Source organism: Variovorax defluvii (genome assembly GCF_039541515.1).
GTDB lineage: Bacteria > Pseudomonadota > Gammaproteobacteria > Burkholderiales > Burkholderiaceae_C > Variovorax > Variovorax defluvii.
In genome coordinates, this window is sequence record NZ_BAABGJ010000081.1 from 537,770 (window position 1) to 648,798 (window position 111,029).

The 111,029-nt window shown below is 68.2% G+C and carries 104 protein-coding genes; 42 read left to right on the top strand and 62 right to left on the bottom strand.

Annotated features, from left to right (window positions below; all coding sequences use genetic code 11):
• Positions 1–549: 549 nt before the first annotated feature.
• The 4 genes from ABEA07_RS28065 to ABEA07_RS28080 all read right to left on the bottom strand — a co-directional run bounded on the left by ABEA07_RS28065 (position 550) and on the right by ABEA07_RS28080 (position 4,613).
• Complete coding sequence (locus tag ABEA07_RS28065) at positions 550–1,386, bottom strand: cytidylate kinase family protein (protein WP_345542038.1); 837 nt, start codon at positions 1,384–1,386, stop codon at positions 550–552.
• Positions 1,387–1,398: 12 nt separating this feature from the next.
• Entirely contained in the window at positions 1,399–2,928 is a 1,530-nt protein-coding gene (locus ABEA07_RS28070) for a tripartite tricarboxylate transporter permease (RefSeq protein WP_345542040.1), read from the bottom strand.
• Positions 2,929–2,958: 30 nt separating this feature from the next.
• Positions 2,959–3,480 carry a tripartite tricarboxylate transporter TctB family protein gene (locus ABEA07_RS28075; RefSeq protein WP_345542041.1) on the bottom strand — a complete coding sequence of 174 codons (522 nt, stop codon included), beginning with the start codon at positions 3,478–3,480 and terminating at the stop codon, positions 2,959–2,961.
• 101 nt (positions 3,481–3,581) lie between these two features.
• Positions 3,582–4,613: a Bug family tripartite tricarboxylate transporter substrate binding protein gene (locus ABEA07_RS28080; protein WP_345542043.1), complete on the bottom strand. Its 1,032-nt coding sequence runs from the start codon at positions 4,611–4,613 to the stop codon at positions 3,582–3,584.
• Between the two features lie 232 nt (positions 4,614–4,845).
• Here ABEA07_RS28080 and ABEA07_RS28085 point away from each other — a divergent pair, with 232 nt between their 5' ends.
• Positions 4,846–5,073, top strand: coding sequence for a hypothetical protein (locus tag ABEA07_RS28085; protein ID WP_345542044.1), 228 nt, complete (start codon positions 4,846–4,848; stop codon positions 5,071–5,073).
• 165 nt (positions 5,074–5,238) lie between these two features.
• Complete coding sequence (gene katG, locus ABEA07_RS28090; protein WP_345542046.1) at positions 5,239–7,491, top strand: catalase/peroxidase HPI; 2,253 nt, start codon at positions 5,239–5,241, stop codon at positions 7,489–7,491.
• 33 nt (positions 7,492–7,524) lie between these two features.
• Here katG and mdeB read toward each other — a convergent pair whose 3' ends face one another.
• Positions 7,525–10,158, bottom strand: a complete 2,634-nt coding sequence (mdeB, locus tag ABEA07_RS28095) for an alpha-ketoglutarate dehydrogenase (RefSeq protein WP_345542047.1) — start codon at positions 10,156–10,158, stop codon at positions 7,525–7,527.
• Positions 10,159–10,264: 106 nt separating this feature from the next.
• On the opposite strand from mdeB, the gene ABEA07_RS28100 reads away from it, so the two are divergent.
• Entirely contained in the window at positions 10,265–10,735 is a 471-nt protein-coding gene (locus ABEA07_RS28100) for an Lrp/AsnC family transcriptional regulator (protein WP_345542049.1), read from the top strand.
• Here ABEA07_RS28100 and ABEA07_RS28105 read toward each other — a convergent pair.
• Positions 10,729–11,970, bottom strand: a complete 1,242-nt coding sequence (locus ABEA07_RS28105) for a pyridoxal phosphate-dependent decarboxylase family protein (protein ID WP_345542050.1) — start codon at positions 11,968–11,970, stop codon at positions 10,729–10,731. The two genes, ABEA07_RS28100 and ABEA07_RS28105, sit on opposite strands and share 7 nt — an antisense overlap.
• Positions 11,971–12,039: 69 nt before the next feature.
• On the opposite strand from ABEA07_RS28105, the gene ABEA07_RS28110 reads away from it, so the two are divergent.
• The 4 genes from ABEA07_RS28110 to ABEA07_RS28125 all read left to right on the top strand — a co-directional run bounded on the left by ABEA07_RS28110 (position 12,040) and on the right by ABEA07_RS28125 (position 15,684).
• Positions 12,040–12,888: an IclR family transcriptional regulator gene (locus ABEA07_RS28110; protein WP_345542052.1), complete on the top strand. Its 849-nt coding sequence runs from the start codon at positions 12,040–12,042 to the stop codon at positions 12,886–12,888.
• Positions 12,889–12,968: 80 nt separating this feature from the next.
• Positions 12,969–13,994, top strand: a complete 1,026-nt coding sequence (locus tag ABEA07_RS28115; protein ID WP_345542053.1) for a taurine ABC transporter substrate-binding protein — start codon at positions 12,969–12,971, stop codon at positions 13,992–13,994.
• Positions 13,995–13,999: 5 nt separating this feature from the next.
• Positions 14,000–14,833, top strand: coding sequence for an ABC transporter ATP-binding protein (locus ABEA07_RS28120; RefSeq protein WP_345542054.1), 834 nt, complete (start codon positions 14,000–14,002; stop codon positions 14,831–14,833).
• A complete protein-coding gene (locus tag ABEA07_RS28125) occupies positions 14,833–15,684 on the top strand; it encodes an ABC transporter permease (protein ID WP_345542055.1) in 852 nt (283 codons plus the stop codon). Before ABEA07_RS28120 ends, ABEA07_RS28125 begins: the two co-directional genes overlap by 1 nt.
• 43 nt (positions 15,685–15,727) lie before the next feature.
• Here ABEA07_RS28125 and ABEA07_RS28130 read toward each other — a convergent pair whose 3' ends face one another.
• The 5 genes from ABEA07_RS28130 to mltA form a co-directional block, all read right to left on the bottom strand.
• Entirely contained in the window at positions 15,728–18,001 is a 2,274-nt protein-coding gene (locus ABEA07_RS28130; protein WP_345542056.1) for a PhoX family protein, read from the bottom strand.
• Positions 18,002–18,149: 148 nt separating this feature from the next.
• Complete coding sequence (locus ABEA07_RS28135) at positions 18,150–19,364, bottom strand: hypothetical protein (protein WP_345542057.1); 1,215 nt, start codon at positions 19,362–19,364, stop codon at positions 18,150–18,152.
• Positions 19,364–20,779, bottom strand: a complete 1,416-nt coding sequence (locus tag ABEA07_RS28140) for a UbiA family prenyltransferase (protein WP_345542059.1) — start codon at positions 20,777–20,779, stop codon at positions 19,364–19,366. The genes ABEA07_RS28135 and ABEA07_RS28140 overlap by 1 nt, the downstream gene beginning before the upstream one ends.
• A gap of 9 nt (positions 20,780–20,788) precedes the next feature.
• Positions 20,789–21,163, bottom strand: a complete 375-nt coding sequence (locus ABEA07_RS28145) for an SMR family transporter (RefSeq protein ID WP_345542061.1) — start codon at positions 21,161–21,163, stop codon at positions 20,789–20,791.
• A gap of 43 nt (positions 21,164–21,206) precedes the next feature.
• A complete protein-coding gene (gene mltA / locus ABEA07_RS28150) occupies positions 21,207–22,352 on the bottom strand; it encodes a murein transglycosylase A (RefSeq protein ID WP_345542062.1) in 1,146 nt (381 codons plus the stop codon).
• Positions 22,353–22,546: 194 nt separating this feature from the next.
• Between mltA and ABEA07_RS28155 the strand changes: the two genes are divergently transcribed.
• Positions 22,547–23,200, top strand: a complete 654-nt coding sequence (locus ABEA07_RS28155) for a YiaD family glycine zipper/OmpA-like lipoprotein (protein WP_345542063.1) — start codon at positions 22,547–22,549, stop codon at positions 23,198–23,200.
• Between the two features lie 2 nt (positions 23,201–23,202).
• On the opposite strand, the gene ABEA07_RS28160 is transcribed toward ABEA07_RS28155, so the two are convergent.
• The 5 genes from ABEA07_RS28160 to ABEA07_RS28180 all read right to left on the bottom strand — a co-directional run bounded on the left by ABEA07_RS28160 (position 23,203) and on the right by ABEA07_RS28180 (position 31,329).
• Positions 23,203–23,514 (bottom strand): hypothetical protein, encoded by a 312-nt coding sequence (locus tag ABEA07_RS28160; RefSeq protein WP_345542064.1) that lies wholly within the window; start codon positions 23,512–23,514, stop codon positions 23,203–23,205.
• A 120-nt stretch (positions 23,515–23,634) separates the two neighbouring features.
• The gene (locus tag ABEA07_RS28165) at positions 23,635–24,261 is read right to left on the bottom strand and encodes a response regulator transcription factor (RefSeq protein ID WP_345542065.1); all 627 of its coding nucleotides are present in this window, start codon (positions 24,259–24,261) and stop codon (positions 23,635–23,637) included.
• A 13-nt stretch (positions 24,262–24,274) separates the two neighbouring features.
• Positions 24,275–26,311, bottom strand: a complete 2,037-nt coding sequence (locus ABEA07_RS28170) for a two-component system sensor histidine kinase NtrB (RefSeq protein WP_345542222.1) — start codon at positions 26,309–26,311, stop codon at positions 24,275–24,277.
• A gap of 56 nt (positions 26,312–26,367) precedes the next feature.
• Entirely contained in the window at positions 26,368–27,183 is an 816-nt protein-coding gene (locus ABEA07_RS28175; protein ID WP_345542066.1) for a carbon-nitrogen hydrolase family protein, read from the bottom strand.
• Positions 27,184–27,210: 27 nt separating this feature from the next.
• The gene (locus ABEA07_RS28180; protein WP_345542067.1) at positions 27,211–31,329 is read right to left on the bottom strand and encodes a YhdP family protein; all 4,119 of its coding nucleotides are present in this window, start codon (positions 31,327–31,329) and stop codon (positions 27,211–27,213) included.
• 25 nt (positions 31,330–31,354) lie between these two features.
• On the opposite strand from ABEA07_RS28180, the gene glnE reads away from it, so the two are divergent.
• On the top strand, positions 31,355–34,126 hold the full coding sequence (gene glnE / locus ABEA07_RS28185; RefSeq protein WP_345542069.1) for a bifunctional [glutamate--ammonia ligase]-adenylyl-L-tyrosine phosphorylase/[glutamate--ammonia-ligase] adenylyltransferase: 2,772 nt from the start codon (positions 31,355–31,357) through the stop codon (positions 34,124–34,126).
• The gene (locus ABEA07_RS28190) at positions 34,119–35,162 is read left to right on the top strand and encodes a septal ring lytic transglycosylase RlpA family protein (RefSeq protein WP_345542070.1); all 1,044 of its coding nucleotides are present in this window, start codon (positions 34,119–34,121) and stop codon (positions 35,160–35,162) included. Before glnE ends, ABEA07_RS28190 begins: the two co-directional genes overlap by 8 nt.
• A gap of 80 nt (positions 35,163–35,242) precedes the next feature.
• Here the strand turns inward: ABEA07_RS28190 and ABEA07_RS28195 are convergent, their stop codons facing one another.
• Both ABEA07_RS28195 and ABEA07_RS28200 read right to left on the bottom strand, forming a co-directional pair.
• Positions 35,243–36,184: an RNA polymerase sigma-70 factor gene (locus tag ABEA07_RS28195; protein ID WP_345542071.1), complete on the bottom strand. Its 942-nt coding sequence runs from the start codon at positions 36,182–36,184 to the stop codon at positions 35,243–35,245.
• Positions 36,185–36,265: 81 nt separating this feature from the next.
• Positions 36,266–37,123 carry a ferritin family protein gene (locus ABEA07_RS28200; protein ID WP_345542072.1) on the bottom strand — a complete coding sequence of 286 codons (858 nt, stop codon included), beginning with the start codon at positions 37,121–37,123 and terminating at the stop codon, positions 36,266–36,268.
• Positions 37,124–37,251: 128 nt separating this feature from the next.
• On the opposite strand from ABEA07_RS28200, the gene ABEA07_RS28205 reads away from it, so the two are divergent.
• Positions 37,252–37,860 carry a glutathione peroxidase gene (locus ABEA07_RS28205; RefSeq protein WP_345542073.1) on the top strand — a complete coding sequence of 203 codons (609 nt, stop codon included), beginning with the start codon at positions 37,252–37,254 and terminating at the stop codon, positions 37,858–37,860.
• Positions 37,861–38,137: 277 nt separating this feature from the next.
• Here the strand turns inward: ABEA07_RS28205 and ABEA07_RS28210 are convergent, their stop codons facing one another.
• On the bottom strand, positions 38,138–38,749 hold the full coding sequence (locus ABEA07_RS28210) for a glutathione S-transferase N-terminal domain-containing protein (protein WP_345542074.1): 612 nt from the start codon (positions 38,747–38,749) through the stop codon (positions 38,138–38,140).
• A 106-nt stretch (positions 38,750–38,855) separates the two neighbouring features.
• Between ABEA07_RS28210 and ABEA07_RS28215 the strand changes: the two genes are divergently transcribed.
• The 4 genes from ABEA07_RS28215 to ABEA07_RS28230 all read left to right on the top strand — a co-directional run bounded on the left by ABEA07_RS28215 (position 38,856) and on the right by ABEA07_RS28230 (position 43,277).
• Positions 38,856–40,016, top strand: a complete 1,161-nt coding sequence (locus ABEA07_RS28215; RefSeq protein WP_345542075.1) for a YjgN family protein — start codon at positions 38,856–38,858, stop codon at positions 40,014–40,016.
• A gap of 88 nt (positions 40,017–40,104) precedes the next feature.
• Positions 40,105–41,175, top strand: coding sequence for a M48 family metallopeptidase (locus ABEA07_RS28220; protein WP_345542076.1), 1,071 nt, complete (start codon positions 40,105–40,107; stop codon positions 41,173–41,175).
• A gap of 89 nt (positions 41,176–41,264) precedes the next feature.
• Positions 41,265–42,653, top strand: a complete 1,389-nt coding sequence (gene purB / locus ABEA07_RS28225; protein WP_345542077.1) for an adenylosuccinate lyase — start codon at positions 41,265–41,267, stop codon at positions 42,651–42,653.
• Positions 42,654–42,716: 63 nt separating this feature from the next.
• On the top strand, positions 42,717–43,277 hold the full coding sequence (locus tag ABEA07_RS28230; RefSeq protein WP_345542078.1) for a YaeQ family protein: 561 nt from the start codon (positions 42,717–42,719) through the stop codon (positions 43,275–43,277).
• A gap of 46 nt (positions 43,278–43,323) precedes the next feature.
• On the opposite strand, the gene ABEA07_RS28235 is transcribed toward ABEA07_RS28230, so the two are convergent.
• Both ABEA07_RS28235 and ABEA07_RS28240 read right to left on the bottom strand, forming a co-directional pair.
• The gene (locus tag ABEA07_RS28235) at positions 43,324–43,629 is read right to left on the bottom strand and encodes a putative signal transducing protein (RefSeq protein ID WP_345542079.1); all 306 of its coding nucleotides are present in this window, start codon (positions 43,627–43,629) and stop codon (positions 43,324–43,326) included.
• Between the two features lie 12 nt (positions 43,630–43,641).
• A complete protein-coding gene (locus ABEA07_RS28240) occupies positions 43,642–44,106 on the bottom strand; it encodes a DUF3717 domain-containing protein (protein ID WP_345542080.1) in 465 nt (154 codons plus the stop codon).
• A gap of 417 nt (positions 44,107–44,523) precedes the next feature.
• On the opposite strand from ABEA07_RS28240, the gene ABEA07_RS28245 reads away from it, so the two are divergent.
• The 3 genes from ABEA07_RS28245 to ABEA07_RS28255 are packed head-to-tail and all read left to right on the top strand — an operon-like array spanning position 44,524 to position 46,155.
• On the top strand, positions 44,524–45,261 hold the full coding sequence (locus ABEA07_RS28245; RefSeq protein ID WP_345542081.1) for a TerC family protein: 738 nt from the start codon (positions 44,524–44,526) through the stop codon (positions 45,259–45,261).
• Between the two features lie 51 nt (positions 45,262–45,312).
• The gene (locus ABEA07_RS28250) at positions 45,313–45,777 is read left to right on the top strand and encodes a hypothetical protein (RefSeq protein WP_345542083.1); all 465 of its coding nucleotides are present in this window, start codon (positions 45,313–45,315) and stop codon (positions 45,775–45,777) included.
• Between the two features lie 24 nt (positions 45,778–45,801).
• Positions 45,802–46,155: a phage holin family protein gene (locus tag ABEA07_RS28255; RefSeq protein ID WP_345542084.1), complete on the top strand. Its 354-nt coding sequence runs from the start codon at positions 45,802–45,804 to the stop codon at positions 46,153–46,155.
• Between the two features lie 24 nt (positions 46,156–46,179).
• On the opposite strand, the gene ABEA07_RS28260 is transcribed toward ABEA07_RS28255, so the two are convergent.
• Entirely contained in the window at positions 46,180–47,739 is a 1,560-nt protein-coding gene (locus ABEA07_RS28260) for a M48 family metalloprotease (protein ID WP_425584184.1), read from the bottom strand.
• A gap of 55 nt (positions 47,740–47,794) precedes the next feature.
• On the opposite strand from ABEA07_RS28260, the gene moaC reads away from it, so the two are divergent.
• Positions 47,795–48,295, top strand: a complete 501-nt coding sequence (gene moaC / locus ABEA07_RS28265; RefSeq protein ID WP_345542085.1) for a cyclic pyranopterin monophosphate synthase MoaC — start codon at positions 47,795–47,797, stop codon at positions 48,293–48,295.
• Here moaC and ABEA07_RS28270 read toward each other — a convergent pair.
• The 14 genes from ABEA07_RS28270 to sucC all read right to left on the bottom strand — a co-directional run bounded on the left by ABEA07_RS28270 (position 48,265) and on the right by sucC (position 64,820).
• A complete protein-coding gene (locus tag ABEA07_RS28270; protein ID WP_345542087.1) occupies positions 48,265–48,678 on the bottom strand; it encodes a Wzy polymerase domain-containing protein in 414 nt (137 codons plus the stop codon). The genes moaC and ABEA07_RS28270 overlap by 31 nt on opposite strands.
• 114 nt (positions 48,679–48,792) lie before the next feature.
• Complete coding sequence (locus tag ABEA07_RS28275; RefSeq protein ID WP_345542089.1) at positions 48,793–49,287, bottom strand: type IV pilin protein; 495 nt, start codon at positions 49,285–49,287, stop codon at positions 48,793–48,795.
• A complete protein-coding gene (locus ABEA07_RS28280; RefSeq protein WP_345542090.1) occupies positions 49,288–53,880 on the bottom strand; it encodes a pilus assembly protein in 4,593 nt (1,530 codons plus the stop codon).
• An 8-nt stretch (positions 53,881–53,888) separates the two neighbouring features.
• A complete protein-coding gene (locus ABEA07_RS28285; RefSeq protein ID WP_345542091.1) occupies positions 53,889–54,512 on the bottom strand; it encodes a pilus assembly PilX family protein in 624 nt (207 codons plus the stop codon).
• Positions 54,512–55,516 carry a PilW family protein gene (locus ABEA07_RS28290; RefSeq protein ID WP_345542092.1) on the bottom strand — a complete coding sequence of 335 codons (1,005 nt, stop codon included), beginning with the start codon at positions 55,514–55,516 and terminating at the stop codon, positions 54,512–54,514. Before ABEA07_RS28290 ends, ABEA07_RS28285 begins: the two co-directional genes overlap by 1 nt.
• Positions 55,513–56,133 carry a type IV pilus modification protein PilV gene (gene pilV, locus ABEA07_RS28295; protein ID WP_345542094.1) on the bottom strand — a complete coding sequence of 207 codons (621 nt, stop codon included), beginning with the start codon at positions 56,131–56,133 and terminating at the stop codon, positions 55,513–55,515. The genes ABEA07_RS28290 and pilV overlap by 4 nt, the downstream gene beginning before the upstream one ends.
• Before the next feature lie 9 nt (positions 56,134–56,142).
• Complete coding sequence (locus tag ABEA07_RS28300; RefSeq protein ID WP_425584179.1) at positions 56,143–56,730, bottom strand: GspH/FimT family pseudopilin; 588 nt, start codon at positions 56,728–56,730, stop codon at positions 56,143–56,145.
• Between the two features lie 395 nt (positions 56,731–57,125).
• Positions 57,126–57,641 (bottom strand): pilin, encoded by a 516-nt coding sequence (locus ABEA07_RS28305; RefSeq protein ID WP_345542097.1) that lies wholly within the window; start codon positions 57,639–57,641, stop codon positions 57,126–57,128.
• Positions 57,642–57,842: 201 nt separating this feature from the next.
• On the bottom strand, positions 57,843–58,649 hold the full coding sequence (locus tag ABEA07_RS28310) for an MBL fold metallo-hydrolase (protein ID WP_345542099.1): 807 nt from the start codon (positions 58,647–58,649) through the stop codon (positions 57,843–57,845).
• A 29-nt stretch (positions 58,650–58,678) separates the two neighbouring features.
• Positions 58,679–60,949, bottom strand: a complete 2,271-nt coding sequence (locus tag ABEA07_RS28315) for a CHASE2 domain-containing protein (protein ID WP_345542101.1) — start codon at positions 60,947–60,949, stop codon at positions 58,679–58,681.
• A gap of 30 nt (positions 60,950–60,979) precedes the next feature.
• On the bottom strand, positions 60,980–61,627 hold the full coding sequence (locus ABEA07_RS28320; RefSeq protein WP_345542103.1) for an FHA domain-containing protein: 648 nt from the start codon (positions 61,625–61,627) through the stop codon (positions 60,980–60,982).
• Between the two features lie 92 nt (positions 61,628–61,719).
• Positions 61,720–62,502 carry a Stp1/IreP family PP2C-type Ser/Thr phosphatase gene (locus ABEA07_RS28325; protein ID WP_345542104.1) on the bottom strand — a complete coding sequence of 261 codons (783 nt, stop codon included), beginning with the start codon at positions 62,500–62,502 and terminating at the stop codon, positions 61,720–61,722.
• Positions 62,503–62,747: 245 nt separating this feature from the next.
• Positions 62,748–63,641, bottom strand: coding sequence for a succinate--CoA ligase subunit alpha (gene sucD / locus ABEA07_RS28330; protein ID WP_345542105.1), 894 nt, complete (start codon positions 63,639–63,641; stop codon positions 62,748–62,750).
• 12 nt (positions 63,642–63,653) lie between these two features.
• Positions 63,654–64,820: an ADP-forming succinate--CoA ligase subunit beta gene (gene sucC / locus ABEA07_RS28335; RefSeq protein WP_345542107.1), complete on the bottom strand. Its 1,167-nt coding sequence runs from the start codon at positions 64,818–64,820 to the stop codon at positions 63,654–63,656.
• A gap of 197 nt (positions 64,821–65,017) precedes the next feature.
• Between sucC and argC the strand changes: the two genes are divergently transcribed.
• Positions 65,018–65,941, top strand: coding sequence for an N-acetyl-gamma-glutamyl-phosphate reductase (argC, locus tag ABEA07_RS28340; protein WP_345542108.1), 924 nt, complete (start codon positions 65,018–65,020; stop codon positions 65,939–65,941).
• Positions 65,942–65,953: 12 nt separating this feature from the next.
• Here argC and recX read toward each other — a convergent pair whose 3' ends face one another.
• Together recX and recA are read right to left on the bottom strand one after the other, a co-directional pair.
• A complete protein-coding gene (gene recX, locus ABEA07_RS28345) occupies positions 65,954–66,403 on the bottom strand; it encodes a recombination regulator RecX (RefSeq protein ID WP_345542110.1) in 450 nt (149 codons plus the stop codon).
• Positions 66,404–66,413: 10 nt separating this feature from the next.
• A complete protein-coding gene (gene recA / locus ABEA07_RS28350) occupies positions 66,414–67,478 on the bottom strand; it encodes a recombinase RecA (RefSeq protein ID WP_345542112.1) in 1,065 nt (354 codons plus the stop codon).
• A 148-nt stretch (positions 67,479–67,626) separates the two neighbouring features.
• Between recA and ABEA07_RS28355 the strand changes: the two genes are divergently transcribed.
• Genes ABEA07_RS28355 through ABEA07_RS28365 form a run of 3 tightly spaced genes read left to right on the top strand, consistent with a single transcriptional unit; the run spans position 67,627 to position 70,324 of the window.
• The gene (locus ABEA07_RS28355; RefSeq protein ID WP_345542114.1) at positions 67,627–68,112 is read left to right on the top strand and encodes a MarR family winged helix-turn-helix transcriptional regulator; all 486 of its coding nucleotides are present in this window, start codon (positions 67,627–67,629) and stop codon (positions 68,110–68,112) included.
• Between the two features lie 60 nt (positions 68,113–68,172).
• A complete protein-coding gene (locus ABEA07_RS28360) occupies positions 68,173–68,844 on the top strand; it encodes a response regulator (RefSeq protein ID WP_345542115.1) in 672 nt (223 codons plus the stop codon).
• A gap of 28 nt (positions 68,845–68,872) precedes the next feature.
• On the top strand, positions 68,873–70,324 hold the full coding sequence (locus ABEA07_RS28365; protein ID WP_345542116.1) for a sensor histidine kinase: 1,452 nt from the start codon (positions 68,873–68,875) through the stop codon (positions 70,322–70,324).
• A 9-nt stretch (positions 70,325–70,333) separates the two neighbouring features.
• Here ABEA07_RS28365 and ABEA07_RS28370 read toward each other — a convergent pair whose 3' ends face one another.
• Genes ABEA07_RS28370 through ABEA07_RS28380 form a run of 3 tightly spaced genes read right to left on the bottom strand, consistent with a single transcriptional unit; the run spans position 70,334 to position 71,884 of the window.
• The gene (locus ABEA07_RS28370; RefSeq protein WP_345542117.1) at positions 70,334–70,525 is read right to left on the bottom strand and encodes a sporulation protein; all 192 of its coding nucleotides are present in this window, start codon (positions 70,523–70,525) and stop codon (positions 70,334–70,336) included.
• A gap of 4 nt (positions 70,526–70,529) precedes the next feature.
• Complete coding sequence (locus tag ABEA07_RS28375; protein WP_345542118.1) at positions 70,530–71,324, bottom strand: biotin--[acetyl-CoA-carboxylase] ligase; 795 nt, start codon at positions 71,322–71,324, stop codon at positions 70,530–70,532.
• A 2-nt stretch (positions 71,325–71,326) separates the two neighbouring features.
• The gene (locus ABEA07_RS28380) at positions 71,327–71,884 is read right to left on the bottom strand and encodes an SET domain-containing protein (RefSeq protein WP_345542120.1); all 558 of its coding nucleotides are present in this window, start codon (positions 71,882–71,884) and stop codon (positions 71,327–71,329) included.
• A 143-nt stretch (positions 71,885–72,027) separates the two neighbouring features.
• Between ABEA07_RS28380 and ABEA07_RS28385 the strand changes: the two genes are divergently transcribed.
• Both ABEA07_RS28385 and ABEA07_RS28390 read left to right on the top strand, forming a co-directional pair.
• Entirely contained in the window at positions 72,028–74,952 is a 2,925-nt protein-coding gene (locus ABEA07_RS28385; protein WP_345542121.1) for a DNA topoisomerase III, read from the top strand.
• 23 nt (positions 74,953–74,975) lie between these two features.
• Positions 74,976–75,164 (top strand): hypothetical protein, encoded by a 189-nt coding sequence (locus tag ABEA07_RS28390; RefSeq protein WP_425584180.1) that lies wholly within the window; start codon positions 74,976–74,978, stop codon positions 75,162–75,164.
• A 26-nt stretch (positions 75,165–75,190) separates the two neighbouring features.
• Here ABEA07_RS28390 and ABEA07_RS28395 read toward each other — a convergent pair whose 3' ends face one another.
• Positions 75,191–76,072, bottom strand: coding sequence for a gamma-glutamyl-gamma-aminobutyrate hydrolase family protein (locus tag ABEA07_RS28395; protein WP_345542123.1), 882 nt, complete (start codon positions 76,070–76,072; stop codon positions 75,191–75,193).
• Positions 76,073–76,224: 152 nt separating this feature from the next.
• Between ABEA07_RS28395 and ABEA07_RS28400 the strand changes: the two genes are divergently transcribed.
• Positions 76,225–77,283: a sugar phosphate isomerase/epimerase family protein gene (locus ABEA07_RS28400; protein WP_345542124.1), complete on the top strand. Its 1,059-nt coding sequence runs from the start codon at positions 76,225–76,227 to the stop codon at positions 77,281–77,283.
• A gap of 15 nt (positions 77,284–77,298) precedes the next feature.
• Here ABEA07_RS28400 and ABEA07_RS28405 read toward each other — a convergent pair whose 3' ends face one another.
• The gene (locus ABEA07_RS28405; RefSeq protein ID WP_345542125.1) at positions 77,299–78,360 is read right to left on the bottom strand and encodes a S1C family serine protease; all 1,062 of its coding nucleotides are present in this window, start codon (positions 78,358–78,360) and stop codon (positions 77,299–77,301) included.
• Between the two features lie 422 nt (positions 78,361–78,782).
• Here ABEA07_RS28405 and infA point away from each other — a divergent pair, with 422 nt between their 5' ends.
• From infA to ABEA07_RS28425, 4 genes are all read left to right on the top strand, one after another.
• Complete coding sequence (infA, locus tag ABEA07_RS28410) at positions 78,783–79,052, top strand: translation initiation factor IF-1 (protein ID WP_086920445.1); 270 nt, start codon at positions 78,783–78,785, stop codon at positions 79,050–79,052.
• Positions 79,053–79,060: 8 nt separating this feature from the next.
• Positions 79,061–80,464 carry an ATP-dependent RNA helicase DbpA gene (dbpA, locus tag ABEA07_RS28415; RefSeq protein ID WP_345542126.1) on the top strand — a complete coding sequence of 468 codons (1,404 nt, stop codon included), beginning with the start codon at positions 79,061–79,063 and terminating at the stop codon, positions 80,462–80,464.
• Positions 80,465–80,499: 35 nt separating this feature from the next.
• Complete coding sequence (locus ABEA07_RS28420) at positions 80,500–80,670, top strand: hypothetical protein (RefSeq protein WP_345542127.1); 171 nt, start codon at positions 80,500–80,502, stop codon at positions 80,668–80,670.
• A gap of 86 nt (positions 80,671–80,756) precedes the next feature.
• A complete protein-coding gene (locus tag ABEA07_RS28425; RefSeq protein ID WP_345542128.1) occupies positions 80,757–81,065 on the top strand; it encodes a hypothetical protein in 309 nt (102 codons plus the stop codon).
• Here the strand turns inward: ABEA07_RS28425 and ABEA07_RS28430 are convergent.
• Complete coding sequence (locus tag ABEA07_RS28430) at positions 81,062–81,832, bottom strand: TetR/AcrR family transcriptional regulator (protein WP_345542130.1); 771 nt, start codon at positions 81,830–81,832, stop codon at positions 81,062–81,064. The genes ABEA07_RS28425 and ABEA07_RS28430 overlap by 4 nt on opposite strands.
• A gap of 53 nt (positions 81,833–81,885) precedes the next feature.
• Between ABEA07_RS28430 and ABEA07_RS28435 the strand changes: the two genes are divergently transcribed.
• From ABEA07_RS28435 to ABEA07_RS28450, 4 genes are all read left to right on the top strand, one after another.
• Entirely contained in the window at positions 81,886–82,842 is a 957-nt protein-coding gene (locus ABEA07_RS28435) for a VOC family protein (RefSeq protein WP_345542131.1), read from the top strand.
• Complete coding sequence (locus tag ABEA07_RS28440; RefSeq protein WP_345542132.1) at positions 82,839–83,774, top strand: c-type cytochrome; 936 nt, start codon at positions 82,839–82,841, stop codon at positions 83,772–83,774. The genes ABEA07_RS28435 and ABEA07_RS28440 overlap by 4 nt, the downstream gene beginning before the upstream one ends.
• A 128-nt stretch (positions 83,775–83,902) precedes the next feature.
• The gene (locus tag ABEA07_RS28445) at positions 83,903–84,505 is read left to right on the top strand and encodes a GNAT family N-acetyltransferase (protein WP_345542134.1); all 603 of its coding nucleotides are present in this window, start codon (positions 83,903–83,905) and stop codon (positions 84,503–84,505) included.
• 100 nt (positions 84,506–84,605) lie between these two features.
• Positions 84,606–84,797 (top strand): hypothetical protein, encoded by a 192-nt coding sequence (locus ABEA07_RS28450; protein ID WP_345542135.1) that lies wholly within the window; start codon positions 84,606–84,608, stop codon positions 84,795–84,797.
• A gap of 15 nt (positions 84,798–84,812) precedes the next feature.
• Here the strand turns inward: ABEA07_RS28450 and ABEA07_RS28455 are convergent, their stop codons facing one another.
• Positions 84,813–85,121 (bottom strand): plasmid stabilization protein, encoded by a 309-nt coding sequence (locus tag ABEA07_RS28455; protein ID WP_345542137.1) that lies wholly within the window; start codon positions 85,119–85,121, stop codon positions 84,813–84,815.
• A gap of 108 nt (positions 85,122–85,229) precedes the next feature.
• Positions 85,230–85,493, bottom strand: coding sequence for a hypothetical protein (locus ABEA07_RS28460; protein WP_345542138.1), 264 nt, complete (start codon positions 85,491–85,493; stop codon positions 85,230–85,232).
• A gap of 188 nt (positions 85,494–85,681) precedes the next feature.
• Here ABEA07_RS28460 and ABEA07_RS28465 point away from each other — a divergent pair, with 188 nt between their 5' ends.
• Complete coding sequence (locus ABEA07_RS28465; protein ID WP_345542139.1) at positions 85,682–85,882, top strand: hypothetical protein; 201 nt, start codon at positions 85,682–85,684, stop codon at positions 85,880–85,882.
• On the opposite strand, the gene ABEA07_RS28470 is transcribed toward ABEA07_RS28465, so the two are convergent.
• Positions 85,857–88,196 carry a helicase C-terminal domain-containing protein gene (locus ABEA07_RS28470; protein ID WP_345542141.1) on the bottom strand — a complete coding sequence of 780 codons (2,340 nt, stop codon included), beginning with the start codon at positions 88,194–88,196 and terminating at the stop codon, positions 85,857–85,859. The two genes, ABEA07_RS28465 and ABEA07_RS28470, sit on opposite strands and share 26 nt — an antisense overlap.
• 133 nt (positions 88,197–88,329) lie before the next feature.
• Between ABEA07_RS28470 and ABEA07_RS28475 the strand changes: the two genes are divergently transcribed.
• The gene (locus tag ABEA07_RS28475) at positions 88,330–88,824 is read left to right on the top strand and encodes a CinA family protein (RefSeq protein ID WP_345542143.1); all 495 of its coding nucleotides are present in this window, start codon (positions 88,330–88,332) and stop codon (positions 88,822–88,824) included.
• Positions 88,825–88,845: 21 nt separating this feature from the next.
• Here ABEA07_RS28475 and ABEA07_RS28480 read toward each other — a convergent pair whose 3' ends face one another.
• Positions 88,846–90,144 carry an NRAMP family divalent metal transporter gene (locus ABEA07_RS28480; RefSeq protein WP_345542145.1) on the bottom strand — a complete coding sequence of 433 codons (1,299 nt, stop codon included), beginning with the start codon at positions 90,142–90,144 and terminating at the stop codon, positions 88,846–88,848.
• A 202-nt stretch (positions 90,145–90,346) separates the two neighbouring features.
• Here ABEA07_RS28480 and ABEA07_RS28485 point away from each other — a divergent pair, with 202 nt between their 5' ends.
• On the top strand, positions 90,347–91,354 hold the full coding sequence (locus ABEA07_RS28485) for an SDR family oxidoreductase (protein WP_345542146.1): 1,008 nt from the start codon (positions 90,347–90,349) through the stop codon (positions 91,352–91,354).
• On the opposite strand, the gene ABEA07_RS28490 is transcribed toward ABEA07_RS28485, so the two are convergent.
• The gene (locus tag ABEA07_RS28490) at positions 91,355–92,533 is read right to left on the bottom strand and encodes a YihY/virulence factor BrkB family protein (RefSeq protein WP_345542148.1); all 1,179 of its coding nucleotides are present in this window, start codon (positions 92,531–92,533) and stop codon (positions 91,355–91,357) included. It lies immediately after the preceding gene.
• Positions 92,534–92,576: 43 nt separating this feature from the next.
• Complete coding sequence (locus tag ABEA07_RS28495) at positions 92,577–93,587, bottom strand: SDR family oxidoreductase (RefSeq protein ID WP_345542149.1); 1,011 nt, start codon at positions 93,585–93,587, stop codon at positions 92,577–92,579.
• Between the two features lie 161 nt (positions 93,588–93,748).
• Between ABEA07_RS28495 and ABEA07_RS28500 the strand changes: the two genes are divergently transcribed.
• Entirely contained in the window at positions 93,749–94,228 is a 480-nt protein-coding gene (locus tag ABEA07_RS28500; protein ID WP_345542224.1) for an FKBP-type peptidyl-prolyl cis-trans isomerase, read from the top strand.
• Positions 94,229–94,294: 66 nt separating this feature from the next.
• Here ABEA07_RS28500 and ABEA07_RS28505 read toward each other — a convergent pair whose 3' ends face one another.
• The 3 genes from ABEA07_RS28505 to ABEA07_RS28515 form a co-directional block, all read right to left on the bottom strand.
• Entirely contained in the window at positions 94,295–94,534 is a 240-nt protein-coding gene (locus tag ABEA07_RS28505; protein ID WP_345542150.1) for a hypothetical protein, read from the bottom strand.
• Between the two features lie 100 nt (positions 94,535–94,634).
• The gene (locus ABEA07_RS28510; protein WP_345542151.1) at positions 94,635–94,958 is read right to left on the bottom strand and encodes a hypothetical protein; all 324 of its coding nucleotides are present in this window, start codon (positions 94,956–94,958) and stop codon (positions 94,635–94,637) included.
• Between the two features lie 197 nt (positions 94,959–95,155).
• Positions 95,156–96,439: an extracellular catalytic domain type 1 short-chain-length polyhydroxyalkanoate depolymerase gene (locus tag ABEA07_RS28515; protein WP_345542152.1), complete on the bottom strand. Its 1,284-nt coding sequence runs from the start codon at positions 96,437–96,439 to the stop codon at positions 95,156–95,158.
• Between the two features lie 205 nt (positions 96,440–96,644).
• On the opposite strand from ABEA07_RS28515, the gene ABEA07_RS28520 reads away from it, so the two are divergent.
• The gene (locus ABEA07_RS28520) at positions 96,645–97,100 is read left to right on the top strand and encodes a mobile mystery protein A (protein ID WP_345542154.1); all 456 of its coding nucleotides are present in this window, start codon (positions 96,645–96,647) and stop codon (positions 97,098–97,100) included.
• Positions 97,091–97,681: a mobile mystery protein B gene (locus ABEA07_RS28525; protein WP_345542156.1), complete on the top strand. Its 591-nt coding sequence runs from the start codon at positions 97,091–97,093 to the stop codon at positions 97,679–97,681. Before ABEA07_RS28520 ends, ABEA07_RS28525 begins: the two co-directional genes overlap by 10 nt.
• Before the next feature lie 44 nt (positions 97,682–97,725).
• Here ABEA07_RS28525 and ABEA07_RS28530 read toward each other — a convergent pair whose 3' ends face one another.
• The 9 genes from ABEA07_RS28530 to ABEA07_RS28570 all read right to left on the bottom strand — a co-directional run bounded on the left by ABEA07_RS28530 (position 97,726) and on the right by ABEA07_RS28570 (position 109,880).
• The gene (locus ABEA07_RS28530) at positions 97,726–98,097 is read right to left on the bottom strand and encodes a hypothetical protein (RefSeq protein ID WP_345542158.1); all 372 of its coding nucleotides are present in this window, start codon (positions 98,095–98,097) and stop codon (positions 97,726–97,728) included.
• A 155-nt stretch (positions 98,098–98,252) separates the two neighbouring features.
• Positions 98,253–99,848, bottom strand: coding sequence for an FAD-dependent oxidoreductase (locus tag ABEA07_RS28535; protein WP_345542159.1), 1,596 nt, complete (start codon positions 99,846–99,848; stop codon positions 98,253–98,255).
• Positions 99,849–99,869: 21 nt separating this feature from the next.
• Positions 99,870–101,234, bottom strand: coding sequence for a TolC family outer membrane protein (locus ABEA07_RS28540; RefSeq protein WP_345542160.1), 1,365 nt, complete (start codon positions 101,232–101,234; stop codon positions 99,870–99,872).
• Positions 101,231–104,287, bottom strand: coding sequence for an efflux RND transporter permease subunit (locus ABEA07_RS28545; RefSeq protein ID WP_345542162.1), 3,057 nt, complete (start codon positions 104,285–104,287; stop codon positions 101,231–101,233). The genes ABEA07_RS28540 and ABEA07_RS28545 overlap by 4 nt, the downstream gene beginning before the upstream one ends.
• A complete protein-coding gene (locus tag ABEA07_RS28550) occupies positions 104,284–105,372 on the bottom strand; it encodes an efflux RND transporter periplasmic adaptor subunit (RefSeq protein WP_345542164.1) in 1,089 nt (362 codons plus the stop codon). Before ABEA07_RS28550 ends, ABEA07_RS28545 begins: the two co-directional genes overlap by 4 nt.
• A 39-nt stretch (positions 105,373–105,411) precedes the next feature.
• Positions 105,412–105,873: a hypothetical protein gene (locus tag ABEA07_RS28555; RefSeq protein WP_345542165.1), complete on the bottom strand. Its 462-nt coding sequence runs from the start codon at positions 105,871–105,873 to the stop codon at positions 105,412–105,414.
• Positions 105,874–105,921: 48 nt separating this feature from the next.
• The gene (locus tag ABEA07_RS28560) at positions 105,922–106,365 is read right to left on the bottom strand and encodes a hypothetical protein (protein ID WP_345542166.1); all 444 of its coding nucleotides are present in this window, start codon (positions 106,363–106,365) and stop codon (positions 105,922–105,924) included.
• Positions 106,362–106,550 (bottom strand): hypothetical protein, encoded by a 189-nt coding sequence (locus tag ABEA07_RS28565; protein ID WP_345542167.1) that lies wholly within the window; start codon positions 106,548–106,550, stop codon positions 106,362–106,364. Before ABEA07_RS28565 ends, ABEA07_RS28560 begins: the two co-directional genes overlap by 4 nt.
• A 141-nt stretch (positions 106,551–106,691) precedes the next feature.
• Positions 106,692–109,880, bottom strand: a complete 3,189-nt coding sequence (locus ABEA07_RS28570) for an AfsR/SARP family transcriptional regulator (RefSeq protein WP_345542169.1) — start codon at positions 109,878–109,880, stop codon at positions 106,692–106,694.
• 80 nt (positions 109,881–109,960) lie between these two features.
• On the opposite strand from ABEA07_RS28570, the gene ABEA07_RS28575 reads away from it, so the two are divergent.
• A complete protein-coding gene (locus ABEA07_RS28575) occupies positions 109,961–110,440 on the top strand; it encodes a hypothetical protein (RefSeq protein WP_345542171.1) in 480 nt (159 codons plus the stop codon).
• On the top strand, positions 110,437–110,904 hold the full coding sequence (locus ABEA07_RS28580; RefSeq protein WP_345542173.1) for a DM13 domain-containing protein: 468 nt from the start codon (positions 110,437–110,439) through the stop codon (positions 110,902–110,904). Before ABEA07_RS28575 ends, ABEA07_RS28580 begins: the two co-directional genes overlap by 4 nt.
• The last annotated feature ends 125 nt before the right edge of the window (positions 110,905–111,029 follow it).

A 111,029-nucleotide genomic window follows, 5' to 3' on the forward strand; every position in this document is an offset into this window, starting at 1 on the left:
TCACACGCTGCGCATGCGCACGCGCCGGGGGCTTCGCCATGCGAAGCAAGCTATCGGTCTGGACACTCTCCGCGAAGCGCAGCGAGCCGTTGGTGGCCGAGCGCAGCGATGGCCCGACCCACTCCCCTCTGTGCGTGCCGAGGAGCGGAGTGCAACCGGCCCGCACGCCTGCCGAAGGACAGGCGTGCTTCGTGATCTGACTCGCCGCAGCTGTTTGAGCGCAGCGCCCGAAGGGCGCGTAGCGAGTTCTGCGGCGGGGCCGGTTGCGCGAGCACCGCAGGTTGCCCGTAGCGAAGCGGAGGGACGCGCACAGTGGGGTCGCCTTTCTTTGGTTACTTTCTTTGGCGAGACAAAGAAAGTAACTCGCCCGCCGGGGCGAATTCCCGGCTCCTGCGCCAAACAACAAGCAAGGCCAAAACAAAGCCTCAAAGCCTCAAAGCCTCAATTTGGATCGCACCGCCTCAGCCCGGCCAGCGGAGCCGCGGGACCATACGCCCGTCGGTTACGCGGCCTTCTACGACAAGACCCTCGTCACACCTTCGGCTGCGCTCACGTTTGCTTGGCTGAGGCAAAGCGCCGCGAGCTGCTCATCAGCCGCAGCTCATTCGCCATCCCACGCACCCCCGGCACCCCAGCCGCCACGCTTTCCGCCTGCTCCCGTTCCTCCGCATCGAGCACGATGCCGCGCAGCCGCACCTGCGCCTGCTTCGCCTGCACCGTGATGCTGGTGTCGCGCGTCTGCGGATGCTCCTTGAGCGCCGCCCGCACGCGCGCCTCCAGCGCCATGTCGGCCAGCAACGCGCGAGAAGCAGGCGTCTCCGCAAACTCCGGACAGTTCACCATCCGCCGAATCTGCTCGACACAACTCTCGACCGACACGCGGTCGGTATTGAGCACGATGTCGTAAAGCACCGGGTCGCCCCACGTCACCCCGAACTGCTCGTGCATCCGCGACGCGTGTGCATGGTCGCTGCGCCGGATCTCCGCCTCCGCAAACTCGGCGTCGTCGGTGTCGAGATGCGCCATCAGCCACTCCACCCGCTTCTTCAGCGAGCGCGTGATGCGCACGCACACCACATGCGGCACCGGCCGCAGCAGGCAGGTCGCGCCCCAGCCGCGAAGGACCACGTTGCCCGCATCGGCCAGCGAGAACACCTCCTCCGCGGTGTAGAGCGCGACGCTGCGCTTGTCCGTGGTCAGGCGTTCCACCAGGCCGGCCTTGCCGTCGCGCAGCCGGCCGATCAGGCTGGTCGACACCTGGGCGCGGTCGGCCACGCGCTCGATGGCCTCGTGGCGCATCACGGCCAGGCCGAGGGCGTCGGCAAGCTGCAGCGAGACGTCCTTGGCGAGGGACCCCATCTCCTGGGTCATGGCAATCACGGGCATGCTGCGGCCTCCTCAATCCACCGGCCGCTCAGCGGCGAATTCGTCGATTTTCTTCGGCTTGATCATCGCCAGCACCTTCGAGATCAGCGGCCAGAAGAGCATGGTCAGCGCCAGCGTGGTGATGCCGCCCACCAGCGGGTTCGACCACATCACGCCGACGTCGCCCTGCGACACCAGCATGGCCTGTCGGAAGGAGTCCTCGGCCTTGTCGCCCAGCACCAGGGCCAGCACCAGCGGCGCGAGCGGGAAGTCGAGCTTCTTGAACACATAGCCCACCACGCCGAAGCCGAGCATGAACCAGATGTCGAGCATCGCGTTGTGCACGGTGTAGGCGCCGATGGCGCAGATCACGATGATCACCGGCGCGATGATGGAGAAGGGAATGCGCAGGATCGAGGCGAACAGCGGCACGGTGCTGAGCACCACGATCAGGCCGACCACGTTGCCCAGGTACATGCTGGCGATCAGACCCCAGACGAAGTCCTTCTGCTCGACGAAGAGCAGCGGCCCCGGCTGCAGGCCCCAGATCAGCAGGCCGCCCAGCAGCACGGCCGCGGTGGGTGAGCCGGGGATGCCCAGCGCCAGCATCGGCAGCAGGGCGCTGGTGCCGGCGGCATGCGCAGCGGTCTCGGGGGCGACCACGCCCTCCATCTCGCCGGTGCCGAACTTGGGCCCCTTCTTCGACATCTTCTTGGCCAGGCCGTAGCTCATGAAGGAGGCCGGCGTGGCGCCGCCGGGGGTGATGCCCATCCAGATGCCGATCAGCGAACTGCGCAGCGAGGTGACCCAGTACTGCGGCAGCTGCTTCCAGGTCTGCAGCACCACCTTGGGATCGATCTTCGCGCTCTTGCCGGAGAACTTGAGCCCCTCCTCCATCGACAGCAGGATCTCGCCGATGCCGAACAGGCCGATGACCGCGATCAGGAAGTCGAAGCCGCGCATCAGCTCGGGCTGGCCGAAGGTCAGCCGCAACTGGCCGGTGACGGTGTCCATGCCCACGCTGGCAAGGGCGAAGCCCAGCGCCATCGAGGCCAGGATCTTGAAGGGCGAGCCCTTGCCCATGCCGACGAAGCTGCAGAAGGTGAGCAGGTAGACCGCGAAGAACTCGGGCGAGCCGAACTTGAGCGCGAACTTGGCCACCAGCGGCGCGAGGAAGGTGATCATCACCACCGCCAGGAAGGCACCGATGAAGGAGGAGGTGAAGGCGGTGGTGAGCGCCGCACCGGCCCGGCCCTGCTGCGCCATCGGATAGCCGTCGAAGGTGGTGGCGACCGACCAGGGCTCGCCGGGGATGTTGAACAGCACCGAGGTGATGGCGCCGCCGAAGAGCGCGCCCCAGTAGATGCAGGACAGCATGATGATCGCCGAGGTGGGCGACATCGTGAAGGTCAGGGGCAGCAGGATCGCCACGCCGTTGGCGCCGCCCAGGCCGGGCAGCACGCCGATCAGCACACCCAGGATGATCCCGACGAACATCAGCACGATGTTCATGGGCGTCAGGATCACGGCGAAGCCCTGCAGCAGGGCGCTGATTTCATCCATTTCGGGTTCGCTCCGTGGAGTTCGTAGGGCTCAGTAGCCGAGAAAGCGAAGCGGATCGAGCGAGCCCTTGTATAGCGGCACCTTGAACCAGACTTCGAACATGCAGAAGAAAAGCGCGTTGACGGCCACGCCGATCAGGACACTCTTCATACAGGAGTACTTGCCCAGCACCACCATGAAGAGCGCGATGTAGATCGCCGAGGCGACGTACAGGCCGAGGAAGGTGATGGCCAGCACGTAGCCGGTGGCCGGCAGCAGCACCGACAGCACGCGCCGGAACTGCACCGCGTCGACGAAGGCTTCGGTCTTGCGGTTCTTGCCGAGCAGGGCCTGGTAGAGGATGCCGGCGCCCGAGATGACGATGATCACGCCGATGTAGAAGGGGAAGTAGCCGGCGCCGGGCCCGTCGGTGGTCCAGCCCGCGCCGAGCTTGCGGCTCTCGAAGACCACGGTCAGGCCGATGACCAGCAGGATGGCCGCGGCGACCGCTTCGACCAGGTAGGTGGGTACGCCGGCGCGCACCGCGCCCTCGGAATTCTCTTCGTGCTCCATGGAGCCCCCATCGTGTGAGTCGACAAAAAGGATCGGGTGCGGGCGGCGCGCCACCGGGCGCTATGGCCTGGCGCCCGCCCCGCGGACGGCGCGTGGCCGCCCTACTTCGCGTTGGCGGCGATGAAGCCGGCCTCGGTCATCAGCGTGCGGTGCGTGACTTCCGCCGTCGCGAGCCACTTGTTGAAGTCGTCGCCGCTCATGAAGGTCGGATTGAAGGCGCCCTTCTCCATGTATTCCTTCCACTCCGGCGTCGCGGCCACCTTGGTCAGCAGGTCGACGTAGAAGGCGAGCTGGTCCTTGCTCACGCCGGAGGGCATGAAGATGCCGCGCAGCATGGTGTACCTGGTCGGAACGCCAGCTTCCTTGCAGGTCGGGACATCGTTCCACGACTGGGTGTCGGTCACCTTCTCCTTGTAGGGCATGCGCTCGTCGTCGAACACGCACAGCGCGCGCAGCTTGCCGGCGCGCCACTGGGCCACCGCCTCGATGGGGTTGTTGACGGTGGAATGCACGTGGCCGCCCACCAGTTGCACCGCCACCTCGCCGCCGCCCTTGAAGGGGACGTAGATGAACTTGGTTCCGGTGGCCTTCTCCAGCGCCACGGTGATGATCTGGTCTTCCTGCTTGGAGCCGGTGCCGGCCATCTTGAACTTGTTCGGGCCGGCCGCCTTCACCGCGGCGACATACTCGCCGGCGGTCTTGTAGGGCTGCTCGGCGTTGGTCCACAGCACGAACTGGTCGAGCGCCATCATCGCGACCGGGGTCATGTCTTTCCAGTTGAAGGGCACGCCGGTGGCCATGGGCGTGGTGAAGAGGTTCGACAGCGAGATCACGATCTTGTGCGGATCGCCCTTGGCCTCCTTGACCGCGAGGAATCCTTCGGCGCCGGCGCCGCCCGACTTGTTGACGACGATCAGCGGCTCCTTCATCAGCTTGTGCTTGATGACGATGCCCTGGATGAGCCGCGCCATCTGGTCGGCGCCACCGCCGGTGCCGGCAGGGATCACGAACTCCACCGGCTTGGTGGGCTCCCACGCGGCGAGCGCGGGCGTGGTGCCGGCCAGCGCCAGCACGGCGGCGGTGAGCACTTTGGCGGGGAAGGCGCGGGCGCGCGAAGCGATGCGTTCAATCATGTTGTCTCCTGTTGAAGCTGCGTTCTTCTTTGCCTGGATTCGCAGGGAAGTCCCAGTGCGCGAATGCTGCGCGCGGGGCCGCGAAACGCTGCTTGACCGGGGTCAACTTTTTTCGAGATTCCGCATCCGGGTTAGCCCGGCCCGAGGGCATCGGGCCGGGTCACCCAGTCGGCTCGGGTAAACCCTATAAGATCGGCTTCTTCCACCATCCCCCATTGCAGGAGTTCATTGCATGTCAGGCCGTGACCGTTCTTCTCGTTCGCGCACGTGGCAAGGCGCGTTCAAGGCCTTCGCGCATGAAGCCGGCATGTTGCTCGATGCCCTGCTCAGCCCGGGCCGGATCATCGAAGAAGTGGAAGAGATGCGCGCGCTGTACCAGCGTGCGAACCGGATCGAGGCGACCGATCCGCATCGCGCCGCGGTGCTGCGCTGGCATGCCTCGCGCGTCGGACTGCGCTGAAGCCCACCGTCCCCAAGCCTGGTTCATAGTCTCCAGCACCGGCCCAGTGGGCGGTGCCTGGGCATCGCCGTCTCAATGAAGGCGATTGACGGTATTCATCCGCAAGTCCCGCGTCGTGGTCAAGAATGCACGTCCCCCCACTACCACGCGACGATGGAGGAACCCATGAGCAACGACAAGCCCGGCGCCGAGTGCCCTTTCAACCACGGCGCCGCCGGCAACGGTACCGACAACCGCGACTGGTGGCCCAATCAGTTGAGACTGGACCTGCTGTCGCAGCACTCCAGCAAGTCCAACCCGATGGGCGAGGATTTCGACTACGCCAAGGCGTTCGACAGCCTGGACCTCGCCTCGGTGAAGAAGGACCTCACGGCGCTCATGACCGATTCGCAGGACTGGTGGCCGGCCGACTTCGGCCACTACGGCGGCCTGTTCGTGCGCATGGCCTGGCACAGCGCCGGCACCTACCGCATCGGTGACGGCCGCGGTGGCGCCGGGCGCGGCCAGCAGCGCTTCGCGCCGCTGAACAGCTGGCCGGACAACGTGAGCCTGGACAAGGCGCGCCGGCTCCTGTGGCCAATCAAGCAGAAGTACGGCCGCAACATCTCCTGGGCCGACCTGATGATCCTCGCCGGCAACGTGGCGCTGGAGAGCATGGGCTTCAAGACCTTCGGCTTCGCCGGGGGCCGCGAGGACACCTGGGAACCCGATCAGGACATCTACTGGGGGCGCGAGACCCGTTGGCTGGGCGGCGACGAACGCTATGCCAAGGGATCGCCGGGCGTCGACGACGAGCACGGCGTGCTCGTCAAGGACGACGACAGCCAGGTGCGACACACCCGCGACCTGGAGAACCCGCTGGCCGCCGTGCAGATGGGCCTGATCTACGTGAACCCCGAGGGCCCGGACGGCAAACCCGACCCGATCGCCTCGGCCAAGGACATCCGCGACACCTTCGGCCGCATGGCCATGGACGATGAAGAGACCGTGGCGCTGATCGCCGGCGGACACACCTTCGGCAAGACGCACGGCGCCGGCCCGGCGGACAACGTCGGCGCCGAGCCCGAGGCTGCCGATCTCGAGGCGCAAGGCCTGGGCTGGCGCAACAAATTCGGCACCGGCCGCGGCGCCGACACGATCACCAGCGGCCTGGAAGTCACCTGGACCCGCACGCCCGCCAAGTGGAGCAACGATTTCTTCTGGCACCTTTTCGGCTACGAGTGGGAGCTGACCAAGAGCCCGGCCGGCGCGCACCAGTGGGTGGCCAAGAACGCGGAGCCGACGATCCCGCACGCGCACGATCCGTCGAAGAAGCTGCTGCCCACCATGCTGACCTCCGACCTGGCGCTGCGCTTCGATCCGGAGTACGAGAAGATCTCGCGCCGCTTCATGGCCCACCCGGACCAGTTCGCCGACGCCTTCGCGCGGGCCTGGTTCAAGCTCACGCACCGCGACATGGGCCCGCGCGCGCGCTACCTGGGCCCCGAGGTGCCTGCCGAGGAGCTGATCTGGCAAGACCCGGTGCCCGCCGTCGACCACCCGCTGGTGGACGCGGCCGACATCGGCGCACTCAAGGCGAAGGTGCTGGCCTCCGGCCCGACCGTCGGTGAGCTTGTCGCCACGGCCTGGGCCTCGGCCTCCACCTTCCGCGGCGGCGACAAGCGCGGCGGCGCGAACGGAGCGCGCATCCGCCTGGCGCCGCAGAAGGACTGGGAAGCCAACCAGCCCGCGCAACTGGCCAAGGTGCTGGAGGTGCTGGAAAGCATCCAGGCCGAGTTCAACGGCTCGGCCGCCGGCGGCAAGAAGGTCTCGCTGGCCGACCTGATCGTGCTGGCCGGCGGCGCGGCCATCGAAAAGGCGGCGAAGGATGCCGGGCAGGATGTGACGGTGCCCTTCGCGCCCGGCCGAACCGATGCCTCGCAGGCGCAGACCGACGTCACGTCCTTTGCGCCGCTGGAACCGGTGGCCGACGGCTTTCGCAATTACCAGAAGGCGCGCTTCGCAGTCCCCGCCGAGGCGCTGCTGGTGGACAAGGCCCAGTTGCTGACGCTGACCGCGCCCGAGATGACGGTGCTGGTGGGCGGCCTGCGGGTGCTGGGCGCGAACGCGAGCGGCTCGAAGCACGGCGTCTTCACCGACAAGCCGGGCCAGCTGACCAACGACTTCTTCGTGAACCTGCTGGACATGGCCACCGAGTGGAAGCCCAGCGGCGAGGGCCTCTACGAGGGCCGTGACCGCAAGACCGGCCAGGCCCGCTGGACCGGCACGCGCGTGGACCTGGTGTTCGGCTCCAACTCGGTGCTGCGCGCCCTGGCCGAGGTCTACGGCAGCTCGGACGCGCAGAAGAAGTTCGTCGACGACTTCGTCGCGGCCTGGACGAAGGTGATGAACCTCGATCGCTTCGACCTCGCGGCCTGATCGTCGAAGCGCCGGCCGGGCGGCTCGCGCCGCTCAGCCCCCTCGGCCCAGCGCGTGCCGCGCCGCACGCGCGATGCTCGCCGCGTCCACCCCGAAGAAACCGCGCAGCGCCGCACGCGTGTCGCTGCGGCCGAAGCCGTCGGTGCCCAGCGTGAGGTAGCGCCGGCCTTCGGGCACGAAGGCACGGATGCTCTCCGGCACCGCACGCACATAGTCGGTGGCGGCGATCACCGGGCCGCGGCCGGCGCTCAGCTGCTGCGTCACGAAGGGCATGCCGGGTTCGGCCTCGCCCGAGAGCGCGCGCGACTCGCAGGCCTGGCCGTCGCGCGCCAGCTCGCTCCAGCTGGTGACGCTGAAGACCTCCGCATCGATGCCTTCGGCGGCGAGCTGTTCCGCGGCCTTCAGCACCTCGGTGAGGATCGCGCCGGAGCCCATCAGCGTGACCGGCCGGCCCTGCCCCGACGCGGCCCTGAAGCGCCAGCAGCCGCGCAGCACCTCGGCCCCCGCCTCGGCCGGCAGGTCCGGCTGGGCGTAGTTCTCGTTCATCAGCGTGACGTAGTAGAAGACGTCCTTCTGCTCGACCATCATTTCGCGGATGCCGGCATCGACGATCACGGCCATCTCGCCCGCGAAGGCCGGGTCGTAGGCCTTGCAGTTGGGAATGGTGGCGGCGACCAGGTGGCTCGATCCGTCCTGGTGCTGCAGGCCCTCGCCGCCCAGCGTGGTGCGGCCCGAGGTCGCACCCAGCAGGAAGCCGCGCGGCCGCTGGTCGGCCGCGGCCCAGATCTGGTCGCCCACGCGCTGGAAGCCGAACATCGAGTAGTAGATGTAGAAGGGCAGCATCGCCAGGCCATGCACGCTGTAGCTGGTCGCCGCGGCCGTCCAGCTGGCGATGGCGCCGGCCTCGCTGATGCCTTCTTCGAGGATCTGCCCATCGGTGGCTTCGCGGTAGGAGAGCACCGAGCCGATGTCCTCCGGCGCATAGCGCTGGCCCACGCTGGAGTAGATGCCCACCTGCTTGAACAGGTTGGCCATGCCGAAGGTGCGGGCCTCGTCGGCGACGATGGGCACGACGCGCGGGCCGAGCACCGGGTCCTTCATGAGGTTGCCCAGCACCCGCACGAAGGCCATGGTGGTGCTCATTTCCTTGCCGGCGGCGGCGACGGCGAACTGCGCATAGGCCGCGATCTCCGGCTTGGCGACGGTCTCGCAGGCGGTCTCGCGGCGCGGCATGCTGCCGCCGAGCGCGGCGCGCCGGTCCATCAGGTAGCGCATCTCGGGGCTGTCGGCGGGCGGCTTGTAGAAGGCCAGCGAGGTGGCCTGATCGTCGGACAGCGGCAGGCTGAAGCGGTTGCGGAATTCGATGAGGTCCGCGTCGTCCAGCTTCTTCTGCGAGTGCGTGGTCATCTTGCCCTGGCCGGCGCTGCCCATGCCGTAGCCCTTCTTCGTGTGGGCCAGGATGACGGTCGGCTGGCCGCGATGCGCGGCGGCCGCGGCGTAGGCGGCATGGATCTTCACCAGGTCATGGCCGCCGCGCTTGAGGCGATCGATCTGCTCGTCGGTGAGGCCTTCCACCAGCCGCGCGAGCGCCTCGTTCTGGCCGAAGAAGTTGTCGCGGTTGAAGCGGCCATCCTTGGCGGCGAAGGTCTGCATCTGGCCGTCCACCGTGTCGGCGAAGGCACGCACCAGGGCGCCGCTGGTGTCGCGCGCGAACAGTCCGTCCCAGTCGCTGCCCCAGACCAGCTTGATCACGTTCCAGCCGGCGCCGGCGAAAAGCTTCTCCAGCTCGTCGATGATGCGGCCGTTGCCGCGCACCGGGCCGTCCAGGCGCTGGAGGTTGCAGTTGACCACCCACACGAGGTTGTCGAGCTTTTCGCGCGCCGCGAGCGTGAGCGCGCTCATGGATTCGGGCTCGTCCATCTCGCCGTCGCCGAACACGCCCCACACCTTGCGGCCTTCGCAATCGAGCAGATGGCGGTGGGTGAGGTAGCGCATGAAGCGCGCGTGGTAGATCGAGCTGATCGGGCCGATGCCCATCGAGCCGGTGGGGAACTGCCAGAAGTCCGGCATCAGCCAGGGGTGCGGGTAGCTGCTCAGGCCGCGCGCGCCGTGCGCGGGCGCGCTGAGCTCCTGGCGGTAGTGCTGGAGGTCTTCTTCGGTGAGGCGGCCTTCGAGGTACGCACGCGCATAGACGCCGGGGGCGCTGTGCGGCTGGAAGAACACGAGGTCACCGCGATGGGCCGCATCTCGCGCACGGAAGAAGTGATGGAAGCCCGTCTCGAACAGGTCCGCCGCGCTGGCATAGCTGGCGATGTGCCCGCCCAGCTCCCCATAGGCTTGGTTGGCCCGCACCACCATCGCCAGCGCATTCCACCGCATCAGCGAGGCGAGGCGCTCCTCGATCGCCAGGTCGCCGGGGAAGGGTGGCTGCGCCTCCACCGCGATGGTGTTGACGTACGGCGTGGCCAGCTCGGGCTGCCAGCCGATGCGTTGGCTGCGGGCGACGCGGGCCAGCTCGTCGAGCATCCAACGCGCTCGCTCGGGCCCGTGCGTCTCGGCGAGCGCGGCGAAGGCCTCGCGCCATTCGGCGGTCTCGTCGGGGTCGATGTCGTTGCTGGACATGTCGAGCAGGGCGCGCAGGTGGTCGGGGGAGAGCGGTGCGTTCATGAGCCGCACTTTAGGCTGCGATGCATGGAATAGGCTGCCGTTCAGGCGGGCATTATTCCTGCGTCGCAGCATAGAATGCCGCGATCCGGCCATTCTGAAGCATTTCATGCAACTGGACGCCATCGACCTGCGCATTCTCGACGAGCTGCAACGCGACGGCGCGCTTTCCAACGTCGAACTGGCGCGGCGCGTCCACCTCTCGCCCTCGCCCTGCCTCGCGCGCGTGAAGGCGCTGGAGGCGGCCGGCGTGATCCAGCGCTACGTGGCACTGGCCAGCGCGTCGGCCCTGGGGCTGGGGCTGAACGTGTTCATCTCGATCAGCCTGAAGACGCAGAGCAAGAAGTCGCTGGCCGACTTCGAGCAGCGCATCGCCGAACACGACGAGGTGATGGAGTGCTACTTGATGACCGGCGACAGCGACTACCTGATCCGGGTCGCCGTGGCCGACATCGCGGCGCTCGAGAAATTCATCCTCGAGCAGCTCACGCCCATTGCGGGCGTCGAAAAGATCCGCTCGAGCTTTGCGCTCAAGCAGGTGCGCTACAAGACGGCGCTGCCGTTGCCATCGGCTCAGTAACTGGCCGAGATGGTGGCCCTCGACGCGGGCGCGCCGCGAACCGCATCGACGGCGTCGCGCAACGCATCGAGGTACTCTGCCGCCCCCGGCTCGTGCACCAGCGACATCATGCGGTGCAGCGCCCGGGGCTTCTGCACGAGGCCGGGCAGGTAGCCCTGCGCCGACATCAGCTCGGCCACGCGGAACACGTCGACCTCGTCGGAGCCGAACGCCACCAGCGACAGGTGCGGCTCGCCGACGATGTGCATGCCCGGGATCGCACGCACGCCGGCCTGGAAGCGGTCCACGAAGTCGAGCAGTTCCGCCGCGATCCGCTTGTAGCCCTCGATGCCCAGGCAGTGGAACACGGCCCAGGCCCCGGCCACCCCGCCCGCCGGGCGGGTGCCGGCGATGGTGGAGGTGAGGAAACGGCCGCTGGGCCACCCGTCGAAGTCGAAGGCGTGGCAGCGTGCCAGCTCACTGCTGCGATAGAAGACGGTCGAGGCGGGCTTGGGGCAGAAGCCGAACTTGTGCAGGTCGGCCGAGATCGAGCACACGCCCGCGACGCCGAAATCGAAGGCCGGAATCGCGCGGCCGAGCATGCGCGCGAAGGGAGCGATGTAGCCGCCCACGCAGGCATCCACGTGCAGCCACAGCCCGCGCGCCTGCGCCAGCGCACCGAGTTCGGCGATCGGGTCGACCACGCCGTACGGGAAGCAGGGCGCCGAGCCGACCAGCATGAGCGTGTCGGCATCGACGCGCTCTTCCATGGCGGCGACGTCCGCACGCCAATCGGGGCCGACGGGCACGCGGCGTACTTCGAGGTCCATCAGCCGCGCCGCCTTGTCGAAGGCGGGGTGCACCGACTCGGGGGCGACGATGTTGCCGCGCAGCGTCGGCCGGCCGCGTTGCTGGCGCGTCCAGTCGCGGCAGGTCTGCACCGCCTGGATGATGCTTTCGGTGCCGCCGGTGCTCATGAAGCCCTGTGCATCGGGCGGCGCGGTCAGCAGACCCAGCGCCATCTGCACCACCTCGCTCTCCATCTGCCGCACGCTCGGGAAGGCCCGGGCGCCGCCCAGCGCGTTCTCGAAGAAGTACTCGAAGAAGGCGTCGCGCCCGATCCGCGCCACCTCGTCGGTGGCCTTGAAGACATAGAGCGGCACCCGGCCGTGCTCCCAGTCGGCGTCGCCGGCCTTGCGGTCGCGCAGGGCCTGCAGCACCGCCTCCCTGGGCATTCCGTGTTCGGGCATGGTCATCCGCGTCATCGTCGTCCTTGGTGTTCGAAGCTATTGACCTGATTTTCATGACCGACCTATGATTCGTCAATGCCAAATGATGATTCGACAAAACCGAACACCAAGGCGCGCTCGCGTTCCGGGCTCAACAGCGGCCTGGACGTGCTGGACTGCCTGGTCGCGCACGACCGCCCGCTCACCCTGACCGAGATCGCGGCCGCGATCGGGATGGCGAAGTCCAGCGTGCTCCCCTTGCTGGGCATCCTCCAGCAACGCGGGCTGGTGCGGCGCCAGAGCGACCAGCGCTACGTGATCGGCCTGCGGGCCTGGGAAATCGGCTGTCACGCCGGACCGGTGGAATTCGGCCGGCTGGCGCAGCCTCACATGGCCCAGCTGGCACGCGACATTTCGGAAGGCGTGGCACTCGCGATGTTCGAGGTCGACCACACGGTATGCATCCAGTTGGCCGACTCGCCGAATGCCGTGCGGGTGCACGCCAACATCGGCGACCGGACGCCGGCGCATTGCGGGTCCTCCGGCCTGGCCATCCTGGCCACGATGCGGGATGAGGAAGTGGCGCGGGTGCTGCCGCAGCGCCTGGAACAGCTCACGCCCCACACCATCGCGACGCGCGACGAACTCCTCGCGGAGCTGGCCGAGGTGCGGGCGCGTGGCTGGTCGATCAGCCGCAGCAGTTGGCGACTCGAGGTCGGCGGCGTGGCGGTCGCGCTCACCGGCACGGGCGGGCAGACGGTGGCCGCGCTGAACGTCGCCGTCCCGGTGCACAAGCTGACGCAGGCCTGGCTCGACGCCTCGATGCCGTTGATCCAGCAGGCCGCCCGGACGATCGAACGGGCCTTCGGCGCGCCGGTGGACAAGGTGCCGCCGATCGCACCGGTGGCCCCGCGCGGCGGCAGCCCGCTGGCCAGGGCGGCCTGAGCGCAGCGGCGCGATGCATCGCCATCGCGGACTTTTTGTTTGTCTGATTGTTCTTCCACTTTCCTTCGAGGAGCGCGTACATGCATGGAACCAGCGGTTTGAATCGACGTGAACTGGGGCTGCTTGCGGCCAACATCGGCCTGCTCACGCTGGGCGGGCGAGCCTTCGCGCAGGAGCCTGCGAAGGCGATGCTCGGCCACTTCCCCTCGGCGAACCAGCAGAATTTCTCCAAGGCCACGGGCTCGATGCAGAAGGCCATGGGCGCCAAGGCGCGGGTCGAGTACGTGGGCGTCACGGCCGGTCCGCAGATCCTCACGGCCATGGCCGGCAACAGCATGGACCTGTGCAACATCGGCTCCAGCCCGATGGTGGTCGGCTTCACGCAGGGCCTGCCGATCTCGATGGTCTACGTGCACAAGGTCATCAAGGACGACGAATGCCTGATGGCGCGCGGCGACAGCGGCATCAAGGGGCTCGCCGACCTCAAGGGGCGCAAGATCGGCTGCCCGTTCAACAGCTCGGCGCATTTCGCCCTGCTGGCGGCGCTCAAGACGGTTCGGCTCACGCCCTCGGACCTGCAACTGGTCAACCTCAAGTCCGACGGCATCGTGCCGGCCTGGCAGCGCAAGGACATCGACGCCGCCTACATCTGGAACCCCGTGCTGCCCAAGCTGGCCGCCGAAGGCGGCGTGGTGATCTTCCGCAGCGGCGACCTGATCGCGAGCGGCACCGTCATCTTCGACGGCATCGTCGTGCGCGAGGAGTTCAAGCAGAAGCACCCCGACCTGGTGCTGATCTACCTGAAGGAGCTCGACCGCATCAACGGCATCTACCGCGAGCAGCCGGCCCAGGTGGCCGAGGTGATGGCGCCGTACCTGCAGTTGCCGCCCGAGACAGCGCTGACGGTGGCGAAGAGCACGCACACGATCACGCCGCGCGAGATGCTCACCGACACATGGATGGGCGCCCCCGGCGCGAAGAAGACGGGCGTGCTCGACACGCTGATGGCGCAGGCCGAGTTCCTGAAGAACGCGGACCAGGTCAAGGCGATTCCGCCCGACTTGTCCAGGTTTGTCGACAGCAGCTTCGTCGCGAAGATGGTGTGAACCCCATGCAGATCGAAGCGATCGACATGGCCGGCGGTGCCCGGCGCGACCATGCCAAGCTGGTGGTGGAGGGCCTGTCCAAGACCTTCGGCACGGGGCCGGAGGCCGTGCTGGCGCTGGCGCCGCTCGACATCACGCTCGAACGCGGCGATTTCCTCTGCGTGGTCGGCCCTTCGGGTTGCGGCAAGACGACGCTGCTGAACGTGGTGGCCGGCTTCGAGCGCCCGACCAGCGGCCGGGCGCTGCTCGACGGCAGGCCCATCACCGGGCCGGGCGCCGAGCGCGGCGTGGTGTTCCAGCAGGGCGCGCTGTTCAACTGGATGACGGTGCTGGAGAACGTGGCCTTCGGTCCGCGTTCCTGCGGCGTGCCGGCCGCGAAGGCGCGCGAATCCGCGCGCCGGCTGCTGGCGCTGGTCGGACTGGAGGCCTTCGCCTCGAAGTACCCCTACCAGCTCTCGGGCGGCATGCAGCAGCGCGTGGGCATTGCCCGCGCGCTGGCCAACGAGCCCGAGATCCTGCTGATGGACGAGCCCTTCGCGGCGCTCGACCAGCAGACGCGCGAATTGCTGCAAGAGGAGATCCGCGGTATCTGGCGCCGCACCGGCTCGACCGTGCTGTGGATCACCCATTCGATCGAGGAAGCGCTGTTCCTCGCCACCCACATCGTGGTGATGAGCGCGCGGCCGGGCCGCGTCAAGGCCGCCTTCCGCTCGCACTTCAGCGCCGACCCGGACCCGCTGGTTGCGGCGACGCCGGCGTTCTCGGCAGCCAAGCGGCAGATCCTGGCGCTGCTGCGCGCCGAATCCCAACGTGCCCAGCATCTGGAGAGCCAGGCGTGATGTCGACCAGTCCCCCGCTCGCCGCCGAAGGCTTCGAACCCATCCACGACGACAGGCGCAGCGCGGACCGCGCCGACCGGCGCGATCGCTGGCTTACCGGCGGCACGCTGCTGGGCCTGCTCCTGCTGTGGGCGGCCGTGACCGGCTCGGGCCTGTGGGCACCGCTGGTGAATCCGATCTTCCTGCCCTCGCCGCTCGACGTGGTGCGCGCCTTCATCCGGCTCGCACAGCAGGGCTACCAGGGCAACAGCCTCGCGCACCACTTCGGCGTCAGCTTCTTCCGCTTCGGCACGGCCTTCGCGTTCTGCGTGCTGGTGGGGGTGCCGCTGGGTTTGCTGATGGGCTCGGTACGCTCGGTGCGCGCCATCCTGGAGCCGCCGATCCAGGCCATCCGGCCGGTGCCGAAGCTGGCGTTGCTGCCGCTCTTCATCGTGTGGTTCGGCATCGGCAACACCTCGAAGATCGTGCTGATCGCGGGGCCGGTGTTTCCGCTGATCGCCATCGGCGCGATGCAGGCGGTGCGCTCCGTGAGCCAGAAGAAGATCCAGGCCGCGCAGGCGCTGGGCGCGAGCGCCTCGACCGTGTTCTGGCGCGTGATCTTCCCGGCCAGTCTGCCCGGCATCTTCACCGCGATCCGCATGGCGATCTCGATCGCCGTGACGATGCTGGTGGCCGCCGAACTGACCGCCACCTCGGACGGCATTGCGTGGCTGTCTCTCACGGCGGCGGAGTACCTCTCGACGGACGTGGTGCTGGTCGGGGTGGTGATCATGGCCACGCTGGGCTTCGCACTGGACCGCCTCGTGCACGCGGCCGAGGGCCTGCTGGTGCACTGGAGCGGCAAGGACTGACCGCGCCGCACCCGGCGGCGCAGCGCGGCCGGGCCGGACGGGCTCAGAGCCCGACGATGCCGCCGTCGTCCTTGGTGATCACGATGGTCGCCGAGCGCGGACGCGCGTTGCCGCCATCGGGCCAGTGACTGCCGAACTGGGCCGGGGTGCCGATGCTCGCCGCCGGCGTGTCCTCGCCAGGGTGCTGGATGTTCACGAACAGTGCGCGGCCATCGCCGGATTCGGCGATGCCGGTGATTTCGCATTCCTTCGGGCCGACCAGGAAGCGGCGCAGGCCCTCCGTGCCGGGCGCCTTGCCGACGAAGGTGGCCTGCTCGCGCGTGGTGCTGCCATTGGTGTTGGTGATGGTCCTGGCCGCGCCGTCTCCCACCTTGCCCGGCAGCGCGGCCAGCAGCATGCAGTTGGTGACGTCGGTGTAGGCGCCGTCGTCGGTCTCCAGCCACAGCAGGCCGGCGGTGGCCCGGCTGAACCACAGGCCGTCGGGGCTGGAGAAGTCGTTGTCGGCCACCAGGCCCGAGAGGTTGATGTCGGCCGAGGCGGTGGCGCGCGCGCCGAAGAGGTACACGTCCCAGTTGAAGCTCAGCGCCGCCGGGTCGCCCCCGGCATCGGCGAAGCGCACGATGTGGCCATTCGGATTGCCGGTCTGCGCGGTGCCGGACGGGCCCTTGGGGTCGTTGTAGTAGCGCGGGTTGGCGGCGTCGGCGGCGGCGATCGGGCGCGCGCTGCCGTTGGTGTTGGTCAGCGTCACGTAAACCTCGCCGGTCTTCGGGTTGACGGCCGTCCACTCGGGGCGGTCCATCCTGGTGGCGCCGGCGGCATCGGCGGCCAGGCGGGCGTTGATCACCACGTCGGCTGCGTCGGCGAAGGCATAGGGTGCGTAGCTGGCGCCGATGTTGTTCACGCCCAGCTTGAGTTCCAGCCACACGCCAGTGCCGTCGGCGTTGAAGCGCGCGACGTAGAGGCGACCGTCGTCCATGTACTTGTCGCCGGCCGCGATGCCGCCGCCGATGTCGGCCGGGTCCCAGTTCTTCGTCGAAACGAACTTGTAGATGTACTCGTTGCGCGCGTCGTCGCCCATGTACCAGACCAGCGGCTTGCCGGCCACGACCGGGCCGAGGCAGGCCCCTTCGTGGCCGAATCGGCCGAGGGCGGTGCGCTTCTTCGGGGTGCTTCCTGGCGTGAAGGGATCGATCTCCACCACCCAGCCGTAGGTGTTGGCGCCGTTGCGGTAGTCGTCGGCGGAGGTGGCGGCGCCGGTGATCACCTCGGTGTTCCAGCGGCCGTAGAGGCCGTCGGCCGTATCGGGCGTGACGGTGGCCCACAGCTCGCGGCCGGTGCCGGCGACGCCGTAGCGGGCGAAGGAGGCGATTTCCCTGGCGCTGCGCTGGGGGTTGTCGGTGGCGGCGATGCGGCGGAAGTAGCCGGCCCAGTTCTCCTCGCAGGTGAGGTAGGTGCCCCACGGGGTGGTGCCGTTGGCGCAGTTGTTGAGCGTGCCGCGGGTCTTGCTGCCGTCGGGCGAAAACTTGGTTTTCAGGTAGTCGGTGCCGGCGGCCGGGCCGGCGAAGGCCATCTCGGTCAGCGTATGGACGCGGCGGTTGAAGGTGGAGTCCTGCTTGTAGCGCCAGCCGCCGGCGCCCTTGCTGACCTCGACCACGCTCACGCCATGCAGGTAGAACTCGCGCAGCACTTCGTCGGGCACGGTCCGCGCCTGCGCGTTGCCGGTACCACTGGTGGTCTGGCCGGTGGGATGCAGGAACAGCGGCGTGATGGCTTCGTGGTTCATCACCAGCAGGCCGCGCGCGGCAGCGGCCGGGTCCCACTTGTTCGACGCGTCGATGCCGAAGAAGGTCATGCCGTCGTGGTGGTCGCCGGCGCGGCGGTCGTAGGTGGCCGGCGCATCGGTGCCGTCGTTGGCATAGGCGGGCACGCCGGCGGCGATCGGATCGCCGAGGCGGTACAGCACGGTGGCGGTGTAGCCGGCCGGCACGGTCACGGCGTCGGCCAGGCTCTTGGACACGGCGCCGAAGCCGAGCTTGGGCGAGGCCGGGGCAGGAGCCGGCGCCGGCGCAGGAGCGGGAGCGGGAGCAGGTGCCGGCGCGGGAGGGGGCGCGGGCGGCAGAACGGGGAAGCCGCCACCACCGCCGCCGCCGCAGGCCTGCAAGAGCGCCATGCCGGCACTCCCGACGCCGAAGCCGAGCAGGTGGCGGCGGTTCAGGCGCGAGGCGACGATGTCGTTGAAGGCGGGGTTGTCGGTGGTGTTGTGGCCGATGTCATCGGGATCGACGGCAGCAGCGTCCTGCCGGGTCTTGGCGGTCATGCGTACTTCTTTCTGCGGGGCATGGTTGAAAACCCCGGTACGCTAAAAGTTCAATGTGACACCCCGAAGTCAAGCGCCTTCCAGGGTGGGCCCGGCGCACCGGCCTTCGACCGACTTCACACCGCGCTGGCTGCGCAGGCAATGCACGTCAGGGCGCCTGCTGGAGCAGGCGGACGGCCGCCTCGTACGTGGCAGTGTTGTGGAAGGCCGCCAGGCCGGCGGCGAGCAAGGCCATCGAAGCCGCCAGGCCGCCTGGCAGGACGCGGACCGAGAACAGCGCGACCGCCATCAGCAGCGGCAGGAAATGCGCGGCATAGAGGAAGGTCTCCTCGCCGTAGACGAGGTGCAGCAGCACCTGCGCCCCCAGCGTGAGGCCCAGCACGGCGCCGAAGCGGCGCCACGCCGGCGAACGCGCCAGCCCCCATGCGCCGGCCAGCAGCAGCAGCGTCCACAAGCCGAGCGCGGCCATGCCGATCCAGCCGCCCGAAGCCGGGCTGCTCAGTTGGACCGAGAGCTGCGGCAGGCGCTGCACCTCATCGGCGGGCAAGGCCTGCAGCTCGGGCAGGCTGAAGGTCGACCAGAACATGCCCGCGAGCCTGTGCAGCCACGTGCCGGACGCCTGGAGGTTCATGTAGTCGAGCTCCTCGCGGCTTCCGAGGAAGAAGAACTTGGCGTAGCTGTAGAAGAGGCGCTGTGGCACCGTCAGCACCGCCACCACGGCGAAGGCGACGGCGCTGAGGCCGAGCGCGCGCCGCCAGGGCCGTTCGACCAGCGCCAGCGCCAGTCCGGCCACCCAGTTGGTCACGGTGATGGCCAGGCTCGCGATGCTGACGTCGACGATGAGGCGGTCGCTCACCGGCCGGCGCGCGGCCAGCGCCGCAGCCAGCAGTACCGCCAGGAGCGTGAGCGAGCCCGGCGCATAGGTCTCGGGCACCGAGAACCAGAACAGGAAGCCCGCGCTGCCGATCGCCATCAGCGAGAAGCAGGCCGTGGCGAAACGGCCGCAGCCCAGCAGCCGGGCGAGCGCATAGAAGCCGCAGATCCACAGGACGGCCACGATGCCGATGAAGCGCATCCCCGCCTGCAGGTCGGTCCCCGGCCACAGCAGGCGCAGGCCGCCGACGACGGGATGGATGAGGATCGAGGCGATCGGGTGGACCTTGGTGCGGTAGTGGTTGCTGCCGGCGTCCACCATGTTGGCGAGCACCCGCGGCATGTCGGCCTGGAACCAGGCGTCCAGGCCCTGCTCGCGGGCGAACAGGGCCGCCGGCAGCTGGCGCGTCAGCGTTGCCAGCACGGCCAGCGCCAGCACGCAGAGCAGGGCGGCCAGCAGCACGTCCCAGGCAATCCCGCGATTCTTCATCAACCCGCCAGCCACAGCGCGACCGCACCGATGCCCAGTGCCAGACGGCTGACCCAGTCGCGGGCGGCGAAAACCACCGGATCGTCGTGCAGCGCACCCCGGATCGCCTTGAGCCAGATGCGCATGGTCCAGAACAGGAAGACCGGGACCAGCACCCACAGGTACTCGGGATTTTTGTAGCGCGCGAGCATCTCCTGGTCGTGCAGGTAGAGGCCGAGCAGCAGCGCCGCCATCTGCCCGGCCGCCACGCCGGCGCACAGCACGAAGGGCAGGTCGGCGGGGTGGTAGCCGCGGTCGCGCTTCATGCGCTTCACTTCCTGCACCGAGCCGCTGAGTTCCACGTAGCGCTTGGCCAGCGCCAGGCTCAGGAAGATGAACAGGGAGAACGAGAGGATCCAGAAGGACAACGGCAGCCCCGTGGCCGCGGTACCCGCCGCCACACGCACGGTGTAGAGACCGGCCAGCGTGAACACATCCACCACCGCGCGCCGCTTGAGGAAGAGCGAATAGGCGGTGGTGAGCGCCATGTAGAACAGCAGCACGCTCACGAAGGCCGGGGGAAGCAGGGCGACGGACAGGCCCAGCGAGCCCGCGCACAGCAGGCCGGCCATCGAAAGACCCGTGGAGGCCGTGATCTCGCCCGAGGCAAAGGGCCGCAGCCGCTTGCGCGGATGGCGCCTGTCGGACTCCAGGTCGAGCAGGTCGTTGAACACGTAGATGCCCGAAGCCATCAAGCCGAAGGCCAGGAAGGCGAGCGCGGCATGCACCAGGATGGGCTGCGTGAGTTCGTGCAGCACCGGCATCAGCGGCAGGAAGATCAGGACGTTCTTCAGCCACTGGTGCAAGCGCACGCCGTAGAGGTAGCGTTGCAGCGAAGGTCGCGGCGGCACGATGCGCGCCTCCACCGTGACCAGCGCGGCGGCACGGCGCGCCAGCGCATCGGAACGGCTCACCACCACGCCCGACAGGGCACCGCGCCAGACCTCCAGGTCCATCCGGCCGTTGCCGGCGTAGCTGAAGCCCCGTGCCCCGGCGTCCGCCTCGATCGCCGCGCGCTTGGCGGCGCCGCGCAGGTTGTGTTCGCCGTCGGAGGCGATCACGGCATCGAACAGGCCCAGGTGCGCGGCCACCGCACGCGCCAGGCGCCCGTCGGCGGCGGTGGCCAGCACCGTGCGCCGCCCCCCGGCGCGCGCGCGGCGTACGAGCTCGAGCACCTCGGGCCGGTAGGGAAGCGTCTCGGCGTCGAGGGTGACGCGGCTCGCCACCTCCTTCTTGAATGCGGCCCGCCCGCGCAGCGCCCACAGCGGCAGCGAGAACAGCGCCACGGGCTCGGTACGCGCCAGTTTCAGCAGCGATTCATGCAGCGAGTCGGTGGCGATCAGCGTGCCGTCGAGGTCGACGTAGAGCGGGTTCATGGCATCTTCTCAGCCCCGGCTCAGGACGACGACGCCGATCAGGATGATGGCGATGCCCAGCACGCGGTTGGCGGTGAGCGGCTCGCCGAAGATCTGCCACGCGAGCAGCGCGGCGATGACGTAGCCCATCGACAGCATGGGGTAGGCGACCGTCACGTCCACCCGTGTCAGCGCCAGGATCCAGAGCCCGGCGCTGACGAAATAGCAGACCAGGCCCAGCAGAACCCACGGTTGCGTGCCGGCGCCCCAGGCAGCGGCCATCAGCGAAGCCAGGCTGCCCATCGACACCTGCCCCAGCGTCCTGGCACCCGCCTTGAGCAGCAGCTGCGCCACCGAATTCAGCAGCACGCCCGCGAAGATGATGGAGAAGGTGGGGAGCGTCATCGTGATTCCTGCGCGTAGGCAGGAATCATGCCTCGGTCGTTTTTCACTTGGGCCACAAGACCCATAGACGAAGTGGCTGATTGACACGTGCAGCGATGCGCCCCGCCTCGGCGCCGGTGCCGGCGAAGTAATCGGCGCGCACCGCGCCCACGATGGCGCTGCCGGTGTCCTGCGCCACCGCCAGCTTCGCCAGCGGCAAGGCGGGCCCCGGCGAGGCCAGCCACACCGGGGTGCCATAGGGGATGCTGTCGCGGTCGACGGCGATCGAGCGGCCAGCCGTCAGCGGCACGCCCTGCGCACCGACGGGGCCGGCGGACGCGTCCACGTCGGACAAGGGCTCCTCGCGAAAGAAAACGTAGCGCGGGTTGCTCCACAGCAACTGCGACAGGCGCTGCGGGTTCTGCGCCACCCATTGCTTGGTGTCGTCCGGCCACAGGCTGACCTTGGTCGCGCCCTGGCTCTGCAGCCATTGCTGCACGCTGCGATAGGGTTGCTCGTTGGTGGCGGCGAAGGCCACGCGCACAGTGCGCTGCGTGCCGTCGGGCTCGGTGATGCGCAGGCGGCCCGAGCCCTGGATGTGCAGCATCAGCACGTCGATCGGATCGGCCAGCCAGGCGATCTCGCGCCCGCGCAGCGCCGCCTGGGCCTGCGGCAGGGTGTCGATCTCCTGCCGGGTGAACCAGGGCCGGCGCGCGACCAGGCCCACGGGTGCCTGGTAGAGGGGCACGGTGTGCATCGCGGTGGGGCGGCGCGACGCCTCGAACACCGGCTCGTAGTAGCTGGTGAGCTTGCCCTCGGCTTCACCCGCGAGCGATTCGACACGGTAGGGCTGCAGGCGCTGCCGCATCCACTGGCGCTGCTCCTCGGTTTCGGCCAGCGCGAGCTGGCGCACCTCGCGGCACAACGAGGCGAAGGCGGCGTTGGGACGGGCACAGCTGGCGATCATCGCGCTCCAGCCCTCGTGCAGCGCATCGTCCTCGAAGCCGGGCAATTCGGACCAGGGCACCGGCACCCAGCGGCTCTTCGGATGGTTGAGCGAACCCGTCAGCGGTCCGAGTTCACGCGGCGGGGTGGACGTGGCGGCGGGCGCGGTGGGTGCCCGCCCTTCGGGCTGGAGCGGCCCGACCGAGCATGCGGCCAGCATTGCTACGATCGTCAGCGCCACCAACCACTGGAATCCTCTGTTCATGGGTTTGATTTTGCTTGAAGCCTTGGGTGCCGGAATCCTGCTGGCGCTGATCGTGTGGTGGACCATGTTCTCGGGCCGCAGGCGCGGTGAACTGCACGCGGACGAGGAGGACGAAAAAGCGCCTCCGTCCGACGAGCCACCCTCGGGGCGCTCGCCATAATGAGCGTTGCTCTTCCATTGACGAAAGGGATTCCATGAAGAAACTCGTCCTGGCCAATTCCGCGCTGGCGGTGCTGTTGTCCGGCTGTGCCGGCATGAGCGACACGCAGCGCAACACCGGCATCGGCGCAGGCATCGGCGCACTGGGTGGTGCCGCCATCGGCTCCGCCACCGGCGGCAACAGCCGTGCCATCGGCACCGGCGCCGCGGTGGGTGCAGCGGCCGGTGCGCTCGGCGGCTACCTGTGGTCGCAGCGCATGGAAGCGCAGAAGCGCGAGATGCAGGCCGCCACGCAAGGCACCGGCATCGCGGTCACGCAGACGCAGAACAACGAGCTCAAGCTCGCGATCCCGAGCGATGTGTCCTTCGACACCGGCCGCTCGACGATCAAGCCGAATTTCGTGCCCATCCTCAACCAGTTCGCCAACGGGCTGCGCAACAACCCGAATGCGGAGGTGCGCATCATCGGCCACACCGACAGCACCGGCACCGACGCGATCAACAACCCGCTGTCGGTGGAGCGGGCGGCCAGCACGCGCGACTACCTGATCTCCCGTGGCGTGGCGCAGCAGGCCTTCCGCATCGAGGGCCGCGGCTCGCGCGAGCCGATCGCGGACAACAACACCGAAGCGGGGCGGGCGCAGAACCGCCGGGTTGAAATCTACGTGGGCGAACGACCCCAGGGCTGAAGCTACACGGAGCGCGCTCGCCGAAGATCGGCCGCCGACTCGAGCAGGCCCGCGCGCTCGCAGGCCTGCTCGAGTTCGGTGATCAGCGCGTCCATTCTCTTGAGGAAAGCGTTGCGGCTGGTCGGCACCGATTGCGCCGACATCGCACTGGCCTTGGCCGCGAGATGCTCTTCCTCCGCCCGTCGGGCCCAGGGACGGATCTCGCAGAAGCACAGCAAGGCCAGGCGCCCGAGTTCTTCTCGCCGGCGGGCGTGAGCCACGTCTGCCGCGAGATCCTCGAGACCCATTCGCAGGTATTCGGTCAGGGTGTCCATGCTGCAATGCAGCATGGATTTTGCGCGTGACCTGGCGGGCGTCAAGCGGCCAGACGTATCCGGACGCAACAGGGCTGATGGTGCGCCTTCAGAGTCCGAGTTGCACTGGCCTCGAGCGTCTCAGATATCGCGCAGCAGATTTGCCAGTTCGACCGCCGATTTCACTTCCATCTTCTCGAACACACGCGCCCTGTGAACCTCCACCGTGCGCACGCTGATCGAGAGCTGGTCGGCGATCAACTTGTTGGGCAGCCCTTCGACGACGCGTCGCATCACTTCGCGCTCGCGCTCGGTCAGTTCCGCGACGCGGCGCGTCAGCAGGCGGCGCCCGCGTTGCGCCTCCACCGCGCGCAGCGAGGCGCCGAGCGCATGTTCGATGCGATCGACCAACGCGTTATCGGAAAAAGGCTTCTCGCAGAAATCGAAGGCGCCGCGCTTGACCGCATCGACGGCAGTGGGCACGTCGGCATGGCCGGTGAGGAAGATCACCGGCAGCACCTCGAGCAGGCCGCGCTCGGCCAGGCGGTCGAACAGCACCAGGCCGCTGGTGCCCGGCATGCGCACGTCCAGCAGCAGGCAGTGCGGTTGATCGGCCAAGGGCCCCTCCGCGAGGCGTTGTTCGAAGTCCTCGGCACTGGCGTACTGCTCGCTCACCAGCCGCCGCGAGCGCAACAGCCAGGCCAGCGCCTCGCGCACGCTGGCGTCGTCGTCGACGATGAAGATGAGGGCATCGATCAAGGGTTGCATCGCAAAAATAGATTCAGGCCGTCGGCAGGGTGAAGCGAAAGACGGTGCCGCGCGGCCGGTTCGGCTCGTAGGCCAGCGCGCCGCCATGCTGCTCGACCACCGTGCGGCACAGACTCAAGCCCAGGCCCATGCCGTCCGGGCGCGTGGTGAAGAAGGGCGTGAAGAGGCGCGCCGCGACCTCGGCGCTGATGCCGCCGCCGCGGTCGGCGACGGAGAACTCGATCCAGCGGCGCATGTCGGCCTTGCCCGCGTTGCCGCCGCTCTCGCCGACCGTGCGCGCGATCAGCACGCGCAGCTGCAGCACGCGATCGCTGAGCTCGGGCAGGTCCATCGCCTGCATCGCGTTGCGCGCGAGGTTGAGCAGCACCTGCTCGACCAGCGTGCGGTCGCACTGCACGCGCGGCAGGCGCTCCTCGACGTGGACGTCGATTCGCACGCCGAGCTTGCGGGCCTGCAGCCGCACGAGCGGCAGCACGGCGTCGAGCAAGGCCTGCGGCGCGACCGCCTCGCGCGTGCGTTCGCGACGGCGCACGAAGTCGTGCACGCTGCGGATGACCTGGCCGGCGCGGTCGGCCTGCTCGGCGATGCGGCGCACCGCCATCGCGACTTCGCCGTGGTCGCCCGTCGAATGGCCGGCATGGCGAAGCAGGTTGAGCGAGCCGCTCGCGTAGCTGGCGATGGCGGCCAGCGGCTGGGTGAGCTCGTGGCTGAGCAGCGAGGCCATCTCGCCGACGGTGGCCAGCCGCGCGCTGGCCTGCAGCCGCTCCTGGCTGGCGCGCGAGAGCTCCTCGATGCGACGCTGTTCGCTCAGGTCGATGAAGGCACTCATCCACCCGGTCTGCGCGCCCTGGGCGTTGATCAGCGGCGCTTCGAAGATCAGCACCGGGAAGCGCCGGCCGTCCTTGTGCATGAAGATCGATTCGAAGCCTTCGCGCGGCGGCACGCCGCCGGCCATGCGCTGGGCCTGGCGCTGGCGGTATTCCTGCGCCAGTTCGGTGGGCCAGTAGGGCACGTCGCCCACGTGGTTCGTCAGTTCTTCGGCGCTGAAGCCCACCATCTCGCAGAAGGCCGGGTTGACGTAGGTGATGCGCCCCTGCAGGTCGCGTGCGCGCAGGCCGGTGATGACCGAGTCCTCCATCGCCTTGCGGAAAGCGAGCGCATCGGCGAGGTCGTGCTCGGCCTTCAGCCGCCGCCGGGTGTCGCGCGCCAGCAGCACCAGCACCGACACCAGCGCGATCGAGATCGCGGTGACCAGGCCGGTCAGCAGGTTGGGAAAGAGGTCGGGCGCGGCGCGCCAGCCGTCGACGCGCAGGATCAGAGCGGTCCCCGGGAGCTCGACCATCTGCTGCGAGGTGAACACGCGCGTGCCGACGCGGCGCGCGGCGCCGACCGCCACGAGGCGGGTGCCGTCGACCTCGGTGAAGGCGACTTCCTGCCCGCGCGTCAGGGTGGGTGCGACCAGTTCGATCAGCGTGTCGCGCAGCGAGTAAGTGGCGACGAAAAAGCCGCCGCCTTCCACCGGCAGGCACAGCTCCATGACCTCGAGGCCGCTCCCGGACGCGGCGGGTACGTAGTGGCTTGATGAATAGACCGGCCCGCTGGCCTTGCGCGCACCCGCGCAGGCCTGAACGATGTCGGGCTGGTCGGGCCCGCGGCTTTCGTCCTCGAACACGCGTCGGCGGTACGGGGTGTCGACGGCGGCCCGCGTGCGCAGGCGGGCGTCGCGCCATTCCAGGCGCAGCCACTCGCGGTGCTGGCGCAGCAGCGCGCTCGCCTCCACCGACCAATGCTCGGGGTCCAGGCCACCGGCCTGCGTGGCACGCAGGCTCTGGGCGTTGCGCTGCAGGCCGCTGCGCAGATCGGACACGGCATCGGCCGTGTCGCGGTCGAGCGCGGTCTGCACCTGTTCGACCTCGTGCCGCCCGGCCAGCCAGACCACGGTGGCCAGCAGGGCGACCACCAGCACGGCCAGGATCACCCACAGGAACCAGCGCTGCCACAGCGTGTGCAGCGATCGCAGCGAGCGCAGGCCGGTGATGGCACCGCGCACGGTCCTGGCGAGAGGGAGGGTGGTCGAGGACACGTCTTCGGAAAAGCTCGGGAAGGTCAGAGAACGGAGTGCGTGAGCGCCGGCAGTTGCGTGCGTGCGCGCGCGACCTCCTGGGCTTCGAGCTCGAAGCTCACCACGCCCTCCCCGGTGGCGCGCTGGGCCACCACGTGGCCCCAGGGGTCGACCACCATCGACTGGCCCCAGGTCTTTCGGCCGTTCTCGTGCGTGCCGCCCTGCGCCGGCGCGACGACCCAGCAGAGGTTCTCGACCGCGCGCGCGCGCAGCAGCACCTCCCAGTGCGCCTCGCCCGTGGTGCGGGTGAAGGCGCTGGGCACCAGCAGGAGCTCGGCACCCTGCCGCGACAGCGAGCGGTAGAGCTCGGGAAAGCGCAGGTCGTAGCACACGCTCATGCCGATGCGCCAGCGATGGCCGTCGCGCGAGGGCAGGTCGAAGCAGACCGGTTCTCGGCCGGGCGCGATCACGCGGCGCTCGTCGTAGCGCTCGCGGCCGTTGTCGTAGAAGAAGAGGTGGATCTTGTCGTAACGGGCGACGCGCCGGCCCTGCGGCGAATAGGCCAGGGAGCTGTTGAACACGTGGTCCTCGTCGGGCGTCTCCAGCGGCAGGGTGCCGCCGACGATCCACAGGTTGAACTCGCGCGCGGCGTCGGCCAGGAAGCCCTGCACCGTGCCGGCGCCGTCGGTCTCGCGCAGGCCCAGCTTGTCGGTGTCGCGCGCGCCCATCATGCAGAAGTACTCGGGCAGCACGGCCAGCTCGGCACCGTCTTCGGCGGCTTCACGCAGCAGCGCATGGGCGCGGGCGAGGTTGGCTTCGCGGGCGATGGCCGAGACCATCTGGATGGCGGCGACTTTCATGGACGGGCTCCGTGTTCGTGCATGGGTTCAGCGGGGCGGGGCCTGCGGCGTGCCCGACGCTTCCGGCAGCAGCCGGCGCGGCAGCTTGACGATTTTCGGATCGGTCCAGGTGCCGTCGATCTTGAATTCCTGCGTGGTCGCGGCGATGAGCGGGCGGCTCAGCACCATCTGGGCCAGGAAGGTGCCCAGGCCGATGGCCGGGTTGATGGCCGTGGCCACCAGCGCCGCGGTCCCGGCATTGATCTCCGGCACCACCACCACGCGCAGATTCTGCGTCTCGCGCGCGATGTCGGCCGAGCCGTCCATCAGCACGGCGGCGTTGACGCCCTTCATCTGCAGGTTGTTGGTGCTGGCCACGCCCTGCTCGATCCTGGCGTCGCCGCGCAGGAAGTCGAAGGAAAAGCCCTGGCTGAACACGTCGCGGAAGTCGAGCGTGAGGCGCCGCGGCAGCGCCTGCAGGCTGAGCACGCCGAGCAGCTTGGCGATCCCCGGCTCGGCCTTGAGGAACTGGCCCGACTCGACGTCGATCTTGAGCTGGCCGCCCAGGCTGGGGTAGTCCAGCGCGAAGGGCGACCCGCTCCATTGCACCTCGCCCTCGAGGCGGCCGCGGCCGGCGCGCACCACGTCCTTCATGCCGAAGCGGCCGAGCAGGTTGCCGGCGTCGGTGATGTCGAGCTTGAAATCCATGGAGGTCCGGCGCGGCTCGGTGCGGCCACGCGACCCGCCCGGCGCCGCGGCCCAGGCGCCCTGGGCCGTGAAGCTGGCCTCGGGCACGGTGAAGCTCAGCCTGTTGAGCCGCCACTCGCGCCCGGGGCCGCCGCGGTTGACCGCGTCGATCTCGGCGCGGCCGAGGCGCCGGCCCAGCAGCTCGAAGTCGTCCACCACGATGTCCAGCGCGGGCAGCGTGCCGGGCTGCTCGTCGAGCAGGGTCTCGACCGCGTTGGCGGAGCTCGGGGCGATCTTCAGGCGGGCCAGCCGCGCGTAGAGGCGACCGGCCTGGGCGCTGCGGTACTCGGCATAGCCGCTGAGTTCGGCGGCATCGATGTTGGCGCGCCAGAGCTGGCCCTCACGCGTGCCGCCGAGCACCACGTTGTGCAAAGTGCGCCCGCCGATCGCGAGTTCCTGCGCCCGCACCGCGAGGATGCTGGGCATGTAGGCCGACACATCGTCGGCCGCGTCGCCCGCGGCCGGCTCGGCCGGCTTGCCGGTGGTGTCGCCGAACAGCGCCTGCCATGCCGGCACGTCGATGCGGCCGAGCTGGATGTTGGCCAGCACGCCGCGCTCGGGGGCGGCAGCGGATTCGCCCGCGGCCAGGCCGATGCCGATGCCGCCACGCAGCACGCGCGGCTCGTCGCCGGAGATGTCGCGCAGGTAAGCGGCGGAGCCGACGCGGCCCAGCTCGATCGAGAGCCGGTCGTGCATCTGCATGCTGCCGCCGGCACGTGCCTCGCGCAGCACGACCTTCTTCTCGATGGCCAGGGGCATCGCATCCTCCGCCGGCTTGGCCAGCGGTGCGGGCAACTGCAGCCCCAGGCCCTGCAGGCTGCTGGCCAGCGAGAACTCGGAAGCGTTGTCGCGCACCGAGAACGAGGCCGAGTAGGCGGTGCTGCCGCTGGCGTGCCTGGCCAGGCGCGCCAGCCAGTCGACCTCGCGCGCCGCGCGCAGGCCCTCGGCGCTGGCGATGCCCTGGGCGCGGAAGCTCAGCTCGGTCGCGGCGCTGCCGTAGCGGCCCGTGCCCTCGAGTCGCACGCCGCCGCCGAGCGCCCTCGCCTGCACGCCGGCCAGGGAGAAGCCGCTCTCGGTGAAATTCAGGCTACCGCGCGCCTGCGTCAGGGCGGGGGCCTCCGGCTGGATCTGGAGTTCGTTGTCGGCCAGGGCGATGCTGGCCTGCACCTTGGATTTGTCCATGGCCGAGAGCGGCAGCTCCAGGCGCAGCCTGTAGTCGGCGTTGCCGGTGGCGCGTGCGCGCGCCAGGGTGGGCGCCGCCTCGCCGGTCAGGGGCCCGCCGACGCGCAGCAGTTCGCCCAGCGCGCCCTTGGCCTGCGCTTCGACCCGCAGCAGCGGCGACGCGTGGCCCATGTCGGCAATCTGGGCCTCGGCCTTGCTCACCTCGACACCGGGCGCGCCGGCGATGCGCCCGCGTGCGTTGCGCACCAGCATGCCGGCGCGCTCGAAGACCAGCTCGCCCGAAAGACCATGGAGTGCGGGCCAGGGCCGGCCGTCCCCGAGGGAGGGCGGCACGTAGGCGAAATTCACGTCCTGCACCCGGGCGGCGATGCGGAAGTCGCCCTGCTTCGGGTCGTTGAAGGGCATGTCCCAGAGGTCGCCCCGGACCTTGAAGTCGACCGCGCTGGCGCTGCCCTTCTGCACGGCGTCGCGCACGTAGTCACGCGTCTCCTTCGGAATGTGCTGCGGGAGGTAGCGGAACACGCGTGCGCCGTCGGCCCGCGTCAGCTTGCCCTCCAGGTCGAGCACGCCCGGGAAACGCGAGCGGCTGCCGGAGGCGGCGGGGTCGCTGGTGCGCCAGGTCGCCACGGCCTCGCCCTCGGCATCGGCGTTGGCGAACTTCAGGCCGGTCACCTGCAGCTGGGTTCGGTCGCCGTCCACCTTCCATGCGAGCTGGGCGGTGAGGCGGTCGACCGGGATCACCGGCTCCTCGAACACGCCGGGGAAGTCCAGTGCGCCGTCGACGATGCTCAGCGCGGCGTTGCCGCCGGCCTGGTTGGCATCGAAGTCGATGGTGGCGCCGCGGATACCGGGCACGCCGGCCATCGGGGTCGGTGGCGCCGCATGCGCGGCCGGGGCCGATGCGGCGTTGCCGCGTCGGGTGGCGGGCGGCGGCGATGGGGGCGGCTCGGCCGCCTGCGAGGCGACGGCGAAATCGCTCACCCGCCCGCGCGCCTGGTACCTGTCCGGCGCAGCGGCGGGGCCCTGCCAGCTGGCATCGATGCGTTCGACCAGGCCGCGCGGAGCCAAGCCGTCCACCAGCTTGCGCGTGGGCTCCGGCAGCGGGATGCGGTCGCCGATCATGGCCAGCGCCGCCAGATCGAGCCGGTCGGCCCGCAGCGCGCCCCGCTCGGACTGGCCGCCGCGGGCCGGGATCTGCTGGAACCACAGATTGCCGCCGGGCCAGCGCATGCCGTCGGCGGTCTGGAACTGCAGCTCGGCCGTCGAGAACTCGACCGCCTCCTCGGTCATCCGCCCGGCCAGGCGGCCGGTGACGTCGCGCAGGACCAATGGCTTGAGCGCCTTGTCCAGCGAGGCATCCACGCGCAGCAGTGCCAGGTCGACCGTGCCGCCGCTGATGCGGCCGTCGTCGACATCGGCCCAGACCCGCAGCGCGCCGGCGCCCTCGCGCACGCGGGCATCGAGCGCCACGTACTGTCCCAGCAGCCGGATGTCGATGCGCGGCAGTTCGGCGTAGGCCACGCCGTCCCAGCTCTGCCAGTTGCCGCTGCGCACCGACAGCAAGGGCTGGCGGAACTGCCCGCGCAGGCTGAAGCGCTCGCCCCATTCGGGCGGTGGCGTGGCATCGAGCCGCAGGGTGTGGCTGCGCGGGCCGTTGCGGGCGATGAACTGCACATCGGACAGCAACAGCGGCGGCGCGCCGCGGCTGTCGTCGGTCCAGCGCACGGTGCCGCCCTGGATCACGAACTCGCGCTGGGCGAAGAACCAGTCGGCCCCGCGGCTCTCGCCGGTGGTGTCGGTGGCCATGTGCAGGCCCGCGACGTGCAGCTTGCCGGCCGCATCCCGGCGCACCTCCAGCGCGGGACCCTCGATGTAGAGCTGCTCGAAGTTGAGGCGAAAGAGCGAGCGCGGCGAGACGCTGGCCACCACGCGCGTCAGGCGCAGGGCTTCGCGCTGCGCATCGTCGTGCAGCACGACGTCGCGCAGCTCGAAGCTCGGAAAGAGGGTAGCGCTGTTGGCGGTGATCGACCCGATGCGCACCGGTACCCCGATGGCTTTGCTGGCCTGTGCCTCCAGTGCGGGACGGTAGTCGCCGATTCGCGGCACAATCCACGCGTGTAGGACGACGACTGACAGCGCAAGCAGCAGCCATGCAGCGATCAGCAAACCCAGCAACCAGCGCGCCGCAACAGCGGTGACCTTGAGCAGACGTGAAGGGGAAGACGTCGTGTCGTTCATTGAGGATCGCGCTGTGAAGGGAATTATGACTGCCAGCCTCATACCCGGTTCCGCCGGACCCGTGCCGCCGCGCGCGGCGCATTCCCGTTTCATGCAGCGCCTGCGCCGCCGCTATGCCGGCGAACTGGCCCTGCTGCCGTCCGGCGAGCCGCAGCATCCCCACATGGCGCATGCCTATGCGGCACTGCGCGAGCGCGGCGACAGCGTGGCCAATGCGCTGCGCATCGTGCGCCAGCTGGTGATGGAGCGCCTGATCACGCTGGACTGCGAGCAGCAGGCCCCGCTGACCGTGGTCACCACCGCCGTCACCCAGCTCGCCGAGTTCGCGCTCGACGTCGCCTGCCGCGAGGCCTGCGCCGAGCTCGAGGCCCAGCACGGCGCGCCGATCGGGCCGCAGGGACGGCGGGCTCAGCTCTGGGTCGTCGGCATGGGCAAGCTGGGCGCGCGCGAACTCAATGTCTCCAGCGACATCGATCTGATCTACATCTACGACCACGACGGCGAGACTGCCGGTGACCCGCAGGGCCGTGCGCGGCTGGCGAACCAGGAGTTCTTCTCGCGCGCTGTGAAGCGCATCTATGCCCTCGTGGGCGACACGACCGAGCACGGCTTCGTGTTCCGCGTCGACCTGGCGCTGCGACCGAACGGCAACTCGGGGCCCAGCGTGGTGTCGCTGGATGCCCTGGAAGAGTATTTCCAGGTGCAGGGGCGGGAGTGGGAGCGCTTCGCGTGGCTCAAGAGCCGCGTGGTGGCGCCGGCCGCCGTCATCGCCGACGGTTCGGCCCAGGCCCTTCGCGGCGCGGTGCTGCCTTTCGTGTTCCGGCGCTACCTCGACTACAGCGTGTTCGACGCGCTGCGCACACTGCACCGCCAGATCCGCGAGCAGGCCGCGCGCCGCAGCGCCGGGCGTCCCGAGCGCGCGAACGACGTGAAGCTGTCGCGCGGCGGCATCCGCGAGATCGAGTTCACCGTGCAATTGCTGCAGGTGGTGCGCGGCGGCCAGTTCCCCGAACTGCGCACCCGGCCGACGCTCGATGCACTGCAGCGCCTGGCGCGCGCCAGCCTGATGCCGCAGGAGACGGCCGACGCGCTGGCCGCGGCGTACGAGTTCCTGCGCAAGGTGGAGCACCGCATCCAATACCTGGACGACCAGCAGACCCACGTGCTGCCGGTGCAGGACGAAGACCTGCGCTGGATCGCACAGACCCTGGGCTATGCCGACTGCTGCCCCTTCCTGGCGCAACTGGACGTGCATCGCGAGTTCGTGGCCCAGGAGTTCGACAAGCTGCTGGGCGGGAAGAAGGAGCCCTGCAAGCGCTGCAACGGCAAGTCCGCGGGGGCGGCGTCGGGTGACCTGAGCGACCTGGTGGAAGAACTGCCGCCCGCCTTCGCCGAGCGAATCCAGGCCTGGTGCGACAGCCCGCGCGTGCAGGCCCTGCGCGACGAAACCCGGGTTCGGCTGCGCCAGTTGGTGCAGCGCACCGCCCAGTGGCTGCGCGAGCCCGACGGCAAGGGGCCGGGCGAGATCGCCGACCACGTGCAGGGCGCGCTGCGCTGGGCCGACTGGATCGAGCCGCTGATGCGCCGCGAGAACTACATCGCACTGCTGGTCGAGCGGCCGGCGGTGCAGGAGCGGCTGCTGCGCCTGCTGGGCGCGGCGCGGTGGCCGGCGCGCTACCTGATGCAGCATCCGGGCGTGATCGACGAGCTGGCGAGCCCCGAGATGCTGGCCGGGCGCTTCTCGCCCGCCGAGTTCGAGCGTGAACTGGAAGCGCGCCATCTCTCTCTGCGCCAGACGGGCGAGGACGACGAGGAGCGGCTGCTCAACCTGCTGCGCCATGCATACCATGCCGAGCTGTTCCGCACGCTGGCGCGCGACGTGGAGGGTCGCATCACGGTGGAGCAGGTGGCGGACGACCTGAGCCTGCTGGCCGACACCGTGCTGCGGGTGACCGCGCGCTGGTGCTGGCCGCAGGTGCGCAACCCGCACCGCGAGGCGCCGCGCTTCGCGATCATCGGCTACGGCAAATTGGGCGGCAAGGAGCTGGGTTACGGCAGCGACCTGGACATCGTGTTCGTCTACGACGACGACGACGAGCGCGCCGGCGAGGTCTACGCGAGCTTCGTGCGCAAGCTCATCAACTGGCTGACGGTCAAGACGCGCGAGGGCGACCTGTTCGAGATCGACACGGCGCTGCGGCCCAACGGCAACTCCGGCCTGCTGACCACCAGCTTCGACGCCTACGAGAAGTACCAGCTGGGCCGCGGCAGCAACACGGCCTGGACCTGGGAGCACCAGGCCATGACGCGCGCTCGCTTCGTCGACATGGCCGCCGAGGCCGAGGGTGGCGGATGCTCGCTGTGCGAGCGCTTCGACCGCATCCGCGAGGCCGTGATCACCGCACCGCGCGACCGCGACGCGCTCAAGGCCGAGATCGTGGCGATGCGCGAGAAGGTGCGCGCCGCGCGGCCGGTCAAGGCGGACCGCTTCGACGTCAAGCACAGCCCCGGCGGCATGGTGGACGCCGAGTTCGCCGTGCAGTTCCTGGTGCTGTCGGAGGCGAAGGCACATCCGGAGCTGGTGCCCAACGTCGGCAACATCGCCCTGCTGATCCGCGCCGAGGAAGCCGGCCTGCTGCCCCAGGGCATCGGCCGCAACGCCGCGGCCGCCTACCGCGAGCTGCGTCGCGTGCAGCACCGGGCCCGGCTCAACGAAGAGCCGACCCAGGTGCCGATGAGTTCGCTGGTCGCCGAGCGCGAGGCCATGCTCGCCCTGTGGAAGGCGGTCTTTGAATAAACGAGCGCAGGCGCGCAGCCTCGGGCTCCTCGCGGGCGCGGTGCTGCTGTTCCTGGCCGGCTGCGCCAGCGGCCCGCGCGGTGGCGCCTCGGGCATCGGCCGCGACGGCCCCGAGGCCAATCCGCCAGCGGGCCTGGGACAGCTGCCGGACGCCGAGCCGCGCGTGGAGCCCATCCGCAGCAGCGGCGGCACCAGCAAGCCCTATGCGGTTCTGGGCCGCTCGTACGTGCCCATCACCGACGACCGGCCCTGGCGCGAGACCGGTCTGGCCTCCTGGTACGGCCGCAAGTTCCACGCACAATCCACCGCAAGCGGCGAGCCTTACGACATGTATGCGATGACGGCCGCGCACAAGACGCTGCCGCTGCCCAGCTACGTGCGCGTGCGCAACCCGGCCAACGGGCGCGAGGTGATCGTGCGCGTGAACGACCGCGGGCCCTTCCACGAGGATCGCATCATCGACCTGAGCTACACCGCGGCCTACAAGCTGGATCTGCTGCGCGGCGTGGCGCCGGTGGAGATCGAGCGGATCACGAATGCGGACATCCACGCCGGAACCTGGCGGCGCGGCGATACGACTCTGGCGCAGCGCCAGACGGCTCTGCCGGCCTCGCCTGCCCTGCCCGCGGGCGCGCCCGACAGCATCGCCGTGCCGGCGGCCCTCACCTCGCCGGTGGCAGCCGTGCCGCGCACGGAAGTGCGTGATCTGGGAACGCTGACGCCGCCGGGTCCGGACGCGGGAACGCCGGCCGCATCACCGACCGCGCCGCCGGACGCCGGGCCGCCACCCGCGCTCTCCACCACCGGCTTCTGGGTCCAGCTCGGCGCCTTCAGCCAGCGCGAGGGCGTGGAGCGCTTCCAGCAGCAGGTGGCGCGCGGCCTGCCCGCGCTGGCCGCTTCGCTCAACGTCTTCGCGGAACGCGGCACCTACCGGTTGCAGGCCGGGCCCTTCGCCTCGCGCGACGTGGCGCGCGACATGGCCGAGCAGGTGCGCAACGGGCTGCAGATCGCGCCGATGATCGTCGAGCGCCGCTGAGCGAGCTCTCAAGCCAAAGTGGCTCTGCCACGTTGCTCGACCCCTGGGAGCGGGCATGACGAGGTCATTTCCGGAGGTGCTCAGGACGTGCCGGCATCCGGCGCGGGTGTGCGCAGCGCCTCCAGCTCCGCCCGCGTGACGACGCGCGTCGAGAAATGCGCGGCGATGTGGGTGAGCTTCTCGGGATTGCGCTGAGTGCGGATGCGCAGGATGCGCTCGCCGTCGGTCTCGATGGTCTGCACCGACTCGAGCGCCTCGTTGAAGAATCGCAGCAGTCCCGGCTCGCCGTTGATCTCGACCACCTCGAGCCGCAGGCCGCTGCCCAACAGGCGCGGAACGGCGAAGTAGTACTGCGCGATGCGCTGCGCGCCCCGCAGCATCTTGCGGAAGGCCGGCACCTTGCCGCCGCTGTCACCGACCAGTTCGACATCTTCGGCCAGGAGTGCCTTCAGGCTCTGCATGTCGCCGCTCGCGGCCGCCTGCGCAAAAGCCTGCATCAGGCGCCAGTGGACTTCGCGCTCGACCGTGAAGCGGGGACGTTCGTCCAGGATCTGGGCCTTGGCGCGGTGCACCAGCTGGCGGCAGGCCGCCTCGCTCTTGCCCAGGGTGCGCGCCAGGTCGGCGTAGTCGGCGTCGAACACTTCGCGCAGCAGGAATGCAGCGCGGGCCTCGGGTGCGAGTCGTTCCAGCACGGCCAGGAAGGCGACCGACACGTCGTCGACGCGCTGCAGCATCTGCTCGGGCGAGGCCGGCGCTTCGGTCAGCAAAGGCTCGGGCAGCCAGGGGCCTTCGTAGTGTTCGCGCTGCAGCTTGGCGGCTCGAAGCCGGTCGATGGACAGGCGCGTCACCACCGTGACCAGCCAGGCTTCCGGGTTGCTCAGGGCCTCGACGGTGGCATCGTTCCAGCGCAGCCAGGCGTCCTGCACCACATCCTCCGCATCGGCGGTGGAGCCGAGCATGCGGTAGGCGATGCCATGCAGGCGCTTGCGATGGATATCGAAGGTGCGGGTGGAGGCGTCCATGCTCACAAGACGGGCGAGCCCGCCCTTGCGTGACAAGCGCCGAAGGGCGGCAGGGAAGTCCCTTCGGAACGCGGACGGGACTCAGGCGCCCTGGTATTCAGGCTTGGGCCCCAGCGAGGCCGCCACTTCCTTGCGGTAGCGGTTGAGTTCCTGGACGGTCTTGAAGCTGCGGTTCATGAGCAGGCTCAGGTTATGCAGGATGCGATCGCCGACCTTGTTTTCCCAGACGGCGTCGAACTTGATCTGCTTGTCCAGCCAATGCTCGAGCCAGTTGGGATCGGGCACGCGGCTCTGGATGGTGTCGTTCGGAAACAGGGCCTTGTTGACGTGCAGGTTGGTCGGGTGCAGCGCCTGCGCGGTGCGGCGGGCACTGGCCATCAGCACGCCGACCTTGGTGAATGCGGCACGGGCTTCGTCGCCGAACTTCTCGAGCGCCCGCTTCATGTAGCGCAGGTAGGCGCCGCCGTGGCGGGCCTCGTCCTGACTCAGCGTGGTGTAGATGTGCTTGATCACCGGCTCGGTATGCCACTCGGCCGCGCGGCGGTACCAGTGGTTGAGGCGGATCTCGCCGCAAAAATGCAGCATGAGGGTTTCGAGGGGTGGGGCCGGGTCGAAATCGAAGCGCACGTCGTGCAGTTCCTGCTCTGTCGGAGCGTGCTGGGGGCTGAAGCGCTTGAGATACTCCATGAGTACCAGCGAATGCTTCTGCTCCTCGAAGAACCAGATCGACATGAAGGCGGAAAAATCGCTGTCGTGGCGGTTGTCGCGCAGGAACATCTCGGTGGCCGGCAGGGCCGCCCACTCGGTGATGGCATTCATCTTGATGGTCTGGGCCTGCTCCTCGGAGAGGCGGCTCGCATCGAAGGACTGCCAGGGAATGTCCCTGTCCATGTCCCAGCGGACGGATTCGAGCTGTCTGAAAAGTTCCGGGTAGAGCATCAATGACTTTCTGAACCGGGCGATTTTAGACGCCGGTGTTGGCACGGCCGTGACAAGCGCGCGATGATGCGGTATAGACGCACGGGCCGCGAACCCGCACGGCCGAATCTCGACTCTTGGAACATGCCATGCGACACCCCCTTCCGAAGCCCATTTGTCTGCTCGCCGCGGCCCTGGCCTGCCTGCTTTCTTCGGGGGCCAGCGCGCAAAATGCGACGGCCCCTGCCGCTTCGGCCGGCTCCACCGGCTCCGCCAGTTGCCCGCCCATCCTGCAGCACACCTTCCCTCGACTGCAAGACGAAAAACCCCAGGCGCTGTGTCAGTACGCAGGCAAGGTGGTGCTGGTAGTGAACACCGCGAGCTTCTGCGGCTTCACGCCCCAGTACAAAGGCCTGGAGGCGCTGGACGGCAAGTACCGCTCGCGCGGGCTGGTGGTGCTGGGTTTTCCGTCGAACGATTTTTCGCAGGAAACGGGCACGAACAAGGAGATCGCCGAGTTCTGCGAAAGCACCTTCGGGGTGAAATTCCCGATGTTCGCCAAGTCCTCCGTGCGCGGCGCGGACGCCAACCCGCTGTTCAAGGAACTGGCACAGGCGTCAGGCACTACACCGAAGTGGAATTTCTACAAGTACCTGATCAGCCGCGAGGGAAAGGTGGTGGAGTCCTATTCGAGCATGACCTCCCCTGATGATCGCGGCTTCGTGCGCGACGTCGAAAAGCAGCTGGGCCCGCAATAGACGCCGTTCACAATCGCTTACCAATGGCTCGGGAACCGGGCCGAGGGGATGGGGCTCATACGGGTTCGGTTGATTGAACTCCGACCCGTTTTCATGTTGCGAGGCCTTCCGAACGCTCGACGTGCGGTTGAAATCCTGAGGCGATTCTTCTCCTCCTCCCTCCCTCCCTCCTTCGTCTTGGGGCGCCTCGCGACATTTTTATCTTCCCCCTCGATCATCTCGAGCAACAAGCAAAAGCCCCGCGACGCGGGGCTTTTGCTTTGAGGGCCGGGCGCTTTCAGGGCGCCGTGTCGGCGAAACTGGGGCGCAGCATGAGCTTGTCGTAGAGCCTGCCCAGGTTCGGGTGGTCGCCGCGCCAGTCGATGTCGGGGAATCGGAAGCCGACCCAGCCAAGCGCACAGCCGACCGCGATGTCCGACAGGCTCAGGTGGATGCCGCTGCAGAAGGGCTTGTCGCCCAGTCCCTTGGCCATCGCGCGGATACCGCCCTCGACCTTGGCGCGCTGGCGATCCATCCATGCCTGGCTGCGCTCGCCGTCGGCGCGCCGGGGCCAGGTGGCTTCGAGGCGCCAGAGCACGCCGGCATCCATCACGCCATCGGCCAGCGCCTCCCAGGTCTTGACCTCGGCGCGCTCGCGGCCCTGCTGGGGAATCAGCTTGCCGACCGGCGACAGGGTGTCGAGGTATTCCACGATCACGCGCGAATCGAACATCGCCTCGCTGCCCTCCATGATCAGGCAGGGCACCTTGCCGAGCGGGTTGGAACTGGCGATCGTCGTCTCGTCGGACCAGACGTCCTCGATCACGAACTGGTAGTCGAGCCGCTTCTCGGCCATGACCACGCGCACCTTGCGAACATAGGGACTGGCAGCGGATCCGATCAGTTTCATGCGGGCTCTCTCCCCCCTAGGGGTCATCGTTGTAGCGTTTTGATTCTAGGGGAAGGCGCAGGATGCAGAATCCCGGCTTCCTGCCAACGAGGGAGAAGGTGCAGAAATGGACACAGAAGCGCCCGGTTCCAGTGCGCCTGCGCGACATCCGATCGAGTTCACAGCCAGCGGCAGCGAGTACTTTCGAATCTGGATCGTCAACCTGCTGCTGATCGTCGTCACGCTGGGGCTCTATCTTCCCTGGGCCAAGGTGCGCAAGCTCAAGTACTTCTACAGCAACACCTGGATCGGCGGCGATGCCCTGGACTTCCATGGCGATCCGCTGAAGATGCTGCGCGGCACGCTGGTCGCCGCGGGCTTCCTGATCGCCTACTCGGTGGGCAGCAATTTCTCGGGCTGGGCCGCCTTGCTGGCGGCGCTGGCCTTCGTGGCGCTGTGGCCCGCGCTGTTCCGCGCGTCGATGCGATTCCGGTTGGCCAACACCAGCTGGCGCGGCCTGCGCTTTCACTTCGCGGGCGACCTGCGCGGCGCCTATGCCTGCATGCTGCCGCCGCTGGCCCTGGCGCTGCTGCCGGTGGCCGTTGCAGGCGCGATGGGTGGCATGCCGCAGGAAGCGAAGGGGCCGCCGGCCCTGCCCCCGATCGTGGGCGGCGCGGTCGGCCTGTGCATGCTGGCCTTCACGGCCGGCATTCCCTACTTCCTGTGGCGGGTTCGGCGTTACCAGCACGACCATTACGCCATCGGCCCGCTGCAGACCCGGCTCAAGACCGACTTGGGCGTGCTCTACGGGATCTTCATCAAGCTGATCGGCGTCACTGTCGTGGCCGTGTTGCTCCTGGTCGCGGCGGTCGCCTTGTTCGGCTTCATCGGCCGCAAGAGCGGGATGGGCGCGGGCTTCGTGGTCACGGCCGTGCTGGGTGGCTTCAGCGCGATCCTGCTCGTCAACATCCTGCCCAAGTCCTACCTGCAGGTGCGGCTGCAGAACCTGCTGTGGTCGACCACGGGCAACGAGGTCCTGCGTTTCGACAGCCGGCTGAAGCTGGGCCGTTACCTGGGCCTGCAGTGCAAGAACTACCTGCTGATCTTCCTCACACTCGGCTTGTACTGGCCCTTCGCGGTGGTGAACACGCGGCGCGCCCAGGTGGAGGCGGTCGCGCTGCACACGCGCATCGGGCTGGACGACATCAGCCAGGTGGCGCGAAGCGAAGACCCCGGCGCCGCCGGCGACATGGCGGCTGACCTCTTCGGCCTGGACATCGGGCTGTGAGCCGCCCGGCCGTTCCGAAGGCCAAGACCGTAACCGCAGGCGAAGGTACTGCAGCGAGCCGCCGCCCGGCCACTGCGAAGCTGCTGCAATGAACGCGCCCCTGGAGGTCCGCTACTTCAACGGCCGCAGCACCCGGCCGCAGCCGGCGCGCCTGTACGCTCAGGGCGACGAGTTGCTGATCCAACCGCAGGCCGCGCCAGGTTCCGGCGAGGGCTTCGAGACGCTGCGCCTGCCGCTGGCCCAGCTGCGCTGGCCCGAGCGCACGCGCCACGGCGGCCGGCTGCTGCATTTGCCGGGCGGCGCGAGCGTGCAGGCGCTCGATGTCCCGGCTTGGGATGCATGGGTGGCGCAACTCGGCCGCCGCGAGGGCTGGGTGGTGCGGGCCCAGCAGAACTGGCGCGGCGTGGGGCTGGCCGTGGTCCTGCTGCTCGCGGCCCTGGCGCTCATGTACCAGTGGGGCCTGCCCCTCGCCGCGCGCGGCATCACGGCCGCCGTGCCGCTGCGGGTGGACGCGATGATCGGCACCGAGGTGCTCGAGAGCATCGACGAGTCGCTGCTGCTGCCCAGCGCCCTGCCCGCGCAGCAGCAGGAACGTCTGCGCGAGGCCTTCGCGCGCATGGTGCAGTCGGCCCATCCGGACGATGCCCCGGCGTGGAAGCTCGAGTTCCGGCGCGGTCGCGACCGCCGGCTCGGCCCCAACGCGCTGGCGCTGCCGGGCGGCACCATCATCCTCACCGACGAACTGGTGCAGTTGCTGCCGGGCGAGGAGGATGCGGTGCTCGCGGTGCTGGGCCATGAGCTTGGCCACGTCCGCCTGCGCCATGCGATGCGGCAACTGGTGCAGGCCTCGGCGCTGGGCTTCGCGATGTCGGTGGCCTTCGGCGACTACGGCACGCTGATCGGCAGCGCACCGGTGCTGCTGGGCACGCTGGGCTACTCGCGCGACGCGGAGCGCGAGGCCGACGCCGAGTCGGTGCGCCTGATGCGCGCGGCCGGCATCTCACCGCGCGTGATGGTCCGCTTCTTCGAGGCCCTCGAGCGCTGGCGCGCCGAGCACAAGCGCGCGGGGCTGGACGACGATGCGATCGGGCTGGCTTTTTCCTCCCACCCTGCCACGGCAGAGCGCATCGCCTTCTTCCGCGAGGCGGCCGCCAACTGACCCACCCGGCCCACCGGTCCCACCGGTCCCACCGGTCCCACCGGTCCCACCGAAATTGAAGGACCCCGGCCGCCGCCTAAAATTCGGGCATGAGTTTTTCCACCGTCGCCGCCCTCTCCCCCCTCGACGGCCGTTACGCGGCCAAGCTTTCGGCCCTGCGGCCGCTGATGAGCGAACAGGGTTACATGCACCGGCGGGTGCAGGTCGAGGTCGCGTGGTTCATCGCGCTGTCGGACTGCGGCTTCCCGGAGTTCAAGCCGCTCACGGGCGGCGCGCGCAAGTACCTGCTGGGCCTGGTCAACAACTTCTCCGAGGCCGACGCCATCGCGATCAAGCAGATCGAGAAGACCACCAACCACGACGTGAAGGCGGTCGAGTACTGGATCAAGTCCAAGTTCGAGGCTCGGCCGGAGCTGATGGCGGCCTCCGAGTTCGTGCACTTCGCCTGCACCAGCGAGGACATCAACAACACCAGCCACGCCTTGCAGATCCAGGCAGCGCGCGAAAAGGTGCTGCTGCCCGCGATCGACGGGCTGATCGCCACCCTGCGCGAAATGGCCGACAGCTTCGCGGCGGTGCCGATGCTGTCGCGCACGCACGGCCAGACCGCCAGCCCGACCACGGTCGGCAAGGAAATCGCGAACGTGGCTGTGCGCCTGGCCAAGGCGCGGGAGCGCATCGCCGGCGTGCAGTTGCTGGGCAAGATGAACGGGGCCGTGGGCAACTACAACGCCCACATGGCGGCCTGGCCCGAGTTCGACTGGGAGGCCTTCAGCCGCAAGGTGGTGGAGACGCCGGCGCCGCTGGGCCTGGGCCTGACCTTCCAGCCCTACAGCATCCAGATCGAGCCGCATGACTACATGGCCGAGCTGTTCGACGCGGTGGCACGGCTCAACACCATCCTGGTCGACTTCGCGCGCGACGTGTGGGGCTACGTGAGCCTGGGCTACTTCAGGCAGCGGCTCAAGAAGGGCGAGATCGGCTCCTCGACCATGCCGCACAAGGTGAACCCGATCGACTTCGAGAACGCAGAGGGCAACCTGGGCCTGGCGAACGCGATCCTGCGCCACCTGAGCGAGAAGCTGCCGATCAGCCGCTGGCAGCGCGACCTGACCGACAGCACGGTGCTGCGCAACATTGGGGTGGCCTTCGGCTATGCCGTGCTGGCCTACGCCAGCCTGGCGACCGGGCTGGGCAAACTGGAGCTCAACGAAGAAGCGCTGGCCGAGGACCTCGACGCCTCCTGGGAAGTCCTGGCGGAGCCGATCCAGACCGTGATGCGCCGCTTCGGCGTGCAGGGCGCCTACGAGCAGCTCAAGGAGGTCACGCGCGGCAAGACGGTGACCGCCGAGGCGCTGCACAAGCTGATCCGCTCGCTCGAGATTCCCGAGGCCGAGAAAGCGCGCCTCCTGGCCATGACGCCGTCCAGCTATACCGGCAAAGCCGCCGAGCTGGCGCGGAGGGCCAAGGGGTCCTGAGGCGGCGTCCTGAGGCCCTCGGGGCGGCGCCCTGCCACCCTGCGCCCCTACACTCGCCAACCCATGGCGCTCAAATCCACCATCTTCAAGGCCAACCTCGCGGTGGCCGACATCGACCACGGCTACTACGCCGACCACGCACTGACGCTGGCGCGCCATCCGAGCGAGACCGACGAGCGGATGATGATCCGCCTGGCGGCATTGGCACTCAACGCGCACAAGCTGCAGGACGTCTGCCAGGGGGACGGGACACTGGCCTTCGGCGCGGGCCTGTCGAACCCCGACGAACCCGACGTGTGGCTGCGCGACTTCACCGGGGCCGTGCGGCTATGGATCGAGGTCGGCCAGCCCGAAGACAAGCCCATCATCAAGGCGTGCGGCAAGGCCGACGAAATGATCGTCTACGCTTTTCACCATGCCGCCGAGGTCTGGTGGCGCGGCATCGAGAACAAGCTCACGCGGCCGCAGAACCTGGCGGTCTACCGGGTCCCCGCGGCCGAATCGCAGGAACTGGCCACGCTCGCGCAACGCTCGATGCAGTTGCAGGCCACGATCCAGGAAGGCGCGCTGATGCTGGGCAATGGCTCGCGCAGCGTCGACATCGAGCCGCTGCGCTTGAAATAGGAGCCAGCGCGGGCGCAGCGGCGCACCCTGGTCCGCGGAGTCTGCATCAAGGGTTGTGCATCATGTCGCCGCAGCGCCAGCACTGCTCGAAGCCACCCTCCACCAGTTCGCCGCATCGGCATTGCCAGCGCCTTTGCGGCCGATGCTGCAGCGCGTGAAGCAATTGCTCGGCGCGCTCGAACTGCGCCTCGTCCTCGACCCAGACCTCGGGCAGGCATTGATCGGGCGGCAACTGGCCCGCCGCCCCACCCAGGTATTCGCGCTGCACCGACGCAGCCACACCCTCCTCACGCAGCACGTCGGCCCAGAGCGTGGCGATCGCCAGGTTGGGCGCTTGCGCGAGGCGGCGCATGATGCGGCCCTGTCAGGCCGGCATGTCCGCGGACACGCCATCCGCGGGCACGTCGTCCGGCCAGGCGGGCTCGGCCTCGCGAGCGCGCTCGGCATAGCGGTTGAAGCGCCAGGCCTTGTCCTGCAGGGTGATGCGGCGCCAGGTGGCGCGCTTCTCGCCGGGCGTCATCGACGGCCAATGCTGGACCTCGTCGAAGGTGCGGCCGCAGCCTTTGCACTCGTCGTCGCCCTGGCTGGTGGAGCAGATGGCGATGCAGGGGGTGTCGGGCGTGGTCTGGTACCAGGCGAGCCAGGCGTCCCAGGCCTTGGCCGGGAAGCCGACTTCGGAGGCTTCGTCTTCGTGGTGGAAAACCATCAGCGCGTAAACCTCGGCCAGCGCCCGCAATTCGGGGGCCAGCGTGATGCCGTCCGGCGAGGGCTTTTTCTCGCGCCAGTAATTGATGGCGGCCTCGATGTCTGTGATGTGGATGGCGGCCATGGAGGGTCGGGAAAAATCGGGTGGGCATCATAGTCCGGCTCGGTGCCACGCACAGCAAAGGACCCTACGCGCTCTCATATTGATAGCAACGAACGGCCAACTGGCGCCATTTTTCGGCTTATTTTTCTTGAGGCCTCGGAAAAATCCGGTTGCCAGGGCAAAGCCTCGATGCTTTAATCCAGCCCTCGAAGGGGAGTAGCTCCCATCCGCCTCCGCGAGGTCGGATCTTCGACAGGTCGTCAATACGAGGCATAACACTTCCGGCCTGTCGGGCAGTTCGCGCTGCCGAGCAAGACCTTCGATTGGAACCCCGCTCGGGTTCGGTCGAAGCGTTTGCGTGGCTCGGGACCCCGAGGGTCCTCATTCATCCGCTTGATCCGACTCGTCCGGAATGAAGCAATTCGAACAGAGGACTCTATGGAACAGTTCATGACCCCAGAATTCTGGGTCGCCGTCGGTCAGATCATCATGATCGACATCCTCCTGGGCGGCGACAACGCCGTCGTCATCGCACTGGCCTGCCGCAAGCTGCCTCCGGCCCAGCGCACCAAGGGCATTCTGTGGGGCACTGCCGGCGCCATCCTGCTGCGCGTGATCCTGATCTTCTTCGCGCTCACTCTCCTTGCCATTCCCTTCCTGAAGCTGGCCGGCGCGCTGCTGCTGGTGTGGATCGGCGTCAAACTGCTGGCGCCCGAACATGACGAAGGGCACGGCAACATCGCCGCCAGCGACAAGCTGTGGGCCGCCGTGAAGACCGTGATCGTCGCAGACCTGGTGATGAGCGTGGACAACGTGATCGCGATCGCGGGTGCCGCGCAGGGTGCGGGCGAGGGCCACCAGATGCCGCTGGTGATCTTCGGCCTTCTGGTGAGCATCCCGATCATCGTCTGGGGCAGCCAGTTGGTCATCAAGCTGATGGACCGCTTCCCGATCATCATCACGCTGGGCGGCATGCTGCTGGGCTGGATCGCCGGCACGATGGCCGTGACCGACCCCGCCGTGGTCAACACCGCCGCCTGGACCTGGGTGCCGAAGCTGCCGCAGACTGATACCGTGCGCTACATTGCCGGTGTGCTCGGCGCGCTGCTGGTACTCGCGATCGGCAAGTGGGTGATGATGCGCCGGCCCAAGCAGCAGGACACCGCCACCGCCTGAGTCCGTTCGACACGTCGGCCACCTTTCACACGACACAAGAAGGAGCATCCCGTGGAAAAGATCATTCTGTATGTCGACGATGCGGCCTACGCGCGCGAGTTTCTGTCGCGGCTGACGCCGGAGGCGGTCGGCACGGGTGCCCGCCACTGGGTGCTGGTGGCCTGTGCGCCGCGCATGACGCATCGCATCAGCAAGTGGGTGAGCCACAGCGCGCGCGAGAACTGGCGCGCCAAGTGGTTCGCCAAGACGCAGGAGCAGTTGATGCCGCTGCTGCTGCTGGAAGAAAGCCGCGTCACCCCGGTGCTGGCCAAGGGGCCGCTCGCCGAGCTGACGCAGCGCCTGAAGATGGAACACGGCGCCGGGCGCGTGATCGATGCGCGCCGGCCGAAGATCGGCGTCGAGCTCGAGCCTGTGGCCCCCAACGTGCAGCCGCCCGCCCAATCCGGCTGGGCGCTGCCGGGCGCCGTGCTGGGCATGGGCGCGCTGCTCATGCTGGCCAACGAGTTGTCGGAGTAAGGCGGCAACGCCCCGATCCGACGCATGCGCCTTCTCCTCAAGTGGCTGCTGAGCGCGCTGGCGCTGCTGGCCGTCACCTACATCTACAGCGGCGTGCAGGTGCCGAACTTCACGTCGGCCCTGATCGCCGCGGCGGTGATCGGCCTGCTCAACATGGTGGTGCGGCCGGTGCTGGTGGTGCTCACGCTGCCGGTCACGATCGTCACGCTGGGCCTGTTCCTGTTCGTCATCAACGCCCTGCTGTTCTGGGCCGCCTCGGGGCTGCTGGCGGGCTTTCACGTCAACGGCTTCGTCGCGGCGCTGATCGGCTCGCTGATCTACTCGCTGCTGGGCCTGATCATCGAGTCGGCGCTGGGCGGCCTGTTCGCCAGGCGCTGAGGCCCTTGGTCCTCTTGCTGCTTCTTACTTGATCGGCGGCTCGGCCGCCTGCTCCTTGACCAGGACCTCGATGGCACGCGCGCGCGTGTCGACGATCGAAGCCTCGTAGTGGTCGATGGGCCCCGCGCCCTTGCGGATGAACTCCTGCGCCGCCTTGAAGCGGTCGCGCGCCCCCGGATAGTCGAGCACCGCCACGTTGGCCTCGGCATCGGCGCGGATGGCACGCAGCGTGTCGTTCTGCGCCGTGTACAGGTTGCCCAGGGCGCGCCAGGCGCCCGCGTCGCGCGGGTGCGTGGCCACCCAGTCGCGCAGCGGCGCCACCATGGGTCCCGGCTGGCGGGAGGCCGCGGCCGCCTGGGCCGCCAGCATCATCTCGGCACGGTCCCTGGCTTTGGGATCGAGCAGCGCCGAAGCCTTGGGTGCGTCCCCGGCCGTGAGTTCGATCTCGGCGGCCAGCAGACGTGCCAGCCGGGCCGCGGCAGGATCTTCCGACGTGCGTGCCATCAGACGTTGCGAGAACGCGCGGGCCGCCTTGTAGTCGCGCAGCTCGTTGGACGAGAAGGCCGCCGCGTAAAGCGTGCCGGCCTGCTGGGCCGGCGTGCTGCGGGCGAATTCACCGCTGCCAGCGGCGTCGATGTACAGGCGCAGCACGTCCACGCCAGGCCGCATCAGCACGCGGGCGCGGGCGGCGATCATGGCGTGGTCCATCGCCAGGGGCATCGTTGCGCCGCTGCCGGGCTTGAACTGGAAGCGGCCCTGCATGTCGGAGATCCGTTCGCTGTTGAGCGGGTGGCTGCGCAGGTAGGGATAGGAGCCGTTGTCGTTGAGGCGCGAGGCGTACTGCAGCTTCTCGAACATCGCGGCCGCGCCCTGCGGCGCGAAGCCGGCCTGCGTCATCACGCCGAAGCCGACGCGATCGGCCTCACGTTCCATGTCGCGCGAAAAGCTGAGCTGGCTCTGCATGAAGGCGGCCTGGCTGCCCATCAGCACGGCCTGCCCTGCATCGGCATTGCGGCTCTTGCCGGCGGCGATCATGCCGAGGATCATGCCGGCGAGCAGCAGTGGCATCTGCCGGTTCTGCTTGGCCATGATGCGAGAGATATGTCGCTGGGTGACGTGCGAGAGCTCGTGCCCGAGCACGGTGGCGAGCTCGTCGCGGCTGCCGGTGACCGCGATGAGCCCCAGGTGCATGCCCAGGTAGCCGCCCGGCAGCGCGAAGGCGTTGATGCTGCGGTCGCGGCCCAGCAGCACGGTCCACGCAAAGCGCTCGTCCAGCTCGGGCGTGAGGTCGCCGCGCATGCGCGCCGCGGCAAGCAGGCGCTGCCAGATGTCCTGCACGTAGTCGCCCAGCACCGGGTCGTCGATGTAGTCGGGGTCGCGGTACAACTCGCGCGCGATCTGATCGCCCAGACGGCGCTCGGCGCTGGCGGTCATCTCGCCGCCGTCGCCCATGCCGGGCAGAATCTGCGCCCCGGCCAGGGGCGGCATGGCGAGCTGGCCGGCGATGAGGAGGGCCGCGCAGAGGGTGCGCAGCAAGGGCCTGGAGCGGCGGGTGGGCGTGGTGTTGGAAATCCGGCGCGGCATGGCGGAGCGAGACAAACGGGCCTCGTATGATGCGTCAGTCTGCGGAACGTTCAACATGAGCTCATCTTCTCTTACCCATTTCGACGCCCAGGGCCAGGCGCACATGGTCGACGTGGCCGGCAAGCCAGCGACGCGGCGCGTGGCCGTGGCGACGGGGTGTATCGAGATGCAAGCGGCGACGCTGGCGCTGATCGAGTCGGGGAGCGCGAAGAAGGGGGATGTGCTGGGGGTGGCGCGCATTGCGGGGATTCAGGCGGCGAAGAAGACGAGCGATCTGATTCCGCTGTGCCATCCGTTGGCGTTGACGCGGGTGGCGGTGGAGTTTGCAGTGGGCGGCGCCGACAGGCCGCAGGTGCGCTGCTCTGCCACGGTCGAGACCGTCGGGCCCACCGGTGTCGAGATGGAAGCGCTGACGGCTGTCCAGGTGGCGTTGCTGACGATCTACGACATGTGCAAGGCGGTGGATCGGGGGATGACGATCATCGGCGTACGGGTGCTGGAGAAGCACGGGGGAAAGTCGGGGAGCTACGTGGCGGCATCGCCCGGCGCCAGCTGAGAGGGCTCCATCCACTCTGCGTGATTGTCCATCGGCTCGTTGTCGACCCAGCGGGCGTACTCGCGTGGAAATGCGATCCTGAAGCGCGTCGCCTGAGCGAAGGCTTCGTCCTCGAGTCCTGACAACGCAGCACTTTCGATCAGCTTGCCTATGACGCGCGGCTCTGGCGAGAAGTGAAGAAGATGCTCCGCCAGCGCATGCATCTTCAGGGCATTACCCCCATTCACCACGGTCAGCGCGAGTTCGGCGAACTTTACTTGACTGGCGAAGAGCCAGGAGTTCTGCACCTTCGCCACTGTGTCGTCGCGGGCAGATAGATGCCCCTGCGTCCTGAATGCCTCATGCCCGCTCCCAGACAGGCGGACAGGTAGATGGTGCCCCATGAAACACAAGGGCACCGACCGCGCAGGTCCGGCACGCTGCGCCGCCAACAACACGGCGGCAACGGCGGCGAACCAGAGTAAGACCCGGCTTCAGAGGCTCCCGCTCGCCGCCTGTCAGTTCCAGCACTTCTGCAGGGCCTCGAGATCCGCGACAGCGCCGCTGCCGAAGGAATGGTTCGCGACGGTTTTCTTGCCGGTGTTGGTGATCGACAGATCACCGCAGCGGTCAGAAGCCATCGCCCCCGTGCGCGTGGCCGTGAGCGTGTAGGTCCTGCCGCCGGTCCCGGTGGTGATGCCGATGTTGTAGACCGGGGCGCCCTCGCTGGACACCGGCACCACGCCGAACTGCGACTTAAAAAGGCCACCTTCCGAATTGTCGACCGCCGCACCCGCCGTCGTCTGGTCATAGCGATAGTTCTCGCTGTAGTGACGTTCCAGCCATTGCTGCGCCTGGGCCATCATCGTCTTGGCCTGTGCGCGCCGCCCCTTGGCGACGCTCTCACGATAACTCGGATAGGCGATCGCGGCGAGGATTGCGACGACCGCCACCGTGATCATGAGCTCGATCAGCGTGAAGCCTCGATTTCCGCGCAAGGAGGTCGTCTTCATTCAATGGCTTTCCGTCGTTGTCTTCAAGCCGGGAATCTCCCGCCAGAAGATGCGCGACTGCGTGGTGTTCTGCTTGGTGTTCGTGTCGGTGTTCTGCCCCAAGATCCGCTGGCAGTTCAATCCGGGTTGGCAACGCGTCGTCGAATCTTCCGTGACGCGGAAACGTTGATCCAGGCCCGTGAGGCCGAGGACGATCCCGTTCGAACTGGTGAGCGCGAAGATGTTGACGTTGGCCACGCCGGTCACCGCGTTGAATTGCACGTACGCCCCTTCGGCGTTGTCATTGCAGACCTCACCGGTGACTGCTTTCTTGTAGACCAGCGGAACACCCACGTCGCGGGTCGTCGACGGATAGAGCAGATTGCTCAAGACCATGCCGGAGCTCAGCGGAATGTCCAGGTACCAACCCTTCTTCGTCGACCAATCGATGGCCGTCACGCTCCCTTGAACAAGTGCGCCTGTCGTGCTGTCGAGACTCCAGCTGCGCTGCTGAAGCTCCGCGACGCCAGTGGGGATGGTACCCAGCGCCGTCGCATAGCTGGGCTTGTCCCAGATGCCGAAGATCCGCTGGCTGCGCGAGGTGTCCGGGAAGTCTCCCGACACCACGGACTTTCCGGTTCCAAAGACCACCACCTGTCCTCCATCCGGATGGAAACGAATGGCAGGCGCAGCCGTGATCGGAAGCGCATTGGCCGCTGGGGTTGAATCCTTGGCCGAATAGAGAGGCTTACCGTAGGCCTCTCGCCAGTTGGCGGGGTCGGTGCTCGAGACGTCGAACTTCCAGAGATTGCCCTTGAGATCGCCCGCATAGATCGTGTCAGCCAAGCCATCTTCGTTGGTGTCGATCCACGAAGGCTGCATGAGGCCATTGCTTCCCGCCGAATCGACCACGATCTTCTTGAAGCGGCCATTCGCCCATGAGCCCGCGGTATCCGGACCGTCAACGAAGAGGATATACAGAACGGCTTTGCCGCCGGTGCTGGACAGCCCGTTGCCGAAGATGACCGCAAACTTTCCGTTGGGCATCTTCGCAATCTGCGAAGCTTGATTGGTGAGTGGATGAATGCCACCTTCCGAGATCACGTAACCGAGGTCAGCGTCGTCCACCGACGTGAATTGCCATTTGAAAATCGAGGCGGCATTGGCCTCGGTCAGCGAGTTCGACGTGCTGCTGGCTGGGGCCGTCACATCGAGTGCGAAGATACCCTTTCCTCCACGACCCAGAGAGGAGAACAGGTAAGTCTTCCAGGCGCTGGCAGTGGTGCCGGTCCCGACCATGACGTCGCCCGTGAAGGGCGATCCATCCATGTAGGCATTGACGTCGTTCGCGTCGGCATCCGCGATCGTCTTCAATCGGGGCACCAGCGGTTGTGGCACATAGGACATCACCGGCGTCAATGTGTCGGAAGTGAAGCCATGAAGCATGCCATCGGAGGCACCGACCCAGATCAACCTGTCGCGCTGGTTCTGCTGGCTCCTGAAGGTTCCGTAGCTCGGGAAATTGCTTCCGAAGAAGTTGGCGGCCGGCCGGTCCTGCAACCATGGATTGGAATTGATAACCCCGCCCATGATGGAGGTCGCGTTGCGCACTCGATAGTTCAGACCCGCCGCCTCATTGGCGCGGGATCCGCGCAGGTAATCGATCAAGCCGGCCTGCCTCGTCGACGTGGTCTCCAGTGCGGCAAGATAAGCGGCGCCCGAGGTCGTGTCCGCGGCGATTGCAGCCCGGGTGAAGCCCACGCCGCGCAGAGTCGAAGTGTTGGTGATGATGCGCCGCGAGGCCGGCGCCGTATTCGTCAGGTTCTCATGCCCCCTGGCTGTGGGCGAGGATTCGAAGTTGCCGCTCGTATCGAGCTTGTACGCGATCAACTCACCGTGCAGATCTTGAGGCGAGAACGTCGCGATGTACTTGAAGTCGCCATCCCGCAGGTCGGGCCGCGAAACGGCAGGAGCCGAGTTGGAATTCGCCGTGATGTCGCTGAAAACCTGGCGCAGCGATTCTTCCAGCAGGTCTGGACGCCGGGCGAGGAAGTAGTTGTCAGGGATGCCGTCACTGCAAGCCGGTTGGTTCGCGCCGCCACAAAGTGCGCCATCCGCACGCTTGCGATCCCATTTGGCGACGGCCTCGGGCTTGCCCGTCGGCGCCGTGGTCGAGTCCTTGAAGCCGCCGTACTTGGCAATGTACCAAAGGGGGTCACGGATGACAGCGTCGAGGCTGCCCGTCATGGAATAGGTCTTCAGCGTTTCGCCGAACACGTAGACGTCGTTGCCGTTTCGGGTGAAACGCACGCACTTGCGGGGGTCGTTGCAGTTGCTGCTTGCGGAGCCGCCCGCGACCTGCCCGGTACCATACGTCGCGTCGTTGTCCACTGCATAGCCATTGTTGATGGCACTGTGGGCATGGAAGCCGTCGCTGCCGGTACCGACCAGCGTATAGCCGAAGAGAAACGGTACCTGGGACCCTGTGTCGGATTCGAGTGTCTGTGTGTAGATCTTGAGGCGAGGTGGCGTCTGGCTCGAGTCGATTTCGTAGCGGATGCTGCCTAGCATGTCCTGGTCCTGATCCTCTCCCAGCATGTAATGCTGCCAAAGCACCAGGAAACTGCCTGAACTCCCATCGGCCGCCCTGCGCAGCACCTTGAAGTCGACCAGGTTGCCTGCCAGCGGGTTGCTCGTCGAGATCAGCGAATCCAGGCTCGCAGGGGTGATGTAGACGTACCTGGTCGGCGAAGTGCCCGGCACGGGAATCTGGATCGAGGCGGAACCGCCCGCCATCGACACGGCGTACTGACGAACCTTCAGCGCCTCGGCATTAGCGTTACTCGGCACCGTGAGGTCGGTACGGATCCTGTTGACGTGACCCCAGTACGCCGCGCCGGCGCCCAGGTATGTCCCCTTCATGTTGGGTGCTTCGGGGCACAAGCCGGTCAAGACAGCCAAATCGCCGACGTTCTTGCCAGTGCAAAGATCATTGTTCCCTCCAGTCACGCCGGTGTTGCCCACGAGGCGGGTCGTTCCGTCGATGCCCTCCTGGGCTCCGATGCTTCGCGTGAACGACGCGGCACTTTGTGTGCTCAGCGAGGAAAAGGCGTACTCCACCTTATCGTGGTCGAAGGTGCTGACGCCACTGGAGATCGTCACCATGTTCAACGGACGGCACGTATTCTTGCCGTAGAGCGCCGCCCGTGTCTTGCCGCTCGAGTACGACCGCGTGGCCGTCAGCGGGTCGCTCCATGTGGGCGTCGGCAGCGAGAACTCTGCATCCTTCGTCCCTCCCGTGTACAGCGCGCTCTTGCCGGCGAAATAGCGAAGGCCCTCTGTGACGATCTCACCGATGGGGTTCCCCCAGGACGGGCAGTTGCCATTGCCGATGCTGCGCGAGTCGCAGGTCTGCGAATAGTTGCCGTTGTTGGGGTTGTAGCCATACAGGCGAAGCTTGCTCAGCGCCTGGATGATGCCGCCCGTACCACCCGAGAGGTAGAGGAACTGACCCGTGGACTGGTTCACCTCGTCATTGATCTCGGACATGTTCTTGCGCAGCACCGCACCATCCAGGTTGCTGTCAAACGAACCGAGGAGCAGTGCGAACTCGGCCTTGGCCGCCTTGTTTCCGTAGTTGTCGCTTTCGCCAAAATCATTGAGGAGCCCCTGGGGTTTCCAGTTTGTGCCGTACTGTTTGCAATGCTCGTCGCCGATCAGCGTGGATACACAGGCCTCGACGCGAGCGGTGTATTCGTTCGACTCGCCCGAGTTGCTGGGTGAAGGCGGAGTCCCTGTTTTGTGAGTCGCGGTCTTGGCCGGGTCGGCGCCCACGTAGTTCGCCGTCATGAAGTTGACGGTGGGCGTCTTCCAGGTGTAGCTGATCTCCTGCGTCCAGTTGCAGGTTCTCACCTCCGTCATGTTCCAGAGCAGGTAGTTGCCGCGGGCCGTTCGTATGACGGGAAGCAGGCTGGTGCTCTGCGACGCCGAATCGCCGCTGGGATTCTGATGCCGGCGACAGAGCGTCAGGCCGTCTGAATAGTTGAACGGCGTCAAGCGATTCAGATCACCGCCGTTGTAGAACTTAACGAAGGCTTGGCTGTTGCGGGGGACAAAGGACAGCTCGAGCACCGTACTGGCGGTGGTATCCGTCGAACGCAAGCCGCCGAAAAGAATCTTGCGCAGCACATCCATGCGCGACATCGTCGCCCAGTTCAGAAAGTTTCCGCTCCAGTACGTCGAATTCGACTCGCTGCTGCCGGCGCAGTAGTACTTGCCAGCCTCCAGGGTTGCCAGCTTCGAGGGCGAGAAGCGACCGTTGGACGTGCTGTATGTGTAGCACTTGGTGGAGTCGAAATAGCCGTAGTACTTGAATCCAGGCATGAAGGTGTAGTCGACAGCACCATCGAAATCCAGGTCCTCGTAGTCCGTGTAGGCCCGACCGAACATGCTGAAGTCCTTCGACACATTGAGCATGACCATGGGCAGGTTGGGATCTGGGCTCACATTCGGCGGTACGGCCTGAAGCCCTGGGATCACCGCCCATTGAGCGCCGGCAATTCCCGACCAAAGAACTCCGAATGCCAGGATTGCTTTGAAGATGATGGATTTCATGGCGCTTCTCAGCTTCGCTTGAAATACGACTGCAGCACGACTTCCGTGTTGGGATCGAGGCCCCAGCCCCGTGCGGTATTGCGGAAGTAAACGTCGTCCCCGCGCTGCATGTATTCGATCAGGTACTCGGGTTGTCGTGACACCCCCTTGACGCCCGCCGTGCCAGTGAACGTTCCGAGCGGCACGGCGCCTGTGAAAGTGCAGTTGGTGGGCGGTGTCGCCTTCCAGCCAGCACCGCCCGGCCACCAGGGCTCCGGGTTCGTGCCCGCCTTGAAGTTGCTCTGCGCGTAGTAGTTGGCCGGTGTCTGTTCACCAAAGCGGCACTGTCCGCGGGGGCAGGTCGTGCCGAAATTGGGCTCGCCATAGGCCGACTTGATGGGCCTGTCGTCGCCGCGCGCGCATGTCGCGCCGGGCACGCTTCCGGCGAGCATGATGTCTCGCTCTGCATCGCGCAGCGCCGCCTCCGCGGCCTGTCGGGCGACCTCGACGTCCAGGAGGTTGCGCGCGACGCCCTCACCAGACAACACGCGCCGGATGGCAAATGCCGAGACGCTCGAAAGGATGACCAGAAAGATCAGTACGATGACCAGCGAGACGCCGCGTTGCCTGCCGGTAGTCTGCGAGCGTTTCATCAGAAGGTCCGCGTGAGGTTGTTACGCACGCCGAAGATGCGCGTCTGCTGCTGATAGAGGGCATGGTCGGCGCCGGTGAAGGAAATCTGCGCCCCATCGCAGTCGATGTAATTGCCTGCGGCCGTTTGCCGCACGCTGCTGTCGAGCGTTTTGGCTACCACGCAGACCTGCACTGACGACACGCGCTGCCAGCCCGTCTTGCTCTCCCCGTTGATGTCCACGGGCGCCATCGCACTCACCTCCGAGGCGGTATAGAACCGGGCCGGCGACTCCAGAGTCGCGGCGGTTGCCACGCCATAGCGAATACGCAATTGCGTGATACCCGCGACGAGTGGTTGATAAGACCTGGTAGTCGGGCCGTTGCCCGCGCAGCGGAAGCTGCGGGTCTGAATCGACTGCCTGTCCTGCTGATAGGTGTAGACAGAGCCCAGACTGTAGGCATTGCTCACGAACAGGGGCAACACGACCGTGCCCGTGCCTGCCGAGCCCGTACCCGCACGCGCCTCGTTGTATTTGAAGCCGCCAAAGGCAGCCTGCTCGACGTTCTGCCGCAGGCAATCCTGGCGGGTTCCGACACCTTCGACGTCGAAATTGTCCGACGAGAAGTAGTTGACGACCAGCGAATCCGGCTCGCTAGCGACCGCGGCCGGACAGGTCCCGGTTGCCACGTCGAAGACAGCGCCGCTGCATCCGAAGAGGCCCTGGTCATAAGCTCTCACGCCCGCAGAAACGATATTGCTGTAGGCGCCTTGAAATTTCGATGACGTCACCGTCGTCGGAAACCCGGCCGGATAGAAGCCTGCGTTCTTCAGGTCGCGGCCGATGATGTCCAGAACAATCCCCGCCGTTTCCTGTTGCTGCGCCTTGGCGTCGATGACCTTCGACACCCTGTTTGTCGAGACGAAGAGATAGGTGGCCGTCGCGGCGAGCAACAGCCCGATGGTGATAGAGACCAGCAGTTCGATCAGCGTCAGGCCACGCTGGCGATGGAATGAAGGCCTCATGGAATCACCTTCGCCGTATAGCACCGTACGCCATCCGGTACGCTCGCGCCGGTGGGACAGCAGAACCGCGCCTTGGCCGTGTTCTGATCCGCCGCGAGATTCGAGCACTCGATGTTGGAAAGCAGCGTGCCACTTCCATCCACGGCACTCTTGTCGAACCACATCACGCTCACGTCGAAGCCGTTGGTCACGTTCCCAGTGATATAGCCTGCGCCTCCGGGCAGCGTTGCACGAAGCAGGTTTCGCCATTTGGCCTGGTCATAGGCAGCCAGTTGCGCGGGTGTGCAGGCCGCAACCGAACAGTCCGGGTCGTATGTCGCCGCCGCGGCGCTGGTCTGTGCCGCATAGGTCTGCGTCAACTGGTAGCCCGTGCCAGCCACGACCACGCCGCCAGCCACGATGTTGTATCCGTTCGCGCCCGCGGCATTGACGCGGATGCGCTCGGCCAAGTCATTGATGGCAGCAGCCACGTGAAGCCGTGCCTCGTTACCGGTCTGGTATTTCACGGCCGACGCCATCAGGCCAGCGATTCCTACCATTCCGATGGCAAAGATCAAAAGTGCGACCAGTGCTTCGATCAACGTTGCGCCATTCTGATGGCGATGCGTCTTCTTCATCCTGCTCACCTAGTTCTGGTTGGAACCATCACAGCTGATGCTGCCTACGTTCCCGATGCGGGTTCTGCCCATCATGTCGATGCACACCATCTTCGTCGCGGCTTCGCCGGGCGGCGATATGCTGAGTGAGGAAGGGGTGCCGAGGCTGAGACGCCCGCTGGAATCAAAGCGCAGGGATATGGGTGTCCCCGTTCCTTTCAGGGAAGGGCCCGCGGGGTCACCGACATAAGCCTTGAGCAGTTCGGCCGTGGTGTCGCCGGGGACGTTGTCGCACTTGGGGTTCGAAAAGATAATCCACCCCGAATTCCACTCGTTGCCACTTGGGGCGCATTCCAACGTGCTCGCGTTGATGTTCTTCGGCACGCACATCGTCACGCACTTGTTTCTGGTGATCGCCTCGGCCCGCGCATACCCGACCCCGGCCACGAATTCATTGCCGAAGCTCCACACCCGGGTGTTCTTCACCAACGCACTGAAGCTAGGAGCAGCGAGCGCCATCAGAATCGCAACCATCGTGATCACGACCATGAGCTCGATCAGCGTGAAGCCCCGAGCGGTGGCTCGTGAAGGTTGCTTCGATGGCAGTTTGGATGGCACTCTACTTTGCGGCGTAACCGTATCTAAATGTGATCAAGATGCTAGTTCTTGGACACAATCAACATCAGGCCGCTCGTCGCTTGGCGACGACCGCTCGGCGAAGTGCTTGTGACTTTTTTCTTCCTTTTTCGCTTCTAAGATAAGCAATTGGTAGTAGAGCCCTCTTGGTCAGAGGCTAAATGACAAACCACTTACCCAATTGGTCGCAGCCTCTTGCCAGAGTGGTGTGAGGCACGTCAAAAATGCGTGCTCGCCGCTGATTCCAGCGCGTCCTTCCTTGTCCGCTTGTGGCGGAATGCAAGCTACGCCAGTTCAAGGCTGACGCTTCCTGCCGGCAAGTCCAGGCAAAAGAAAAGCCGCCCATAGGCGGCTTCGGCACTTCCAGTTGTATTTGCTTACTTGCAGGAACCCGGCAGGTACTTCTTGATGTCGGTGGTGGAGCCAGTGCAGCGCCATTCGGAAATTTGCTTGCCCTGATCTTTGTTGGCGGCGCTCAGGTCAACGGCGGCAGCGGCGGCGCCGGTGCCAACATAAGGCGTAAGCGTGATGAAGTCGGCATCTGCCAGGGTTACGCCCAGAGCGGTGTTGTCAGGAATTACAGTGACCTTGCCGTTGGCATCAGTGGCCACGCTCTTGACGAACTTGGTCGGGTTCGTGCCGGCGGTGGATTCGCAGCCCCAGCTGTTCGCGGTAGGAACGTTCGTCGCTGCCATCGATTGAACGGCTTCGCTAATAGTGGTGCGGCAGGCCGACGCTGCGAGCACGACTTCCGACATGCGCGCCTTGACCGTGTACTGCTGATAAGCGGGCAGCGCGACCGCGGCCAGAATACCGATGATCGCCACAACGATCATCAGTTCGATAAGAGTGAAACCCTTTTGCACACCACGTGCGATGGAACGACGGTTCATAAAGACTCCGGTTGGTTGAAGAGGCCCGAGGAAGGCCCCCGGTGCGCTCTTCTTCCGCAGCATCTGTGCCATCCCGGGGCTTACCCGCGTCGGCCGCGAAAAGCTGCCCAAAAGTTCACGAACCATCAAGTCGAGGTGACACAGGTGGTTGCCGCCCAACGGCACCCTGTGACAAATCTCGTCACAAGCCGCCGCGACAGGTCACACCCTCAGCACCCCCGCCGCCTCCATCCACCGGATGTCCCACGCCCTCCCCCCCCGACCCTGCAGCTCATCCGCCAGCGCAGCAATCTGGCTCATGATCTCTTCTGTTTCGGCAGGCTTGGTATGGGTGATATAGATGGGGTATTCCCTATCCGGTGCGATATGCGCCAATTCATCGGCCAGGCTCGCCGGCGACAGGTGCAAGCTGCGTCGGGCCAGACTCTGCTCCCGGTTGCTGAACGCGGTCTCGATGACCAGCATCCCCACGTCAAGCTGGTTCACGCGTTGCCAGAACGCCGGATTCCTCTCCGTATCCCCGCTGAAGACCCAATGCGAGTTGCCATGTATGCAGCGGACGGCGAACCCGCAGGCGGGCACGGTGTGAACGGCCGGCAGCACCTCGATCTGCTTCAGCGCCCGGGTGCCCAGCTGAAGCTCCTGCCCGATCACGATGTCGTGGAAGGTCACGAACGGCGCCTCCAGGCTGGGAATGCTCGCGAAGTCGGGCCAGATGACGTTGTTGAAGACATGGGCCCGCAGCGCCTCGATGGTGGCCCGTTGGGCATGCACCCGCAGGGGTTTGTCGCGCCGGCTGGCGACCGCGTCCAGCATCAGCGGGAGGGCGGCGACGTGGTCGAGGTGGGAATGGGTAAGCAGCACGTCGTCGATGGCGCTCATCTCATCCAAGGTCAGGTCGCCGACGCCGGTGCCGGCGTCGACCAGCAGATCACTGTCGACCAGGAACGAAGTCGTGCGGCAGTCTTTCGCGATGGCGCCCGAGCACCCCAACACGCGCACTTGCATCTGCGTGAGCCCTTGTATGTATGTGACTGCTATTTGCTTTCGAACCGGGTTGCGCCGTCCCAGTCGGGGTTCTCGGGCTGCAACGACAGCGAGGCTAAACGTTCGGCGTAGAGGCGGTAAAGGACTTTTTTCGGGTCGGCCGCCAAGAGCGGCGCCAGGAGTTCCTGGGCCCGCCGCCATTCCTGCGCGCGGTAGGCGGCGAGTGTAAGGCCCCAGCGCTCGAGCGCCTCGTCCTTCCCCTGCGCGGCGTTGCGCGCCCGCGATAGCGGCGTGAAGATGTGCACGGCGCGCGCCTTTCCCTTGACGCGCACCAAGTCCAACTCTTGCCATAAGTAACAGGGCGAGGCGTCGCGGGTGGCGGCACTGGCAACGATCTCGACACCGTAATACCCGCTCAGCCCCTCCAGCCTGGAGGCCAGATTGACCGCGTCTCCGACCACGGTGTAGCTCCGGCGCTCGGCCGAGCCCATGTCGCCGACGCTCATCAGCCCGGTGTTGATGCCGATGCCCACGCTGATTTCCGGCCGGCCGCTGGCCCGGTGCGACTGGTTGATCTCCTGAACCACCGCGGCCATGTGGATGGCCGCTTCGACCGTCAGCGTCGCATGGTCGGCCGTGTCCACCGGGGCGCCCCAAAAGGCCATGACGCAATCGCCCATGTACTTGTCGACGGTGCCGCGGTGCTCGCTGATGATCCGGGCCAGGCGGCTGAAGAAGGCGTTCAGGAAGGCCTGCAGTTCGGCCGGGGCCATCTGCTCCGACATCCGAGTGAAGCCGCGCATGTCGCAGAACAGCACGGTGAGTTCCTTGCTCTGGGCATGCATGCTGTAGCGGCGGGGGTCGGCACGCATTTCGTCGACGAGTGGCGGCGGCACGTAGGTGCCGAAAAGAGTGGCCAGGTTGCGGCTGGCGCGCGCTTCGACGAAGTAGCCCCAACTCATGTTGAGGGCAAAGGCGAGGGGCACCATCGCCAGAGCGGCGGCCAGAGGCAGGACCAGGCCGGCGGCGAGGTAGAGCCAGGTGTTCAAGGCAGCCAGGCCGACGGCGGTGAACACGGCGAGCAGCACGGCGCGGGGCACCGACAACAGTGTGAGGCCGAAGGCGAGCAACAGCCCGGCAAGCAGCAGCGTGGCGCACTCGTAGCCTGCCGCATAGTCGGGCACGGCGAACAGGCGTCGGTCCAGCAGGCCGGAGATGATATTGGCGTGCACTTCCACGCCAGGGAAGACGGCATCGACAGGCGTAGCGCGTAGATCCTGCAGCCCCGGCGCCGTGGCGCCGATCAGCACGGCCTTGCCCTGGAGTTCACCGGCAGCCAATGAGCCGTCGAGCAAGCGGGCTGCCGACACGTACCGGAAGGAGCCGCCGAAGGGTCCACCCCGGCCGCGGAAGGGGACGAGCATGCCCCCGCTGGCGTCGACGGGGATGCGCAGGCTGCTGCGGGTGCTGCCCAGGACCAGCGCCTCCAGGACAGGGGCGCCTGCGCGCGGGCCGGGCGGCGCGAGCACCGGCACCAGGGACGGCGCGCCACCTTTCAAGACCCGGTGCACCGCCAGCGCCAGCGATTCGTAGTAGCCGGATTGCGCCGCACCGCCCTCGTAGCGCGCGATCAGCGGGACGGAACGCACCACGCCATCCTCGTTCGGGTCGAGGACGACATTGAAGAAGCCGGCCTCCGGCGCGGCGGCCGCCAGTTGCGCCATGTTGGCACCGAAGCCGTTCCAGCGAGTCGCCAGATCGCGCGCGGCCGGCAGGGCCTCGAGCGGCAGCACCGGCTTGGGCAGGACGCCCTTGGCGCGCGGCTCGCCCGTCTGCGTGAGGTAGTAGCCGAGCACCACGCGCCGCCCGGCAAGGGCCTTGGCGAACGAGGCGTCGTGGTCCAGGCTCGGCGCGAGGCGCTCGATCTCGGCGCCGAACTTCGGGTCGTTGCGCCAGGGGCCGGCGGCGAGCTGGCGAAGCACGGGCAAGCCGGAGCTCGCATCGGGTTCGGCGAACAGCACGTCAAAGCCGAGCACGGCCGCCTGTTGCCGGCCCATCAGTTCATTGGTGAGGCGAGCCAGCTTGTCGCGGCTCCAAGGCCACTGGCCGAACTGCTCCAGGCTGGCCTCGTCGATGTCGACGATCACGATGCGGGGATCGAGCGTGCCGGGCATGGTGGCGCGCAGGCGAGCGTCGTAGATGAATTGGTCGAGGTGGGCCAGCAAAGGCCAACGCCAGACGTCCGCCGCATGCAGCAGCGCGAAAAGCACCGGTAGGAAGGTGATGGCGATGCGGGCGCCGTGCCGCCGCAGTCCGTTCATCCGGGCTGACGGCCGTCCCGCTGCTGGCGTTCAGCCGGCGACGAACTGCATCCGCGTGCCGCCGAGCTCGAGCACGTCGCCATCTTGCAGGGCAACGGCTTCATTGCCCAGTGGCTCGCCATTGAGCGCGGTGCCGCCGTCGATGGGGGCGACCACGTAGCCATGCAGACGCCGGGTGACGGCCGCGACTGCAACACCGGGCTTGCCGATCGTGGTGACGACCTTCTGCAGGGTGAGCTCGCGTCCAGCCCCACTGCCGGAGAGCACGCGGATGACCGCTACACCGGTGCCTCCGAGGGGCGTGTGAACGGTCGGGTCGGAAGAGAGCGGAATGGGGCCGGAAGGTGCAGCGGCCACGACGGCGGCCGACCCGCTGCTCTCTGCCGCGGCGCCGCCCACCAGGAAGCGGATCTTGTACTTGCCGACCTCGATGACGTCGTTGTTCTCGAGGGCCTGCTTCTTGACGGCGCGGCCGTTGACGTAAGTGCCGTTGGTGCTGTTGAGGTCTTCCAGGTAGACGTCGCCGCCGATCATGTGCAGCACGGCGTGCTCGCCGCTGATCGCGAGATTGTCGATCACGACGTCGTTGTACGGCCGCCGGCCCAGCGTGGTGCGGTCCTTCGCGAGCGTCACTTCCTTGATGACGACACCGTCGATCGAAACGATCATTTTCGGCATGGCCGGCTCCTCGATCCCATTTGTTGTGTCACGGCGGTCAGCCCCGCCAATGCGCGCCTGAAATTCCTCTCCCGGACACTTGCAGCGCGCCTTCAGCTGGCCCGGGCAAGAACAACGGAAATGTTGTCTTTGCCGCCATTCTCGTTCGCGGATGCAACCAAAAGTGTTGCCTTCTCAGAAATCTCCGTCCCTTGTAACAAAATCGCCAAAAGCTGCTCGTCGGGGACCATCTCGCTCAGGCCATCGGAACATAGCAGGAAAAGGTCGCCCGCCTGCACGCTGTGCTCGTGCATTTCGAGTTCGACGTGGCGCTCGATGCCGACGGCCCGGGTGACGAGGTTGCGGTGGGGAGACTGGCTGGCCTGCTCGGGCGTGATGGCGCCAGCGTCGAGCTGCTCCTGCAGCAGGGAATGGTCCCGGGTGAGCAGCTCTAGCTTGTCGTCGCGCAGCCGGTAACACCGGGAATCACCGATGTGGCCGACGATCGCGCGGCGCGGCCCGAAGGCTGCCAGCACCAGCGTGGTACCCATGCCCTGCAGTTGCAGATTGGCCACGCCCGCCTCCAGGATGGCGGCATTGGCCTCGTCGGTGCCGGCCTGGAGAGCACGGCGCACGGCGCGCGGGTGGGCCGCGCGCCCCGCATGGGTGAGCCAGCGGCCGAAGCTGGCCTGTAGCAGCGCGATGGCCATGCCGCTGGCGACCTCGCCGCCGTTGTAGCCCCCCATGCCGTCGGCCAGCAGCGCCAGGCCGAGAGCGGGGTCGTAGGCAATGGTGTCTTCGTTGTTGGCGCGCACCCGGCCCGGATGGGTGAGCGCGGCGAAATCCCAGGTGAGCGAGCCGGTATCAGAAAGGACGGGAGCGCCTGGGTGAGACATGGGTAATCGGGAAAGGATCAGCAGCCGAGATCATTGCACGACCGACTCATCAGAAGGTCGGCCAACAGATGGTACGCACGGCGGCAATGAAAACAATGATGTCGATCCAGACAATGTGACCAGCCCGACATTCGGAAGCCGGCAGTTTGCAGAGAAACTGTTCCCACTTCGACTGCACGTATTGAAAAAGCGCCCGCAACGTGAATTGCGAGCGCTTTTCTCCTTGGGCTTCGGGAGAGAAGGGGCTAGACCTGCGCCTTCAGCAGCTTGCCGAGTTCCGAGAAGTTGCGGGTGATCTTGAAGCCGCACTCTTCCATGATGGCGAGCTTGGCTTCTGCCGTGTCGGCACCGCCGGAGATCAGCGCGCCGGCGTGGCCCATGCGCTTGCCGGGAGGCGCCGTGACACCGGCGATGAAGCCGACCACCGGCTTCTTCATGTTGGCCTTGCACCAGCGGGCAGCGTCGGCTTCGTCGGGGCCGCCGATCTCGCCGATCATGATCACGGCATCGGTGTCGGGATCGTCGTTGAAGGCCTTCATCACGTCGATGTGCTTGAGGCCGTTGATCGGGTCACCGCCGATGCCCACGGCACTCGACTGGCCCAGGCCGATCTCGGTGAGCTGCGCCACGGCTTCGTAGGTCAGCGTGCCGGAGCGGCTGACCACGCCGATGCGACCCTTGCGGTGGATGTGGCCGGGCATGATGCCGATCTTGATCTCGTCGGGCGTTATCAGGCCGGGGCAGTTCGGGCCGAGCAGCAGGGTTTCCTTGCCGCCGGCGGCGACCTTGGCCTTCATCTTGTTGCGCACCTCGAGCATGTCACGCACCGGGATGCCCTCGGTGATGCAAATGGCGAGGTCGAGGTCGGCCTCGGCGGCTTCCCAGATGGCGGCGGCGGCACCCGCCGGCGGCACGTAGATCACGGACACCGTGGCGCCGGTCTGCTGGGCGGCTTCCTTCACGGAACCGAAGATCGGGATGTTGAAGATCGACTCGCCGGCCTTTTTCGGATTCACGCCGGCCACGAAGCAGTTCTTGCCGTTCGCGTATTCCTGGCACTTCTCGGTGTGGAACTGGCCGGTCTTGCCGGTGATGCCCTGGGTGATGACTTTGGTGTCTTTGTTGATGTAGATCGACATGACGTTCTTTCCTTAGGCCTTGCTCACAGCCGCCACGACCTTCTGAGCCGCTTCCGCCATGGTGTCCGCGCTGATGATCGGCAGGCCGGATTCGGCCAGCAGCTTCTTGCCCTCGGCTTCGTTGGTGCCCTTCATGCGCACCACCAGCGGCACTTGCAGGTTGACCGCCTTGCAGGCCGCGATCACACCGGTGGCGATGGTGTCGCACTTCATGATGCCGCCGAAGATGTTGACCAGGATGGCCTTCACGTTCTTGTTCTTCAGCATGATCTTGAAGGCCTCGGTCACCTTCTCGGGGGTGGCGCCACCCCCCACGTCGAGGAAGTTGGCCGGCTCGCCGCCGAACAGCTTGATGGTGTCCATGGTGGCCATCGCGAGGCCGGCACCATTGACCAGGCAGCCGATGTTGCCGTCGAGGCTGATATAGGCCAGGTCGAACTTGCTGGCTTCGATTTCTGCCGGGTCTTCCTCGTCGAGATCGCGCAGGGCCACGATTTCGGGGTGGCGATACAGCGCGTTGGAATCGAAGTTGAACTTGGCGTCCAGGGCGACGATGTTGCCCTTGCTGTCGCGGTTGAGCGGGTTGATCTCCACCAGAGACGCATCGGTCTCCATGTAGCAGGTGTAGATCTTCTTGAAGACGTCCACGGCCTGGGCGGTCGAATCGGCCGGGATGCCGATGCCGTCGGCGATCTGCTTGGCCTGGGCGTCGGTCAAGCCTTCTTTCGGGTCGGCGTAGACGGTGATGATCTTCTCGGGCGTCTTGTGCGCCACTTCCTCGATGTCCATGCCGCCTTCGCTCGAGGCGATGAAGGCCACCTTCTGCGTCGCGCGGTCGGTCACGGCCGAGACGTAGTATTCCTTCTGGATGTCGGCGCCGTCCTCGATGTAGAGGCGGCGGACCTTCTGGCCTTCGGGGCCGGTCTGGTGCGTCTTGAGTTGCATGCCGAGAATTTCGGCGGCCAGCTTCTTGACGTCGTCGATGCTCTTGGCGACCTTGACGCCGCCGCCCTTGCCGCGGCCACCCGCGTGAATCTGGGCCTTGACCACCCATACGGGGCCGCCGAGTTTCTGGGCGGCCTCGACCGCCTCCTGAACCGTGTATGCCGGAATGCCTCGCGGCACAGGCACACCGAACTTGGCAAGAATTTCCTTGCCTTGGTACTCGTGAATCTTCATGAGGGTGTCTCTCGGGGAACGAGGTTGGAGAACGGGAGTCGGGAGTTGCCCTCGGGCCACGGCGCTCGGCGGGCCGGGCGAAGGACAGCCGGGAACTGTATCATGGTGCGCCGCACCAACGGAAACCGGAGTACCGTTCTGCGGAATCCCGTAGTTTCGTCCTAACGCCCTCCCCCGGCAAATCCGAGGCTTCCAACATGCCCCAGGTCTTCATCGACGGCGAGGCCGGCACCACCGGCCTCCAGATCCGCGAGCGGCTGCAGACCATCCCGCAGGTCGAACTCGTGAGCATCGCGCCCGAACTGCGAAAAGATGTGAACGCCAAGCGCGCCCTGATGGCCCAGGTCGACCTCGTCGTGCTCTGCCTGCACGACGACGCGGCGCGCGAGTCGGTGGCCCTGATCGACCAGCTCGACGGCCATCGCCCCAAGATCATCGACGCCTCGACGGCGCATCGCACTGCCGAGGGCTGGGTCTTCGGCTTCCCAGAACTGGCCGCCGGCCAGAAGGAGGCCGTGGCCAAGGCTTCGCGCGTTGCCAACCCCGGCTGTTACGCCACCGGCGCCATCGCGATCGTCCGCCCGCTGGTGGATGCCGGGCTGCTGCCGGCCGACCATCCCATCGCCCTGCCCTCCGTCAGCGGCTACTCGGGCGGCGGGCGCACCATGATCGAAGCCTACGAGAGCGGCAAGGCGCCGCTGTTCGAGACCTACGCCCTGGGCCTGAAGCACAAGCACATCCCCGAGATCATGAAGTACACCGGCCTCACCCGCCGGCCGGTGTTCATCCCGTCCGTGGGCAACTTCAAGCAAGGCATGCTGGTCCAGTTGCCGCTGCACCTGGACGACCTGCCCGGCCGCCCGAAGGCGGGGGACCTGCAGGAAGCCTTGGCGGCGCACTACGCGAAGAGCAACACGCCGGAGCAGTTCGTGAAGGTGCTGCCGCCCACCGAGGACGGCAAGCTCGACGCCCTCGCCCTCAACGACACCAACAACCTCGAGATCCGAGTGTTCCCGAACGAGGACCATCGCCACGCGGTGGTCATCGCCCGCCTGGATAACCTCGGCAAGGGCGCCAGCGGCGCGGCGGTGCAGAACCTCAAGCTGATGCTGGGCCTGTAGGCTACGGCTCGTTCATTCGTCCGGCTCGTCGCGCAGCACCCGTGCGACGACGCTGCCGGCGAAACCGCGCGCCAGCATGAAGCGCACCTGTTTCGCCTTTTCCCCCGCGTCCTGGGGCGGTGTGCCGAAGCGCCGGCGCCAGACCTCGCGTGCGCGCTCGAGTTCTGTTTCCGCCAGGCCGGCCACCGCCTCGGCCACCCGCTCGGGGGCAATGCCTTTGTGCAGCAGTTCCTGCCGCACCCGCGCCGCGCCGTGGCGCGCCGCGCGCTGGTGCAGCACAGACTGCACCACCCTCGCCTCGTTGATGAAGTTCTTGGCGGCCAGCTCGTCGAGCGCGCGCGCCAGGCTGCCGGGCTCTTCCTCGTAGCGGGCCAGCTTGCGCTCGAGTTCGCTGCGCGAGTGCTCGCGCTGGCTGAGCAGGCGCAGCGCCCGGCCCTTCAGTGAAGGCGCGCCGGAAGCCATCACCGGCCGATCACTTGTCGGCTGCGGCCGCCTCGCCCGGCTCGGGCAGTGCGGGGATGCCCAGCGACTCGCGCACCCTGTTCTCGATCTCGCGTGCCAGCGCCGTGTTCTCGCGCAGGAACTCGCGCGCGTTGTCGCGGCCTTGCCCGATCTTCTCGCCGTTGTAGGCGTACCAGGCGCCCGACTTGTCGAGGATCTTGGCGGTCACGCCCATGTCGATGATCTCGCCCTCGCGGCTGATGCCCTCGCCGAACAGGATGTCGAACTCGGCCGTCTTGAAGGGTGGCGAGACCTTGTTCTTCACCACCTTGACCCGCGTCTCGTTGCCGATCGCCTCGTCGCCCTTCTTGATGGTGCCGATGCGGCGGATGTCCAGGCGCACCGAGGCGTAGAACTTCAGCGCATTGCCGCCGGTGGTGGTTTCGGGCGAGCCGAACATCACGCCGATCTTCATGCGAATCTGGTTGATGAAGATGACCATGCAGTTGGTCTTCTTGATGGTGGCGGTGAGCTTGCGCAGCGCCTGGCTCATCAGGCGGGCCTGCAGGCCGGGCAGCGCGTCGCCCATTTCGCCCTCGATTTCGGCCTTGGGCGTGAGCGCGGCGACCGAGTCGACCACGATCAGGTCGACCGCGCCCGAACGCACCAGCGAATCGACGATTTCCAGCGCCTGCTCGCCGGTGTCGGGCTGGCTGATCAGGAGGTCGGAGAGGTTGACGCCCAGCTTCTGCGCGTACTGCACGTCCAGCGCGTGTTCGGCGTCGACGAAGGCGCAGGTGCCGGCCTGGCGCTGCATCTCGGCGATGACCTGCAGCGTGAGCGTGGTTTTGCCCGAGGATTCCGGGCCGTAGATCTCGATCACGCGGCCGCGCGGCAGGCCGCCGACCCCGAGGGCGATGTCCAGGCCCAGCGAGCCGGTGGAGACGACCTGGATGTCCTCCAGGGCCTCGCCCTCCCCGAGACGCATGATCGTGCCCTTGCCGAACTGCTTCTCGATCTGGGCCAGCGCGGCCTGCAAGGCCTTGGCTTTTTCGGTGTTGGTGCCGATGCTGGAGCCCTTGACGACTGCGTCCATGTGGAAATCTCCTTGAGGATCAATGAGTTGTTGAGGATTTCACTCAGGCTGCTTTTAACAACAGCCTGGATGCTTGAACAGTAGTGTAGGGGTTGATTCCATCGCGCCAAGCTCTTTTTTGGTCAGCTTGACTTACTATCGGTGCCGAATGACCGACACGGTATTTCCGATCGACCCCGATGCCTGGCGCCAGACCCACCTGGGCCGCCTGCTCGGCCACGCCATGCGCCGCTTTGACGAGCGCGTGCTGCAGCTGATGGCGCACGATGCCGACGTACCCCTGGCGCTGTCCAACCTGGCGGCGCGCGCGCACGTCAGCGCCGCCCACATCCACATCACCCGCCACCTGTCGCGCCAGGGCTCGCGCCTGACCGAACTCGCCGACAGCGCCGGCATGACCAAGCAGGCCATGGGCAAACTGGTCGACCAGTGCGAGGCCTGGGGCCTGGTGACGCGCGGGCCCGACGACCGCGACGCCCGGGCCCGGCAGGTGATGTTCACGGCCGACGGGCTGGCCTGGCTGGAAGCCTTCCGCAAGGCGGTGGCGCAGGCCGAGCGCGAGTTCCGCGCCAGCGTCGGCGACGAGGTCGCCACGGTGGTTTCCATCGGGCTCGAGGCCTATGCCGCAGCCTAGAATCCTTCGAAAACAACGGCCCGGCGGCCCGCGCAAAGCCGCCATGTCTGGAGACGCGGCATGCGAATACTCATAGCGGAAGACGACCAGGTGCTGGCCGATGCACTGCTGCGCAGCCTGCGCACTTCCGGCTCGGCGGTGGACCACGTCGCCACCGGCTCGCAGGCCGATGCCGCGCTGATGACCAACAGCGAGTTCGACCTCCTGATCCTCGACCTGGGCCTGCCCAACATGCACGGCCTGGAGATCCTCAAGCGCCTGCGCGCCCGCGGCTCGCAGATGCCGGTGCTGGTGCTGACGGCCGCCGACAGCGTCGAGGAGCGGGTGAAGGGCCTGGACTACGGCGCCGACGACTACATGGCCAAGCCCTTCTCGCTGCAGGAGCTGGAGGCGCGGGTGCGCGCTCTCACGCGGCGCGGCATGGGCGCCACCAGCAACGCGATCAAGCACGGCCCGCTGGTCTACGACCAGGCTGGCAAGGTGGCCACCATCGACGGCAAGATGATCGAGCTCTCGGCACGCGAGCTGGGCCTGCTGGAGGTGCTGCTGCAGCGGGCCGGCCGGCTGGTGAGCAAGGACCAGCTGGTCGAGCGCCTGTGCGAATGGGGCGAGGAGGTCAGCCTCAACGCGATCGAGGTGTACATCCACCGCCTGCGCAAGAAAATCGAAAAGGGGCCGATCCACATCGCGACCGTGCGCGGGCTGGGATACTGCCTCGAGAAGATCCCCTGATCCGCGACTCACTCTGGCCGGGCGCTCGGTGAAACTCTTCCAGCGCGCGCAGCGCTCCCTCTTCGGCGAGATCCTCGATTGGATGCTCACGCCGCTCCTGCTGCTGGTGCCGGTGAGCATCGGCGTGACCTGGCTCGTCGCCCAGGGCATCGCCAACGCCCCATTCGACCGCACACTCGAATACAACATCCAGGCGCTGGCCCGGCTGGTAGAGCTCAAGGGCGGCGACGAGCCCTTCGTGCTGCCGCCGCCGGCGCACGAGATCATGCGCGCGCACGACGCGGACCATGTGTACTTCCAGCTTCTGGACGGCGACGGCCGGCTGCTGGCCGGCGAGCGCGACCTGCCGCAACCGAACACCGACGAGCCGCCGGCTGCCGGCGTGGTCTACCTGCACAACGGCGCTATCCACGGCCAGCCGGTGCGCGTGGCCTCGCTGTGGATCGCCGGCCCCACGCCCGAATCACCGCCGGCCCTGCTGCAACTGGCCGAGACGCGCGAGAAGCAGTCGGTGCTGGCCGGCGAGATCATCAAGGGCGTGCTGTTGCCGCAGTTCGCGATCCTGCCGCTGGCGGTGCTGCTGATCTGGCTGGCCCTGGTGCGCGGCATCAAGCCGCTGTCTGTGATCGAGGCCCGCATTCGCGAGCGCCGTCCGGGCGATCTGAGCCCGCTGGACGAGTCCTCCGTGCCGCTGGAGGTGGTGCCCCTGGTGCTGTCGGTCAACGACCTGCTGAACAAGCTGAGCGAATCCATCGGGACACAGAAACGCTTCCTGGCCGACGCGGCGCACCAGCTCAAGACGCCGCTGGCGGGCCTGCGCATGCAGGCCGACCTGGCCCAGCGCGAGGGTGCCGACGCCGCCGAGCTCAAGCAGTCGCTCAAGCAGATCGGGCGCGCGAGCGTGCGGGCGACCCACACGGTCAACCAATTGCTGTCCCTGGCCCGAGCCGAGGGGAGCGGCGCGGCCATCGCCCGTCAATCCTGCGACCTGGCGAAGCTCACCATCGAGGTGGTGCGAGAGGCAGTGCCGCGTGCCATCGAGAAGCGCGTCGACCTCGGCTACGACGGCGCCGAGCCGGGCGCGCCGGGCGTGGCGCTCGAAGGCAACCCCACGCTGTTGAAGGAGCTGGTGCGCAACCTGGTGGACAACGCGCTCAACTACACGCCGTCCACGCCCGAGCGGCCCGGCGTGATCACCGCGCGCGTGCTGGGCGACCCCTTCGGCCGCATCATCGTGCTGCAGGTGGAGGACAACGGCCCGGGCATCCCGGAGAGCGAGCGCGAGCTGGTCTTCGAGCCTTTCTACCGCGTGCTCGGCAACGAGGCCGATGGCTCCGGCCTGGGCCTGCCGATCGTGTTGGAGATCGCGCGCAAACATCGTGCGACGGTGCACCTGGAGGACGCCCACCCGGGCCAGCGCCCGCCGGGCGCACGCTTCAGCCTGCGCTTCGATGCGAACGGGCAGGACGCAGCGGACTGAGGGCGCGCCTCAGGGCCTGGACGCTTCGTCGTCCTTCAGGATCGTCAGCAGTTGCGGCCGGATCTGCTGCGTCAACCGCTCCGGCTCCCCCTGGCTCATTTGCGCAGGCACGGTGCCGAACATGGCGAGCCCGCCGCGCGACCAGGCGAAGTACAGCACGTTGGCCACGAGGAGCAGGATGACGAGTGCGCGCAGCGGCATGTGCTCAGGTCGCGGCGCGCGGGCGCACGCTCACTTCGGCGCTGGTGATGTTCTTCATGCCTGACGCCGTGCGCACCAGCAGCTCGCCGCCCCAGCCGACACCCTCGCAGTGGCCGAGGGTGCCGTCGCTGAGTTGCACCTCGCGCCCGCGCAGCAGGTCCCGCCTGGCGAAGCGCTCGGCGAAGGGCACGAAGCCGCGGTCACCGAACAGCAGCACGTGCGACACCAGCGGCGGCACGATCTCGCGCAGCAGCTGGGGCGCCGTGGCCTCGGGCCGCCATTGCGCGATCCAGGCCGGCGGTGTGCTCATGCCGGTGCCTTCGGGGGCTCCAATGTTGATGCCGATGCCGATCACCAAGTAGCGCTCGGCGCTGCCATCCTGGGGCAGGGCGGTTTCGATCAGGATGCCGCCGAGCTTGCGCTCCTCGACCCACAGGTCGTTGGGCCACTTGAGTGCGACCTTCGCCATGTTCGGCGCGTCCAGGCTTTCCGCCACGCTGACACCCACCGCGAGCGACAGCCCCGACCAGTCCCGCGGCATCAGCGGCAGGCCCAGTGAAAAGGTGAGGGAGGCCGGCTCCTGCTCGGCCTGAGAGCTCTGCCAGGCCCGGCCCATGCGCCCCCGGCCCGCCGTCTGCCGCTTGGCGACCAGCAGCACCGGCTGCGTGCGGCCGTCGCGGGCGCGGCGCATCAGCTCGCTGCTGGTCGAGTCGATCTCGTCCACCACCTCGACCGCCAGGCCGGGCAGCAGCGGGGCCACGGCGGCGGCGATCTGCGCTTCGAACCAGGGGTCGGCCATGGTCAGTGCCTGCCGTTCAGCTTGGCTTTCCCGGCCTTCCTGGCCTTCTTGGCTTTCTTCGCCTTCTTCTTTTTCTTCTTGTCGTTCTTGTCCTCCCCGGCCGCGAGCAGCGTGCCCCGGCACTGCTCCGAACCACACCAGCAGGGGAACTCGGCCTTGAGTTTCTTGGTCAGTGGCTCGTCGATGATGAGGCCGTAGTCGTAGTTCAACTCCTCGCCGGCGGCGATGTTGCGCAGCGCCTTGATGAAGACCCGCCCGTTCTGCTCGTCGGCCTCGCAGTTGGGGTCGCAGGAGTGGTTGATCCAGCGTGACGCATTGCCGTTGACGCCGCCGTCGATCACGCGCTCGTCATCGATATGGAAGTAGAAGGTGTGGTTGGGCTGGGACGGATCGTGCGGGTGCCGCCGCAGGGCTTCCTCCCAGGTGATCAGCTCGCCCTTGTACTCGATCAGCGTCTCGCCCTCGGCGATGTCCTGCAGGGCGAACACGCCGTTGCCGTGGACGCCCGAGCGCCGGGTCTGGATGCGGCGACCGCCGGTTGTGGGGGATTTGGTTGCCATCGCCGAAGTCTGTTAGTTTGAATACATGTACGCATGCGCGTGCGCGTGCGCACGCGAGAAGCCGCAGATTGTAGGGGTGGCTCCCGCGCTTGCGCACGGGGAGGGGCCGCAGCCCGCTCTCGGCCCGATACGAGGAACGATTGATGAAGACTTTGGTGATTGCAGAGAAGCCGTCGGTGGCCCAGGACATCGTCCGTGCCCTCACGCCGGTGGCCGGCAAGTTCGAAAAGCACGAGGAGCACTTCGAGAACGAGAAGTACATCGTGACCAGCGCCGTGGGCCACCTGGTGGAGATCCAGGCGCCGGAAGAGTTCGACGTGAAGCGGGGCAAGTGGAGCTTCGCCAACCTGCCGGTCATTCCGCCGCGCTTCGACCTCAAGCCGGTCGACAAGACCAAGACCCGCCTCAATGCCGTGGTCAAGCAGGCCCGCCGCAAGGACGTGGGCGAGCTCGTCAACGCCTGCGACGCGGGCCGCGAGGGCGAACTGATCTTCCGCCTGATCGAGCAGTACGCCGGCGGCAAGGCACCGCTGGGCAAACCGGTGCGGCGCCTGTGGCTGCAGTCGATGACGCCGCAGGCCATCCGTGAAGGCTTCGATCAGCTGCGCAGCGAACAGCAGATGCGGGGCCTGGCCGATGCGGCCCGCTCGCGCTCGGAGGCCGACTGGCTGGTCGGCATCAACGGCACGCGCGCCATGACCGCCTTCAACTCGCGCGACGGCGGCTTCTTCCTCACCACCGTCGGCCGGGTGCAGACGCCCACGCTGTCGGTGGTGGTGGAGCGCGAGGAGAAGATCCGCAAGTTCGTCAGCCGCGACTACTGGGAAGTGCATGGCAGCTTCCTCGCCGAGGCGGGCGAGTACCCCGGCAAGTGGTTCGACCCCGAGTGGAAGAAGCCGCCGCCGGGCCCGGATGGCCAGCCGGATCCGGAGCAGCGCGCCGACCGCGTCTGGAGCCTGCGCGAGGCCGAAGCAATCGCGCAGGCTGCGCGCGGCCGCACGGCCAGCGTCACCGAGGAAAGCAAGCCCACGACGCAAGCCTCGCCGCTGCTGTTCGACCTGACCTCGCTGCAGCGCGAGGCCAACAGCCGCTTCGGCTACAGCGCCAAGACCACGCTGGCCCTGGCCCAGAGTCTGTACGAGCGGCACAAGGCCTTGACCTACCCACGGACCGATTCGCGCGCGCTGCCCGAGGACTATCTGCCGGTGGTACGCAAGACGATGGAGATGCTGTCGACCAGCGGCATGCGCCACCTCGCGCCCTTCGCGCAGGAGGCGATCGACGGCCACTACGTGAAGCCCACGAAGCGCGTGTTCGACAACGCCAAGGTCAGCGACCACTTTGCGATCATCCCCACGCTGCAGGCGCCCACCGGCCTGTCCGAGGCGGAGCAGAAGCTCTATGACTTCGTGGTGCGGCGCTTCCTCTCAGTGTTCTTCCCGAGCGCCGAATACCAGGTGACCACGCGCATCAGCACGGTGCAGCACGAGGGCAGGAAGTATGCCTTCCGCAGCGACGGCAAGGTGCTGGTCAAGGCCGGCTGGCTCGCGATCTATGGCAAGGAAGCCCAGGACGAGGAGAAGGGCGACGACAAGGACGGCAAGCGCCTGGTGCCGGTGAAGCCCGGCGAACAGGTGAAGGTCGAATCGGTCGAGCCCAAGGGCCTGAGGACCCGGCCACCCGCGCGCTATTCGGAGGCCACGTTGCTGGGTGCCATGGAAGGCGCCGGCAAGACCATCGACGACGACGAACTGCGCGAGGCCATGCAGGAAAAGGGCCTCGGCACACCGGCCACGCGTGCCGCCATCATCGAAGGCCTGCTGGCCGAGAAGTACATCCTGCGCGAGGGCCGCGAGCTGATCCCGACGGCCAAGGCCTTCCAGCTCATGACGCTGCTGCGCGGACTCGGCGTGGAGGAGCTGTCCAAGGCAGAACTCACCGGCGAGTGGGAATACAAGCTCGCGCAGATGGAACACGGCAAGCTCAGCCGCGCCGCCTTCATGCGCGAGATCGCCGAGATGACGGAGCACATCGTCAAAAAGGCCAAGGAGTACGACCGCGACACCGTGCCCGGCGACTACGCGACCCTGTCGACGCCGTGCCCCAACTGCGCAGGCGTGGTCAAGGAGAACTACCGCCGCTACGCCTGCACCGGCAAGGCCGGGCAGGAGGGCTGTGGCTTCTCCTTCGGCAAGTCGCCGGCGGGCCGCACCTTCGAAGTGGCCGAAGCCGAGCAGCTGCTGCGCGACAAGCACATCGGCCCGCTGGAAGGCTTCCGCTCGAAGGCCGGGTGGCCCTTCACCTCCGAGATCGTCCTCAAGTACGACGAGGAGGCGAGGAACTGGAAGCTGGAGTTCGACTTCGGCGACGACAAGGACGCCGAGACGGGCGAGATCGTGGACTTCAGCGGCCAGCATTCGCTCGGCCCCTGCCCGAAGTGCGGCGCGCGCGTGTTCGAGAACGCCAGCAACTACGTCTGCGAGAAGTCGGTGCCCACCGATGCGCAGGCGACGCCGAGCTGCGACTTCAAGACCGGCAAGATCATCCTTCAGCAGCCCGTGGAGCGCGCCCAGGTCGAGAAACTGCTGGCCACCGGCAAGACCGACCTGCTGGACAAGTTCGTTTCCATGCGCACGCGCCGGCCCTTCAAGGCCTTCCTGGCCTGGAACGCGGAAGAGGGCAAGGTCAGCTTCGAGTTCGAGCCGCGCGAAGGCAAGTTTCCGGCGCGCAAGAGCTTCGCCGCCAAGGGGGCGCCAGCCGCGAAGAAGGCGGCGGCCGGCAGCAAGACCAAGGCACCGGCTGCCAGGAAGGCCGCTGCACCCAAGGCCCCGCGCAAGCCGGCGGCCGGCCTTAGGCCGAGCGATGCGCTCGCGGCAGTGATCGGCACGGAACCCCTGGCACGCACCGAGGTCATCAAGAAACTGTGGGACTACATCAAGGCCCACGGCCTGCAGGATGCGGCCAACAAGCGCGCGATCAACGCCGATGCCAAGCTCCGGCCGGTGTTCGGCAAGGAGCAGGTGACCATGTTCGAGATCGCGGGCATCGTGGGCAAGCACCTGAGCTGACCCGCGAACCCGAACGCCAGGAGATGCCGGTGAAGAAAATCGTTCCCGCCCTGTCCCTCGCGATGGCCCTGGGCTTGATGGGCCTGGCCACCGGCTGCGCCTCCTCGCGCGGCGGCGATGCCGGCAGCACGGCCGGCGGCAGCGGCATCACGGTGTTCGGCACCATCGACGCCGGCGTCAGCGGCACGCGCAACCGCTCGTCGCGCGACTGAACGCCTGCAGGCCCGAGGCCGGGCACTCAGCGCATCAGCAGCGCCTGCCTGAGCAGCCGCGCGGCGCGGTTGCGGATGCGTCCCGGCGCCGTGCGAAGCGGCCCGCGCGGGCTGACTTTGGCGGTGGCGCAGGCCCACAGGAAGTCCTCGAGGATGGCCGTGTCGTCCACCGTCTCGGTGCTGCCGTACTTGTGGAATTCCGGGTGCCACTGGGTGGCGGCAATGTAGCTGCGCCCGCGGCCGTCCTTGCGCCGGATCGCCTCCGGCACGTGGTCCGGCACGCTCCAGGCCTCGACCTCGAAGCCCGGCGCCAGGTCTTTCACACCCTGATGATGAATGCTGTTGACCCGTGCACGTTCCACGCCCGGATACAGCTTCGACAGGCGGGTGCCAGGCACGATGCCGATGTCGTGGAAGTTCTGGTCATAGGCCACCGGATCGCGGTGCCGAAGCGCATTGGGGTGCTGGGCCTCGATGTCCTGGTACAGCGTGCCGCCGAAGGCCACGTTGATCAGTTGCAGCCCGCGGCAGACACCGAAGATCGGCTTGCCGGCCTGCTCGAAGGCCTCGACCAGCGCGAGGTCATAGAGGTCGCGGATGCGATCGCCGACCCAGGCGTCCTTCAGTGGCACCTCGCCGTAGCTGCCGGGCCAGACGTCGGCTCCGCCGTGCATCACCACGCCATCGAGCCATTCCGCGTAGTGGGAGAGCTTGGTGTCGCCGCGCGCGGTCTCGCCGGTGGGACAGGGCACCATCACCACCATGGCCCCGGCGGACATCAGCCAATGCGTGATCGACTGCTCGACGTATTGGAGCGTCTTGTTGGTGAACAGCGAGCGCGCCGGGTCGGCGTGCGAGAAGCAGGCGGAAAGGCCGATCTTCAGTCGGCCTGCAACGGTTTGTGACATCGCGATCAAGGCGAACAATAAGAACATTGTCGAACGTTCGGGAAGCCCGGGCCGTGGACAGCGTCACCCGCAAGCTTGTCGGACAAGGCCGCGCGCCCGAAACCCGTAGGATGCGCGAACCCGCCACCATAGGCCGGGCATCAGGAGACCGCATGAAGACCATCCAGGGGCCCGCCATCTTCCTGGCGCAGTTCGCGGGCGACAGCGCCCCTTTCGATTCGCTCGACGGCATCGCCGCCTGGGCCGCCGGCCTCGGCTACAAAGGCGTGCAGATTCCGAGCTGGGACGCACGCCTCATCGACCTGCGCCGGGCCGCCGAGAGCAAGACCTACTGCGAGGAGCTGCAGGGCACGCTGGCGCGCCATGGCATCCGCATCACCGAACTCTCCACCCACTTGCAGGGCCAGCTCGTGGCCGTGCACCCGGCCTACGACGCGGGCTTCGACGGCTTCGCCGCGCCGGAGGTGCGCAACGACCCGGTTCGCCGGCAGCAATGGGCGGTGGAGCAGTTGCACCTGGCGGCCAAGGCCTCGGCCAATCTGGGACTCACGGCACATGCCACCTTCTCTGGCGCGCTCGCCTGGCCCTACTTCTATTCCTGGCCGCCGCGGCCGCCGGGCCTGATAGAGGAAGCCTTCGACGAGCTGGCCCGCCGCTGGCGCCCGATCCTCGATGCCTTCGACGAGGCCGGCGTCGACGTCTGCTACGAAATCCACCCCGGCGAAGACCTGCACGACGGCGTGAGCTACGAGATGTTCCTCGACCGCGTTGGCCAGCACCGCCGCGCCTGCCTGCTCTACGACCCCAGCCACTTCGTGCTGCAGCAGCTCGACTACCTCGCCTACATCGACCACTTCCACGAACGCATCAGGATCTTTCACGTGAAGGATGCGGAGTTCAATCCGACCGGCAAGCAGGGCGTCTACGGCGGCTTCCAGCCCTGGCTGCAGCGGGCCGGGCGCTTCCGTTCGCTGGGCGACGGCCAGGTCGACTTCGGCGCCATCTTCTCCAAGCTGGCGGCCTGCGACTTTCCCGGCTGGGCCGTGCTCGAGTGGGAGTGCTGCCTGAAGCACCCGGAGGACGGCGCACGCGAGGGCGCACGGTTCATCGCCGATCACATCATCCGCGTGGCCGACCGCGCCTTCGACGACTTCGCGGCCGGCAGCGTGGACCGCGCGGCCAACCGCCGCATGCTCGGCATCGCGCCCTGAGCGACGAGCCCCTTTTCAGATGCCCGCTGGCTTGCGCAGGGTCTTCATGCGGTCGACCGCATGGATGCGCACCTTGCGCGTCTCGGTGCCCTGCTGCACGGTGAGCTCCACCTCCGACTCGGGCGAGGTGCGCTTCCAGAGCTGCTTGTAGAAGGCCTCGAGCGTGGCGACGCCGATGCCGTCCACCTCCAGCACCACGTCACCGGGCTGGATGCCGGCCTCCAGGGCCGGCCCGCGCCGATCGACGCGTACAACCTGCACATGGCCGTCCTGCTCCGAGGACGACAGGCCCAGCCACGGCCGCACGCTCGCCCGCGTGTACCCGTTGGCCTTCATCTCGTCGAGCACGGGCCGCAAGAGTTCCACCGGCACGAACATGTTCCCTGGGGTCGGGCGTTCGTGGCCCGGCCCCGACTCCAGCACGAACAGGCTGCCGATGCCCAGCAACTCACCGTTGCGGTTGAAAAGGGGCGCGCCGCTGTGGGACGGGATCGGCGGGCTGGTAAAGAGGGCCGACTCGATGTGGTACTCCCAGTAGCCCGAGAACGGCCGCACGCCCAAGAGGCGCGTGAACCCGACCTCCGTGCCGCTGCTGCTGCCGGTCGCCGCCAGGAGCAGCTCGCCGGGCACCAGGCCACCCACGCCGGCCAGCGGCACGGGCTGGACGCCGCGCAGGGGCACCAGCGGCCGGATCAGGCCGAAGCCCGTGGCCAGGTCATAGGCCACCTGCCGCGCCGGCAGCGTGCGGTTGTCCTGTGTCATCACCTCGATCGTCTCGGCCTCCAGCAGGAGGTAACCGATGGTGAGGATCAGCCCATCCGGCCCGATCACGACGCCGGAGCCCGAACGTTGCACGCCGAGTGTCTCGGCCGAGGCGGCGCCGTCGGTCGCGGTGACGCGCAGCGCCACCACCGCGTCGCCGGCCCGCTGCAGGGCCTGGATCTGTGCCGACGAGGATGCGCCGTCGCCCTGGCGCGGGGTGGTCGCCAGGGCCCACGGCAGGGCAGCCAGCAGGAGCAGCCAGAAGATGGCGGCGGCGAGCACCCGCAACCGCCCGCTCGATCCTCGATCATCCATGGCCGCGCTCCTGGGGACGATGACTTTCGCGATGGTGCGCCGCGCGGGGCCCGGCCGCAAGATCCCAACCCGTGTCAGGCGTTCGTCGGACACGTGCAGCAACAGTCATGCCAGTCCGGTTAGAATGCGGGGTTCGTTTCGATCGCCGACGAAGCATTTCGTCTACTTATTGCCGAGCTGGGGCTGACCCAGGTATTGCGGGCTTTCATCAGCCGGCCACGCGCAGTGCGTGGGTGCGCCGACCGGCGCCTCAGGATGCCGCTGCCTTCGTACTCCGTTGAAGCGAACAGGGCGCGCTGTCCGCTCCGGTGGGCGCCACAATCCCGGCCGGCCCCGCGCTTTCTCACTGTCTCTCGCGCATCGCGGCGTCGCGGTGCGCAGGCGCCCGAATCGAATCATCCACGCAACATTCAGAGGTCCTCATGCCCAAGGAAGAACTGATCGAAATGAACGGCGCAGTCACGGAAGTGCTGCCCGACTCCCGCTACCGCGTGACGCTGGACAACGGCCATCAGCTGATCGCCTACAGCGGCGGCAAGATGCGCAAGCACCACATCCGCATCCTGGCCGGCGACAAGGTGTCGCTGGAGCTCTCCCCCTACGACCTGACCAAGGGCCGCATCACTTTCCGCCACCTCGAGCGCCGCGGCCCGCCGCCGACCGGCGGCAACAACAACGGTCCGCGCCGCTGATCGCATCCGTGGCCGATCCCGCCGTCGACTTCGCGACGCTGCCGCTCTCGCCGCCCGTCCTGGCGAACCTGCGGCAGCTGGGCTACCTGCAGATGACGCCGGTCCAGGCGGCCAGCCTGCCGGTGGCGCTCGGCGGCAACGACCTGATCGCCCAGGCCAAGACGGGCAGCGGCAAGACCGCCGCCTTTGCGTTGTCACTGCTGGCCCGGCTGGAGGCGCGGCGCTTCGCCGTGCAGTCGCTGGTGCTGTGCCCCACCCGCGAGCTGGCCGACCAGGTCACGACGGAGATTCGCCGCCTCGCCCGCGCCGAGGAGAACGTCAAGGTGGTCACGCTCTGCGGCGGCGTCGCGCTGCGCGGGCAGCTGTCCAGCCTGGCCCATGGCGCGCACGTCGTGGTCGGCACCCCGGGCCGCATCCTCGACCACCTGCAGCGTGGCAGCCTGAACCTCGGGTCGCTCAACACGCTGGTGCTCGACGAAGCCGACCGCATGCTGGACATGGGCTTCCTCGACGACATTGCCGCCGTCGCGCGCCAATGCCCGAAGGAACGCCAGACGCTCCTGTTCTCCGCCACCTACCCCGAAGGCATCACCCGCCTCGCCGCGCAGTTCATGCAGAGCCCGCAGCAGATCACGGTGCAGGCGCAGCACGAAGAAGGTCACATCCGCCAGCGCTGGTACGAGGTGACGGAGGATGAACGCCTTCACGCCGTGAGCCTGCTCTTGCGGCACTTCCGACCGCAGAGCACCCTGGCCTTCTGCAACACCAGGCAGCAATGCCGCGACCTGGTTCAGGTGCTGCAGGCCCAGGGCTTCAGCGCACTGGCCCTGTTCGGCGAACTCGAGCAGCGCGAGCGCGACCAGGTCCTGGTGCAGTTCGCCAACCGCAGCTGCTCCGTGCTGGTGGCCACCGACGTGGCGGCGCGCGGGCTCGACATCGCCCAGCTCGAAGCGGTGATCAACGTCGACGTCACGCCCGACCCCGAAGTCCACATCCACCGTATCGGCCGCACGGGTCGCGCCGGCGCCGAGGGCCTCGCACTCAGCCTCGCCAGCCTGGACGAGATGGGCCGCGTCGGCCGCATCGAGCAGTTGCAGGGCCGCGCCTCCGAATGGCATCTGCTGGCCAGCCTCGCCCCCACCGGCCACGAGCGAGACCCTTTGCTTGCGCCCATGGCCACGCTGCAGATCGCCGGCGGCCGCAAGGAAAAGATCCGCGCCGGCGACGTGCTGGGCGCCCTCACCGGCGAAGCGGGCTTCACCCGCGAGCAGGTCGGCAAGATCAACGTCAACGAGTTCTCGACCTACGTGGCGGTCGACCGGCGCATCGCGCGCGAGGCCGTCCGCCGGCTGTCCAGCGGCCGCGTCAAGGGCAAGGCCGTCAAGGTGCGGCTGCTCGCCAATGTGGCCTAATGTCGGCCTTTCCCATTTTTTCCACCCAGCCTTCCATGACACAGAAGATCCGCACCGAGGCCGACCGCAAGGCCTCCCCCAAGCCCGTCCCGATGTCCGGCTACAGCCTGCCCAAGATGGGCGGCGGCCAGAAGATCAGCCTGGAACGCGGCACCGCGACCCGCAGCAAGAAGAACCCCGGCAAGCGGGCTCGCAAGGGCGGCTGAACACCGGCCTGCCGACCCCCACCACGAAACGACGCGCCTTCGGGCGCGTTTTTCATTCATGGCGCCCCCGGGTGCCTGTTCCTTCCATGTCCGACGACAACCAGATCCACATCCCGCCTTCGTTCTTCGCGCTCTACACCGATGCACGGCAGCGCCTGTCGGAGCCCCTGGCAACGGTGCGCGCGCGCTACGAGGTCTGCGAGGACCTGGCCAATCACCTGGTCGGCCATGCGCAGATCCTCCACCACGCCGAAGTGCCTTCGGAAGAGGAGATCCTCGAACGCATCCACGCGGGCCTGAGCAGCGCCGAGGCCGGCGTCTCGGCCGCCGAAGCCCGCTGGATCGTGCGGCGGCTGGCGGAGTTGCTCGGCTGGCGCGGCGACCATCCCCTCTAGACCGGGCGCCGCGCTCCTCTGGCCCGCGAAGCCACTTTCTTCGCCGCCGCCTTGGCCTTGGCAGCCACCGGCGCGGCCGCCATTGGCGGGAAGGGCGGCAGCGGCCGGTATGCCACCTCCTTCGCCGCTGCGGCGTCCATCCCCAGCCCACGCAGCACGCAGGTCGCCACCTCGCGGCCATGGTTGCGCGGCGCCAGGCCCCGCGCCACGCTGCGCATGGCCTGGCTGATGGTGCCGTTGATCAGGTCCATGGCCGCCGCCTCGCTGGGAATGCGGAAGGCCTTCTGCTTCACACCCAGCCGCAGGTCGGCCATCACGTACTGGCGGATCTCCAGCAGCAGCTCAGGCGCCGCCGCCGCCACCTCCATCATCATCAGGGTCCACGCCGGGCTCTGCTCGGCCAGCCAGATGTAACGCTGGTTGCCGATCGCCATGCGATGGGCGCCCTCGGCGATGCCCAGCTGGCTGTCGCCGATGCGCCGGCACAGGGTGTCCGCCAGCAGCAGCGCCACCGCGCTCGCCACCTCCTCCTTGGTCTTGAAGTGGTTGTAGACCGTGCCGGTCGTCATGCCGGCCGCCGCCGCCAGCTCCTGCATGGTGGCGCCGGCCACACCGCGCGCCGAGAACACCTGGATCGCCGCCTGCACCAGTCGCAGCCGGGTGCGCTCGCGCTTGAGCAGGCCGGGACGCGGCCGCCACACACTTTCGGCCAGGGCCTCTGGCAAAAGTGGTATGGACGACGTACCGAAATTCAATGCATCATTCATTTTTGGAGAGATCGTCCATTTTTGAACTGAACATCCACGAAAGAGAGTTTGCCATGCTCCCCGACCTCCGTCTCGGCTACCTGGTCTTCGAAGTGCGCCGCCCTGCGCGATGGGCGGACTTCTGCCGTCACATGCTCGCCCTGCCCGCCCCGGTGGACAACACCGACGGCAGCCGCGGCTGGCAGTTGGACGAGGCGGCCCAGCGCCTGATCGTTCGTGCCGGGCCGGCCGACGACCTCGGCGCGCTGGGCCTGGAATGTGCCGAGGAAGCTGTGCTGGAGCGCCTGCTCGCCCGCCTGCACCATGCCGGCGTGGCCGTGTCGCGCGCCGATGCCGCCCTGCACGAGGCGCGCCGCGTGCAACGCCTGCACTGCTGCACCGACCCGGCCGGCAACACGATCGAGCTCTTCACCGGCCTCGCCGGTGCGGCCACGTCCTTCACCTCGGAGGGCTTCCCCGAAGGCTTCCGCACCGGCGAGCTGGGCCTGGGCCACGCGGTGCTGATTTCGCACGACCTGGCGGCGATGGAAGACTTCTACCGCCTGCTGGGCTTCGGCGTGACGGAACGGCTGGCGACCCGTGTCGGGCCGATCGACATCCGCGGCACCTTCCTGCACTGCAACCGCCGCCACCACTCGATCGCGCTGTTCGACATGCCCCTGTCCAAGCGAATCCATCATTTCATGTTGCAGGCCGGGCGCCTGAGCGACATCGGTATCGCCTTCGAACGGGCGCAGCGCCACAAAGTGCCGCTCTCGCTCGAGCTGGGCCAGCACCCCGACCCCGACGGTACTTTCTCCTTTTACGGCGCCACGCCCTCGGGCTTCGACTTCGAGATCGGCGCCGGCACGCGGACCATCGAGCCCGAAGGCTGGGACACGCAGACCACCAGCATCACCAGCAGCTGGGGCCACAAGCCGCGCCTGCGCCTGCAGCTCAAGATGGCGGCCGGCCTGATCGCGCAGAAACTCTCGCGCACGCCGCGACAGCGCGCGAAGGAGGCGGCATGAAACGCGCGCCCGTCGCCGAACGCGGAGCTACTCCAGTGGGCCGATGGATTCGGCGCACCGTCATCGCGCTTGTCGCCGTGGCACTGCTCGCCGCCGCAGCGCTCTTCGCCGGCGACCGGCTGGCACGCAGCAAGATGCAGCGCCACATCGATGTCGCCGTGCAGCCCGTGCCGCTGCGCGACGACGCCACGGCGATCGAGCGCGGACGCTATCTCTTCGCCTCGCGCGGCTGCGTCGACTGCCACGGCGCCCAGGGCAACGGCCGCACCTTCCTCGACGACGGCAAGGGCATGCGAATCGCCGGCCCCGACATCAGCCCTGCCCCCGGCAGCGCCGTGGCGGGCTACAGGCCGGAGGACTGGGTGCGCGCCATCCGTCACGGCATCGCCCCCGGGGGCCGGCCGCTGATGGTGATGCCCAGCGATGACTACAACCGCCTGACCGACCAGGACCTGGCCTCGCTGGTCGCCTACATCCGCCATCTGCCACCTGCGCAGGGCGCGGCCGCGGTGGTGGAACTGTCCCTGCCGGTGCGGGCGCTCTACGGCTTCGGCGTCATCCGGGACGCCGCCTCGAAGATCGACCACACCTTGCCGCCGGCCCGGCCGGTGGCCGAGGGCGTGAACGTGCAGCACGGCGCCTATGTGGCCAACATGTGCCTGGGCTGCCACGGCGCGAAGCTCGAGGGGGGCAAGATCCCGGGTGGCCCGCCGGACTGGCCGGCCGCCGCGAAGCTCACGCCCGGCGAAGGCGACGCGATGGCGCGCTATGCCGATGCGGAGTCCTTCGCGCGCATGTTCAAGACCGGCCAGCGGCCCGACGGTACGCCGATCAAGGTCATGCCCTTCGAATCCCTCGCCGCGATGAACGATACCGACGTGCGCGCGCTCTACCTGTACCTGAAGAGCCTCCCGCCGGCGCCTGCCCGCTGAGACAGGCAAAGGCGCGGGAGGGCGCCCATTGTTTCGGTGCGTGCAAAAGCGAGTTGACGGCGATCGCCTTTTTCGCACGCCCCCGAACTCCTAGACTGCCTGCAATACGCAGCCATCCCGGAGTCATCATGTCCCCCTCCCATGCCGCACACGGCGCACACGGCGCACATGCCACGACGGCATTGGCGCGGACGGCACGCTCCTCCCTGCGAACCTGGGAAGCCAGGACCGGGCACGTCGTGCGGGTGCGCCCCATCACCTCGGCCGACTTCGAACTGGAGCGCGACTTCGTGCACGGCCTGTCCCGCAAGGCGGGCTACCAGCGCCTGATGAACCCGCGCACGCCCAGCCTCGACGAACTCCGGCGCTGGACCGACATCGACCCCGCGCGGGAAGACGCCTTGATCGCGACCACCCTGACGAACGGTGCCGAGCGGCAGATCGGCGTCGCGCGCTACGCCCTCGAAGCCGGTGACGGCGACGCCGACTTCGCCATCGTCGTCGCGGATGCCTGGCAGGGCAACGGCGTCGGCCGCCAGCTTCTTGCCTGCCTGATCGAACGCGCGCGGGACGCCGGCGTGAGGCGGCTCGTCGGGACCACCTTGTCGGAGAACCGAGGCATGCTGGCCCTGGCACAAAGCCTCGGATTCAAGCGCGCGCGCATGCCGGGCGCGGCCATCTACACGCTGCTCACATTGGATCCGTCCTCGCAACCCCGCAAAAGCAGTTGACAGGCCCCGCCGGGCCCACGAACGCCACCGGAAAGACCCAGGTTCCGGCTTCCGCCATCCGGCCCTACGATGAGACCTTCGCCCGATGGAGGAACCCGCGATGAGCAACGAACTGCGCCGCAAGCTGCACGACCTGCAGGAGCTGTCCAACAACGCGCCCGATCCCGCCACCCGCGCCATCATCGAGGCGCTGCGGCTTCAGACGGCGGTGCTCAACGAGCGCCTGTTCGCCATCGAGCTGCTGCTGAACGAACAGCTCAAGCACGACGGCGTGCAGCGCAGCGCGTCCTGACGCGCGGTGGGGCGGTCAATGCGCCGCCGCGCGGCGCTTGCGCGTGGCGGCCGCCTTCTTGGCGGAGGCTGATCGCGCCGCGGCGCTGCGCTTGGCGGAGGCTGCGCCGCCCAGATGGCCACCCTTGCGCGAAGGTGCATGGTTCTCGGCCTTGCCGCGTCCCGAGCCGGTCTTCTTGCCGCCGCCGGTTTCCTTGTTCACCGTGGCCCATGCGCGGCGCTCGGCCTCTTTCTCGCCGACGCCTCGCTTCTCGTAGCCTTCCTCGATGTGCTCGGCCTGCCGCTTCTGCTTGTCCGTGTAGGAGGACTTGTCACCTCTGGGCATGGTTGCTCCTTGGATGAATGGGTTCGACGATTCATGGTGCGTCCGGGATCCGCCGCACGGGTAGGAAGGTGCAAACGCCCTTCGTCAGTGCGGTCCCGCGACGGTGGATCAGTTGTCGCGCTTTTCACGTTCCACGCGCTCGGCCTCTTCCGTCTGCGCCGCATCGGTGCCGATGTCGGGCGTGCCCGGGTAGCCGGATGGGTCGTACAGTCGCCGGCCCATGCGGCTGCCGTGCAGCGGATCGTCCTGCCCGAGGGCACGGTTCTGTTCGATGTTGCGGCCGGAGGCGTCGCCGCGGTCGCCGAGCCGGGCTTCGTTTTCGCCCAGGGGGCCTGGCGGCCCCGGTTGAGGATGGGCTTGGGGATCGGTCATGGGAAAACTCCTTTTTTCGTTCACCGCTCGACCTTGACGCTCCCGTGCGCGCGCGCCGCAGGCTGGCAGTCCGCTTCGCCGTAGGCCATTTCTCGCGCGAGGACCGCATGGCCTAGGCGCCGCTTCCTACAGGCGCGTGCCGCCCCGCACCCTAGCTTGAAGGCATCAATCCCACACGAGGAGTGCCCATGAGCACCAAATCCACCACCGAACCGTTCCCCTTTCCGACCTCGGAGAAGCATGACGCACCGGCCGAGCCTGAGAAACCGGTGAAGGAAGAACCCACCGAAGAGGCGCTGGACAACGGCGTCGAAGAGTCCTTTCCCGCCAGCGACCCGGTGTCGGTGACGGTGGACAAGGTCGTCACCCCGAAGAAGGACAAGGAATAGCCCGCATCGCCCACGGTTGCGATGCGCGCATCGACTCCAGCCGCCACCAGGGCGGCAACAGCGCGCGGATTTCGCGGCGCGCGAAGCGGTCGTCGAGCAGGTAGAGCACGCCCGCATCCTGCTCGCTGCGGATGACCCGTCCCGCCGCCTGCACCACCTTCTGCAGCCCGGGATAGACATAGGTGTACGCATAGCCGTCGCCGAACATCGCCTGCATGCGCTCGCGCATGCACTCGTTGGCGGCATCGTGCTGCGGCAGCCCCAGGCTGGCGACGAAGGCGCCCACCAGCCGGTCGCCCGGCAGGTCGATGCCTTCGCCGAAGGGCCCGCCCAGCACCGCGAAGCCGATGCCCCGGCCCCCGGACGAAAAGCGCGCCACGAAGGCCTCGCGCTCGCTCTCGCGCATGCCGCGCGACTGGGTCCACGCGGGCACCTCGGGGTGGGCCTGCGTGAAGGCCTCCAGGGCGCTGCGCAAATAGTCGAAGCTGCTGAAGAAGGCCAGGTAGTTGCCCGGCTGCGCCGCGTACTGGTCCGCGATGATGCGCACCACCCTGTCCAGCGAGCGCGCCCGGTCGCGCCAACGCGTGGACACATCGGTCGCGATGCGCACGCTCAGCTGATCGCCGCGGAAGGGCGAGCCCACGTCCAGCGTGGCGGTGGTCTCGGGCAGCCCCAACGTGTCGCGGTAGAAGCCGAAGGGCGCCAGGGTGCCCGAGAAGCAGGTGGTGCTGAGGCTGTCTTCGAAGCGTGGCGCCAGGAAGGGCGCGGGCACCAGGTTGCGAATGGCCAGCGCGTCCTCGGCCAGCAAGGACTCGAACACCGAGTGCGCACCGAAGGAATCGGCCAGCCGCGCGAAATGCGCCAAGTCGAAGAAGCACTGCTGCAGCGGCTCCTGCGCCTCCATCGGATGCGCGGCGAAGTGGTCGCCCAGGGCGGCCAGTGTGTCCTGCAGCGCGCGCGCCAGGCCGGCGGGGAGCGTGTCGTGCGCGCGGTAGTCCTCGGTCTGCGTCTGCTGGACCCGACGCCATTCGCGCCGCAGCCGCGTCAGGGCCCTGCGGATCATCGGCGGTGCCTTGCGCCGGACGGCGCCGATGGCGGCTTCTTCCAGCCGCGCGCTGTACATGCCGCGCGCCCGCTCCAGCAGGTTGTGCGCCTCATCCACCAGCACCGCGGCGCGCCAGCCTTCGTCGCGCGCCAGCGCCCACAGGAAGGCGCTGCCGTCGAAGTAATAGTTGTAGTCGCCGACGATGGCATCGGACCAGCGCGCCATTTCCTGCGCCAGGAAATAGGGGCAGACCTCGTGCGAGAGCGCGATGCGCCGCAGCGCCGCACGGTCCAGCCACGCGGCCTCCGCTGCCTCGGCTCGGGCCGCCGGCAACCGGTCGTAGAAGCCCTTGGCCAGCGGGCAGGAGTCGCCGTGGCAACTCTTGTCCGGATGCTCGCAGGCCTTCTCGCGCGCCGTCAGCTCCAGCACCCGCAACGGCGTGCCTTCGCCCGCCAGCCGGCGCAGCCCATCGAGCGCGATCGCGCGGCCCGAGGTCTTGGCCGTGAGGAAAAACAGCTTGTCGACGCGCTGCCGGTCCCAGGCCTTGAAGAGCGGGAACAGGGTGGCGAGCGTCTTCCCGATGCCGGTGGGCGCCTGGGCCAGCAGGCAGCGGCCGGCGAGCGCGACACGGTACACGGCCTCGGCCAGGTCGCGCTGGCCAGGGCGGAAGGCCGCATGCGGGAAGGCCAGTGCAGGCAGCGCCGCATTGCGCGCGGCACGGTGTGCGGCCTCCTGCTCGGCCCAGCCCAGGAAGCGGCCGCACAGTGCCTCGAAGTGCGCGCGCAGGTCGTCACGGCGCCAGTGCTCGGTGAGCACGGATTCCTCGTCGCTGCCCAGTTCCAGGTAGACGAGCGCGGCTTCGATGTCGTCGAGGCCGCGCGCCTCGCACAGCATCCAGGCATAGCAGCGCGCCTGCGCCCAATGCAGCGCACGGTGATTCGCGCGCACCGAATCGAGCTCGCCGCGGAAGGTCTTGATCTCTTCCAGCCGGCCGCGCTGCGGATCGAAGCCGTCGGCACGCCCCCGCACCAAGAGGCGGCCGAAGCGCGCGCGCAACGCGATCTCGCTCTCGTAGCCTGCACCGCGCCGCGCCTGCACCAGGCGGTGGCCGGCCACGCCTTCCTGCGCGCTGGGCGCGGGCGCAAAGCGCAGATCGAGGTCGCCCGCCCGGGCGGCGAAGGCGCACAGGGTCTTGACCGAGACCGTGAGCCCGGTCTCGGACCCATCAGGCGAAGGCTCAGATGCGGAAGGCGGCGTGTCGACAGGCATGAGGTGCTCTGAATGAATATACAGGCGCCACCGGGCGCAGCCGCGTCCTACAACCGCCGCCATGGGGCACGGACAGGCAAGGCCATCGCCGCTTCCTACCTTGGTCTTTACCAATCTCGCACTGGAGCTCTCGATGGATGCATCCGACCCCACCCGTGCCGCGGCGCAGTATCTGCAAACGCATGGCCTGGTGCTCGTCACGGCGGAGTCCTGCACGGCCGGACTGATCGCCTCGCGCCTGGCCGCGGTGCCCGGCGCCGGCCAGGTGCTGGAATCGGCCTTCGTGGTGTACGACCCCGGCGCCAAGCAACGCCATCTGGGCGTCAAGCAGAGCACCCTGGAGCGCTTCAATCTCACCAGCGAGCCGGTCGCCCTGGAGATGGCGCGCGGCGCGCTGCAGCGCAGCGATGCCGGCGTGGCCGTCTCGAACACCGGCGTGGCCGACGATGCCGATCCGAAGGTGCCCGCCGGCACACAGTGCTTCGGCTGGGCCTTCCGGGAAGGCCATCGCATTCAGGTCTTTACCGAGACGAAGCGCTTCGAGGGCGACCGCAACAGGATCCGCGAAGCCGCGGCCGACTATGCGCTCCAGCGCATCGAGCACTACCACCGGCGTTTCAAGGCCTGACGAAAGCCGAAGGACGGTGGATCAGGCCACCGAGACCACCAGCAAGGCCAGCGAGGCCGCCGCCATCGCGGCGGTCGCCAGCCAGCCGAGCAGCTTCCACTTGCGCGACAGCGGCATGTCGCCCATGACCTTGCGGCTGCCGGCCGCGATCATCACGGCCACCATGACCGGCACGGAGATCACCGCGTTGACCACCGCCGACCAGTAGAGCGCCGAGATCGGGTTCACCCCGGAGATGCCGATCACCACCCCGATGGCCATGGCCACCGCCAGGATGCCGTAAAAGCTGCGGGCCTTGGCCAGCGGCAGGTTCAGCCCGCGGCGCACGTGGAAGTAGCTGGCCACCGCGTCGGCCGCCGAACCGGCCAGCACCGGCAGGGCCAGCAGGCCGGTGCCGATCACACCCAGCGCGAACAGCAGGAATGCCGCATCCCCCGCCAGCGGGCGCAGCGCCGCCGCGGCCTGCGCGGTGGTCTGGATGTCCGTGTGGCCCTTGGCATGCAGTGTGGCCGCGGTGGCGGTGATCATGAAGAAGGCGATCAGGTTGGAGAACCCCATTCCGACCGCGGTGTCGACACGCAGGCGGCGCAACTGCCGCCGCGCCTGCTCGGGTGCGACGCGCAGCGGATGGTCGTCCGGCACGCGACGGATTTCCTCGACCTCCTGGGCCGCCTGCCAGAAGAAGAGATAGGGGCTGATGGTGGTCCCCAGAATCGCCACCACCGTGGTCACGTTCTCCTTGTTCCACGCGAAGGAGGGCAGCAGCAGGCCCCGCAGCGCAGCCGGCCAGTCCACGTCCACCGCAAAGACCACGCCGACGTAGGCGAACAGCGAGAGCGTCAGCCACTTGAGCACCCGCACGTATCTGTCGTAGGGCAGAAACACCTGCAGCAGCAGCGACAGCACGCCGAAGCCGATGGCGTACCAGGCCGCATGCCCGTGCAGCACCATCGCCGCCGCATCGCCCATCGCGTTCAGGTCCGCGCCCAGGTTGATCACGTTGGCGATGAGCAGGAGCAGCACCAGCACCGCCACCAGCCAGCGCGGGCAGAAGCGGATGAAGGCCTCGACCAGATTGCGGCCCGTGACGCGCCCGATGCGCGCGCTCGCGAGCTGGATGCCCACCATCAGCGGGTAGGTGAAGAGCAGCGTGCCGCCCACGCCGTAGCCGAGCTGCGCACCGGCCTGCGAGTAGGTGGCGATGCCGCTCGGATCGTCGTCGGCCGCACCGGTGATCAGGCCGGGGCCGAGCTTGGACCACCACCGTTGCGGAACCTCGGCGTCCGTGCTTCCGGGAGCGGTCTGGGGCGGCGTGCGCATAGAGCAACGTATGTGTGTCTCCAAGTATCCAGCGTCGTGGCCGGGCCGGTTGCGGCGCGCAGGCGCGAGCCGCTTCTCATTGTGGGAGTTGGTCGAGTCCGCGCGCGGCATGCGGCTTCGGACGACATGCGCCCGCGAGCCGGCTCCCTACGGTGGAGCCGTCACCACCCCTTTCACACACTCTCATCACCAGGAGCTCCCCATGCCCACCACCACCCGGCAGCCGCCTTCCACCACCGAAGCGAGCGAGGTCGCCGCGCAGCAGCGCAAGCTCCAGCGGGAGCAGGACGCCAAGGATCGCGCCGCGGGCGACGCCAAGCCCAGCAAGGCGCCGGTCCAGGCCGGGCATCGCCCCGAGCCGGAAAACCCGATGCCGGCCCAGCATCTCAAGAAGCCCGGCCTGGAGGCCGAGATGGACCTGCAGCCGCGCTTCCAGGCCTCCGGCTACCTGGGCAGCGGCAAGCTCGACGGCATGGTGGCGCTGGTCACCGGCGGCGACTCCGGCATCGGCCGCGCGGTCGCGCTGCTCTATGCGCGCGAGGGCGCCGACCTCGCCATCGTGTACTTGCCCGACGAGCAGGTCGATGCCGAAGAGACGCGGCGCTGCATCCATGAAGAGGGCCGGCACTGCGTGCTGATCCCCGGCGACGTGCGCGATCCGGCGTTCTGCCAGCGCGCCGTGAAAGAAACCATCGATGCCTTCGGCAAACTCGACATCCTGGTCAACAACGCCGCGTTCCAGCTGCATGCCGCCAGCATCGAGGACATCACCGACGAGCGGCTGGACCTGACGTTCAAGACCAACATCTACGGCTATTTCCAGATGGCGCGCGCCGCAGTGCCGCACCTGCCGAGCGGCGGTTCGATCATCAATACCGGCTCCGTCACCGGCCTGGAAGGCAGCAGCCACCTGCTCGACTATTCGACCACCAAGGGCGCCATCCACGCCTTCACCAAGTCGCTGGCGAGCAATCTGCTGGACAAGGGCATCCGCGTCAACGCGGTTGCACCCGGGCCGGTGTGGACGCCGCTCAACCCGGCGGACAGCGCGCCGGAGAAGGTCAGGAACTTCGGCAAGAACACCGACATGAAGCGCCCGGCCCAGCCGGAGGAGCTGTCGCCGGCCTATGTGTTCCTGGCGGCGCCGTGCTGCGCGAGCTACATCACGGGCATCGTGCTGCCGATCACCGGGAGCGTGGGCGCAGTCTAGCTAGCGCGCGTGCCTGAGCGCGCGCCTGCGCTGCCGCGCGCTCTTGTGCTCCCGCCGGTACCAGTGCTGCGCCACCAGGTTGCCGAAGGCCAGCGCACCGAGCCACAGCACCTGTTTCAACAACCGGGCCTGGGCCCGCTCCACGCGCCGGTCGATCTCTTCCTGCGTGCGCGCGGTGAGGCCGATGCCGGCATCGTCGGGCACCGGCGCGGCAGCCGCGGCGGTGGCTGTTGCAGGGGTCGGGGCCGCCGTGGCCTCGTTCCCCTGCACGCGGTCCGTTCCTTCCTCGCTCTCCCGCGCGTGGACCTCCGTCGCCGCCACCGCCTTCACGCCCGAAGCCGAGCCGTGCGCGCCCGCATAGACCTTGGTGAACTCCGCGCCCAGCAGGAAGATCTGCGCCGCGTAGTACACCCAGGCCACCAGCAGCACCAGCGAACCGGCCGCCGCGAAGGATTCGTTCACGCCGCTCTTGCCCAGGTAGAGCCCGATGCCCAGCTTGCCGACCTCGAACAGCAGGGCCGTCACCAGGGCGCCGACCCAGACGTCGCGCCAGGCGATGCGCGCGGTGGGCATGAGCTTGTAGATCATCGCGAAGAGCAGGGTGACGATGCCCAGCGAGATGAGCACGTTCAGCCCCTGAAGCAGCAGTTCCCATCCCGGCATCAGGCCGCCGAACCACTGGCCGAAGGCCGCCAGGCCCGCGCTCACCACCAGCGACACCATCAACAGGAAGGCCAGGCCCAGGATCAGCCCGAAGGACAGCAGCCGCGCCTTCAGCACGGCCCACACGCCCGAGGGCTTCTGCCGCTCCGGAACGTGCCAGATGCGGTCCAGCGCGCTCTGCAGTTCGGCGAACACGGTGGTGGCGCCGACCAGCAGCACCACCGCGCTGATCAAGCCTGCGATCAGCCCCTTGTCGGGCTCGCTGACGCTGCGCAGCATGGCCTCGACCGCGACCGCCCCCTCCCGGCCGACCAGCCCCGAGACCTGCTCGACGATGCGCCCCTGCGCCGCCTCGCGGCCGAACAGCGCGCCCGCGACCGCGATCACGATCACCAGCAACGGGGCCAGCGAGAAGATGGTGTAGTAGGAGATGGCGGCGCCCATGCTCGGGGCGTAGTCGTCGATCCAGGCGCTGACGGACTGGCGGCAGAGAGAAAAGAGTTGCTTGGGTGTCATGGGGGTCTCGCGTGCTCTGTCAGTCAGTGACTCAGCAGACTGTCTACGCCCGCCGGCGCCGCATCGCCCACCAGCCCATCAGCGCCGCCGCCCCGAGCGCCGTGGCCGCCATGCCGGCCACCGCCGACGGCCGGCCGGCGAGCTTCGAAGCGCCGAAGCCGCCGTCGATCGCATGCCCCGCCGAAGGCAAGAACAAGTTGCCGTCGGTATGAGGCCGCGGCTCCGAACGTGCGAGGCTGCGCTCGGTCAGCCACATCATCGCGCGCGCCACCAGGTTCGGCGCCACGGCATGGGCCAGGATTCCGGAGCGCGCGCCGACGCCGACGTAGGTCGCACGCCGCGGCCGCCGCGCGATCGACAGCAGCACCTGCGCCACCCGCCGCGGATCGACCAGCCCCGGCGGCGGGCGAAGGCGGTGGTCGCTGTAGTTGGCCCCGTGCGTCACGCCGGGCGTGTCGACGAAGGTGGGATAGACCTCGCACACATGCACGTCCGGCACGCCGGCCAACTCGGCCCGCAGGGCCTCGGAAAAGCCGCGCAGGCCGAACTTGCTGGCGCTGTACGCCGCCGCATAGGGCGCGGGGATCCAGCCGCCCACCGAGATCATGTTGATCAGCGTGCCGCAGCGGCGCGCGCGGAAATGCGGCAGCACCGCATGGGCACCGTGCATGTGGCCCAGCAGGTTCGCCTCGACCACGCGGCGGTGCGCCTCGATGGGGGTCTGGTCGAACAAGCCGACGGCGCCGATGCCCACGTTGTTGATCCACACGTCGATCTGCCCGAAGCGCTCCAGGGCGGCATCCGCCAGGCGCTGCACGGCCCCCGGGTCGGTCACGTCGGTCGGCTGAACCAGAACGCGGGCGCCGGCCTCGCTGCACTCGGCCGCGACCACCTCCAGGGCCTCGCGATCGCGCGCCGCCAGTACCAGGTCGGCACCCTCCCCGGCAAACGCCAGTGCGGTCGCGCGACCGATGCCGCTGGAGGCCCCGGTCAAGACCACCACCGGTGACAGCTTGTAAGAGGCAGAAGGGGAAGAAGGCGTATCGAAGGGCATGGCAATCTCCAGCGACCGGATCAGTCGAGTTCGTTATCGGAGTTGCCGCTGCGCGCTCTCGTCGGCGCGGGCTCCGTCGCCATGTGGGCATTCGGATGACAAGCGGACCTGACGGAGAATCCGTGCCTCTACTCGTCAGTCATTCGCCCACGCCCATCCACATGAACATCCAGAAAGACGCCGTCGTCACCCTGCGCTACAAGGTCGCCGACGCCACCACCGGCAAACTCGTCGACGAAGGCAGCACGCCCATGGTTTACCTGCACGGCGGTTACGAGAACACCTTTCCCAAGATCGAGGCGGCCCTCGAAGGCAAGGCCGTGGGTTACCAGGCCACGCTGCACCTGAAACCCGAAGACGCCTTCGGCGAGCGGGACGAATCGCTGATGCGCACCATCCCGAAGAGCGACTTCCCGCCGGGCGTCAAGGTCGGCGGCCAGCTCGAAGGCCGCAACGACCAGGGGCAGCCCCAGGTCTACAACGTCGTGAAGATCAAGGGCCCGCAGGTCATCCTCGACGGCAATCACCCGCTGGCCGGCAAATCACTCAAGTTCAGCTTCACCGTGACGGGCGTGCGCACGGCCACGGCTGAAGAAATCGCCCATCGCCACGTGCATGGCGAGCACGGGCATCACCACTGAGGCTGATAGTCCCTGCGCAGGCGCAACCAGAGATAGCGCATCGCGAGGAGGCCGGCCATGGCGGTACTACCAGCCCTTCGCGAGCGAGGCCCGCACCAGCAGCGAAGCCGTGGGCCGGTCCTGGGGCCAGAGCTTGACCAGATCGGTGATGCGCTTGTCCTGCGGCACCAGCCCGTTGGGCCCGGCCGGTGAGGTGGGTGAGCCGGTGGCGACGCCGGTCTCGCGGGCTTGCGCCTCGGTCAGTTCCTTGTGCGCCGGCGGAACGATGGTGGGATCGAAGTCGGGGGGCGGGGTGGCGATAGGCATGGTGCAGGACTCCTTGGTCGCAGCCAAGATAGACCCGCGCGCCGCCGCGTCCCTGTAGGAAGGCGCCGTGGCGCCGGGCGGACGACGTCCGGGCTTCTTGTCAGACCCACCAGCGGCCGGCTGCCAGCGCCAGCAGCAGGGCCACGGGCCCGGTGATCTCGAGGGCACGCCAGGCCATCCAGGGCAACTCGACGGCGCCCGGCGCATTGCCCGCGGCGACCATGACCAGGAAGGCGAAAACGCCCAGCGCGTAGTAGCCCAGCACCGAGAGGAATGGCCGCGCTGCGAAGCGCCGAGTCCGGCGCGGCGGCGCCGGGTAGGTCAGCGGCAACGGCTGGGTGCGCATGGCCGCCCGGGCCAGCAGCCCGCCCTCGGGCCGCTCCCGTTCGCGGGCAGGGCTTTCTGGCGAAGAGGGCATGGCCATGATGTGGTGTCGGCGAGGAGAGGTTTCGCAGGACCCGTGTGTCTCCGGCCTGCTCAGTCACCGGGTCGCTGCCCGGCCGAGGCAAATTGTGCAGGGGCCGTGGCGCGTGCCATTGCGCGAACAGCGAGGGAATCGGGCCGCTCATCGTTCATCGTTTCAAGTGCGAGGCGACTGCGTCCACGCGCGGCTCAGCCGGCTCAGCCGCAGCCGGCCGGCGCCTGCACGTACCAGCGACCGCCCTCGCCTTGGTGGAGCGTCACGCGAGCGAAGAAATAGTCCCAGGCAAAGCCGATGTCGCGCTGGTCGCCCGTGCTGATGGCGCGCAGGTTGAACATGCCGCCGAAGGCCGCGCGCCCCGCGCCGATGTGCGCACCGGGCGCGGCGCTGACGCGGGTGCAGGCAGGCGGCGGCGGTGGGGGTGGCGGAGGAGGCGGCGGCGCGGTCCCGCCCTCGGCCACGTGGCGCGAGAAGAAATCCCACACGATGTCCGGGTAGCTGGGCCCGCGCTGCAATGCCCACTTGCCGTCGCGGCCCTGCGCGCCGCCGATCCAGTAGTGGCCATGGTCGGTATCGCCCGGGTCGGGCGTGGCGGTGGGCCCGTCGTAGAACACGGTCTCGACCAGCGAGCGGCTGCCGGCCCGCGCATCGACCGTGTAGAAGCTGTGCTGGCATCCGTAGCCGCTGCCGTTGACCGGCGTGCAGGCGCGCTGCTGCGCCAGCGCCTCGGCCGGCGTGTCGTGGCCGGCGTCGCCGTTGAGCTGCAGCTGCGCATCGCGCAGGTTGCGGCCGGCGGGCTGGACCACGGTGCAGTCGGCGTTGTTCTGCAGCACCATCAGCGGGATCGGGTAGGCGGCGTTGCGCTCGGCCCGCATGTCCGACACCACCCGGCTCACGGCATGGAAGGTGGCGCTGCCCGGGCAGCCGGAGAAGGACACCGAGGCCGCATCCTCGCCATAGGGCAGGCCCGAGGCGCTGGCCGCCGCGGCGAAGTACTCGTTGTGCGTGACCGATAGCACCACCGCCATCGCGCCGCCGGACGACAGCCCGGTCACGTAGCGTCGCTTCGGGTCGACGGCGAAGCGCCCTTCCACCTGCCGCCCGATCTGGTGCAGGTCCTCCGGCTCGCCGCGGCCCTGGTGCCGGTGCGGGTCGAGCCAGAAGCCCCAGCAATTGGTGTTGCGCAGGCCGTCGTAGCTGGTGATGAAGGGCGCGACGAGGATGAAGCCGAGGCGATCGGCCGCCGCCGTGAGGCCCCAGTCGCGCAGCACGTCGTCGTGCGTCTGCTGGCAGCCATGCAGCACCATGACCATCGGCGCCGGCCCGGCCAGGCCGTCGGGCACATAGACCTTGTACTGGCGCTCGCGCGAGCCCGCGTAGCTCTGGGCGGGGAGGGTGAAGGAACTGGTGGTGCCGGCGTCGGCGGGCAAAGCGGTGATGGCGAGCAGGAAAGCAGCGATCCTGCATAACAGGGGAAATGCCATGTGGACCGTCCTTCTCGTTGGGCAGCCGACTGTAACAACGCAGCAAAGGACGGGGCGGCACCTTCCACACTGTGTTGGCGTATTTTGTTCGCCAACAAGTTGATAAGACTCTCTTTTTTGTTCTCTTGCAGGGATTCAAATGATGCCATTTTGTATCCCCATGGGATAACATGTTGCCGCATTACGTCAGCCGATGGGAAAACAAATGTACCTTGCCCAACTTCGCCTCGAACAGGTCGACGCCGCCCTTGCCCCTTATCACGAGCTTCGGGAAATGCGGCCTCCAGGCGGCGGCTGGCTGCGGGCCGTGCGCGAGGCACTGGGCCTGACGGTCCGCCAGCAGGCCGCTCGCGTCGGAATTTCCGCGTCCAGCTTGCACAAGTCGGAACAGTCCGAAGCCGACGGGCGCATCTCTCTGGCGCAACTGCGCAAGCTGGCCGACGGCCTGGACTGCGAGGTCGTCTACGGCCTGGTGCCCCGCAAGCCGCTGACGGAGATGGTCGAGGAACAGGCGAATCGCATTGCCGCTTCCGAAGTCATGGGTGTAGCGCATTCGATGACCTTGGAAGACCAGCGGCCAAGTGAGCCGTACCTGCGCAGGCAGCTGGACCAGCGTCGCAACGAACTGCTCGCCGGCAAGCGGTCGAAGCTGTGGCGGTAGCGCTCCGGTACCAGGCGGGCCAGACGCCGCTCGACGCGGACGAGCTGGCCCAACTCATTCCGCGACATGTCGCGACACAGGGCCAACTCAACGAATGGGAACAGGCCAACATCGTCGAGGCGTTCCAGTGGCTCAAGCGCGGTCGACATGCCCCGGTATTGACCGAAGCCTTCTGCCGCGAGCTGCACAAGCGCATGTTCGCCAAGACTTGGAAGTGGGCGGGTGCCTTCCGACAATCAGACAAGAACATTGGCTGTGATTGGCGCCAGATTTCGACGAGGTTGCGCCAGCTGCTTGACAACACGCGCTTCTGGGTCGACGAGAAAGTGTTCCCGCTTGACGAGATCGCATTGCGCTTTCACCACCAGCTCGTGCTGGTTCATGCATTTCCAAACGGCAACGGCAGGCACTCGCGGCTGATGACTGATGCGCTGTTGAACGGGTTGGGCGGTCGTCCCTTCTCCTGGGGCAGCGGAGCCGATCTTGTCAGCGGCGGCGACGTCCGCAGCAACTACTTGCATGCCTTGCGGTCAGCCGATGGCGGCGACTACGGCAAGCTTGCGGCTTTCGTCCGGAGCTGAGCGTGCAGGGCGGCGGCGCGTCGGCTGCTTGAGCGTCTGCCGGATCAGCGCAGGCAGTTCGCCCGGATCGCTCGCGCGTAGCTGGCCTGCTTCTCCAGCGCTGCGATCTGCTGCACGGCGTCGCCCGGGGTCTCGCGCGGGGGCTCGAGTTGGAGTTCGCCACCAGGAAAGAGGATGAAGTGCTTCTTGTCCTGGGGACCGCCCGCGGGCCCCTGCACGCTGACATAGCCGCAGCCGACGCGGGTCTGCTTGCTGTACCAGACGTGCTCGAACCGCGCCGAGGCACCGTTGGCGAGCTGGGTCCGCACCGCGCCCTTCACGTCCTGCAGCGGGATCCAGTAGGTAGAGGCCCACCAGCCCGTCACGGCCACGGCGAACACGGCGATGGCGAATGCCACGGCCAGGAGGGCATGCACGCCCCGTGACTCGATCCAGGACCCTCCCGGGGGCCGACGCCCGACTCGCTCCTCAACCTGCTTCACATCCGTCGCCATGCAAACCCCTTCTCGCTCCAAGTAGCGCCCGAGTGTGAACGGTGCGGCGGCACCGGCCCTCGTCACTATCGCTATTGTCACGAGGCCGATGCTGACGTAGGCGCGCCTGGGCCGGCCAGGGCCAGCCGCTCGCGGGCGTAGCGCGCCACGTCCGCCTCGTCCAGGCGCACGCCGCTCAGCCCGACATGGCCGTCCGGCCGCAACAGGTAGAACGAGGTTCGCGGAATACGCATGCGGTCCAGTTCGGCGTCGTTGTCCGGCGCGGACGGCACCGCATGCACGCGCAGCAATTCATCGGCCGGCCAGCCGGTGCGGGCCGGCGGGTCCTGCCCGAACACGAGCAGGTGGAAGTGCAGGTCGTCCAGTTTCGCGAACACGTCCTGCGCCGGTCCCTGCGGCGAGAAGCGCAGGCGCACCCAGGGAAAGCGGTCGCCCGCGCGCGGCGCGTCCTCGGGCGTCCCGCCCAGCGCGGTCGACAGCGCGCTGTCCCGGTAATGGATGCCGATCTGCGACACCGTGCGGAAGGCGGTGCGCTGGATGCGCGGCCGGCTCATGGCCAGGGCGCCGACGCGCGCCAGCACCTCGGTGCGCAGCAGGCCGGCGAACCAGTTGTCGGACACCACCAGCCGGAAGCCGCGGTCCGTCGTGTCCAGCAGGCGGCGCGCCACCGGCAGCCGCTCCGCCTCGTAGGAATCGAGCAGCGAGGCATCGGCCATCCCCCGCGTGACCAGCGCCAGCTTCCAGGCGAGGTTGTACGCATCCTGCAGGCCCGTGTTCATGCCCTGCGCGCCCAGCGGGCTGTGGATGTGCGCCGCGTCGCCGAGCACGAAGGCGCGCCCTTCGCGGAAGTGCGAAGCGCTGCGGTGGTGAATGCGGTAGGTCGAGAACCAGCTGCAGGCCTTGAAGACCAGCCCCTTGCCGGCCTGCGCGTGCACCGCCGGCACCACCTCCTCGAAGCCCACATCGGACTTTCCGCGCAGCGCCTCGGGCAGGATGCCGACCAGCCGCCAGTGGTCCGTCCCGCGCATCGGAAACATCAGGTGGAAGCCCTCCTTCCAAAGGTACACGTTCACCTCGTCGGGCACCATCTCGCCGGTCGCCTCCACGTCGGCGACGAAGAACACATGCTCGTAAGGCGCACCGGGAAAGCCGATGCCGCTCTGCTCCCGCACCGCGCTGCGCGCGCCGTCGCAGCCCGCGATCCAAGCCGCCTTCACCTCGCGCAGGCTGCCGTCGGCCCGCTGCAGCGTCGCGACGACACCCCCCGGCGTCTGGGTGAACGCCTTCAGCTCGGTGTTCCAGTCCACCGACAGGCCGAACTCGCGCAGGCGCGCGCCGAGGATTTTCTCGTTGTCGTCCTGGCCGAGGATCAGGATGAAGGGGTACGGGCTGAGCCGCGATCCGGCATCCGCCAGCGGCACGCGCGCCATGCGGCGGCCGTCTGCCCAGAGGTTGGCGCCGTCGCCGCGCTTGCCGAGCGCCAGCGCCTGCTCCACCACGCCCAGCTTCTGGTAGATCTCCAGCGTGCGGGCCTGCACGCCGAGCGCTCGCGTCTCGCGTGCCGGATGGGCATGGCGGTCGATGATGAGCGTGCGCACGCCGCGGCGGGCGAGCTGGTTGGCGAGCATGAGGCCGGTGGGTCCGGCGCCGACGATCAGAACATCGGTGTCCATGGTCTTCCTCCTGTTGTCGATTCAGTGCACCAGATAACCGTTGAGCGCGCGCAGGTCGTCCTCGCGCAACTCGCCGGCCGCGGAAGCGAGCCGGATGCGGCCGAGCAGATAGTCGTTCCTCGCCTGCGCCAAGTCCAGTTCGGCGGTGTAGAGGCGCTGCTGGGCATCGAGCACGTCCAGCTCGGTGCGGCTTCCCAGGTCGCGGCCGAGCGTGGTGGCCTCCAGCGCGGTGCGCGCCGAAAGCACCGACTGCTCCAGCGCGCGGATGCGGCTCACGCCGGTCTTCACTGCAAGGAAGGCGTCCTGCACCTGCAGCCGCGCATCGCGCTGGGCCGCGCCCAGCTCCTGCTCGGCCTGGTCCCGACGCGCGATGGATTCGCGCCAGCGCGAGCTCAGCGCGCCGCCGGTGTAGAGCGGCACCGTGAGTTGCAGGCCGACGCTGGCACCGCGCGCGCTGTCCGGCGAAACGGAGGCCGGCAGGCTGCCGTTCTGGCCCTGGCGCGTGAAGCTGGCGACCAGATCGACGGTGGGCCGGCCGCTCAGCTTGTACTTGTCGATCTCGGCGCCGGCGATGAGCAGTTCGTTGCGCTTGGCCTGCACGCGGGTGTTGCCGTCCAGTCCCCGGCTCTGCCAGGTCTCCAGGCTGTCGGGCTGCGGCGGCACGGGCGCGAAGCCGGCACGCAGTTCCGCCAGGCCCTCGGCCGGCAGGCCGGTGAGTTCGCGGTACTGCGCCTGCCGCAGCGCCAGCGTGCTCCGGGCCGAGACCTCGCGCGCCGCCACGCTGTCCTGGCGCGCCTGCGCTTCCTGCAGGTCGGTGATGCGGCCGCGACCCACGTCGAAGCGGGCCTGCGCGCGCTCGCGCTGCATGCCGACCGCGGTCAGCTCGGCCTGGGCGACGCGCAGGGTCTCGCGCGCCAGCAACACGTTGAAGTAGGTCTCGGCCACGCGTCGCACCAGGTCCTGCCGGGCATCGCGGTGGCCGACCTCGGCCAGCGCGCTCTGCTGGTGCAGCTGCATGCGCTCGGCGCCGGCCTTGGCGTCGTACAGCGGCTGCACCAGCTGCACGCCGAGCTGGTGCACGTTGCCGCGGCTGTCCGACTGCGAGGTACCCAGGGCGGTGCTGACCTTGGATCTCTCGCTCACCCGGTTCAGGCTGGCCTGGAGCGAAATCTGGGGCTTGAGCAGTGCGTCCCCCTGCACCGCCTTCTCGCGGCCCGCCAGCAGGGCCTGGTCGGCGGCGCGCAGGGTGGGATCGGCGCGCAGCGCGCCTTCGTAGGAGGCCATCAGGTCGAGCCCGAAGGCGGCGCCCGATGCGCCGGCGATCAGCAGCGCCGTGGCCGCCTGCTTCACGTGCAGGGTGTTCATCGTCGTGTCCGTGGAGGTCATGCGGCCGCGGGCCGCTTCGCGCCATACCAGCTGGCATAGAGCGCGGGCAGGAACAGGAGGGTGAGCAGGGTCGCGACGAAGAGCCCGCCCATGATGGACCAGGCCATCGGACCCCAGAAGACCGAGCGCGTGAGCGGAACCATCGCGAGGATGGCCGCGAGCGCCGTCAGGGTGATCGGCCGCATGCGCCGCACGGCCGACTCGACGATCGCGGTCCACAGCGGCGCGCCGGCCGCCACGTCGTGGTCAATCTGCACCACCAGGATCACCGAGTTGCGGATGATCATCCCGGCCAGCGCGATCACGCCCAGCATGGCGACGAAGCCGAAGGGGATGCGGAAGGCGAACAGCATCAGCGCCACGCCGATCAGACCCAGCGGCGCGGTGAAGAGCACCAGCGCCATCTTCTTCAGGTCCTGCAGCTGGACCATGAGCAGCAGCAGCACGGCCGCAGCCATCAGGGGCATCACCGCGAAGATCGAGGCCTGCGACTTGCTGCTGGACTCCAGCGCGCCGCCCACGTCGATGCCGTAGCCCAGCGGCAGCGTCTTCGCCAGCGCGTCGATCTTCGGCTTCAGGGCCAGCGCCACGTCGGGTGCCTCGGCGCCGGCCACGTCGGCCCGCACGGTGAGCGTGGGCACGCGGTTGCGGCGCCACAGCACGCTGTCCTCGCTGTCCAGCGACAGCCGCGCCACCTGCGACACCGGCACGAACCTGCCCTCGCGCAGGTAGATGCGCGCGTCCTTCAGGTTGTTGAGGTCGGTACGCTCCTCCTCCACCAGCCGCGCGACCACATCGAGCGCCTTGTCGCCCTCGCGGTACTGCGTGATCGTGGTGCCGCTGAGCGAACCCTGCAGCGCAGCCTTGACCTGGCGCGAGCTGATGCCGAGCTGGCGCGCCTTGTCCTGGTCGACGTCCACGCGCAGCCGCTTCAGCCGCTCGCCCCAGTCCTGGTTGACGCGGCGCACATGCGGGTCGGCACGCAGGACCGCGGCCACCCGCTCGGCAATGGCGCGCAACTGGGCCGGGTCCTGCCCGAAGACGCGGAACTGCACCGGGTAGCCCACCGGCGGCCCGTTCTCCAGCCGGTTCACGCGGCCGCGCACCAGCGGAAAGCCGTCGTCCAGCAGGTGCTGCACCTTGGCCAGCACGCGTTCGCGTGCCTTGCCGCCTCGGGTCATCACCATCAGCTCGCCCAGGTTCAGATCGGGCGTCTGCACGTCCAGCGGCAGGTAGAAGCGCGGGCTGCCGGTGCCGACGTAGCTGGTGACTGAGGCCACGTCGGGGTCCTTGCGCAACAGTGCCTCCAGCGCCTCGACCTCGCGTTGGCTGGCCTCGAAGGTGGCGGACTGGGGCAGCCACAGGTCGACCATCAGCTCGGGCCGGTCCGAAGCCGGGAAGAACTGCTTGGGCACCAGCCCGAAGAGCGCGACCGAGCCGGCGAAGAGGGCCAGGGTGCCGGCGATCACCCAGCGCCGCCGCGTCAGGCACAGCTCGACCAGGCGACGGAAGCGCGCGTAGAAGCCGCGCCGGTAGATCGCGTCCTCGTCATGGTGGGCCGCATGCGGTTGCTCCTTCAGCAGCGCGAAGCCGATCCAGGGTGTGAACACCACCGCGACGATCCACGACAGCAGGAGCGAGATGCCCACCACCTGGAACAGCGAGAACACGTACTCGCCCGCGCCCGACCTGGCAAAGCCCACCGGCAGAAAACCCGCCGCCGTGATCAGCGTGCCGGTGAGCATCGGGAACGCGGTCGCGGTGTAGGCGTGGGTTGCGGCACGGAAGCGGTCCCAGCCCCGCTCGAGCTTGAGCGCCATCATCTCGACCGCGATGATCGCGTCGTCCACCAGCAGGCCCAGCGAGATGATCAGCGCGCCCAGCGAGATGCGCTGCAGCTCGATGCCCAGCACGTACATCACCAGGAAGGTCAAGGCCAGCACCAGCGGGATGCTGAGCGCCACCACCAGGCCGGTGCGCAGGCCCAGCGAGAAGAAGCTCACCACCAGCACGATGACCACGGCCTCCAGCAGGCTCTTCTTGAACTCGTGCACCGACTCGGCCACCACCTTGGGCTGGTCCGAGACGGCATGGACCTGCACGCCCACCGGCAGACTGGCCTGGATGCGCGCGACGGTGGCCGAGAGCTCCCGGCCGAGCCGGATCACGTCGCCGCCCTTGCGCATGCTGACCGCCAGGCCGATGGCCTCCTGACCGTCGAAGCGCATCTTCGAAGTCGGCGGATCGGCCAGGCCGCGCCGCACCTCGGCGATGTCGCCCAGGCGGAAGCTGCGTCCGTTGGCACGGATGCCCATGTCGCGGATGCTCTCGACGGAATCGAACTCGCCGCTGACGCTGAGGCGCAGTTGCTCGGAGGCCGTCAGCACCGTGCCGGCCGCATCGACCGTGTTGGCGGCGGCCAGGGTCGACGCGATGAGCGAGGGATCGATGCCCAGCGAGGCCAGCCTGGCGTTGCTGGCCTCGACGTGGATCTTCGGATCCTGGGCGCCCACCAGCTCCACCTTGTTGACGTCGGCCACGCGCAGCAACTCGTTGCGCGCGGCATCGGCGAAGTCGCGCAGCTCGGCATAGCCGAAGCCGTCGCCGGTGATGGCGTAGAGGTTGCCGAAGGTATCGCCGAACTCGTCGTTGAAGAAGGGGCCTCGCACGCCCTGCGGCAGCGTGGCCTGGATGTCGCCCAGCTTCTTGCGCACCTGGTACCAGACCTGCGGCACCGCGGCCGGCGGCGTCGCCTCGCGCAGGTTGACCTTGATCTGCGTGAGGCCGGGCTTGGCGTAGCTGCTGGTGTAGTCGATCTCGGCGATCTCCTGCAGCTTCTTCTCCAGCTTGTCGGTGACCTGCTCGGCCATCTGCCGGGCCGAGCTGCCGGGCCAGGAGGCCTGCACCACCATGGTCTTGACGGTGAACTCGGGATCTTCCTTCTGGCCCAGGCGGCCGTATGCGAAGAGGCCGCAGAGGCCCAGCAGCAGCAGGAGGAAGACGATCATCTGCGGGTGCTTCAGCGCCCACTCGGACAGGTTCACTCTGCTCATGGCTGCGCCCCCGGCGCGCTGGCGGCCGCCTTCACTTTCTGCCCCGCATGGAGCATGTGCACGCCTGCCGTGACCACGGTCTCGCCGCCCTCGAGGCCGCCTGCGATCAGCACGCTGTCGTTCTGCGCGCTGCCCAGCTCGACCGGACGTGCGGCCACCCGCGCGCTGGCCGCATCCACCACCCACACCATCGGCTTGCCGTCCTGGTGGTGGATGGCCGACAGCGGCAGGCGGATGGCGGAGCGGCCCTCGACGTCGGGCACGAAGACGGAAGCCGTCATGCCCAGCACCAGCGCCGCATCCGCGCGCTTGACGGCGATGCGCGCGGCATAGGTGCGCGTCACGCTGTCGGCGTCGGGCGCGAGCTCGCGCAGGCTGCCCTCGTAGCGCTGGCCGGGCCGGGCCCAGAGCGTCACCTCCAGCCGCTTCGCGCGCCGCAGCTCGTCGATGCGCGATTCGGGCACGCTCACCAGCACCTCGCGCTCGCCGTCGGCGGCCAGCGTGATCACCTGCTGGCCGGCGGACACCACCTGGCCGGACTCGGCGCTGATCGACGCGACCACGCCGTCGCGGTCGGCGACCAGCTCGGTGTAGCCGCGCTGGTTGACGCGCAGCTGCTGCTGCGCCAGTGACGAGCGCAGCTGCGACTCGGACTCGGCCAGCGCCAGGCGCTGCTGGTCCACTTCGGCCTGCGAGGCGAACTGGCGCGCCAGCAGCTGCTCGGTGCGCTGCAGGTCCACGCGGTTCTGGGCCACGCGGCTGCGGGCCGCGTCCACGCTGGCAGCGGCCGCCACCACCTGCAGCGCCTCCTGCGCCGGGTCCAGCCGCATCAGCGGCTGGCCGCGCCGCACGTGGGTGCCGATCTCGACCAGGCGCGCCACGATGCGGCCGGAGGCCTGGAAGCCGAGTTTGCTCTCGTAGCGCGACTGGACCTGGCCCGAATAGGTGGCGCCCACGCTGCCGCTGCTTTCGCCGGCGACGACGCTGCGCACGGGGCGGATCTCCTCGTGGGCGGCTTCTTCCTTCGGGGCGCACCCGGCCAGCAGGGCAGCGCCGAGCAGGGCCAGCACGGTGGGGGGATTCATGGCGAGCTCCTTCTGGTCGTCGTCCATGGGCGCCGGGACTCAGCGCAGCGCGTAGCCGCGCCCCTCCATGCAGGCCTTGAAGGCCCGGTCGTAGGCGCCCTTCTGTTGGGCCTGGACCTGCTGTTGCTGCTGCGCCGCCTGGCGTTCCTTCATCTTTCCGCGCACCGCGGCGCCGAGCGCGCCGGCCGCGGCGCCGTCGGCCGGGTCGTGGTCGGCGATCGAGGCGATCGCTGCGCCGCCCATCGCACCGCGGGCCAGCGCGCCGGGCGGCTGGGGCGCAGGCGCCGCGGCGGTCTGCACCTGCGCCGGGTCGAAGCCGGTCTGGTCGCGGGCCCAGCCGTAGCACTGATACTTGTCCTTGTCCTGCTGCTTGGCGCTCTGGCCCTTGGCGGGGTAGATCGCCGGCGAGGCCGTGCCGGCCGCATGGGCCAGGCCGGCGGTATTCAGGGTCAGGGACAGGGTCAGGGACAGGGCGAGGACGGAAGGGGTCTTGGCAGTCATGGCAGTTGTCTCTTTCAGGTGGTGGGGGGTTGCGGGACGGGTGATCGGTCAGTCCGGCTGCATTCGCAGGAACAGGCTGGTCAGCCAGAGGGCGGCCACGACGACATGCAGGTAGAAGCCGGCGCCGCTGGTGGTCAGCGGGTTCCAGCGCGAGGGGGTGGGGAAACACATGAAGCGCAGCTGTCGCGCCAGTGCGTTGCCGCGGTCACGCAGGCCGTGCCAGTAGGTGGTGGAGCGGAACTCCATCACCAGGAACGCGAGGCTCACGACCAGCCCGCCGGCCTTGAGCAGCTCGGCACGGGCGAAGCCGGTGCGCACGGCATGGGAGGACAGGGCGGTGATGATGCTGCCGGTGGTGCCCAGCAGCAGCGCCAACTGGTAGAAGCGCAGCGTCGCATACAGGCGCATGAAATCGCAGACGCACTTGTATTCCTCGGCCGGGTCGCTGGAGACCGATTCGGCCGGCGTCGCCAGGCTGTCGGCCGCCTTCATGGCGCCGCCCTCCGGGGGCGCACGCCACGCCGGGCGAAGCGCTTGCGCCCGCTCAGCACCAGGCACAGCTCGGCCAGGGACTGGAAGGGGACGATCCGGCTGCTCCGGACATCCTCGACGACGCCGGCGAGCGAATCGGCGTCATGGCGGTACACGCGTACCAGGTAGCTGCGTATCTCTCTCACATCGGCTCCTTCTTTCGATGGAGCCAGTGTCCAAAGGGAGCCTCTACTTATTGGCTACTTATTCGCGAATCCGTCACGGGCAACGCGCCCCGGTGCCGGTGGGCCACCCCGTTCGCCGCGCTCGGTTCCGAGGCGACGTGCTCACCCCGACCGCAAGCTCCGGTACAGCGTCTCCGTCCCCGCCGAAGGCGCCAGGTTGAGCGTGACTGACAAGGTCTGCTTGAGGCGCCGGTAAATGCTGACTGCCTCAGGGAGCCTGTCCAGCCGGTGGTAGCAGCGCATCAGCCCCTGGTAGAAGGGCTCGACCACGTCGTCGGCTTCCAGCCCGCGCAGGTAGCAGGCGACGGCCTCCTCGTGGCGCTGCGCACGCTCCAGCGCGTGCGCATGCTCGGCCACCGCCTGGATGAACTTGCCGCGAAGCCGCTCGCGCATCGGCACCGGCCAGCTCTCGCCTTCCTCTTCGGCGAGGAAGGCGCCGCGGTAGAGCGCCAGCGCCTCGCCAAGAGCCTCGGTGTCGCCCGGCGCGGCGGCGCGCGCCGCGGCCAGGGTGCGCTCGAAGGCCCAGGCATCGACCCACACCAGCGTCCGGTCGAGCGAGAGCTGGCCGCCCTGCTGGATCACCGCATCGTCGGTTCCGAGCAGCGCGCGCAGGCGGCGCACGGCCGCGGCCAGGGAGCGCGCGGCGGCGTCGCCGGTCTCGTCAGGCCAGAAGGTGTCGACCAGCACGCCCTCGGGCGCGCCGCCGCCGCGCGCGACGATGGCTTTGAGCAATGCCAATGTCTTGCGCGGCGCCTTCCGGCCGAATTCCACCGGCAGGTCGTCGACCAGCAGCTCGAAGCCGCCCAGCGTGCGCACCCGCACCGGCCAGGGCCACAGCGCCAGCTCCTGCGACGGCGGCGCGATGCGCCAGCGGCGGATCAAGCGCCGCACCAGATCGGTCTCGATACCCGCCGCGAGCGCCAGGTGCAGCAGCACCGGCTTGCGCGTGACGGCACGGTGCGCGTAGGCGGCCCGCGTGGCGTCGGCAGCGGCCAGGGCAAAGCCCTCGGCGAGTCTGGCCAGGGTGGTGGCGGCATCGCCCTGCACGTGGGCGATGTAGGCCTCTTCCAGCAGCAACTGGGCCTCCATCGCCTCCAGGTAGCTGCCGCGCGAGAGGCTGCGCGAGCGCTCGACGATCGCCGACGCTCGGTCGGCCTCGCCGCCGTCGGCCAGCGCGCTGGCGAACAGCGCCGGGAACACGGCCTGGAAGTAGGCGGCGCCGACGCGTTCCACCGCCTCCAGCCCGCGGTGCGCGTGTTCCAGTGCCGCCTGCGTCTCGCCCCGCAGCTGCGCCAGCATGGTCCGGGCGACGAAGAAGTTCATCTCGGCATCGCGCGTGCCGCGGGCCGGGTGGACTTCCATGCGCGCGATCCGCGCCTGCGCCTCGGCCGCGCGGCGGAAAGTCAGGTCCAGGTAGGCACGGAACTGCATCGCGGCGAACTCGGCGTGCGGCAGGCCCTCCTCGCGCGCCAGGTCCTCGGCACGCTGGAAGCGCATGGCGCAGGCGTCGAAGTCGGCTTGCCGCATGTCGTGGATGGCGCGAAAGACGAACCAGAAGGCGCGGTTGAGCGCGCTGGCCGGCAGGTTCTCGACGGCCGCGTCGACCTTGCCGATGAGCTGCAGCGCGAGCTCGTGCTCGGCCGCGTTGTGAAAGTAGGTGATGAGGTGCGTGGCAGTGACGAGGCGCTGGTTCCACTCGATCGCCGCATCGTCGACCAGCGCAAGCAGCCGCGGCCCCAGCGGGCGCACCGCCGGATGCGCAGGCCGGCAGAAGGCCAGCGCGGCGTGCAGCGCCGACCAGCTCATCAGCTCGACGCCGCGCGTGGGGAAGGCCGGCTCGCCGCCCATCAGCGGCTCGAGGCGGTCGACCCAGGGCGCGATCTCCGACCAGCCCAGACGCGCATGCCACAAGGTCTGCACCACGGCGGCGCCGCAGGCGAGCTGGCCCACCACGTCCGCGGCATCCGCAAAGTGCTGGTAGCGCGCCTGCAGGACCTGCAGTGCGCGATCGGGCGCGAGGGCCATCAGCGCACGGCCTTCCCAGTAGCCGAGCCAGGGGTCGCGCTCCCGCATCGGCGCGGGGATGCGGCCCAGCCAGTCGAGCAAGGTCTGTCGCCGGCCCTGTTCGAGCAGGCGCTCGGCATGCGCACCGGCCAGCCGGGCGCAGGCTGCCGCATCGCAGGCCTCGTCGAAGAGCGCGAAGGCCTGCTCCCAGTGGCCCTCCGTCTCCATGAGCTGCGCGGCGCGGCCGGTCGACTCGCGCAGTTCGTCGCCGGACCAGGCCGCGCGGGCCTGGTGCTGCAGGAAGCTTCGGAACAGCGCGTGGAACTGGAACACGTAGCCGGCCGCCGGCTGCGCGACGCGGCGCCGGTCGGTGAACAGGTGGCGCTTGAAGTGATGGTCCAGCAAGCGCCCGGCGTCAGGCAGACCGGTGAGCTGCTCGGCCAGCGGCACCGTCATGAGTGGCAGAAAGGCCAGTTGCATCAGCGCCCGCTGATGCGCCGGCGAAGTGCCGTCGAACACGCGCTGCGCGAAGTAGCCGAACACATGCTGCAGCGACTCGGCCTCGTCCTCTTCCTCCTGCGTGCCAGCCGGCTGCCGCGTGCGAGCCAGCAGCAGCGTGAGCCCGGCCGCCCACCCGTGCGAGCGCAGCTGCAGCGCAGCGACGCGGGCCTCGTCCGTCACGCCGCGCTTGCGGGCGATGGCCCGCGTCTCGGCCGGCGTGAGGCGCAGCGCCTCCCCGTCGACCGGCGCCAGCGCATCGTCCGCCAGCAGCGCGGCATAGGCGGCGGGCGGCTCGGCGCGGCTGAGCACGAAGACGTTCGTTCCCTCGGGCACCTGGGCCATGCCCTCGGCCACGATCGCATGGAAGCCGGCGGCCTCCGGCACCTCCTGGAAGTTGTCGAGCACCAGCGCGGCGCCGGCCCCCAGGCCGGCGTACAGGTCGCGGAAAAAGCGGCGCGCGAAGCCGCGCAGGTCCGGCAGGTACTCGGGGGTCAGCAGCGGCAGCCGCTCGCCCGCGCCAGCGGCGACCGCCGCCAGGCGAAGGTGGTAGATGAAGGAGGCGGGGTCGGCATCGGCGGTATCGACCTGGTACCAGATGCCGTCGCGCTTGCGGGCCTCGAGGTGGCCGGCGACCAGGGTGGTCTTGCCGGCGCCGGGCTGTGCGCAGAGCCACACCACCGGACGCCGCGCCGCCTTGTCCAGCAGGGCGGACAGCCGCGGCCGCGCCAGCACGTCGTGCAGCCGCGGCCGCGAGATCTTGGCGAGGGCCACCTGTTTGGCGGGCATGCTTGCCTCCTCGTGGCGCATGATACGGCGCGAGGCTACGATGCGGCTCGCGCCAAGGGCGGCGCGCATCAGGAGCTTTCATGGCGGCAGCGGACGGGTACGGCAAGACGTCGGACTGGAGCGCGGCGCGCTCCGCATGGTGGCCCTGGCTTCCCTTGCCATGGAACCTCCAGGCACCGGACAAGCTCACGCAGCCGATCAACCCGGGCTGGACCTTCGGCAACATCGTCAACGTGACGCACCTCAATTCGTCGGCGCCCGACATCGAGCGTGACGTGCTGCAGAAGCACAGTTACGGGCGCCAGATCGGGCGGATGATGGATGCGGTGTCGGCCCTGGTCGAGCAGCTGCCGGCGGCTGCGAAGCACGACGGGCGCGTGGCCCAGTTCGTGGCGCTCGCCGAAGACGTGGCACGCATCAAGGACCAGGCCCGCCTGCCGCGGCTCGAACGCATCCGGCAGGACATCGAGGCGCTGAAGCGCGAGGACCCGGGCGCCTACCGGGAACTGCGGCGCATGCTGGCTCGCTCCAGTGACCCGCGGACGGCCAGGCAGCCATGAAGAAGCTTCTGCTCCTGGTGTCGCACACCCTGGCGCTTGGTGCCGGGTTTGGCCTTGGCGTGTACTTCCTCCCGGTGCTCATCGCTCCGCCGCCGCCGTCCGCGGCCGAGATCTCGGCCCAGGCCAGCATGGCCGCCTACACGGGCCAGTTCCGCCGGGACTTGAAAGACAGCGACGCGCTGCATTGGGGCGAGGGAACTGTATTCATCAGCGCCAGGAGCATCGCCTTCGCCGGTGAGCTGGCACCCGGGCCGGACTACAAGCTGTACCTGTCGCCGGAGTTCGTCGAGACCGAGCCCGATTTCAATCGCCTGAAGCCGGGCATGGTGCGCGTCGGTGATGTGAAGACGTTCAAGAACTTCGTGGTTCCGGTGCCTGAGTCGATCGATCCCGCGCGCTACGACACGGTCGTCATCTGGTGCGAGACCTTCAGTCAGTTCATCACGGCTGCCAGGTACAAATAGTCGAAGGGGCGACTGGCGGTCATCCTTCGCCTCGGGCGGGAATGACGCTCGGGCCGCATCGTGCAGGGCCATCGTCGGCGTCACTTCCGAGGCGGATTCGCTCCGCGCCTACAAGCAAAGCGGCC

Excerpts from the sequence above, each read along its gene's own strand:
- ABEA07_RS28065 (WP_345542038.1), bottom strand. The coding sequence starts at position 1,386 with ATGCCCGTGATTGCCATGACCCAGGAGATGGGGTCCCTCGCCAAGGAC.
- ABEA07_RS28070 (WP_345542040.1), bottom strand. The coding sequence starts at position 2,928 with ATGGATGAAATCAGCGCCCTGCTGCAGGGCTTCGCCGTGATCCTGACG.
- ABEA07_RS28075 (WP_345542041.1), bottom strand. The coding sequence starts at position 3,480 with ATGGAGCACGAAGAGAATTCCGAGGGCGCGGTGCGCGCCGGCGTACCC.
- ABEA07_RS28080 (WP_345542043.1), bottom strand. The coding sequence starts at position 4,613 with ATGATTGAACGCATCGCTTCGCGCGCCCGCGCCTTCCCCGCCAAAGTG.
- ABEA07_RS28085 (WP_345542044.1), top strand. The coding sequence starts at position 4,846 with ATGTCAGGCCGTGACCGTTCTTCTCGTTCGCGCACGTGGCAAGGCGCG.
- katG (WP_345542046.1), top strand. The coding sequence starts at position 5,239 with ATGAGCAACGACAAGCCCGGCGCCGAGTGCCCTTTCAACCACGGCGCC.
- mdeB (WP_345542047.1), bottom strand. The coding sequence starts at position 10,158 with ATGAACGCACCGCTCTCCCCCGACCACCTGCGCGCCCTGCTCGACATG.
- ABEA07_RS28100 (WP_345542049.1), top strand. The coding sequence starts at position 10,265 with ATGCAACTGGACGCCATCGACCTGCGCATTCTCGACGAGCTGCAACGC.
- ABEA07_RS28105 (WP_345542050.1), bottom strand. The coding sequence starts at position 11,970 with ATGACCATGCCCGAACACGGAATGCCCAGGGAGGCGGTGCTGCAGGCC.
- ABEA07_RS28110 (WP_345542052.1), top strand. The coding sequence starts at position 12,040 with ATGCCAAATGATGATTCGACAAAACCGAACACCAAGGCGCGCTCGCGT.
- ABEA07_RS28115 (WP_345542053.1), top strand. The coding sequence starts at position 12,969 with ATGCATGGAACCAGCGGTTTGAATCGACGTGAACTGGGGCTGCTTGCG.
- ABEA07_RS28120 (WP_345542054.1), top strand. The coding sequence starts at position 14,000 with ATGCAGATCGAAGCGATCGACATGGCCGGCGGTGCCCGGCGCGACCAT.
- ABEA07_RS28125 (WP_345542055.1), top strand. The coding sequence starts at position 14,833 with ATGTCGACCAGTCCCCCGCTCGCCGCCGAAGGCTTCGAACCCATCCAC.
- ABEA07_RS28130 (WP_345542056.1), bottom strand. The coding sequence starts at position 18,001 with ATGACCGCCAAGACCCGGCAGGACGCTGCTGCCGTCGATCCCGATGAC.
- ABEA07_RS28135 (WP_345542057.1), bottom strand. The coding sequence starts at position 19,364 with ATGAAGAATCGCGGGATTGCCTGGGACGTGCTGCTGGCCGCCCTGCTC.
- ABEA07_RS28140 (WP_345542059.1), bottom strand. The coding sequence starts at position 20,779 with ATGAACCCGCTCTACGTCGACCTCGACGGCACGCTGATCGCCACCGAC.
- ABEA07_RS28145 (WP_345542061.1), bottom strand. The coding sequence starts at position 21,163 with ATGACGCTCCCCACCTTCTCCATCATCTTCGCGGGCGTGCTGCTGAAT.
- mltA (WP_345542062.1), bottom strand. The coding sequence starts at position 22,352 with ATGAACAGAGGATTCCAGTGGTTGGTGGCGCTGACGATCGTAGCAATG.
- ABEA07_RS28155 (WP_345542063.1), top strand. The coding sequence starts at position 22,547 with ATGAAGAAACTCGTCCTGGCCAATTCCGCGCTGGCGGTGCTGTTGTCC.
- ABEA07_RS28160 (WP_345542064.1), bottom strand. The coding sequence starts at position 23,514 with ATGGACACCCTGACCGAATACCTGCGAATGGGTCTCGAGGATCTCGCG.
- ABEA07_RS28165 (WP_345542065.1), bottom strand. The coding sequence starts at position 24,261 with ATGCAACCCTTGATCGATGCCCTCATCTTCATCGTCGACGACGACGCC.
- ABEA07_RS28175 (WP_345542066.1), bottom strand. The coding sequence starts at position 27,183 with ATGAAAGTCGCCGCCATCCAGATGGTCTCGGCCATCGCCCGCGAAGCC.
- ABEA07_RS28180 (WP_345542067.1), bottom strand. The coding sequence starts at position 31,329 with ATGAACGACACGACGTCTTCCCCTTCACGTCTGCTCAAGGTCACCGCT.
- glnE (WP_345542069.1), top strand. The coding sequence starts at position 31,355 with ATGACTGCCAGCCTCATACCCGGTTCCGCCGGACCCGTGCCGCCGCGC.
- ABEA07_RS28195 (WP_345542071.1), bottom strand. The coding sequence starts at position 36,184 with ATGGACGCCTCCACCCGCACCTTCGATATCCATCGCAAGCGCCTGCAT.
- ABEA07_RS28200 (WP_345542072.1), bottom strand. The coding sequence starts at position 37,123 with ATGCTCTACCCGGAACTTTTCAGACAGCTCGAATCCGTCCGCTGGGAC.
- ABEA07_RS28205 (WP_345542073.1), top strand. The coding sequence starts at position 37,252 with ATGCGACACCCCCTTCCGAAGCCCATTTGTCTGCTCGCCGCGGCCCTG.
- ABEA07_RS28210 (WP_345542074.1), bottom strand. The coding sequence starts at position 38,749 with ATGAAACTGATCGGATCCGCTGCCAGTCCCTATGTTCGCAAGGTGCGC.
- ABEA07_RS28215 (WP_345542075.1), top strand. The coding sequence starts at position 38,856 with ATGGACACAGAAGCGCCCGGTTCCAGTGCGCCTGCGCGACATCCGATC.
- ABEA07_RS28220 (WP_345542076.1), top strand. The coding sequence starts at position 40,105 with ATGAACGCGCCCCTGGAGGTCCGCTACTTCAACGGCCGCAGCACCCGG.
- purB (WP_345542077.1), top strand. The coding sequence starts at position 41,265 with ATGAGTTTTTCCACCGTCGCCGCCCTCTCCCCCCTCGACGGCCGTTAC.
- ABEA07_RS28230 (WP_345542078.1), top strand. The coding sequence starts at position 42,717 with ATGGCGCTCAAATCCACCATCTTCAAGGCCAACCTCGCGGTGGCCGAC.
- ABEA07_RS28235 (WP_345542079.1), bottom strand. The coding sequence starts at position 43,629 with ATGCGCCGCCTCGCGCAAGCGCCCAACCTGGCGATCGCCACGCTCTGG.
- ABEA07_RS28240 (WP_345542080.1), bottom strand. The coding sequence starts at position 44,106 with ATGGCCGCCATCCACATCACAGACATCGAGGCCGCCATCAATTACTGG.
- ABEA07_RS28245 (WP_345542081.1), top strand. The coding sequence starts at position 44,524 with ATGGAACAGTTCATGACCCCAGAATTCTGGGTCGCCGTCGGTCAGATC.
- ABEA07_RS28255 (WP_345542084.1), top strand. The coding sequence starts at position 45,802 with ATGCGCCTTCTCCTCAAGTGGCTGCTGAGCGCGCTGGCGCTGCTGGCC.
- ABEA07_RS28260 (WP_425584184.1), bottom strand. The coding sequence starts at position 47,739 with ATGCCGCGCCGGATTTCCAACACCACGCCCACCCGCCGCTCCAGGCCC.
- moaC (WP_345542085.1), top strand. The coding sequence starts at position 47,795 with ATGAGCTCATCTTCTCTTACCCATTTCGACGCCCAGGGCCAGGCGCAC.
- ABEA07_RS28270 (WP_345542087.1), bottom strand. The coding sequence starts at position 48,678 with ATGGGGCACCATCTACCTGTCCGCCTGTCTGGGAGCGGGCATGAGGCA.
- ABEA07_RS28275 (WP_345542089.1), bottom strand. The coding sequence starts at position 49,287 with ATGAAGACGACCTCCTTGCGCGGAAATCGAGGCTTCACGCTGATCGAG.
- ABEA07_RS28280 (WP_345542090.1), bottom strand. The coding sequence starts at position 53,880 with ATGAAATCCATCATCTTCAAAGCAATCCTGGCATTCGGAGTTCTTTGG.
- ABEA07_RS28285 (WP_345542091.1), bottom strand. The coding sequence starts at position 54,512 with ATGAAACGCTCGCAGACTACCGGCAGGCAACGCGGCGTCTCGCTGGTC.
- ABEA07_RS28290 (WP_345542092.1), bottom strand. The coding sequence starts at position 55,516 with ATGAGGCCTTCATTCCATCGCCAGCGTGGCCTGACGCTGATCGAACTG.
- pilV (WP_345542094.1), bottom strand. The coding sequence starts at position 56,133 with ATGAAGAAGACGCATCGCCATCAGAATGGCGCAACGTTGATCGAAGCA.
- ABEA07_RS28305 (WP_345542097.1), bottom strand. The coding sequence starts at position 57,641 with ATGAACCGTCGTTCCATCGCACGTGGTGTGCAAAAGGGTTTCACTCTT.
- ABEA07_RS28310 (WP_345542099.1), bottom strand. The coding sequence starts at position 58,649 with ATGCAAGTGCGCGTGTTGGGGTGCTCGGGCGCCATCGCGAAAGACTGC.
- ABEA07_RS28315 (WP_345542101.1), bottom strand. The coding sequence starts at position 60,949 with ATGAACGGACTGCGGCGGCACGGCGCCCGCATCGCCATCACCTTCCTA.
- ABEA07_RS28320 (WP_345542103.1), bottom strand. The coding sequence starts at position 61,627 with ATGCCGAAAATGATCGTTTCGATCGACGGTGTCGTCATCAAGGAAGTG.
- ABEA07_RS28325 (WP_345542104.1), bottom strand. The coding sequence starts at position 62,502 with ATGTCTCACCCAGGCGCTCCCGTCCTTTCTGATACCGGCTCGCTCACC.
- sucD (WP_345542105.1), bottom strand. The coding sequence starts at position 63,641 with ATGTCGATCTACATCAACAAAGACACCAAAGTCATCACCCAGGGCATC.
- sucC (WP_345542107.1), bottom strand. The coding sequence starts at position 64,820 with ATGAAGATTCACGAGTACCAAGGCAAGGAAATTCTTGCCAAGTTCGGT.
- argC (WP_345542108.1), top strand. The coding sequence starts at position 65,018 with ATGCCCCAGGTCTTCATCGACGGCGAGGCCGGCACCACCGGCCTCCAG.
- recX (WP_345542110.1), bottom strand. The coding sequence starts at position 66,403 with ATGGCTTCCGGCGCGCCTTCACTGAAGGGCCGGGCGCTGCGCCTGCTC.
- recA (WP_345542112.1), bottom strand. The coding sequence starts at position 67,478 with ATGGACGCAGTCGTCAAGGGCTCCAGCATCGGCACCAACACCGAAAAA.
- ABEA07_RS28355 (WP_345542114.1), top strand. The coding sequence starts at position 67,627 with ATGACCGACACGGTATTTCCGATCGACCCCGATGCCTGGCGCCAGACC.
- ABEA07_RS28360 (WP_345542115.1), top strand. The coding sequence starts at position 68,173 with ATGCGAATACTCATAGCGGAAGACGACCAGGTGCTGGCCGATGCACTG.
- ABEA07_RS28370 (WP_345542117.1), bottom strand. The coding sequence starts at position 70,525 with ATGCCGCTGCGCGCACTCGTCATCCTGCTCCTCGTGGCCAACGTGCTG.
- ABEA07_RS28375 (WP_345542118.1), bottom strand. The coding sequence starts at position 71,324 with ATGGCCGACCCCTGGTTCGAAGCGCAGATCGCCGCCGCCGTGGCCCCG.
- ABEA07_RS28380 (WP_345542120.1), bottom strand. The coding sequence starts at position 71,884 with ATGGCAACCAAATCCCCCACAACCGGCGGTCGCCGCATCCAGACCCGG.
- ABEA07_RS28385 (WP_345542121.1), top strand. The coding sequence starts at position 72,028 with ATGAAGACTTTGGTGATTGCAGAGAAGCCGTCGGTGGCCCAGGACATC.
- ABEA07_RS28390 (WP_425584180.1), top strand. The coding sequence starts at position 74,976 with ATGCCGGTGAAGAAAATCGTTCCCGCCCTGTCCCTCGCGATGGCCCTG.
- ABEA07_RS28395 (WP_345542123.1), bottom strand. The coding sequence starts at position 76,072 with ATGTCACAAACCGTTGCAGGCCGACTGAAGATCGGCCTTTCCGCCTGC.
- ABEA07_RS28400 (WP_345542124.1), top strand. The coding sequence starts at position 76,225 with ATGAAGACCATCCAGGGGCCCGCCATCTTCCTGGCGCAGTTCGCGGGC.
- ABEA07_RS28405 (WP_345542125.1), bottom strand. The coding sequence starts at position 78,360 with ATGGATGATCGAGGATCGAGCGGGCGGTTGCGGGTGCTCGCCGCCGCC.
- infA (WP_086920445.1), top strand. The coding sequence starts at position 78,783 with ATGCCCAAGGAAGAACTGATCGAAATGAACGGCGCAGTCACGGAAGTG.
- ABEA07_RS28420 (WP_345542127.1), top strand. The coding sequence starts at position 80,500 with ATGACACAGAAGATCCGCACCGAGGCCGACCGCAAGGCCTCCCCCAAG.
- ABEA07_RS28425 (WP_345542128.1), top strand. The coding sequence starts at position 80,757 with ATGTCCGACGACAACCAGATCCACATCCCGCCTTCGTTCTTCGCGCTC.
- ABEA07_RS28430 (WP_345542130.1), bottom strand. The coding sequence starts at position 81,832 with ATGAATGATGCATTGAATTTCGGTACGTCGTCCATACCACTTTTGCCA.
- ABEA07_RS28435 (WP_345542131.1), top strand. The coding sequence starts at position 81,886 with ATGCTCCCCGACCTCCGTCTCGGCTACCTGGTCTTCGAAGTGCGCCGC.
- ABEA07_RS28440 (WP_345542132.1), top strand. The coding sequence starts at position 82,839 with ATGAAACGCGCGCCCGTCGCCGAACGCGGAGCTACTCCAGTGGGCCGA.
- ABEA07_RS28445 (WP_345542134.1), top strand. The coding sequence starts at position 83,903 with ATGTCCCCCTCCCATGCCGCACACGGCGCACACGGCGCACATGCCACG.
- ABEA07_RS28450 (WP_345542135.1), top strand. The coding sequence starts at position 84,606 with ATGAGCAACGAACTGCGCCGCAAGCTGCACGACCTGCAGGAGCTGTCC.
- ABEA07_RS28455 (WP_345542137.1), bottom strand. The coding sequence starts at position 85,121 with ATGCCCAGAGGTGACAAGTCCTCCTACACGGACAAGCAGAAGCGGCAG.
- ABEA07_RS28460 (WP_345542138.1), bottom strand. The coding sequence starts at position 85,493 with ATGACCGATCCCCAAGCCCATCCTCAACCGGGGCCGCCAGGCCCCCTG.
- ABEA07_RS28465 (WP_345542139.1), top strand. The coding sequence starts at position 85,682 with ATGAGCACCAAATCCACCACCGAACCGTTCCCCTTTCCGACCTCGGAG.
- ABEA07_RS28470 (WP_345542141.1), bottom strand. The coding sequence starts at position 88,196 with ATGCCTGTCGACACGCCGCCTTCCGCATCTGAGCCTTCGCCTGATGGG.
- ABEA07_RS28475 (WP_345542143.1), top strand. The coding sequence starts at position 88,330 with ATGGATGCATCCGACCCCACCCGTGCCGCGGCGCAGTATCTGCAAACG.
- ABEA07_RS28480 (WP_345542145.1), bottom strand. The coding sequence starts at position 90,144 with ATGCGCACGCCGCCCCAGACCGCTCCCGGAAGCACGGACGCCGAGGTT.
- ABEA07_RS28485 (WP_345542146.1), top strand. The coding sequence starts at position 90,347 with ATGCCCACCACCACCCGGCAGCCGCCTTCCACCACCGAAGCGAGCGAG.
- ABEA07_RS28490 (WP_345542148.1), bottom strand. The coding sequence starts at position 92,533 with ATGACACCCAAGCAACTCTTTTCTCTCTGCCGCCAGTCCGTCAGCGCC.
- ABEA07_RS28495 (WP_345542149.1), bottom strand. The coding sequence starts at position 93,587 with ATGCCCTTCGATACGCCTTCTTCCCCTTCTGCCTCTTACAAGCTGTCA.
- ABEA07_RS28500 (WP_345542224.1), top strand. The coding sequence starts at position 93,749 with ATGAACATCCAGAAAGACGCCGTCGTCACCCTGCGCTACAAGGTCGCC.
- ABEA07_RS28505 (WP_345542150.1), bottom strand. The coding sequence starts at position 94,534 with ATGCCTATCGCCACCCCGCCCCCCGACTTCGATCCCACCATCGTTCCG.
- ABEA07_RS28510 (WP_345542151.1), bottom strand. The coding sequence starts at position 94,958 with ATGGCCATGCCCTCTTCGCCAGAAAGCCCTGCCCGCGAACGGGAGCGG.
- ABEA07_RS28515 (WP_345542152.1), bottom strand. The coding sequence starts at position 96,439 with ATGGCATTTCCCCTGTTATGCAGGATCGCTGCTTTCCTGCTCGCCATC.
- ABEA07_RS28520 (WP_345542154.1), top strand. The coding sequence starts at position 96,645 with ATGTACCTTGCCCAACTTCGCCTCGAACAGGTCGACGCCGCCCTTGCC.
- ABEA07_RS28535 (WP_345542159.1), bottom strand. The coding sequence starts at position 99,848 with ATGGACACCGATGTTCTGATCGTCGGCGCCGGACCCACCGGCCTCATG.
- ABEA07_RS28540 (WP_345542160.1), bottom strand. The coding sequence starts at position 101,234 with ATGACCTCCACGGACACGACGATGAACACCCTGCACGTGAAGCAGGCG.
- ABEA07_RS28545 (WP_345542162.1), bottom strand. The coding sequence starts at position 104,287 with ATGAGCAGAGTGAACCTGTCCGAGTGGGCGCTGAAGCACCCGCAGATG.
- ABEA07_RS28550 (WP_345542164.1), bottom strand. The coding sequence starts at position 105,372 with ATGAATCCCCCCACCGTGCTGGCCCTGCTCGGCGCTGCCCTGCTGGCC.
- ABEA07_RS28555 (WP_345542165.1), bottom strand. The coding sequence starts at position 105,873 with ATGACTGCCAAGACCCCTTCCGTCCTCGCCCTGTCCCTGACCCTGTCC.
- ABEA07_RS28560 (WP_345542166.1), bottom strand. The coding sequence starts at position 106,365 with ATGAAGGCGGCCGACAGCCTGGCGACGCCGGCCGAATCGGTCTCCAGC.
- ABEA07_RS28570 (WP_345542169.1), bottom strand. The coding sequence starts at position 109,880 with ATGCCCGCCAAACAGGTGGCCCTCGCCAAGATCTCGCGGCCGCGGCTG.
- ABEA07_RS28575 (WP_345542171.1), top strand. The coding sequence starts at position 109,961 with ATGGCGGCAGCGGACGGGTACGGCAAGACGTCGGACTGGAGCGCGGCG.
- ABEA07_RS28580 (WP_345542173.1), top strand. The coding sequence starts at position 110,437 with ATGAAGAAGCTTCTGCTCCTGGTGTCGCACACCCTGGCGCTTGGTGCC.